The sequence below is a fragment of the Dyella psychrodurans genome (genome assembly GCF_003363265.1).
GTDB lineage: Bacteria > Pseudomonadota > Gammaproteobacteria > Xanthomonadales > Rhodanobacteraceae > Dyella_B > Dyella_B psychrodurans.
In genome coordinates this window covers 145,826-261,168 of the sequence record NZ_QRBF01000002.1, presented here as the reverse complement: position 1 = coordinate 261,168, position 115,343 = coordinate 145,826, and the positions used below count along the sequence as shown (strand labels likewise).

Genomic DNA, 115,343 nt, shown 5'->3' with positions numbered 1-115,343 from the left:
AGCGCGCAAGCGCTCACCACCGGCAGCGTGGCGCTGGGCGCCAACTCCATCGCCAACCGTGCCAACGCGGTATCGGTGGGCCGCGTCGGACACGAACGCCAGATCACCAACGTGGCCGCCGGCACCCAAGGTACCGATGCGGTCAACAAGTCGCAGCTGGATGACGTGGCTAACGGCGTAAGCGATGCCACCCACTATTTCGCCGCCAACGGCCAAGGCAACGACGATGCGATCGCCAGTGGCCAGTACGGCACCGCCGCCGGTTCGGGCAGCTTCGCGATGGGCAATGGTGCATCGGCCTTCGGCAGTGGTGCCAACGCTATTGGCAATTTCAGCACCGCCACCGGCTATGGCAGCTCGGCCATCGGCGACAGCAGTGTCGCCCTTGGCAACAACGCAACGGCGAATGGCACTATGAGCACTGCGCTGGGTAGCAGCTCGCAGGCGCTGGGCTACAACTCCGTGGCGGTTGCCGGCGGCGCGGTGGACAGCACTGCGAATTTCGGCCAGGCGTACGGCTATGGCGCCTCCGTGGGCACCAATTCTTACAGCGGCATCGCCATCGGTTCGGCTGCCACCGTAGGCAGCAGCGCCAGCGGCAGCATTGCCATGGGTGCCTATGCCACGGCTAATGGGTCGTCGAGCATGGCGATAGGCTCGACAGGCGCGCTTGTCGATAACGTTAGCCACAGCATCATCGTTCGTCCCACGATGAGCACCGGAACCTATTCGATGGCCTTGGGCCCGGCAGCCCAAGCCGGCGGCAAGACCAGTGTCGCGCTCGGCTTCGCAGCAACTACCTACGGCGCCAATTCGGTAGCGCTTGGTCCGTATGCCGGCTACTACGGCCTGACGGCGGAGAGCGTGGCGATCGGTAATTCGACCGCCGTAACGGGCATCAACTCCATCGCACTGGGAGCACGTTCGGTAGCCGACCGCGACAACACTCTTTCGGTGGGTAGCGTTGGCAACGAGCGTCAGATCACCAACGTGGCCGTCGGTACCCAGGCCACCGATGCGGTCAACAAGTCGCAGTTGGATGCACTCTCCGACAGCGTTGGCTCCGCCAGTCATTACTTCGCCGCCACCGGCCAAGGTAACGACGATGCGATCGCCAGCGGCCAGTACGCTACCGCCGCCGGCTCGGGCAGCTTTGCGATGGGCGATGGTGCGTCGGCCTTCGGCAGTGGTGCCAATGCCATCGGTCAATACAGCGTTGCCTCCGGCTATGGCAGCGCGGCACTCGGCGACAGCGCTATTGCCATGGGTGCGAATGCGCAGGCCAGCGGTGACCAGTCGCTGGCGCTGGGTGGCGGGGCATCCGCGTCGTACTACAACGCCATCGCCATCGGTTCCAACAGTGCTTCCACCAGCTGGTCCTCGATAGCCATGGGCCTGAACAGCCAAGCCAACGGCGTTCGCAGCATCGCCATCGGCGAACGGGCGCAGACGGCCAATCTCGGCACGGTCGCCTTGGGTTGGGCCAGCACGGCTACTGGCATGTTCTCCACTGCTCTGGGTGGCGCTGCCTCGGCCATTGGCTATAACACGTTGGCAGCCGGCTCCGGGGCGTGGGTGCTGGGCAACAACTCAACCGCACTGGGCGCAGGTGCAGGCAGTGGCTATACGGTGGATGAAATCACTGCAGTGGGCTCCAATGCGGGAGCTAACGCTTATCGCGCCACAACGGTCGGGGCAGGCAGCTACATCGCGAGCTGGGCACCCAAGAGCACCGTGATCGGTGCCAATACCTTCAGCTTCGACAGCAACGGCACCGCCATCGGCGAAAGCAGCGAAGTGGCTTACGGTGCTACGAATGCAGTGGCGCTGGGTTCGGGTTCGTATGCTGATCGGGCGAACACCGTCTCGGTCGGTGCCGATTCGGCTTGGACGGATGGTTATGGCGTCGAGCACAACGCTGTCACACGCCAGATCACCAACGTGGCCGCAGGCACCGAAGACACCGATGCGGTGAACAAGTCGCAGTTGGATGCGCTCTCCGACAGCGTCGGTGCCGCCAGCCATTACTTCGCCGCCACCGGCAACGGTAATGACGATGCGATCGCCAGTGGTCAGTACGCCACTGCCGCCGGCTCGGGCAGCTTCGCCATGGGCATGGGCAGCTCAGCCTTTGGCAGCGGCGCCAACGCCATTGGTAATTTCAGCACCGCCGTCGGCTATGGCAGCTCGGCTATCGGCGACAACAGTATCGCCGCAGGCCAGCAAGCCAATGCCAGCGGTTTGGAAGCGAGTGCATTCGGTTACACCGCCAATGCGCAGGCAGATGGTTCGCTGGCTCTGGGCGCTGAATCTTATGTAGATAGCGCGGCAAGTGGCGGCATTGCCATCGGTCTGGCGTCGGAAGCTCACGGCCCAGCTTCCATCGCCATGGGCGTCGCTGCAAGCACCGGTGCAAATGCCAGCAACTCCGTCGCCATCGGTACGCTCGCCAGTGTGTCGGGGCAGTCCAGCACGGCCATTGGCGGCATCTATGGCGATGTTGTAGGTAACGACATTTATGTCGCCAACACTTATGCGGGTGGATTCGCCTCCACTGCGCTAGGAGCCGGTGCGCAAGCCCAAGCCGATCGTAGTGTGGCGATTGGCACGGGTGCACTAAGCGAAGGCAGCCGCTCCGTCGCGTTGGGCAACCTGTCAGTGGCCGATCGCGACATGAGTGTCTCTGTGGGCAGTGCCGGCGACGAACGCCAGATCACCAACGTGGCTGCCGGTACCCAAGCCACCGATGCGGTGAACAAGTCGCAGCTGGATGCGGTGGCCAATGCCGGCACCCAAACCAATCGCTACTTCAAAGCCAATGGCATGAACGATGGTACCGACGACGCCAGCGCCAGCGGCACGCAGTCGGTTGCTAGCGGCGCCAATGCCAAGGCAACTACCGATGGCACGGTGGCTATAGGCGCAACGAGCACGGCGATGGGCGTGCAAAGCACTGCGCTCGGGTTTGGCGCAACCGCCATTGGCAATGCCAGCATGGCACTGGGTGCCAACAGCTTGAGCACTGGCTACAACAGCGTGGCGCTGGGCAACGGCAGCTTTGCCGATCGCGACAACACGGTCTCCGTGGGCCGCGTAGGTAGCGAACGTCAGATCACGAACGTCAAGGCAGGCACCCAGAACACCGATGCGGTCAACGTTGCTCAGCTCAAGCAGGCAGGTCTGATGGATGCCAGCGGCAACACCGTTTCAGCCCTTGCTTACGATGCAGGTAGCAACCAGGCCTCGATCACGTTCGGCGGTAACAGCGGAACGACACTCACCAACGTCGCAGCCGGCCTGAACAGCACGGATGCAGTGAACGTGAACCAGTACAAGTCGCTGGCCGCCGCCATCGGGGGCAATGTCGCCATGGATGCCAACGGCATGATGGGCCTGCCGCAATTCAGCATCCAAGGCAACATGTTCAACAACGTGAGCGGCGCGTTTAGTGCCCTGGACGGCGCCATGACAGGTGCCCTCAACAGCATCAATTCGTTGAATGGACGCGTCGGAAGTCTCGAAACCCAGGTGAGCAGTCTAGGCACGAGCAGCAGCACACTCGTGCCGGCAACAAGCAGCAACGTCCCAAGCACCAGCACGACACAAGCGGCAAGCATCACGGATACGAACACCATCGCGGGCACTAATGCACAAATTGCCAGCACGGCTTCGAATGCCACATCAGTGGGTGCGGACAGCAATGTCACCGCATCGTCCGGTACCGCTATCGGTCAGGGTAGTCAGGTCACCGCATCGAATGCCGTCGCGGTCGGTGCCGGCTCGGTCGCTGATCAAGCCAACACGGTATCGGTGGGTAGCGTCGGTGCGGAACGTCAGATCACCAACGTCGCCGCGGGGGTCAACGCCACCGATGCAGCCAACGTCAGCCAAGTGGCGGCAGCTACGCAAAGTGCCATCGACGCTGCGCAGTCGTACGCCGATGCCGGTGATACACAAACACTGAGCTCCGCCAATGCGTATACCGATCAAAAGACCGCAGGCCTGGTCACCAGTGACAACTTCAACGCGTTCCGCGACTCGGTGAACAGCCAGTTCCACTCGGTCAACCTGCGCTTGAATCGCGTGGGCGCCATGGGCACGGCGATGGCCGGTATGGCCGGCGCCATTGCGGCGGCACCGGGCACCGACAATCGCGTGAGTGCGGCAGCCGGTACCTACGCCGGTCAGGGAGCGCTGGCGGTTGGCCTCGCTCATCGCATTTCGGGTAACGGCGCCGTGCTGATCGGCGGCTCGATTGCCGGTGGTGGCGAATCCAGCGGCACGGTCGGCGTCAGCTTCGGCTGGTAACGAATTGCGCCCTCTTCGCGCGAGGGGAGAGGGCGCTTGCACATCGCCATGCCGTTCACGGCATGGCGAGAACCGGACGATTGCGCATCGTCCGCCATTTCACCCTGGACGCGGATAGTCCCAGGCCTCACTTCAAGGATCCATGTGTCATGAAGTCACTTCACACACTTCGTTTCGGCGCGTTGGCTGCCGCTTTGTTCTTGTCCGCATCGGCGATTCATGCTGCTGATGCACCCACGCTATCGGCCAAGTTTGTCGGCGTTGGTCAGGCGAATCAAACCTATGATCGTTTCATCGTTACCTACAAAGACGGCACGACTCAGCGCAGCAGCAGCACCGCTGCTCTGCAAAACGTCAAGGCTGCCATCAGCCGTGCCGGTCTGGACCGTGCGACGATTTCGTCCACGGGCGGCGCCACGGTGGCCGCCGTGTCGGCGTCGTACCAACGCAAGCTCGCTGTCGGTTCCGATCTGGTCCGCACCTCGCGCAAGCTCAATCAGAGCGAAGCGAACACGCTGATGGCACAGCTCACTGCTGACCCGTCGGTTGCGCACGTGCAGCCGGATTACAAGATGTACCGGGTCAAAGACATTCCCGCACCCGCTGCAATGAATGCACAGGCTAATGCGGCACTACAAGCCTTTACGCCTGATGACCCGTACTACGAGGAGTACCAGTGGTATTTCTTCAATCCAACGGGCGGGGCCGACGTCAACAATGCGTGGAATATCGCCGATGGCACCGGCATCACCGTAGCCGTGATCGACACCGGTATTACGCAGCACCCCGACCTGGATTATTCGCTGGCCACCAACAATATCGGATACGACTTCATCACCGATTCGTTCGTCTCCGGCCGCCCCACGGACGATCGCGTGCCGGGCGGCTGGGACCTTGGCGACTGGGATAACACGCAACCCTATCTGCAAGAATGCTACGGTTCGAACAACCCCGCCGATGGTGAGCCAAGCAGCTGGCACGGTACGGTGGTGTCCGGCGAAGTCGCTGAACTCACCAACAACGGCATCGGCATGGCCGGTATTGCCTACAACGCCAAGGTCCTGCCCGTGCGCGTACTGGGCCACTGCGGCGGCTACGATTCCGACATTTCCGACGCCATCGAATGGGCATCCGGTGGTCACATCAATGGCGTGCCTGATCTGGCGCAACCGGCTCAAGTTATCAACATGAGCCTCGGCGGTAGCGGGACGTGCGATGCCACCACCCCCGAATACGCTGCTATCCAAGATGCAATCAGCCGTGGCACCACGGTGGTGGTGGCTGCTGGCAACAGCGCGGCGGATGTTGCCAACTTCACACCGGCAAGCTGCCCGGGCGTCATCGCAGTCGCCTCCAACGGCATCACGGGCAAGCGCGCGTTCTATTCCAACTACGGCAGTGGCATTACGATTTCGGCTCCGGGCGGCGGCATTTATGCCAACGATGCCTCGTCAGGCCAGATCGTGGACAATGGCTTCATCTGGCAGGCTGTGAATTTGGGCGCGACAACACCCATTTATCCTGCCGATCCAGCTGAGGCTTATGGCGGCATGGCAGGCACTTCGCAGGCCGCACCCCAAGTTACCGGCACCGTAGCCATGATCGATGGTGCTGTGAAGGCTGCTGGCGCGCAAGCGCTTACCCCCGCTCAAATCACCAACGTGGTTGTGAAGTCGGCACGAGCGTTCCCTGTCGCCGAAGACCATCCGATTGGCGCAGGTATTGTCGATGCTTACGCCGCGGTCAACCTTGCATTGGCTAACGGTGGCGGAACTGCTCCAAGCGCCACGCCGCTGACTAAGGGTGTGTTGCTGTCCGGCCAGAGCTCCACCACCAGCAATCTGTACTCGATCGTCGTGCCAGCAGGTGCCACGACGCTGAACATCCGCACCCTTGGCGGTTCGGGCAACGTGGGCTTGTACGTGAAGGCCGGCAGCGCCCCGTCCGCTAACGGCAGCAATGCGGATTTCAGCTCGATCAAGCCCGGCACCAGCGAAGCGGTAGTTATTCCGCAACCGCAAGCGACCACGTACTACATACTTGTAACCGCGCCGCAGGGCAGCTATAGCAACATCTCGGTGCTGGCGGACTACAACCCGTAATCGGCGCTTTCACGCTGCACACGCTGCATAAAAAAACCCCGGCACATGTGCCGGGGTTTTTATTTTCCGTGCTATTACGTGTTTAACCGGCGACGTCGGCTTGTTCGAGTGCAACCGCAGCAGCATGAATCACCGCGGCGATGCGCGCGGCGCTCTGAATCGGCTGCGCAGAAAGACCGTGCTTACGCAGTGTCTTCTCGTGCGATTCCAGGCACATGCCGCAGCCATTCACCGCAGACACGGCGAGCGATGCGAGTTCGAAGTCGACTTTAGAACCACCTGGATTGGACATCGCGTTCATGCGCAGGCCCGCACGCAGCGTGCCGTATTCCGGTTCTTCAACCAGGTGCAGGAAGCGATAGTAGATGTTGTTCATGCCCATGATCGCCGCGGCGACGCGAGCACCGTTGAGTTCTTCCGCGCTCGCATACTTGGCCGCTTCTTCAGCGATCGCAGCAGTGAGCGGCTTGTAGCGCGACGCGATCGCCGAAGCGAGTGCGATCACGAAAATCTGCTTGTTCGTCAGACCCGGTGCACCGCCTTCGCTCAGCACGGATTCGAGATTAAGCCGCAGGTCCTTCGCGTAATCGGGCAGTTGGGCTTTCAGGTCGGCAAGGCTCATGGGACACCTCTTTGAATTTTCGGCATGCGAGCCGGAAGCCCACGCGTGGCCTCAAGCGTTCGCAGCAAGAAAAAAAAGCGGCGGCGAAGCGAACTTCGCCGCCGCGACGACTCCGCGCGCTCCGATGGGGAGGGGGATGAGCGGCGCGGAGTGCTGGCGGTAACTGGAATCAGGCGACCTTGAGGGTCTCGTCGCCCTGGCTCCAGTTGCAGGGGCACAGTTCGTCGGTCTGCAGGGCGTCGAGCACGCGCAGCACTTCGGCCGGGTTGCGGCCGACGGAACCGTCGGTCACGTAGACGAAGCGGATGACGCCTTGCGGATCGACCAGGAACGTGGCGCGCTGGGCCACGCCGTCTTCGGTCAGGATGCCCAGCGCGTTGCTGAGGTCCTTCTTGATGTCGGCCAGCATCGGGAACTTCAGGTCGCGCAGATCCTTGTGATCCTTGCGCCATGCGAGGTGAACGAACTCGGAGTCGGTGCTGGCGGCAAGCACCTGGCAGTCGCGGTCGGCAAACTGCTGGTTCACATCGCTGAAGCCCTTGATTTCGGTCGGGCACACGAAGGTGAAATCCTTGGGATAGAAGAACACGCACAGCCACTTGCCCTTGTACGTGTTGTTGTCGATGTTCTGAAACGCCTTGTCGAGACTTTCGATCGAAACGGTGGCGGGGACGTTGAACTGCGGGAACTTGTCACCGATGGTCAGCATGTATTGCTCCTGATTGATAAGGGTTTCAGCGGGCGCAGGCGCCGCACCCCGCGGCACCTACCTGTACAAAGATAGGGGGTGCACTTGCATTGTTCAAATCAATTATTACCATAGGGTTCATAGGCGAAGCCTATAATTGGAGTCATCGATGAACCTGCGCGACCTGCACTACCTCGTATCCCTGGCCGAACACCGGCACTTTGGTCGCGCCGCCGAAGCGTGCTTCGTCAGCCAGCCCACGCTCTCCACGCAGATCAAGAAACTCGAGGACGAGCTGGGCGTACCGCTCGTCGAGCGCACGCCGCGCAAGGTGCTGCTGACGGATGTCGGACGCGAGATCGCCAGTCGCGCGCGCGACGTACTCAACGAAATCGAGCAGATCAAGGGCATCGCGCGGCGCACGGTGGATCCGGAATCGGGCACGGTGCGGCTGGGCATTTTCCCCACGCTGGGGCCGTACTTGCTGCCACACGTTGTCCCGATGGTGCACAGTCGTTTTCCGCGCCTCGAATTGCTGCTTGTCGAAGAGAAAACCGAAACAGTGCTGCATCGCCTGCGCGAAGGGAAACTCGACGCCGGCGTGCTCGCCCTGCCCGTCCACGACGACAGCCTGCACTCCGAATTTTTGTTCGAGGAACCCTTCCTGCTGGCCGTGCCGCAATCGCATCCGCTGGCCAAGCGTTCGCAGCTGAAGCTCAACGATCTTTCCGATCAGAGCCTGCTGTTGCTGGAAGACGGCCACTGCATGCGCGACCAGGCGCTGGAGGTCTGCCACATGGCGGGTGCCGGCGAGAAGAGCGGTTTTCGCGCCACGAGCCTGGAGACGCTGCGCCAGATGGTGGCCGCCAATGTCGGCATCACCTTGCTGCCCACGCTCGCCGTGAAACCGCCCGTGGCGCAGGCGCCGAATCTGCAACTGGTCGAATTCAGCGGTCATCCGCCCAGCCGCCGTATCGCGATGCTGTGGCGCAAGAGTTCGGCGATGGGTGGATTTCTCAAGCAGCTTGCCGATGTGTTCCGGTCGCTGCCGAGCGATCTGCTCGATCCGCACACCGCAGCGTCGGCCAGTGCAAAACGTCGCCGCGTCGCGTGATGAGCGGCGGCATTTTGCCATAGTCACGGTCAATCAACTTCATAAGAACAATCAATTTCATGGCTTGCCAACACGGCGTTACGCTCGGAGGGCACGGCCCCTAGGTCGTCTCTGCATTCCCCTCCCAAGCCCAACGCCACGAGGTGATGTGATGAGCAAGCTGAAAGGCTCCAAGACGGAGCAGAACCTGAAAGATGCATTCGCCGGCGAGTCGATGGCCAATCGCCGTTATCTGTATTTCGCATCCAAGGCAGACGTGGAAGGCTACAACGACGTATCCGCGGTGTTCCGCTCCACCGCCGAAGGCGAAACCGGCCACGCTCACGGTCACCTGGAATATCTCGAACAATGCGGCGATCCCGCCACGGGTCTTCCCTTCGGCGGCACCGATCTGAACCTCAAGAGCGCCATTGCAGGCGAGACGCACGAGTACTCCGACATGTACCCGGGCATGGCCAAGACCGCGCGCGACGAAGGTTTCGAAGAAGTTGCCGATTGGTTCGAGACGCTGGCCAAGGCCGAACGCTCGCACGCCAACCGCTTCCAGAAAGCTTTGAACGAACTGCATTGATGTCTCGCGCCGGCGGCTTCCGCAACGAAGCCGCCGGTTCGCTGTTGTGATCCTTCATTCGCTGAAGAACCACACGGCCGGCATGCGTCGGCCACCGAGGACACGATCATGGCCGAGCCGATCACCGGTTCACGCGAAGGCAGTCTCGAGGCGCCCACGCGCCATCCGCTGGACTGGACGAATCCCGAATTCTGGAACAAGCAGGCACTCGATGCGGAGTTGGAGCGCGTCTTCAACATCTGCCACGGCTGCCGGCGGTGCGTGAGCCTGTGCCACGCCTTCCCCACCTTGTTCGATTTGATCGATGAGTCCAGTTCGATGGAAATCGACGGCGTCGCCAAAAGCGATTACAAGAACGTCGTCGACCAGTGTTACCTGTGCGACCTGTGCTACCTCACCAAATGTCCTTACGTGCCGCCGCACCCTTGGAACGTGGATTTTCCTCACGTGATGCTACGCGCGAAGGCCGTGGAATTTCGTGAAAACGGTGCGCCGCTGTCGGCACGCATGCTTTCCAATACGCGCGTCGTGGGCAAGCTGGTGTCCATTCCCGTGGTCGTGCAGACGGTCAATGCCGCGAACAAGAACAAGACCGCACGCAAGCTGCTCGAAAAAACCATGGACATCGACGCGCAGGCGCGCGTTCCCACGTATCACACGCCGACGGCGCGCAAGCGCCTTCGCAAGCTCGATGGCTCGGGCGAGGTGAAACCCGCAGGCCGCACACGCGGCAAGGTCGCCATCTTCGCCACCTGTTACTGCGATCACTCCGAACCCGGCGTGGTCGAAGATCTTGCCGCCGTACTGCAACACAACGCGATTCCCGTGCGCATGGTCGAACAGGAAAGCTGTTGCGGGATGCCGAAGCTCGAACTCGGCGACCTGGAAACCGTGCGCAAGTACAAGGAGCGCAACATACCCGTTCTGGCCAAGATGGCGCGTGATGGCTGGGATTTCACCGCAGCCATTCCTTCCTGCGTGTTGATGTTCAAGCAGGAATTGCCATTGATGTTCCCGGATGATGCGGATGTCGCGCTCGTGCGCGACAGTTTCTTCGATCCGTTCGAATACCTCGCCGAACGCCACAAGGCAGGAATGCTCGTCACCGACTTCAAGCAATCGCTGGGCAAAGTCGCGTGGCAGGTGCCTTGCCATCAGCGCGTGCAGAAAATCGGCCCGAAAACACGCGACATATTGCAACTGGTGCCGGACACCGAGGTCACCACCATCGAACGCTGCTCCGGACACGACGGCACTTACGGCGTGAAGCACAAGACGTATGCGCTTTCCCGCAAGCTCGCCAAACCCGTGGAAACGCGCGTCGTCCAGGCGGAAGCCACGCATTTCACCAGCGACTGCCCGATGGCCGGCAGTCACATCGCGCACGGCCTCGACGACAAACCGGCATCCGAACATCCCCTGAGCCTGTTGCGCAAGGCATACGGCATTTGACATGCCCTGTGCGCAACACGCTTCAGCATGCAGATCCATCGGCCCAGAAAAGAGATATGAACAAGCTTCAGCGCAACGACCTCCTTTCGCTGGAAACCTACGCCACCGAGCGCGCGGCGTTCCGCACGCGCGTCATCGCGCACAAGAAAACGCGCAGCGCGCACCTCGGCCATCACCTGAAACTGGTGTTCGAAGACCAGCTGACGATTCAATACCAGATCCAGGAGATGCTGCGCATCGAGCGGATCTTCGAAGCGCAAGGCATCAAGGACGAACTCGATGCCTACAACCCACTCATCCCCGACGGCAAGAATCTCAAGGCAACGCTGTTCGTCGAATATCCCGATGTCGAGGAACGCCGGCTTGCACTGGAACGACTGGTGGGCATCGAACACGATATCGAACTCACCGTCGCGGGGCATGCGCCCGTCAAGGCGATTGCAGACGAGGACATGGACCGCAGCACCGAGGAAAAAACCGCCGCGGTGCATTTCCTCCGTTTCGAACTCGATGCGTCGATGATCGAAGACTGGAAAGCGGGCGCAGATATCACGCTGGCGTCCACCCTTCCCGCCATGCGCGAACACATCAAGCTGACGCCCGAACTACGCCAAGCCTTGGCCGAAGATTTCGACTAGCCGCCTGCTCAACCGACGAGCGGCAATCCGGTGCGGCGCGACATGCCGGTTCCGCCCAGACAGCCACATCCTCCTACATCTTCGAGAGCAAACGCCTCGGCATCAATAGTGCAAGACACTGTGCAAGGGCACGCTGTCCGGCCAAAGCGAGCGCCCTTGCAAAGCCAGCAGCTCGATCAAAATGGAAGCACCGACGAGATCCGCGCCAAGCTGCCCCAGCAGATGGCGTGCTGCGCCGAGCGTTCCGCCAGTGGCGAGCACGTCGTCGACCAGCAACACGCGTTCGCCCTTCCGTAGCGTGTCGGTGCGTGCTTCGAGCCGATCGGTGCCATATTCCAGTGCGTAATCGGCATGCATCACCGGAGGCGGCAACTTGCCGGGCTTACGCAGGGGAATAAAACCCGCACCCAACTTGTGCGCGATCGCCGCCGCGAAAATGAAGCCGCGCGATTCCACGCCGCAGACAGCCTGCACATCGCGACCCAGCCACGGTTCCGCCATGGCATCGACGCAACGCGCGAACTCCGCGCCATCGGCCAGCAGCGGCGTGATGTCGCGAAAAATCACGCCCGGCTTTGGGAAATCCGGCACCGCGCGGATCAGGCTTTCTAACGATGTCATGCATGTACTCCCGTTTTTATTTGTCTGGTCACGCGCTTCGGCGCGGACGCCATGCACCGAATAGGATACCTGCCAGCGCAAGTACAAACCCGATCCAGTCTCCTGCGCCGGTAGGCCGGCCGAGCAGGATCACATCAAGAACGAATGCCAACGCCGGCTGCAACAGCAGCAGCAGCCCCACCAGCGAAGCAGGCAGCCGCGGCATCGCCCGCACCATCAGCAACCACCCAAGCACCTGCCCGAAGAAACCCAAGGCGAGCAACGCGCTCCAGCTGCGCACGCCATGCAAGACAAACGAATCTCCCTCGCCAAGGCCGCACACCCATAACAGCAGCGCACACAGCAGGCTCATGAGGCCGAGAAACTGCGCAGGCGACAAATGTGGATACGTCTTCAGCGCGTGCCGGAAGCTGAGCAAATAAACCGTATAAGCTAGACCGCTGCCGAGGCCCAGCCAGACACCTAATCGATGCTGCGCATCGAACACCGACCAATGGGCGCCCACCAGCAACCACAGTCCGATCATCGCCAGCATCACGCCAGGCACAAACCATCGCGCCGGCCGCTCGCGGTAGAAGGTCAGGCCGACCAGTGCCATCAGGAATACCTGGAAATTGGTCAACAGGGTCGCCACGCCAGGGCCTACCCAAAGAATGCTGCGATGCCATTGAATCAGGTCGGCAGCAAGCCCGATCGCAGGCAACACCGCGAGCGTAAGGTCGCGCCAAGTCATCGGACGCCACCCGCCGCTCATCGCCACCCACGCCAGCAACATGCCGCCGCCAAAAAACATGCGATAAAAGGCAGAAACAGTCGGCGCGGCTTGCGCGTAGACCACGAACAGGCTGGTGCTCGAAATCAGCGCCGCGCCGATGGCCATCTGAACGATGGCATCGCGCATGGATACTTCCCTGACGACGCCCGCAGGCGTCGCGACGGACGACTCGGTCATGACTGCCTCAGCCCGGCGCCGGCAGCAGCGCGCCGGTGTCGTCGTCCTCTTCCTGGATCACCTCTCTGGCTTCCGCCAGCGCGCGGTCGATCTCGCGCACGATCGCCTCGGCCGCATCCACGCTCGATTCGGGTACGAGCACCGCGACATAGTCCAACGCCGGCAGTTGCCCGACACCGCCCGTGAGGTATTCGCCGGAGATGAAAGCAGGCACTTCGGCGCCCTCTAGCGCATCTTTGACGAGATGGGCGTCGATCAGGCTCTGGGCTCGGTAGATGATGCGCATGGGGCCACGCTACTGCTGCTTGTCCGGCCGAGCAAGCATGTCACCAGAACGCACCGATGCCCGCCACGCCTTGGGCACCGTGGCGACGCGCCTCGTCAGCCTGCGCGGGCATCATGCCGCCCAACGCGTAGACGGGTAACGCAGCCGTTTCGGTCAGCGCCTGGAATCGCAACCAACCCAGCGCTTCCACCCCAGGATGGCTGGCCGTCGAGGCTACGGGAGAAAGCGTGGCGAAGTCGGCCCCGACATGCGCAGCACGTCCCAGCTCGGATACAACATGGCAACTGGCCCCGACCACCTGCGCCCACGGCAATGGCCGTTCGTCCAGCGCATGCAACTGCGTGGATCTCAGATGCACGCCAATACCGTCGCCGAGACTGCGCGCACCATCGATATCGCCGTTGAGCAGAATGTTCGCATCGCATTGCACAGCGCGTTTCTGCAGACGGGCTGCAAGCGCCCGCACTTGTGCCGCAGACCACAACGGAAAACGAAGTTGAATCAACCGAACGCCTTGCGCGAGTGCCGCATCCAGGCGCAGCTGCCACGATTCCGCCTGTTCCGGAACGACATCAGCCGGTGTGATCGCATAGAGCGAAGGCAGCCGCAGTGCCTGCAGAATGGGACGATCGGCGGGTGCCAGTGTTGCCAGATCCACCCGCATCGGCAACGACCACTGCAGCGCCTGTCCTTCCAGCGATGCAGGCGCGCCTTGCCAACGCGTGAACTGCCATGCATCGAGCAATAGCTCGCGCTCGCCGTAGCGCCACGGCACGCGTATCAGCGGCGTTCCGTCGGCGGCATCGATATGGATGCCGAGTTCTTCGTGAAGCTCTCGAACGAGCGCGCTTTGCGGCAGTTCGTCCGGCTCAAGCTTGCCACCCGGGAACTCCCAGAATCCGGCCAGATGCTTGCCCGGCGGACGCTGCGCCAGCAGCACCCTGCCCTGTGCGTCGCACAGCACGCCAGCCATGACGTGAACCTGGGCGGCCGCGCGGTTATTCACGGGAGTGGGAGCGTTTTCAGCTATTGCGGATGTACTCGACCATGTCGAAGTCGTAGCTGTGATCGCTATCCTTCTTGTGGTGCGTGCGCTTGACTTCGACCCAGTCGCTGAAATGAATGCCGGGGAAGAACGTATCCGCACCGTCCACCGCCGCGCCGACCCAGGTGAGATAAAGGCGCTGCGCCATCGGCAATGCGTCGTGGAAAACCTTGCCGCCGCCGATCACCATCAGTCCGGTGCCGTTGGAGCGGGCCTGCGCTTCCTCGATCGAACGCACCGTCACCTGCCCCGGAAACGGTGCCTCGTGACGACGGGAAAGGACCAGGTTCTCGCGATTGGGAAGCGCCTTGCCGATCGAAACGGCCGTGTTGTAACCCATGAGCACGTACTTGCCGACCGTCAGCTGCTTGAACCAGCGCAGATCGTCCGGCAAATGCCAGGGCAGCTGACCCTTGCGGCCGATTGCAAAGTTCTCGTCGAGGGCGGCAATCAACGAAATGGCCATGGATGCTCCGGGTCACAAAGGTGGGCAGGTGAAAGGCGCGGCGAGGATGCTCCCCGCCGTGCTGACCGCCCATTATAGCGTTTCGGGTGGGGTGGAGATGATAGCCCCATGGCCTACCGTACTCTACTTGGGAGCACCCGGCAGGCTGGCTTGAAGTCGCCTTCCGCGGCATGGCGCGCTGCCCGCAACCGGTGCGCGCAATGGAGTCGGAATCAGACGGCCACGGGGGCCTTGATCGCCGCGTGGGGGTGGTAATCCTCGATCACGATGTCTTCGTAACGGAAGTCGAAGATCGAAGCGATATCCGGATTGAGCCGCAGATGCGGCAGCGGACGCGGCTCGCGCGTGAGCTGCAGGCGCGCCTGCTCCAGGTGATTGTTGTAAAGATGCGCGTCGCCCAGCGTATGCACGAAATCGCCTACGCCGAGGCCGCAGACCTGCGCGATCATGTGCGTCAGCAAGGCGTAGCTGGCAATGTTGAACGGTACACCCAGGAAGATATCGCCCGAGCGCTGATAAAGCTGGCAGCTCAATTTTCCGTCGGCCACGTAGAACTGGAACAACGCGTGGCAGGGCATCAAGGCCATCTTCGGCAGCTCGCCTACATTCCACGCACTGATGATCAGGCGCCGCGAATCGGGATTGCGCTTGATTTCCTCGACCACCCAGCGAATCTGGTCCACGATGCGCCCGTCGGCAGCCGGCCAGGCGCGCCACTGCTTGCCGTAGACGGGTCCCAGGTCGCCGCGCTCGTCGGCCCATTCGTCCCAGATGGTGACGCCGTGTTCCTTCAAATAGGCGATATTGGTATCGCCGCGCAGGAACCAGATCAACTCATGCACGATGGATTTCAGATGCAGCTTCTTGGTGGTGACCAGCGGAAAACCTTCGCTGAGATCAAAACGCATCTGCCAACCGAACACGCTGCGCGTACCGGTACCGGTGCGATCGGTTTTTTCGGTGCCGTGTTCCAGCACATGACGAAGCAGGTCGAGATAGGCGCGCATGCGAGAAAGTTTACGCTGTCTGCTGTGTTTCTGCTTTCGGCAACGTCGGCGCGCGACGCGCCAGCCAAATCAGCCAGATGCCGACGACAATCAATGGCAACGACTGGATCTGGCCCATCGTCAGCCAGCCCCACGCCAGATAGCCCAACTGAGCATCCGGCACGCGCACGAACTCCACCGCGAAACGGAAGCAGCCGTACATCAGCGCGAACAAACCGGAGATCAGGTAACGCGGACGCGGCTTCATCGACACCAGCCAAAGCACGGCGAACATCACCACGCCTTCGAGCAGCAACTCGTAGACTTGCGAAGGATGACGCGGCAATCCGCCGTACTGCTGCATCAGCTGCGCCAGATGCGGATCGCTCGCAGCCATCGCGGCATCCTCATCGCGCGCATTGGGAAAAATCATCGCCCACGGCACCGATCCCGGCTTGCCCCACAACTCGCCGTTTATGAAGTTGCCCAAACGCCCGAGGCCAAGGCCGATGGGTACCAGCGGCGCGACAAAATCCACGGTATCGAAAAAGTGCAGCTTGTGCCGGCGCGACCACCACAGCCCCGCCACCAGCACGCCGAGCAGGCCGCCGTGGAAGCTCATGCCGCCATCCCACACACGGAACAGGGCCATCGGATCGGTCCAGATCCAGCGCATGCCCCCGGCGTAATAGAACAGCATGTACCAGATTCGACCGCCCAGGATCACACCCATCATGGCGTAGAACGCCAGATCGCCCAGGGCATCGCGGTTCACCGGCAGGCGGCCGCGCCTGCGCCGGTATTCGCCAACCGACCATGCACCCAGAAAGCCCAGCAGGTACATCAACCCGTACCAATGGATCTGGATCGGCCCCAGGTGCAGGGCGACCGGATTGAATTGCACGACAAAGGGTTGCGACATGGGGTGGCCAGGGGGTCAAAGCGTCAGTTTAGCGGCCGATCGCGGGAACGTCATGGTCGCAGCCCCGGTACAGCGCGTGTCGTCAACCACCGCCACGCATGGCAAGCACGCCAGATTGAGCGTGTCCCAGTGCCACACCGCTCATGGGGATCCTGCCCATCGCGGTTTTCAATTCGTGGTAGACGTTGAGCACGGTCTCACCATAACCACGCGCCAGTTGCGCATCGTGGCTGTGGTAGTAGCCAATCCGCAGCACCGGATCGCCGCTCTCCTGCATTGCCTTGCGCAGCAAGCCGGTGCCGACATCGATATTGCGCGCGGGATTGAGCAGCGCAACCGGATCGGGTTCGATGTCCCGATGCATCGGGTAGTACACCTGCATGATGCCGACGTCCTGCACCGGCACCGCCATCAGATTGGCGAGTTCGATGGCATGCTCCGACTCTGCGCGCGTGCCGTTGTGCAAATGACCGTTGATACGCACGATCCACGGACTCGGCGCTACCGAACCATCCGGCTGCACGCCACGCGTTTCCACCAATGCAATGGCGTAAATGAGCACGGGATCGATGCGATAACGCGCGCCGGCTTTCGCCCAAAGATTGCCGGGCGACGTGATATCGAGATTGAAACCATCCGTGTTGCTGGCATGCGGAGGTGCTACCACCACAATGGTGCCGTCGTCCGAGAGTCCCAGCGTCGTTTTCGGCAAGGACGGCTGCGGTGAAAGGTTTGCCAGCCGCTTGGCGGGTATCGCGGTATCGGACGCTGGCAAGAGTGGAACCGATGCAGCGGACGGCGCAGCAACGCGTACCGTCGACACCATCGATGGCATCGACGGTGCCGGCATGCTCGCGTGCCAACTGTGTGCAACGACGACAACCGCCGCCGCTCCAACCACCAGTCCAAGACCGCCGAGCACGGTGCGACGATGCGTATACGCATACCGCTTCATCGCAAGCAGCATGGCTGCCGAATCGACGTTCCATGGCTGCTGCAACGATGGAAGCGCAAAAGACGCCTTCCTGCCGTGTTCTGCGCCTGCGATGCTGCGCTGGGGGTCGGTGATCCGCCGACGCTTCGCCCAGCCATGCGGGTCGACCATCACAATTCTTGGTGCCGTCGGCGACGGCTGCCCGGCGGTGCGGCGTTCGCGGAACGTCGCCGGAGCACAGAGCATGACCCGTTGCGTCACCTGCGACCGCTTCATGGCACCCGTCCGGCATCAACCGGCTTCGCCGACCTGCGCAGCTTTTCCGGCTTTTCGAACGCAACGGGGGGCATTTGCACAAACAGCACAGCTCATCATCCGTTCGGCACCGATCGGCCAGTCGACAAGACAAGCACAAATCGGGCCGCTTAGCCAAGCGTTCCTTTGCTGACCGGCGGCATCAGGCAGCACGGAGACACAAAAAAAGCCCGCCGAAGCGAGCTTTTTGCGACCCAGGAACATCGTTCACAAGGCCTGAATATGGCGCCCGAAGTTGGACTCGAACCAACGACCCCCTGATTAACAGTCAAGTGCTCTAACCGGCTGAGCTATTCGGGCGGGGAGCTGCATAGTTTGGGGAATTCGGGCCGAGACTGTCAAGTCGCGGCCCGCGATTTCCTGGCGCCGCTCAGGTGGTCAGGACCCGGTAGCACGGTATGTAGGCGGTTCCGCCCGGCAGCTTCATGCGCTGCTGCTGCACGAAGGCCTGCAGCAGGCGATCCAGCGCGCGCATGATCTCGGCTTCGCCGTCGATTTCGAACGGGCCGTGTTTTTCGATGGCGCGCACGCCCTCTTCCTTCACGTTGCCGGCAACGATGCCGGAAAACGCACGGCGAAGGTCGGCGGCGAGTTCGTGGCGCGGTCGATCACGATGAATGGCCAGCGCACGCATGCCTTCGTGTGTGGGCATGAATGGTTGCTGGAACGCCACCGGAACATGCAGCGCCCAGTTGAAGAAGAAGGCATCCTTGTTATCGAGGCGGTAGTTGCGCACCTTGTCCATGCCGCGCACCATCGAATGTGCAACGGCGGTCGGATCGTCGATGATGATCTTGTAGTGTTTCGCGACATCATCGCCAAGCGCGAGCTTCAGGAAGGTGTCGATCTGTTCAAAGTACGCGGCGGAATGCTTCGGCCCCGTGAAGATCAGCGGAAACGGAATACCCGCGTTGTCCGGATGCAGCAAGATACCGAGCAGATAGAGAATCTCTTCGGCCGTGCCCACGCCACCTGGAAAGACGATGATGCCGTGCCCCATGCGCACGAAGGCTTCGAGGCGCTTCTCGATATCCGGCATGATCACCAGCTGGTTCACGATCGGATTGGGCGATTCGGCCGCGATGATGCCCGGCTCGGTGATGCCGATGTAGCGATTGTTTTTGCGGCGCTGCTTGGCGTGCGCGATGGTCGCGCCCTTCATCGGCCCCTTCATGGCGCCGGGACCGCAACCGGTGCAGATGTCCAATCCGCGCAAACCCAGCTGATAACCCACCAGTTTGGTGTACTCGTACTCGTCGCGCGAAATCGAGTGACCACCCCAGCAGACTGCGATATTCGGATCGACCTGTGGTTTGAGGATGCGCGCGTTGCGCAGGATCTCGAACACCGCGTGCGTGAGTCCCACCGAATCGTCCAGATTGAAATTGCCCTGCTCCAACTGCGTCGACACGTAGACGATGTCGCGCACGACCGCCACCAGCAACTCGTTGATGCCGCGAATGATCTGTCCATCGACAAAGGCGCGCGCCGGCGCATTCGACAATTCAATCTTGATGCCGCGATCCTGCTGCAGCACCTGGATGTCGAAATTCGGATACTGCCCGAACATGCCGCGCGGATCGTCGCTGATGTCGCCGGAATTGAGCACGGCCAGCGCGCAGCGGCGCAGCAGCCCATGCATCCCCGAGCCGCTGGCATCGCGCAGTCGCGAGACTTCGTTGCGCGAAAGAATATCCAGGCCGCCAGCAGGCGAAATACGGGCGTTGACGGTGGCGGGCTTGCCGGACTTGTCGATCTGCGTGTCGTTCATGCTGTGCTTCTCCTAACCACTTCGCCGTGTCGTGCTATCGGGAACGGCGTACGTGCGGCCGCCTAGCATCCCGCTTGGGAGCCATGCGGTCAATGTATGAGGACATGCCGCGCCGCGCTCCTCCATAAAAAAACTCCTCGCAGCACGCCGCGAGGAGTTTGTGTACTACTTCAGGCAATGTATCGGCCAGCTCCGCACTGCCTGGACAATGCGGGTTACCGAACTGCTTAGCGGAACGACACGCCGAAGGTCATCATGTACGAACGCGGCTGCAGCAGGCCGTAGTACGCCGTACCGTTGTACAGGTTGAGCGCCTTGCCCACCGCTGCACTGGACAGGACCGGTGCTGAACTGACGTAGCTAAACGCACGACGGTCGGCCAGGTTGGCGATATTCAGCTTCAGGTAGGGCTTGGTGAAGAAGCCGCTCCAATCGTCGAAGCGATAGCCCGCGCTGAAGTTGAACGTGGTGAAGCCAGCCACCGACTCGGTGTTCATGTAGTCGCCGTAGATCGAGCTGGTGGCGCGCGCATTCAGGGTGGCCCAAATGCGCGAGTCGTCATAGCCCAGGCTGATGTTGCCGATGTTGCGCGCGGTGTCCGGCATGGTCTTGCCGTTGGTCGGATAGATGCCCGGACCCTTGCCGTTGTTGCTGTCGTACGGACCGCCATCGAGATCGCCGCGGATATTCGCCTGGGTGTAGGTGTAGGAGGTGTACACGTTCCAGTACTGGGCGAACTTCCAGCTGATTTCACCGTTGAAGCCGCGCATGTCCATGTGCGGGATCGTGGTGTAGATCTCGGCGTTGTTGACCGGGTTGTAACCCACTTCCTGCTTGTTGAAGTAGTTGCTGTTGTAGACGTCGGCGCTGGCCGAGATCGCATCGCCGTAGTAGCGCCAGCCCAGGTCCGTATTCCACGACATTTCCGGCGCGGAGTTGTTCACGCCGGCCAATGCGTCGAGGATGGCCGCGGTGTTCGACGGCACGCGGAAGGTCTTGCCGCTGCCGATGTAGAACTGGTTGTGCTCGTCCAACTGGAACTTGATGCCCGCCATCGGCAGGAACTTATGCCAGTTGTTGTTGAAGCTCGCGAAGGTCTGGGTGGTCGAACCCGGATAGTCGTAGCTGAAGCCCGTGCGCGTGGCGTACAGGTAGCTCACGCCGGCGACGAAGGTCCAGTAGTCGTTCGGCGTCCAGTTGTCCGTGACGAAGCCTTTCTTCAGCTCGGTCGTGGTGTATTCGTCGTAGAACTTCTGCACCGCGCCGCCGGTCGGGTAGACCAGGAGCGAGGTATTGCCCCAGATGTCGCCCGGGGTGCCGGTGTTCGGATCCACCAGGCCATACTCTTCAGCCTGACTCTTGCGCGAACGCTCGTACCAGAAGCCGTACTCGAGGCTGTTGTCCATGCCGAAGTCCTGGTTGAACTTCGCGAGCACGCCCGGACGATAGGTCAGCGCCGACGAATACGAATACACCGTGCCGCCGGAGAAGTTGGTCTTGGTGCTGTTGGTGACCGAACCGTTGCCGTTCAGATCGATGTTCGCGTACAGGTACTTGTTGATCGGCGAATTGCTTTCCTGCGCCAGCGCACCGCCGCCGCCGCCGCCATCGCCGTACCAGTAGTACGGAATCACCGAAAGGTGAATGCTGTCGCTGACCTTGAACTCGCCATCCATGCTGAACATGTAGCTGGAGTACGGATTGGTGTGCAGCGCGTAGAAATTCTCGTCGGAGGTCGCGGCACTCTTGAGCGCGGCGCCACTGAGATTGCTCAGCGGAATCCAGGTGCTGTTGTAGTTGTAGAAATACCCAGATTGCTGTTCCTGGGTCTTGGACAGTGCGTCATATTCCAGGTTGCTCTGGCGGCTGTACTGCAGCGAGGCGCTGACCGAGTTGTTGTCGTCGATGGTCCACACCGACTTGCCGTCCACCTTGGACACGCGCAGGTCGCCCGCACCGCGCCACATGTTGGCGCTGTTGTCGGAGAACGACACCCACGAACGCACCGGACCGAGGTCGCCGGTGTTCAGGCGCACGAAGGTACGGCGATAGTCGTTGTTGCCGAAGGTCTGCGTGAAGTCCACGCCGCCCTGATGCGAAGGATCGATGGTCGCCCAACCGATATGGCCGCCGCTCGCGCCGGAGTCGGGCATGTCGATATCCGGAATGCCCTGCAGCACCGTGATGTCGCCCATGTTCTCGGAGTCGCCGTACTCGGTGGCGTACACGGAGTAGCTGCCCGTATCCGTGATCGGCGCGCCATTCACAGTCATGCCGATGTCGGACGAATCGTAGCCGCGCATGCTGTAGTGGCCGTTCGCCAGGCCGGTAATGTCGTCGGTCGCCGCGTTCACGCCCGGGATGCTGCCGATCATCTGAGTAAAGTTGCTGCCGGGGCTGGCCTTTTCGATGGCCTCGCGCGTGATGGTCGACACGGCCTTGGGTGCCGTCTGCACCGACATCAATCCGCCACCCAGCGACAGCGACTGAGCCTGCACCGTTACCGCGGACATCTGCTTGACGTCACGCTCCGTCGCGTTGGACGTGGTGGTGTTCGACGTGCTGGATGCATTGACGCGCTGCTGGCTGGCCGTGCTGTCCTGGCTTGGCTGCGCCGGACCGTTGTTGGCGGTCTGTGCCATCGCAACGCTCATGGACATGCAACAGGCCATGGCAATCGCTGCGGAAAGATGCGTTCGTTTCATTGAGAGCCCCGTAATTCGGTTGTTGATTTTTGAAATCGTTTCTCTGACCGCTTGTCGTGACCGCTCCCGCATCTGCGGACTGCTCGCAGAGCGTCTGCGACATGTCCGTCCAGGCCTCGCGTGGCATTCATGGGCACAAAAAACCTCGGGCCCATGACTATGAGTCGCGTGGCATTTCGTGTGGAACCCTCGGTTTTAGGATTTCTTGCAGAAACGCAGGCAAGAAAACGTCAATCGAAGCCAATATCCCTGGATGACAAGCCTGTGTGAGAACCCTGATTCGTACGCGTTACCCGAGCCATTCCAGGACGTCGGGTAAGGGGAAAAGGTCACGTACTCTTAGCGATACCTTAGCAAGATCACACAAGACGTTTACATTAATTTTACAATTATGTCTCAATCGTGAAGAAACCCCCGGCCTTTAGAGGCCAGGGAGATCCATCGAAAACACCGCGTGGGATTAAGCGCCTTTGCCCAGGTAACGGGCGCGCTTGGCGGGCTTGAGTCGCGAAAGGTCGAGCATCACCAGCCCGTCGACACAGCCGGAAAAACCGGGATCTTCACCAAAATCAAGGAACTGGACGCCATCGGGCTCGACCAGATCCACGTACTGGCGATACAGAACAGGCAAGCTGACGCCGAGGGCGTCGAGATGATTTCGCAGGCGTCCCAGACCGCTTACCGGGTCCAGCCCTTCAAGCTCGCGGCGCACTCCTTCGAGCACGTCCGGGGAGACCTTGAACGGCTGTCGGGCAGCGGCCAGGCCAGGTGCTCCGAAATAATGCTGGTGCGCGGCTGCAATCCATTCGCGCGCCTGGCGCGGCAGGTTGACGGACATGCTTACCGGACCGAACAGGTAGCGCAGATCCCTGTGGCGCTGGAGATACAGGCCGATGCCTTGCCAGAGTTGATCGAGCGCGCGTGAACGCCAGTAGGCCGGAGCGACAAAGCTGCGCCCCAGCTCAAGGCCTTGTGCGAGCCTCGATTCAAGCGCCGGCGAATACTGGAAAAGGCTGGAGGTGTAGAGCCCGGCCATGCCTTGCTCGTTGATCAGGCGACCGCCGTATCCAAGACGATAGGAACCGACGATGCGCAGTGCTTTCGGGTCCCATAGCACCAGATGCTCGTAGTGGGCATCGTAAGCATCGAGATCGCGGCGTGTATTCGTACCTTCGCCGACCTTGCGGAAGGTGAGTTCGCGCAAGCGGCCGATCTCGCGCAACGCAGCGCCATCGACCGATCCGCGCAGCACCAGCAGCTGCTTGCCGTCGGACAGGTCGGCCAGCTTTTCGCACTGCCCCAGTTCCATCGCGACACGATCGACCGGCTCCGGATGGGCCAGCGGCACCTGGCCGCCAAAGATCAATCCACGACGTCGCGCGAGACGATACACATGGCGGCGCATCAGATTCGCTGCGCGCTGGCTCGAACCTCCGCTGCGCTTTTCCAGTTCTTCCGGACTGATCAGCGCACCGACGCTGAAACCGATGCGGCTTACGTTGGTAGCCACCGCTTCGCGCGGCAGCATCGCGGTACTCAACGGCTTGGCGAGCATCGACAAGCCATAGAATATGGCGGAGTTGCGCGCGGCCACGTGGATCGGCAGTACAGGCACTTTGCTGTGCATGGCCAGTCGCGCGAAGCCATCGGACCAGCGGCCATCACGCACGCCCGCAGGCCCCATGCGCGACACCTCGCCCGCCGGGAAAACGATCAATGCCTCGCCGCGCTCAAGCGCGCGATACACATTGCGCAAGCGCGACGCCGCGCCACTGCCGAACACGTCCACCGGCAGCAACAGCTCGCCGAGCTGCGGAATCGCCTTCAAAAAGTCGTTGCCCATGATGCGCGCGTCCTGGCGGACCGACCCCACCAGATCCACCAATGCCATGGCATCGAGCATGCCCAACGGATGATTGGCGACGATGAGTACGCCGCCCTCGACGGGAATGTTTTCCCGCTCGCGCTGGAGCACGTGATAACTGCAGCCAAGAACATCGAGCGCCTTTTCGGCGAAGGCAAAGCCCTCTGCGTTTCCGATGCGATCCAGAACGCGATTGAATCCCGATTCGTCAGCCAGGCGACCAAGCATTCCGGCCACCGGTCGGCGGATCATCGGATGCTGCGCAAGCCATGGCAGACGTTCGGTAAGGGCCTGTTCGACGTGAAGCATGACCGCCTCCCTTGGTTTTCGTCCATCTTGCCGATCAAGTGTGACAACTGCGCGAATTTACGTTGCCAAACCCGTCTCATTCGCAAGAATACACGATGAACTAAGGATGATTTCTTAAGAGCTTGTTTAGCGCAAGGCTTTGCCCCGCACCTAGGGACACTTGGAGATCGTTCCGTCTTACCGTGGGCATGGGAGCGACTCAAACCGACAAATGCAAGTAGGCCGCGACACCGCCCAGAAACATCTGCACCGACAAGGCGATAAGCAACATGCCCATGACGCGCTCCAGTGCCGTGAGCACGCTCTCGCCCAACCAGCGGAACAGATAGGTGGAACTGAGCAGAATGAGCGCCGTCGCAAGCCACGCGCACAACAGCGCAATCGCCCAATCGGCTGTGCGCCCTGGCTGGGTATTGGTCAACAGCAGCAAGGCCGCCATGGCCGACGGCCCGGCGACGCCTGGAATCGCCATCGGCACAATGAAAGGTTCGCCCTCGCCCGCCCCGCCGAAAATGCCGCCGCCATCAGCCGGCGGAAACACCATGCGAATGCCGATGAGAAACAGCACGATGCCGCCCGCGATGCTGATCGACTCCTCCTTCAGCTGCAGCAGGTGAAGAATCCACTGCCCGCCCATCAGGAACACCAGCAACACCGCCAGCGCGATCAGCAATTCGCGCACCATCACCGCACGGCGACGCTTGGGTGCGACGTCCTTCAGCAAGCTGAGGAAGATCGGAATATTGCCGAGCGGATCCATGATCAGGAACAGCAGGATCGCCGCCGACAATGTCGTCATCTGCGTTTCCACCCTGCCCCCTTATGCAACCCGCGGCCCGTCGCCGCCGAGGTGATCATGCCACGCGCAGATCGAGCACCGTGCCGCGCGCCGCAGCCGCTTCGGCGCTCAGCAGATAGACCGCCGCATCGGCCGTGGCCTCGGGCAGCGGGAGCTGCAGCGTGTCTTCGCCGAAATACGCCATGCGCCGCAACGTGGTGCGCATGGGCGCAGGCAGCAGCGCGTGCACACGCAGCGCTCCGGAATCGTGTTCTTCGTGGAGGATGGTCACAAAGCGCTCAAGCGCCGCTTTGGATACACCGTACGCACCCCAGTGCGCGCGCTGCACAAGTTCGGGATTGTCCAGCACGAACACCACCGAGCTGTCGGATGCCCGGGTCAGCAATGGCAGGCAGGCCTGCGTCAGTGCAAACGGTGCGGAGACATTGACATGCAATGCGCGCAGCCACGCATCCGGCTTGTGCATGGCGATCGGCGTCAATCCAGCGAAGCTCGCTGCCGTGTGCACGATGCCGTCAAGCCGTCCAAGGTCACGCTGCAAGCCGTCGGCCAACACTTCGTAATCGCGGGGCGTGGCCGACTCCATATCGAGCGGGTGAATGACGGGTTCGGGCAGCCCCTCGGCGATCATCGCATCATAAAGTTGCTCGAGCTGGCGCTTGCGCTTGCCCGTGATCACCACGGTAGCACCCGCACGCGCGGCGGCGCGCACCACCGCGCTGCCCAATCCGCCATAAGCACCGGTGACCAGCACCACGCGCCCGTCCAGCGTGTGAGGGGAGCTCGTCCACGTGGCCGGGAGGCGATAGGACGGAAGATTCATGCGTGACTCGCTCCCGCCACATCGGCCGCCATGCGTGCAAGTTCGCCCGAAGCCTTGAGGTCTTCCACGATGTCGCAGCCGCCGATCAACTCGCCCTGGATGAAAAGCTGCGGGAATGTCGGCCAATTCGCGTAATGCGGCAAGGCCGCGCGTATTTCCGGGTCGGCCAATACATTCACGGCATGGAATTGGGCGTGCGATTCGTTCAGCGCCTGTGCCGCGCGGCTGGAGAATCCGCACATCGGGAACTCGGGCGTGCCTTTCATGAAAAGCACGATGGGATGCTCCGCGAGCACCGCCTTGATTCGTTCGTTGACGTCCATAACTTCAGATTCATCACTACAATGCAGCCCGATAGGTAGTGTACCAGCCGTCATGGCGGCCCTGTGGGCCACCAGAACCGTCTTCCTCAGCCAACGCCCAGGAGTTTCTTATGGCGATCGAACTTCCCCCGCTGCCCTATGAAAAGAACGCGCTCGAGCCGAACATCTCGGCCGAAACGCTGGAGTTCCACTACGGCAAGCACCACCAGGCCTACGTGACCAACCTCAACAACCTGATCAAGGGCACCGAGTTCGAAAGCGCCGCGCTCGAAGACATCATCAAGAAGTCCTCCGGCGGCGTGTTCAACAACGCAGCGCAGATCTGGAACCACACCTTCTACTGGCACTCGATGCGCTCGCCGAAGGACGGCAATGCGCCCAGCGGCAAGCTGGCCGATGCCATCGCCAAGGCTTTCGGTTCCTTCGACAAGTTCAAGGAAGAGTTCACCAAGTCGGCGGTCGGCAACTTCGGTTCGGGCTGGACCTGGCTGGTGCAGCGTCCGGATGGTTCGCTGGGCATCGTCAACACCTCGAACGCCGCCACGCCGATCACCGGCAGCGACAAGCCGCTGTTCACCATCGACGTGTGGGAACACGCCTATTACATCGATTACCGCAACGCGCGTCCGAAGTACGTGGAGTCGTTCTGGAATCTGGTGAACTGGGACTTCGCGGCGAAGAATCTCGCCTGATCGTTTCACTCCCTCTCCCTCCGGGGAGAGGGAGGATCACCCGAGTACTTTCAAAGCCGGAGCAACCTGCTCTTCGCGCTTCAACGCACGGGCAATTTCGTCGATGCGCAAGGCAAGATCCCGAGCCTCTTTCGCGCACACCGTGGCATGACCTACCTTGCGCCCTGGCCGCGGCTGTTTGCCGTAGTCGTGCCAATGCGCATCGACCGTATTGAGCACCGATATCGCATCGGGCAGCTCGCCGATCCAGTTGAACATCGCCGAGAACCCGCGCACCGCGGTGTCGCCAAGCGGCAGGCCGAGCACGGCACGCACGTGATTCTCGAACTGGCTGGCAACCGCACCCTCGATGGTCCAGTGCCCCGAGTTGTGAACGCGCGGCGCCATCTCATTGCCAAGCAGCTGACCGTCCTTGACGAACAGCTCCAGCGCAAAAACTCCCACGTAGCCCAGACGCTCGGCAAGAATGCGCGCCAGCTCCTCGGCACGCGGCTGCAATCCACCGACATCGAGCGCGGGAGCCAGACTGAAACTCAACACGCCGTCGGTGTGCCAGTTCTGTGTCAGCGGCCAGATGCGAAAGTCGCCGTCGCGTGCGCGCACCGCCAGCACCGAAAGTTCGCGATCGAACGGCACGAAGGCTTCCAGAATCAAGCCATGGGCACTGGCTTGTGCGCCCAATGCCGCCCATGCGGCATCCGCGTCGGACAATTGCTTGATGCGGAACTGCCCTTTGCCGTCGTATCCGAGGCGGCGCGTCTTGAGGATCGCCGGCGCGCCAATGACGGCAAGTGCGCGATCCAGATCGGCGCGCGTATCCACCGCCTCGAACGCGGGCGTCTGCAAGCCGCATTCGCGGAACAGTGTCTTTTCCGCCAGGCGATCCTGTGCCACCGCCAACGCGCGCGGATCCGGAAACACCGCCACGCGCTCGGCGAGCCAGTGCGCGGTTTCCGCCGGTACGTTCTCGAAATCGAACGTGACCACATCGACTTCGGCGGCGAATTTCTCCAGCGCGGCGTAGTCGGTCCAGTCGGCGAGCCTCAGCGGCGCCACCTGTCCGGCACAGGCATCCGGCGCGCTATCCACCACAAGCGTTTTGACGCCGAGCGGAGCGGCGGCGAGAGCGAGCATTCGGGCCAGCTGGCCGCCACCCAGAATGCCCAGAACGGGCTGACAACGAACAGTCACGAGCGTGGGTCCGGGTTATCCAGGACGGTTTGGGTTTGTTTGGCGCGATAGGCGTCGAGCGCCTTGGCCAAGGCCGGGTCATGCAGCGCCAGCACCGAAGCGGCAAGCAAGCCGGCATTGACGGCACCGGCGCGTCCGATCGCCAAGGTGCCCACGGGAATGCCTGCCGGCATCTGCGCTATGGAAAGCAGGGAATCCATACCATTGAGTGCCTTGGACTGCACCGGTACGCCCAACACCGGCAAGCGCGTCTTGGCGGCCAGCATGCCCGGCAGATGGGCGGCACCGCCGGCACCGGCGATGATCACCTGGATGCCGCGCGCCACCGCCTCCTCGGCGTAGCGAAACAGAAGGTCCGGGGTACGATGCGCAGAGACGACGCGCACCTCATGGGGCACGCCCAATGTTTCAAGTATTTCGGCCGCGTGCGTCATGGTTTCCCAATCCGAACGCGATCCCATCACCACACCAACCCGCGGTGCCGCAGCTGTTCCCGTCATGGCCCGGTCGTCCAAAAGGGGATATTGTACGTACTTCCCTGCATTGCAACGATACCTGCCACTTTCCATGGACAAGCGCCTGCTCGACATTCTGTGCTGCCCGGTCAGCAAGACCCCGGTACGCCCGCTCAACGCCAGCGAGCTCACGGCGCTGAACCGCGCCATCGACGGGGGCGATGTGCTCAGCATATCGGGCAGCGCCGTCCAGGGGCGCCTGGCCGAAGGCCTGATCACCGTGGACCGCAAGGTCGTCTACCGGGTTGAGGACGGCATTCCGGTCATGCTTCCCGAGGAAGGCATCGGCACCACCCAGCTGACGGACTTCCCCTCCGCAGCGTAAAACCTTGCCGACGCCGGGCTGACGCCTCCGGCTGAACGGCAAAGTGCGATTCCATGACGGCCGACATGGCGAGGGAACCCGTTTTCGCTTATGGTGGTCAAATCAGCCAGCAAACCGTCGTCATAAGCAATGGGCTCAACCACAGGGGTGTGGCGATGAAAGAAGCCAACGAGCAGTCGAACATCGTCAATCTCAGCCAGCGACTGGATCCTGCCACTGGTCGCGGGGGCGACCTGTTGAACGCTGTTCGCAACATCGCCGCGCGCCGTTTGCAGCAGTACATCGGCAACATGTTCGAGCACGTCGACGACGCCCTGTTCGACCTCGCGGAGAAAGCCGAAAACAACGCCGCGCAGATGCACTACTTCGACGGCATGCGCGAAGTGCGCAAGCGCCGCCCCGTGATCGAGCGCAGCTTTCTGACCCTGGTCTCGCGGGAGCTGAATGACTTTGTCAGCGGTCAACGCTCCCCCGGCCAGAACAACCCGTCGATGCCAGCGGCCGGCTCCATCGAACTCTCGCTGGTCGCCGACAACGAACTGGAAGAATCGCTCGCCATCACCAGCCTGATCGGCAAGAACGAAACGCGCCTGGCGCGCGATCTTTTCGCGGTCAACCAGCGACTGTCCGTCATCTGCGGCGGTACGCGCATCGAAGACGCCACCAACCCGATCGGTCCGGCCCTGCTGGCCCAGGCGTTCCGCCAGTCGATGCGCGAACTCAGCGCCGACATGCGCGTGAAGCTGATCATCTACAAGCTGTTCGATCGCTACGTGATGGCGTCGCTGGACGAGCTCTACCAGGAAACCAACGCCGAGCTGATGCGCGCCGGCGTGTTGCCGCAGCTGCGTCACGAATTGCTGCGCAACCCCAGCGGGAGCGCAACGGCCGCAGCGGGCGGGGCTTCCGTGCAAAACGAGATGACTACCCCGCTCGCGGTGGATGACAGCGAAGCATCGGCCGAACTGTTGCAGACCTTGCGTACGCTGTTCGGTGCGCGCCGCGCACATCCGACCGTTCCACTGTCGGCGATGACGCAAGGCCAGCTACCCACCGCCAACGAACTGATCGGCGCGCTCAGCGTGCTCCAGAGCCAGGCGGCAGCGCTGCAATCGACGACGATGCCCATCGCCGACAGCAGTGTCATAGCCATCACCGAACAGGTGCTGCACCTGAAGGAACAGCTGCTGTCGCAGCTCGGTTCCTTGCGTGGCCAGCGCCCGGGCCAGATCGCCACGATCGACGAAGACACGATCGATCTGGTTGGCATGCTGTTCGAGTTCATCCTCGAAGACCGCAACCTGCCGCCGCAGATGCAGGTACTGCTGGCGCGTCTGCAGATTCCGTATCTCAAGGCCGCGATCCTCGACCGCAAGCTGTTCGCGCACCGCCAGCATCCGGCGCGCCGCCTGCTCGATGGCCTGGCCGATGCAGCCAAGAGCTGGTCGGAAGAATCCGACCGCGATGGTCGCCTGCACGACATGATCAAGGCGATCGTCGATCGCCTGCTGCAGGAATTCGACGACGACATGTCGATCTTCGATCGCCTGTCGGCCGAACTGCAGCAATTCCAGGAAGCCAGCCGCCGCCGCGCGGAACTCGCCGAGCAGCGCGTGGCCGAGTCCACGCGCGGCCGTGAGAAGCTGGAGCAGGCGCGCCGCCGCGCGGCACGCGAAATCCTCAACCGCATTGGCGATCATGTGCTCCCGCCGCTGGTGCACGGTGTGCTGTCGCGTGCCTGGGCGAACTACATGGTGCTCACCATCCTGCGCAAGGGTGAGGAATCCACCGAGTTCCGCGAGGCCGTGCGTTTTGTCGACGCCTTCATCGCCAGCACCAAGCCGGTCCGTACGCCCGAAGCCAAACGCGATCTGCGCCAGCTTTTGCCGGGCATCGAGCGTGCGTTGCGCAAGGGTCTGGCGAACGTAGCGTTCCAGGACGCCGACATCGAACGCCTGCTGGGTCAGTTGCATACCTACTACCGCCAGCAGCTGGGCGACGCCGTGCCGGCCGCCGAACAGCCGCAGACGTTGGAGGGAGGCACCCCCGCCCCGCTGCCGATTCCGGAAAGCATCCAGCCCATCGCCGAAAGCATGGCGGACCTGGAAGACGAATCGGCCAACGCCGAGCCGGAAGCTGCCGCCATTCCGCCGGAAGTGCGCGATGAGCTGGAGCGCATCAACGCGCTCAAACCGGGTACATGGCTTGAATTCAGCAGCCAGGACGAGCACTTCGAACGCGCCAAGCTGTCGTGGATCAGCCCGATGAGCGGCCGCTATCTGTTCGTCAACCGCCGTGGCCTGAAAGTGGCCGATTACTCGCCTTACGAACTGGCCACCGTGATGGCCGATGGGCGTGCGCGCATCCTAGCTTCCAATGCCCTGTTCGACCGCGCGATGGATGCCATCGTCGACCGACTCAGTCATGAGGAAGTCCGAACCAGCGATACCGAATGACGACTGCCTTTCGCTTCACCCCGCCCGACCCTGCCCTGATCGCCGCAGACGTAGAACGCGCCTTTGCCGAAGACCTTGGCAAAGGCGACGCTACCGCCAGCCTCTTACCCGCCGATGCCCAGGCCGCCGCGCAACTCACCTGCCGCGAAGACGCGGTGCTTGCGGGCATCCCCTGGTTCAATGCGTGCGTACTCAAGCTCGATCCGAATGCGCGCATTGACTGGCATGCCAACGACGGCGACCGGGTCACGCCAGGCATGGTGGTCTGCGAGATGCGCGGCAACGCTCGCGCATTGGTCAGCGCCGAACGCTCCGCGCTGAACTTCCTGCAGATGCTGTCGGGTACCGCCACCATCACGGCCGCGTACATGGCTGCCGTGGCCGGCACCAAAGTGCGGGTCATCGACACGCGCAAGACCGTACCGGGCCTGCGCCTTGCGCAGAAATACGCGGTACGCTGCGGCGGCGGCCACAATCACCGCATGGGTCTGTATGACGCCATCCTGGTGAAAGAGAACCACATTATCGCCGCCAGCAGCATCGCGGCTGCAGTGCTGGCCGCACGCAAGCTTCATCCCGCGCTCCAGCTCATCGTGGAAGTGGAAAACCTCGACGAACTGCAGCAGGCGCTCGACGCCGGCGTGGATCGCATCATGCTGGACAACTTCACGCTGCCACTGATGCGCGAAGCGGTGGCCATCACCGCAGGACGCGTGCCGCTGGAGATTTCCGGCAACGTCAGCTTGCAAACCATTGGCGAATACGCCCGCACCGGCGTCGATTACATCTCGGTCGGGGCGCTGACCAAGCACGTGCAGGCCATCGATCTCTCGCTCCGTTTGAAGATCGGGTGACTTGCGGCCCGCCTGGGCCGCCCACACACTGCTTTACATGGGTGACCTGGCTACATTGTTGTTGCTGCTTATGCTGCTTGCCATTGCCGGCACGTGGCTGACCCTGAGTCGCGCCCGCGACAAAGCCATCCAGGAAGCACGCTCGCGCTGCTACCAGCACGGCCTGCAATTGCTGGACGAAACGGTCGGGTTGAGCGGGCTGCGCCTGCGTCGCCTCGGCGGCCGGCGCATCATCGAGCGACGTTACAGTTTCGAAGTGAGTGTCGACGGCAACGATCGCGAAGCCGGCCATCTGTGGATGATCGGCAACGAGCTGACGGCACTCATCCTTCCCACGATCGAGTTGTACACACCCGAGCAGGACGGCGCTTCGTCACCTCACGCGCCGGCAGAGGGAGACGGCAACGTGTTGCCGTTCCGCCGCCCTGTTCGCGATCGGGACGTTCGGCACTAAGCGCCGCCGGCCACGCCTATTTGACGACGCGCAGATGCGAACCGCCGCCGCGCTTGGGCTTGTCGCCTTCGGTGGGCGGCTCGGGAGCCGGTGGTGAGGGCGGCGTATCGGTAGGCGGCTCGCCACCATCCTCATCGGCCGGGAACATCATGCCCTGCCCGTTCTCCTGCGCGTACAACGCCAATACGGCGGGAATCGGAATCTGGATGCTATGGCTCACGCCGGAAAAGCGCGCCTGGAAGCTGATCCATTCGTTGCCCAGATCCAGATTGGCCACCGCGCGCATGGCCAGATTGAGCACGACCTGCCCGTTCTTGATCACATGCGTGGGCACGCGTACGCCGCTGCGCGTGGCGTCGACCAGCATGTACGGCGTGAGGTTGTTGTCGCTGATCCAATCGTAGATCGCCCGCAACAGATAGGGGCGATTGGAGGTCATGCCGTGGGGGTCCTGCTGGGTCACCGGAAGGGCGCTCTGATTAGTGCTGTATAGATGTCACCGATTCTGGTTGGCGCAGCACAGACGGGTGACAGCGAAAGCAGACTGATCGTCTGCCGAACCGGCGCACCGAAAGTATGCGGACAGACAGAGCCGGCCCCAACGTATTGAATTTGAAATACGGGTTGATGTCCAGAAGCCCGGAGCCTCTCCTCCTGCCGCGTGGACTAGGAGGACAGGTTCCTCAGAGCGCCCGGAGTGCTTTCTCGTCGGCCGTCAGGCTGCGCGCGTACCCTTGGCTGTGGAAGAGGCGTTCGCCGTAATCCATGATCGGCTTACCCTCGCGTCCCAGGTCCACCCCCAGCGATGGCAGCCGCCACACCACCGGTGCCACCAGGCAATCGGCCAGGCTCATCTCCGGATTCAGGAAAAACTTGGCCGCCTTGAAGAGGGGCAAGGCCGTCAGCAGGTGTTCGCGCAAATGCTTGCGCGCCGTATCGGCTGGCCGGCCACCGGCGCGGATGTGCTCGACTTCGGGCAGCCAATCGCGCTCGATGCGCACGGCGGCCAGGCGCAGCCGGGCGCGGGAGAGTGGATCGATCGGCATCAAGGGGGGATGCGGGTAGCGCTCGTCCAGGTACTCGCAGATGACCGATGTGTCGTAGAGCGTGAGATCACGGTCGACCAGCGTCGGCAGAGAGCCGTAGGGATTGAGGTCGATCAGGTCTTGCGGGGGCTTGGCCGTATCGACCTGGATCAGGTCGTAGGCCACACCCTTGGCCGCCAACACGAGGCGCACCCGATGACATTGGATGTCATCGGCAGCCGAGTACATGGCTAGTACCGTCCGGGAACGAGCGTTCTGGACCATGCACTTTTCTCCCCATCGAATATGACCGCCGGGGTGGCCCTCGCCATCAGCCGGCGGTCACAAGTCCATTCAGTGGACGTCCTTCCAATATTCCTTCTTTAGCAAATATGCCAGGAAGGTGAAAGCCAGGAGGAACAGCACGACCCAGATGCCGTACTGGCGCCGCTGCATGGCGGCCGGCTCGGAGACGTATTCAAGGAAGTTGGTGAGGTCGCGGGTGGCCTGCTGGTACTGCTCGGGCGTCAGGCGGCCGGGGCGGGACAGGGTCAGCTTTTCGATCTGGGCATCGTCACCCGGCGTGCCTGGCTTCATCACCGCCGTCTGCTCGCCCTGCAGCTCCCACAGCGGGAACGGCATGGCCGCGTTGGGAAGCACGGTGTTGTTCCAGCCGATCGGGCTCTTGGGGTCCAGATAGAACGAGTTGAGATAGGCGAACACCCAATCCGCACCCTTGGCGCTTACTTCCAGCGACAGGTCCGGCGGCGCCTTGCCGAAGAACTTCTGCGCATCGTCCGCCGGCATGTGCGAGATCACCGGATCGCCGAACTTCGCGCCCGTGAAATTGAGGTTGTTCATCACGTCGTCCTGGGTAAGCCCCAGGTCGGCCGCGATGCGCTCGTAGCGCATGTACTTCAGCGAATGACAACCCACGCAGTAGTTGAAGAACAAGTGGGCGCCGCGCTGCAGCGATGCGATGTCGCGAATATTGGTGCCGGCCGACGGAAGCTCCGGACCTTCGTCGGCGACGGCGGCACTCGTGCCGAGCAACAGGCCGAATGCCAACGCAAACATGGAGAAGTAGCGCTTAATCATGCGTCGTCACCCGTTCCGGAACCGGCTTGGTCTTTTCCCAGCCAAGATGCGTGTACAGCCACAGGAATACGAAGAAACCGAAGTAGATGAGCGTCATCACACGGCCGAACGCGTTGTCCCAGGCAGTGATGTCGATATCGCTGCCAAACAGTTTCGGAAAGAGTTCGTCGGTGAAGTCCGTACCGATCAGCACCAGGCCGAAGAAAGCGAGCACGAACAGCGTGAGCGCCACCTTGTAACCGGTACCGCGATAGCGCACCGACTTCACCTTGCCCACGTCGATCCACGGCAGTGCGAACAGCAAGGCGATCGATCCAAACATGCCCAGCACACCCCACACGGCGGTGCCGAGTGCCGACGGAATCATGCGCACGATCGCGTAGAACGCGGTGAAGTACCACACCGGTTTGATCTGAGCCGGCGTCACCAGGTTGTTCGCAGCGATCGAGTTGTCATGCTCGAGGAACCAACCCCCGAATGTCGGCTGGAAGAAGATGATGAACGCGGCGATGGCGAGGAACAGACCCACGCCCACCAGATCCTTCACCGTGTAATACGGATGGAACGGAATGCCATCGGCCGGCTTGGTCGGATCCCAGCGATTGCCCTTCGGGCCGTGCTTCACGTCGACGCCGTCGGGGTTGTTCGAACCCACTTCGTGCAAGGCCGCCAGATGCAGCACCACCAGCAGCAGAAGCACCAGCGGCAGCGCGATCACATGCAACGCGAAGAAGCGATTGAGCGTCGCGTCGGCAGGCAGGAAATCGCCCATGATCCACTCCACCAGATCCTTGCCGATCACCGGAATGGTGCCGAATAGCGAGACGATCACCTTCGCGCCCCAGAACGACATGTTGCCCCACGGCAACACGTAGCCCATGAAGGCCTCGGCCATCAGCACGAGAAAGATCAGCATGCCGAGCAGCCACACCAGTTCTCGCGGCTTCTTGTACGAACCGTACAAAATGCCGCGGAACATGTGCAGGTAGATCACCACGAAGAACAGCGACGCACCCGTGGTGTGCATGTAGCGGATCAGCCAGCCCCACTCCACGTCACGCATGATGTACTGCACCGAATCGAACGCGCCTGCCGCGCTCGGGTCGTAGTTCATGGTGAGGAAGATGCCGGTGACGATCTGATTGACCAGCACCAGCAACGCGAGCGAACCGAAGTAATACCAAAGATTGAAATTCTTCGGCGCGTAGTACTCGGTCATGTGCTTGCGATACACCGGCATCAAGCCGGGCGCGCGTTCAATGACCCAATCGCCGATGCTTGAGAAGACGTTCGCCATTACGCAGCCCCCTGAGCGTCCACGCCGATCTGGATCGTCGTGTCATCGAGATACTGATAGGGCGGAACCACCATGTTCTTCGGTGCCGGCACGCCCTGATAGACGCGACCCGCCATGTCGTAGCGCGAGTGATGGCACGGGCAGTAATAACCGCCTTGCCAGTTCGGGTCGAACGGTTCGGGTTTCATGTCGCCCACGTAGTCGGGCACGCAACCCAGATGGGTGCAGATGCCGACCATCACGAGCCACTCGGGCTTGATGGAACGCGTACCGTTCTGCGCGTACTTCGGTTGCTGGTCGGCAGACGTGCCGGTCGAGCTAGGGTCGACCAGTCGCGACTCCTGCTTGGGCAGACCGGCAAGCTGAGCTGACGTGCGATTGACGATGAATACCGGGAGGCTGCGCCAGGCCACGATCAACTGCTGGCCGGGCTCGATCTTTTTAAGCGATTGAGTGACTGGAGCGCCTGCAGCTTTTGCTCTTGCACTGGGTTCCCACGACTTGATGAAAGGCACTGCTGCCGCCACCACACCCACTCCACCCACCACGGCAGTCGTCGTGGTGAGAAAGCGGCGGCGGCCTTGATCGACGACTTCGTTCGCCATCAGGCTCTCCGGTACTTGCATGCCATTGACACTGCAGAAACCAGATTCTGCCACTGCGGACGAAAAAGATTGCGCTTCGCCGACCGCCCCAGGATCGTGCCCCTGCAAAATCCAAAATCGTACTGCTTAAAAAATCGCGTTAGTCTAGCCTCAGGTCTTGAACCCTACAATAAAACCGCACAGGCGGTCACGTCGCTCCGCCACACTTCCACGGATCGCATCACGACATGAAGCATGCCGCAGGCATCGTCGCCTTTATTGCCCGATTCGTGGTACTCGGGTTGGCGCTTGCGTTCGTGATCAGCTTGATGTGGCCGAGGGTCGGCGACAATTTGCGCGCACGCTTCGGTTTGCAGCACTCCCCGGCCGAAGCGACCAGTGTTGCGTCTCCCGCCATCACGCAAACCGCATCGCCCACCGCCAGCGCCCCCTTTTCCTATGCCGACGCCGTGACGAAAGCGGCACCGTCGGTGGTCAATATTTACGCAAACAAGGTGGTCACCGAACAGGCCGTACGCATGTTCACCGATCCGCTGATGCAGCAGCTGTTCGGCGGCACGCCCGCGGGCCCGCCGGTCGCGCGTCGCGAACAAAACCTTGGTTCTGGCGTGATCGTCAGCGCGGAAGGTTATGTACTGACCAATAATCACGTAATCGCCAATGCCGATGATATCCAGGTGTTGCTCTACGACGGTCGCGTGGCCAAGGCCAAGCTCGTCGGTGCCGACGAAGAAACCGATCTCGCCGTACTGAAAATCGACGCCGGCAACTTGCCGGTGATCCAGATGGCCGATCCGAAAAAGCTTCGCGTCGGCGACGTGGTGCTGGCGATCGGCAATCCGCTGGGTCTCAACCAGACGGTCACCATGGGCATCATCAGCGCCATCGGGCGACAACTCAGCAACAGCAGCCCCGAAGATTTCATTCAGACCGATGCCGCGATCAACCTCGGCAACTCCGGTGGCGCCCTCGTCAACAGCAACGGTGATCTCGTCGGCATCAACACCCTGCTGATCGGCAAAGCCGCCAATGCAGAAGGTATCGGATTCGCCATTCCCGTCGATACGGCAACCAACGTCCTGCGACAATTAATCGCAACCGGTCATGTGATCCGCGGCTGGCTGGGCGCCGATTACGGTTTCGTCCCGATAGCGGCGGACAGCGGTCTGCCCGCTGCCGCCCGCGGCGCCCAGGTCACCGACGTCATTGCGGGAGGCCCCGCCGCCATCGCAGGCATCCAGCCGCACGACATCCTGCTGCGCCTGGGCGACGACGACATCCGCGATCCGGCGGATCTCAGCCGGCGCGAAGCCGCACTCAAGCCAGGCGGCCATGTCGAACTATCCGGACTGCGCAACGGCGTGCCGTTCCATCTGATGCTCACCGTGACCCAACGGCCGCCGCAAGTACCGACGGCCGCCTCGGCCTCGAGCAGTGGCGGCGACCCGAATAGTGGTGGTTGAGATCGCCTAAAGACTCGCGAGCGGCGGATGCAACGCCTTGTTGTAGCGCTGAAGCAACTCGCCCACACGTTGCACATAGACCTGTGTTTCCGCGAACGGCGGAACGCCGTTGTAGTGCTGCACGGCGGCAGGGCCCGCGTTATAGGCTGCGGCAACAAGCCTCATGTCGCCGTTGAAATTCTTCATCAACAAACCGAGGTAGCGTGCACCGCCGCGGATGTTCTGCGCCGGATCGAAGGCATCGAGCACGCCCATGTCGTCGGCCGTACCGGGCATCAATTGCATCAGGCCCTGTGCGCCCTTGAGCGACATCGCGCGCGGATTGAACGCACTTTCGGCGTGGATGATGGCGCGAATCAGCGCTTCGTCGACGCCCGACTCGAGGCTCGCGTTGTGGATGACGTCGGCGTAGTCGGTCAAATCGAGGTGCACCGTGCCCCAATTGATCGGGGAGTGCAGATTGCACGCCATGCAGGTGGCGATGTAACTGAAGAGTCGCGTGACGTTGCGCGCCTGCGCACCACCGGGCGGGATGTTGGTGTACTCGACGCTGCCGTCCCGATGCACGACGCGATAGACCGCGCCGCGCAGGACGCGGCTGTCCGGCGAGTCGGACGCGCCCGCTCCAGCCAGCGCTGCGGGTAAGTCATCGCGCGACTCGTTATAAGTCCATTGCCCTGGCCGACCGGCCGGCGCCACCGGTGCGGGAAGCGCGCGCGCCGTGGTTTCGACGCTGCCTGCCACCTTCTCCAGCGACACCACGATCGGCGCAATGGGCCGGGCGGTGGTGTCGACCCAGCCGGTCACCCATGCCAGGGACGTTACCCTGGATGCCTCACGTCGCGATCCGGAACGCGGCGAGGCACTGGCGAACGAGGCCACCTGCTTGCAGTCCTTGTAGCCCGCCGTGCTGCTGGAGAACACCGTTTCGCCCTGCGATCCGGCGCAGCGATAAAGCGTGCCGGCATGCGCGGGACCGCCCCACATCCCCGCCAGCAGCAAAAAGACACAACCCAGCACGACCTGCAAAAGGGTCCTCAGGAACACGGGGAGGCTGACTGCCTTGGGGCCGGCGCCTCCCCCTTGGCGTACGACGATGGGCATGGGCGGCAGTGTGCCCCTCCGCCGGGCTGGCGCCAAGCCCGAATGACCGATTTCGTGCGGCAGGACATACCCGCAAGTGCTTGATCCGCCGAGTCCGCGTCAGTGGCAGGTCGCCCGGGGGGCTAGTAAACTAAGCGGTTCGGCGCACCCTGCGTCCGCGCCCTTCGCATCCACGGTACCGAACGCCATGAGCGGCAAGCTTTTCATCAAGACCCACGGCTGTCAGATGAACGAGTACGACTCGGCCAAAATGGCCGACGTGCTGAAGGCGTCGCACGGCCTGGAGTTGACCCAGGACGAGTCCGAAGCAGACGTGATCCTGATCAACACCTGCTCGATCCGCGAGAAGGCGCAGGAAAAGGTCTTCAGCCAGCTTGGCCGCTGGAAGGAGCACAAACAGGGCGGCAAGCCGGTGCTGATCGGCGTGGGCGGCTGCGTAGCCTCGCAGGAAGGCGAGGCGATCATCAAGCGTGCGCCATTCGTGGATTTGGTCTTCGGCCCGCAGACCCTGCACCGCCTGCCCGAACTGATCGAAGCCAAGCGCGCCACCGGCAAGCCGCAGGTGGACATCAGCTTCCCCGAGATCGAGAAGTTCGACCGCCTGCCCGAACCGCGTGCCGAGGGTCCCACCGCTTTCGTCTCGATCATGGAAGGCTGCTCCAAGTACTGCTCGTACTGCGTGGTGCCCTACACCCGCGGCGAGGAAATCAGCCGTCCGTTCGACGACGTAATCGTGGAAGTGGCGCAACTCGCCGACCAGGGCGTGCGCGAAGTGATCCTGCTAGGCCAGAACGTCAATGCCTATCGCGGCCCCACGCACGACGGCGGCACGGCGGATCTTGCCGTGCTCATCCATGCCATCGCGCAGCTCGAAGGCATCGGCCGCATCCGCTTCACCACCTCGCATCCGCTGGAGTTTTCCGACTCGCTGATCGAGGCCTATGCAAACGTGCCCAAGCTCGCCAACTTCCTGCATCTTCCGGTGCAGGCCGGTTCCGATCGCATCCTCACGGCGATGAAGCGCGGTTACACGGCACTGGAGTTCAAACAGAAGATCCGCAAGCTGCGTGCGGTGCGTCCGGATATCTGCATCTCCTCGGACTTCATCGTCGGCTTCCCGGGCGAAACAGACAGCGACTTCGAGAAGACCATGAAGCTGATCGACGACGTCGGTTTCGATCAGAGTTTCTCCTTCATCTTCTCCTCGCGCCCTGGTACCCCGGCGGCCAATCTTGAAGACGACACGCCCGCCGCCGTGAAACACGAGCGCCTTGCGCGACTGCAGGCCGTGCTCAACGCCAACGCCAGGCAGATCAACGAAGCGATGGTCGGCACCGTGCAGCGCGTGCTGGTGGAAAAGCCGAGCAAGAAGAACCCGAACGAACTCACGGGCCGCACCGAAAACATGCGCTACGTGAACTTCCCCGGCCCTGCCCGTCTGATTGGTCAATTCGTGGATGTAGTGATCACCGAAGCGATGGCCAATTCGCTGCGTGGACGGATCGGCAGCGCGGACAGCCAGGCCGCCTGAATCTCGCATGGGCGCAGACGCCGCAAGCTCGGACACACACATCCGGTTGATGCCCTGCCAGCCCGAGTATTTCGACGCAGCGACAGCCTTGATCGTTTCCATCCAGCGAGACGAATTCGGTTTCGATATCGACTTGGCACGGCAGCCCGATCTTTCGGCCATTCCCGCGTTCTATCAGTCCGGCGCCGGCAATTTCTGGGTGGCGCTGCATGACGATACGGTGGTTGGTACGATCGCGCTGAAGGATATCGGCGAGCACAACGTCGCCTTGCGCAAGATGTTTGTGGCAGCAAAGTACCGTGGTTCCGAGTGGGGCGTAGCGAAGAAGCTGCTGCATACCGCGATACATTGGGCACGGCATCACGACGTGCAAAGCATCTTTCTTGGCACCACCGAAAAATTCCGCGCCGCGCATCGCTTCTACGAAAAGCACGGCTTTTCGCTGATCGAGAAAACGAGCTTGCCGGCGAGTTTCCTGTTCATGCCAGTCGACACACGTTTCTATCGACTCGATTTAGCAAGCGATAGGTAACGGGTCACACCGTCGTTCCAGCGCAAGCCTGGACGGCAAATCCACCCACGCACTTCGACATAACCCCATGACCAACGGCTTGAACCAACGCGACTTCGCCCTCGATCCGGAAGACAACGCCCGGCTCGCCAACCTGTGCGGCCCGTTTGACGAACATCTGCGCCAGGTGGAATTGCGCTTGGGCGTGGAAATCGATCACCGCGGCAATCTCTTTCAGGTGATCGGCGAAGAGGGCGCCGCACGCGCGGGCGAAAAAGTGCTGAAGGCACTTTACGCAGCGACGGAAAACGAATCGCTGACGGGCGCGAAGATCAATCTGCAGCTTGCCGATTCGGGCATCGAAGCGATCACCGACGAAGCGGCCGAGAGCGCACAGGAAGTCACCATCAAGGTGAAACGCGGCGTCATCAAAGGCCGCGGCTCGAATCAGGCACGCTACCTGCATGCAATTACCACGCACGACATCAACTTCGGCGTTGGACCGGCCGGCACAGGCAAAACCTATCTTGCGGTAGCGAGTGCGGTCGAAGCACTCGAAGCCAATCGCGTGCAACGCTTGCTGCTCGTTCGCCCCGCAGTGGAAGCAGGCGAAAAGCTCGGCTTCCTGCCCGGTGATTTGTCGCAGAAAGTGGACCCGTACCTGCGCCCGCTTTACGACGCGCTGTACGAAATGCTCGGCTTCGAAAAAGTCGCCAAGCTGATCGAACGCAACGTGATCGAGATCGCGCCGCTTGCTTACATGCGCGGACGCACCCTCAACGACTCGTACGTGATTCTCGACGAAGCGCAGAACACCACCGTCGAGCAGATGAAGATGTTCCTCACGCGCATCGGTTTCGGCTCCGTGGCGGTGATCACCGGCGACGTCAGCCAGATCGACCTACCCCGCCACGTGCGCTCGGGCCTGCGTCACGCGGTTGAAGTACTGCGCGGCGTGGACGGCATCAGCTTCACTTTCTTTACCTCGCGCGACGTCGTGCGCCATCCTCTGGTGGCCAAGATCGTGCGTGCTTACGAAGCCTTCGAGGAATCGAACAATGGCGAGCAAGGTTCGGGGAAGCAAGGCAATGGCGGCAAGTAAGTCGCAGCCATCAGGTTCGCATATCGTTCATGTCAACTACGGTGTAGCACGTACCGGGCTGCCTTCTGCACGCAGCTTTCAACGATGGGTGGACGCCGCGCTGCGCGGCGCCAGGCGCCGCAAGGCTGCCGAGCTGTCCATCCGCATCGTTGATGCCAAAGAAGGCCGCAAGCTCAATCATGCCTACCGCGACAAAGACTATGCGACCAACGTGTTGTCGTTTCCGGCGGAACTCCCGCCGGGCCTGACCTTGCCGCTGATCGGCGACCTGGTGATCTGCGCGCCAGTGGTGGCGCGCGAATCGAAGCAACAAGGCAAGTTCGCCAATGACCACTGGGCGCACATGACCGTGCACGGCGTGTTACACCTGCTTGGCTACGATCACATCGACGACGCAGAAGCCGAAGCGATGGAAGCACTTGAAAAGCGGGTGCTTGCTGGACTTGGCATTGCCGACCCTTACGCGATCGAGCGTGACATCTAAGCGTCACATATCGCGTCTCCGCGATACATTCACCAAATCGAATCGCGACTAAACAACGCAATGTCGCCGCCAATGCGCGTTGGCGGATCTGGCACACCATCATCCATGGACGACGATCAACGGCTTAGCCGCACATCGTGCTGCGTAGCGCTAGCAATACATCGCACAACTGTCGAATGTTGATCTATGTCTCGTCGATGCAACGTTAAGCATGTTCATTTTTTGAACTGAAATCTAACTCGAATTGAGCGTTTGTGCATCGCAAGACAGGCGACGTTCATGGCCGAACCACTATTCCTTGTTCCCGTTCGGTGCTGACGCAGCGCATCAATCAGGAACCGTCGACAACGGAACGACGATTCGCGGCACGTAGGCCATCTGCCCGCCGGACGTTAAGCAATCAGCTGTCATCTCTGATGATGTGCACTTTCTCCGCCCCGCTTTGGCGCATGGGCGTAGGCGTCTGCGCGGCGCGAACTGACAGAGGCGAAACATCTTGAAGACCGAATTGCTTCCCAGAGAACCCAGCGAACGCTTGCCACATGCCACACCTCCACCTATTCGTGAGATCAAGCCTGCCAAGCCATCGCCTTTCGCCGTCGTACCGCGTCTCGCCGGCTACGCCTTGTTGGCGTTCATTGGATGGTTGTTGCTGTCCACGTTGTTCGAGCCGTGGGTCTCCGGCGACGCCACGCGTGCGATTCTCAATGCGCCGGCGATTCTCATCACCACGCCGATCAGCGGCACCGTCAGCGCGCAATACGCGCAGAACGGACAACCGATCAAGCCGGGCGAGACAGTCGCCGTCATCAAGAATGCGACCGTTGCGCACGACTCATTGACCACGATGCTCACGCAGCGTCTGGAATTGCAAAGCCATCTCGACGATCTCGACAGTCGTCTTCAGGCCGACCAGCGCATGCTCGACTACACCACGCAGCAATATCAGAAATACCAGCATGCCAGCGTGGCACAGCTTGAGAATTCCTACGAAGCCCTTCAGGCCCAGCAAGACGCGACCTCGGAGAAGCTGCAGGAACTCGATACCAAGTACACGCGCGCCATGGCACTGGAGCGCGACGGCGCCATCAGCGCAGCCGTCGTCGATGAAGCGCGTAGCGAAGCCGACGCGGCACGCAGCGAGGCCGATGCACTGGATCAGAACGCCCAGAACATCAGTGCGGGCATCGCCGCCGCCAAACGCGGCGTGTATGTTTCCGCCGGTCAGGACAGCAATGGCCAACTTCCGCAGCTGACGCAACGTCGTGCCGACCTGCAGAACAGCATCAAGGATGAACAGTCGCAGGCCGATGCCCTGAACAATCAACTGACGAATCTCAATCAGCTGATCGGGCACGAACAGGATCGCGTCCACGCGCTATCCGACTACGACGTCAAAGCCTATGCGCCCGGTACGGCGCAAGAAGTCATTGCGCCAGTCGGCACGCAGGTAACTGCTGGCGCAACCCTGGTGCGTGCCACCGATTGCCGCAAAAGCGATGTCGTTGCGGTCTTTCCTTCTCGCATGGCTTCGCGCCTGAACATAGGCACCGAGTTGCGCGTGCGCGTAAACGAATCCAGCCGTCCGCGCGATGCACACATCACACAACTGCTACCGAAAGTTACCGAGTCGCTGCAAAACAGCTTCAGCGCACCTTTCCCCTATGCCGAAGACGGCTCCGTCTACGCGCTCGCGCAGTGGGATGACAACAGTGCGGCAAACGACTCCGGCCCGGTTTCCTGCGCACCTGGTCGAAGCGTGGTAGCGAGCCTGCGCTGAAGCCTTATCGAAGGAGTACGCATGTCCTCGCGATGGCGTCATGTTGTAAACATCGGTCTGATTCTCACACTGGTTGCTTCCGCCACCCTTCACGCAACCGACGCTACCCGGCAGCAGCTTGCCGAGTCGAGTTGCTCCGCCTTGCGTTCGGCAGCCACATCGGCACCGGGAAACGGCCCGATGTTGCTGGCGAGTTATCCGAGCCTAAAAGGCAATGATGCAATACGCGCACTGGAGAACGTGGCATTCGTCTACGACAACGCACTGGCCGGCATTGCGCTCAGCGCCTGCGGCAGTCCGGAACAAGCGCAACGCATCGCAGACGCATTATTGCTTGCTGCCGCACACGACCCGTCCTTTGGAGATGGTCGTCTGCGCAATGCCTATCGAGCAGGCGCCATCAAGGGCGGCAAAGTCGAATTGCCGGGCTACTGGCAGAGCAAGGGCAACTACTGGAGCCAGGATCCTTATCAGGTAGGCACCGCGACTGGCAACGTGGCGTGGGCAGCCTTGCTGATGCTGACCGTCTACGACAACACGCACGATCGGCGTTATCTGGATGCCGCTGTCGCTCAGCTGCACTGGATCCAGGCCCACACCGCGAGTACCGGGCCCGCGGCGTATGAAGGCGGCCTGTTCGGCTATGACAACGCGCAACGCGCACAGCACTGGAAAGCGACCGAGCACAACATCGATGTCTATGCCGCGGCCACCTGGGCGAGCCGCGACGCCAACGACGCGACGCTTGTGCAACAAGCGAAGATCGCCGGCGACTTCGTCAACACGATGTGGGATGGCGCACAACATCGCTTCCTGGTCGGAACGCTGGATGATGGAAAAACCTTGTCGCGCGACAAGTCCGGCCTCGATGAGCAACTCTGGCCGCTGCTCGCCTTTCATCCCCATCCCGCCGACTGGAATCAGGTCTGGTCATGGGTCGAAGCACAGCATCGCAGCGGCGAAGGTTATGGCTATCGGCGTCAACCCGACGGCATATGGACCGAAGGCAGTGCACAAGCCGCCGCCGCCATGCAGGCCAGCGGAAAACAGGTGCCCGACAGTCTCTGGCAATTGCTCGCCGCGCAGCGCAGCGACGACGGCATGCTCTACGCCACGCCGCAGCCGCGTATAAGCACGGATTTCGCCATCGGCCCCACGTCGACCTACGCCGACTTTTTCTACTACCACTACCCGCACCTGGGCGCGACTGCCTGGGCCGCTCTGGCCGCCAAAGGCTGGAATCCCTTCACAGGGCGACCGATCGCCAGCGCGGAGAACACGCCATGAACTTTCCGGTCGATCAGATCACGCTATGGCAGCTGCTTGGCCTGACATTGCTGTTCGGTGTCGGCATGGCGCGTTTCGGCAACCCGCATCGGCCGGTTGATCGGCTCGTGTTCGGCCTGTTCTCCGGCGTGCTGTTGTTGCGCTACGCCATATGGCGCACCAACGATACCTTGCCGGATGCGACTCACGGTTTCGCGAGCGTGTGGTCCTATGTGTTCTACGCCTTCGAGATGGTCTCCGTGGTCTACACGCTGGCGACCATCGTCGTGATGGTGCGCAGGCGCGACTCGCGCCCCTTCGCCGATGCAGGCGAAGCGCGCTTGCGCGCAGCCGGCCGCGACGTCCCCGCGGTCGATGTGTTCATCGCCACCTACAACGAAGACCTTCAGATATTGGAAAAAACCATCGTCTCCGCGAAAGCGATCGACTATCCGCACGTCAACGTCTGGGTGCTGGACGACACACGCCGCGACTGGCTGCGCGATTACTGCGCGCGCATGGGCGTCCACTATCTGCGTCGCCCCGACAACCGCCACGCCAAGGCCGGCAATCTCAACAACGGCTTGAAGCTGTCTGCGCAAGAAACTAACGCACCCTACATCCTGGTGCTGGATGCCGACTTCGCGCCGCAGAAGAACATCCTCTACCGCGTGATGGGCCTCTTCCACGAGCGCAAAGTCGCGCTGGTGCAAACGCCGCAGTTCTACTACAACGCCGATCCGATTCAGCACAACCTGGGCGCCACCGACAGCTGGGTGGACGAGCAGCGCGTGTTCTTCGACGTGTTCCAGCCGTCGCGCGACGCATGGGATTCCGCTTTCTGTGTGGGCACGTCGTTCGTGGTGTCGCGCAGGGCGATCACGGAAGCGGGTGGCTTCCCCACCGACAGCGTGTGCGAGGACATCCACACCACCTATGTGCTTCGCAGGAACGGCTACATCACGCGCTGGCTCAACGAACGCCTTTCCGTGGGTTTGTCGGCCGAAGGATTGATCGAATACATCAACCAGCGCGGCCGCTGGTGCCTGGGCACGATGCAGGTGGCCATGCTCAAGGACGGCCCCTTGCGCGGCAAAGGCTACAACCTGATCGATCGCCTGCACTACGTCCACGGCATGCTGCACTGGATCGGCAAGCCATTCCTGCTGCTGATGCTGATTGCGCCCGTGCTGTACTGGTACTTCGGCATCGCCGCGTTCTACACCACGCCGCAAGCGTTCATGTTCTACGGCATGCCCGCGCTGCTCGGGTTCTGGTTCTACGGCCCATGGATCACCGAACGCAAAACGCTGCCGATCTTCACGGAAGTCACGCAGCTGGTAGCCGCCTACGCGGTGACCATGACCATGATCTCGGCATGTTTCCGTCCGTTTGGACGTCCATTCAAGGTGACCGCCAAAGGGCTCGACCGCAGCAAGGTGGTGGTGCACTGGAAACTGGCCGGCTTCTTTATCGCACTGATGTTGTTCCTGCAGGCCGGCGCGGCAAACACCATCCTGACCGCGCCGATGAGTGGCGGCATCATCTTCAATCTTGCATGGACGCTGATCGCGCTCGTATTGGATCTGGCCGCGATCATCGCCTGCGTGGACCTGCCGCGCCTGCGGCATGAGGAACGTTTCCCCTATTCGCATGCGACATACTGGCGGCAAGGCCATCACGTGCAGTCCAGCGAGTTCATCGACATTTCGCTGAGCGGCGCGGCCATGCGCCATAGCCCCGTGATGCCGGTGCCTGGGGAAATGCTCGAAGTCTCCGTTCCCGACGTGGGCTGGGTTCCCGCGCGCGTCGCGCGCCTGAGCAAGCATCGACTGTGCGTGCAGTTCGAGCCGAACGAAGCCATGCGGCATCGACTGATCAGGCTGATCTTCTGCCATACGCCGCACAACATCGCCGTCAAAGCCCGCCCGCTGCGCGCCTTTGCGCAATTGATGCGCGCGGCCGGCGTATCCCTTCCTCCGCGATGACTTTGGAGATAACCATGAAGCCCCTGCTCCTTTCCACCGCACTCGCCAGTTGTCTGCTGGCCGGCTGCTCCATGGAACCGACTTACCAGCGGCCCGCGATGCCGGTGCCCAACAACTATCCGTCGAGCAGCGCGACAACGCCGACGGCGCCCGATGTCTCGGCCGACATGGTCGATCAGGATTGGCGCGTGTTCTTCAAGGATCCGGTGTTGCAGCAGCTGATCCAGATCGCGCTGGACAACAACCGCGACCTGCGCGTGGCCGCCGCCAATATGGCCGCGGCACGTGCGGACTACGGCGCGGCGCGTGTGAACCTTTTCCCGGAAATTGACCTGCAGGGTTATGCCGGACGCCAACGCCTGCCGGCGATGTCGCAACAGCCCGCCGCCGGCCTGCTCGGCCCGATCCAGAACAATCGCAACACGGCCACCACGTTCAACACGTATCAGGTGCAGGCGGGCATGACGAGCTATGAGCTGGATTTCTTCGGCCATCAGCGCGCGATTGCGCACGAGTCCGGAAAGCTGGCGGCGGCCAGCGCCGCGGATTATCAAGCAGCGCGCATCGCGCTGATCGGCGAAGTGGCCGATGCCTATCTGTCGCTCCAGGCGGATCGCACCTTGCTGCTGCTGGCCGAACAGACGACGACCGGCCAGGAGCAACATGCCCAGGTGATGCAGAAGGCCTACCGCGACGGCGGCGCATCGGAATTCGACATGCGTCGTTCCCAGACCCAGGTCGACTCTGGCCAGGTCGACGTGCAGAGCATGGAGATTCGCGTCGCTAAGGACATCAACGCCATGGCGGTATTGCTCGGCCAGCCGCTGCCGGCCGGCTACGACTCGCCTCGCCCCTGGCAGGCGCCGCTGCTGGTCGATGTTCCCGCTGGCCTCCCGTCTTCGCTGCTGGATCGCCGCCCCGACGTCATCGCCGCCGAAGACCGGCTGCGCGCCGCCAATGCCGACATCGGGCGCGCCCGCGCCGCATTCTTCCCCAGCATTGCGTTGACCGGCGTGCTCGGCGTCTTGAGTGGAGGCCTGTCGAACCTGTTCACGGCCGGCTCGGGGGCGTGGACGGTCGGAGCCTCCGGCGCGATGCCGCTGTTCGACTGGGGTAAGAACAGGAACAACCTGGCCGCCAGCAAGGCCCGCGACACCGGAGCCGTTGCCGCCTACGAAGGCACCGTGCAGGAGGCGTTCCGCGAGGTGGCTGACGCGCTGGTCACCCGCGACCACATCGTGCCCGCCCTGAAATCCCAGGCGGAACTCGTGGATCAATCGCAACACGTTTATGCGATTTCGCAGGAGCGCTTCAAGGAAGGCCTGGATAACTACATCTCGACCGAGGACGCCCAGCGGTCGCTCTATGGCGCCCAGCAGCAGCTGGTCAGCCTGGAGCTGGCGCAGGCGGTCAACCAGGTCAACCTTTACAAGGCTCTGGGCGGCGGCTGGCGCCAGGCCCCCGCGGCCAACACGGCGGGCCTTGCCAAGGCATCCTCGCCTCGGCCGCTGGCGGCGACCTCCCGCTAAGGCGAGAGGCTGTCGGCCCGGAGCCCGGTGAGGGGCTCCCGTCCCTCGGCAAGGCCTTGTTCTGAATCGTCATAGTTTTTCCGCTAGACTGTTTGTTCCGCCCTCTCCGGGCAGAACTTACAAGAGTAATGAACGAGGACCCTGGCAGTACCAGCGGCCCGGTCCACCGAAAATGGTGGGATCGACTGGGCCATCTGTTTTCCGGCGAACCCCGCAACCGCGAAGAACTGATCGACGAGTTGCGCACCGCCCAGGCCAATGGCCTGCTCAGCGCCGATACCCTTCCCATGCTGGAAGGCGCGCTGCGAGTTACCGAACTGAATGTCGACGACGTGATGGTGCCGCGCGTCCAGATCGTGATGATCGACGTCGACGCACCGCTCAGCGACATCCTTGCCCAGGTCGTCGAATCCGGGCATTCCCGCTTCCCCGTGCATGGCGAAGACAAGGACGAGATCCTTGGCGTCCTGCTGGCGAAGGATCTGCTCAAGTACTTCGGCAATGGCGCGGATTTCGACATCCGCTCGATGCTGCGCCCGGCGGTACTGATTCCCGAATCGATGCGCCTGAACGTGCTGTTGGCGGAGTTTCGCCGCAGCCGCAACCACATGGCGCTGGTGGTGGACGAATACGGCGGCGTCGCCGGCCTCATCACCATCGAGGACGTACTGGAAGAAATCGTCGGCGAGATCGACGACGAGCACGACGACGAGGAAGAACCCGATCTGATGCACGCCCAGGCCGAGGGCGAATGGATCGTGGACGCGCTCACCCCGATCGCCGACTTCAACGAGGAAATCGGTGCCGCCTTCTCCGACGAAGAGTTCGACACCATCGGCGGCATGGCCACTTCCGAATTCGGACATCTGCCGGAAGTGGGCGAAGAGATCGACATCGGCGATTTCAAATTCCACGTCACGCAAGCCGACGACCGTCGCGTGCTGCAGTTCCGCGTGGTACGCCGCTAAGCATTGCCTCCTCTCCCCTTCGGGGGAGGGCCGGGGCTCGCCAAAAGCCCCAGCGATTAAGACAGGTCGCCTGAGGCTCGCCATCGCCGCAACACACATCGGCTACCCTAACGCGTCCTCCCAAACCGCTCATCCCATGACCCTGGCCGGCCGCATCGCCCTCATCGCCCTGTTGTTCCTGAGCTGCGCACTATCCCCGGCCCGCGCCGATGTCGCAGATGCTCAAGGCCAGAACCTGGAAGTCTCGCTGATCACCTACGGCCCCGGCGACATCTACTGGGAGCGCTTCGGCCACGACGCGATCGAACTGCGCGACACCGTCAGCGGCGAAGAAGTGGACTTCAACTACGGGATGTTCAACTTCGACGAGAAGAACTTCTTCCTCAATTTTGCACGCGGCCGCATGCACTACCTGATGGACGCGGAACCGACCACCGACGAAGAGAGTTACTACGTACAAGTCGGCCGCTCGGTGACACGCCAACGCCTGGCACTCACGCCGCAACAAGCCGCCGCCCTGCGCGACTTTCTGTTCTGGAACCTGCGTCCCGAAAACGTCGGCTACAACTACGACTACTACATCGACAACTGCACCACTCGCGTGCGCGACGCGCTGGACCGTGCACTGGGCGGCGTCATCAAGGCCCGCCTCACCACCATGCCAGGTGGCATGACCTACCGCCAGCAGACGATTCGCCTGATGAGCGCACAGCCATGGCTGATGCTCATCCTCGACCTCGGCCTCGGCCCCTACGCCGATCATCCGCTCAACGCCTGGCAGGAAAGTTTTCTGCCGGAAGAACTGCAGAAAAACATCCGCGCCGCTACGGTATCCAATGGCCACGGCGGCACCATGCCGTTGGTGCAAAGCGAAGACCTGCTTTCGCCCAATCGCCTGGATGTACCGCCTGCAGCACCACCTGATTTGCGCGTCCCACTTGGCATTGCAGGACTTCTAGTCGCCGTCGCTCTGGTGCTTACCTGGCGTCGTGCGCGCTTCGCCTATGCCACGCTCGGCAGCGTTTTCCTGGTGTTTGCCGGTGTTGCAGGTTTGCTGATGCTGACCCTCTGGACCTTGACCGAGCATCACTCCGCGTGGGCAAACGCCAATTTGTTGCTCTTCAATCCGTTGGCTTTCGTGCTGATACGCGCGTTGTGGCGATCGCGACGGAATCTCGCTGCGTCGCGCCTCGCGAACGCAACGGTGATGCTGCAACTTATCGCGTTGTTGGTTGCCCTGTTATTTCACCTATTGCCTGGCGTAGTTCAACAGAACCAACCCTGGGTTTTGTTTGCACTGCCATGCTGGCTGGCCCTGGCGTGGACATTTCGACAACACAAGCAGATCCAGTGATCTCATTACGGTGAATTGGCCAGCGCAAGATTGCCTCCACCGCCAACGCGGAGCATCATCACTGCATGCACATGCATACGACCGACCGCCCGCCTCTCGGCGATCAGACGATCGAAGGCCCGATGGTCGTCAATTGCGTAGCCTATCGAAACGATGGCACGCGGCTGAGAGATATCAACATAGATCAAATCAGCGACGTGCTCGAAAAACCCGATACGTTCGTATGGGTGGGCCTGCATGAGCCCGACGAGCCGCTTCTCGCGAAACTCCAGGAAGAGTTTTGTCTGCATGATTTGGCCGTGGAAGATGCCCAGCATGCTCATCAGCGCACCAAGGTGGAGACTTACGGCGACTCGCTTTTCATTGTGGTGCAAACCGCACAACTTGTAAGTGGCCACATCGCGTTCGGCGAAACGCACATCTTCCTGGGTAAGCGCTATCTGATCACGGTACGCCACGGCGCGTCTTTGTCTTACACGCCAGCACGGCGCGCCTGCGAAATGTCTCCGGAACTCCTGGCCCACGGCCCAGCCTATGCGCTGTACGGAGTACTCGACTTTATCGTCGGCAACCTCATGCCCATCGTGCGGGACTTCCGCCAGGAGCTACAGGAACTCGAGCAGGACATTTTCTCCGATACGTTCAACCGCGACACGGTGCGCCGTCTGTACGACATGCAGCGCGACCTGATGACACTCCGCCTCGCCGTGGCGCCGATGCAGGATGTCATCAACCAACTCGCGCGCCTGCATCCGGAATTTGTACCCAAGGAACTTCGCGCTTACTTCCGCGATGTCTACGACCACGTATTTCGTGTCAACGAATCCATCGGCGCCATGCGCGAGATGCTCACGGCAGCAATCAATGTCAATCTTTCGCTTGTAACGTTCGGGCAGAACGAAGTGATGAAAAAGCTCGCCGGCTGGGCCGCCATGCTGGCAGCGCCGACACTGATCACCAGCTGGTACGGCATGAATTTCACGCATATGCCGGAGCTTGCGAAACCCTGGGCGTATCCCACCATCATCGGCGTCGTCGCCTGTCTTGTAAGCGCCATTTATCTGGCACTCAAACGAGCCAAATGGTTTTAGCCGCTCACCACTAAAAAGCAAAGAGGCGATGCCCGGTCATTGCGAGCATCGCCTCTTTCGTTTATTGCGCGACCGGCGTTTCCGTCGCGCCGGCCATGGCAACGATACTCAAAGCCTTACTGGCTCGACGATGCGCCCTTGGCCGTCCACTTCTTCAACCACGCATTCACCGTTTCGTGCCAAAGCACGCTGTTCTGCGGCTTGAGCACCCAGTGATTTTCATCCGGGAAGGTCAGGAACTCGCTGGGAATACCCTGACGCTGTAGCGCCGTGAACGCACCCAGACCCTGCGTGATCGGAATTCGGAAGTCATCGCCCGAATGCACCACCAGCATCGGCACGCGCCAATCCTTGACATGATTGATGGGATTGAACTTCTCGTAGTTCTCCGGCGCATCGAACTGCGGGCCGCCGTTCTCGCGCTCTTCGAACCAGAGTTCATCCGTGGCGTAGTACATCATGCGCGCATCGAAAACACCGTCGTGGTCGACCAGGCACTTCCACGGCTTGTTCCACGCGCCGGCGATCCAGTACGTCATGTAACCGCCGTAGCTGGCGCCTAGTGCGCAAGCGCGATCGCCGTCGAGGAAATGATACTTGTCGAGCGCCGCCTGCCAACCAAGCTTCAGGTCTTCCAGGGGCTTGCCGCCCCAATCACCCGAGATGGAATCGGTAAAGGCCTGCCCATAACCGGTGGAGCCGTGAAAGTTGATGGTAACGACCGCAAAACCCTGCCCCGCGTACGTCTGTGGATTCCAGCGATAACTCCAATCGTTGTTCATCGCACCCTGCGGACCGCCATGGATGATGAAAGCCACCGGATACTTTTGACCGGACTTGTAACCCACCGGCTTGACCACGTAGCCCTGCACGGTTTCGCTGTTCCAGCCCTTGAAGGTGAAGAACTGGACATCGCCCATCCGCGCATTCTTGAGGCGCTCGGCGTTGAAGTGCGTCACCTGCTTCAGATCGTGACCGTTGTCAGACACTGTATAAAGGTCGGACGGCCGCTTGAGATCGTCGCGCGCAAGCAGTATCCGTTTCCCAGCCATTGAATAGGCGGCCACCGAACCGTCACCCACCAGCTTGTCGACCTTGCCGCTGGCCACATCCACGGCAAACAGGGGATGCTGCCCTTCATCATCGGCCGTGACGTACAAGGTCTTGCCGTCAGCGCTGATTTGCATGCTGCCGGCAGAGCGATCCCAGGAGGGATCCACTTCATGCTTGGCACCGGTGGCAAGGTCCAGCGCCATGATGCCGAAGCGATCGGCTTCGAAGCCCGGCGTTTTCATGGCCAGGTAATAAAGCGTCTTGCCATCCGGCGAAGGCACGGGATAGGCGTCCCAGGCGTGGTTGTCGGCCGTGAGGTTCTGCGGAGCCGAGGAACCGTCGACCGGTACTTTGTAGATATCGAAATTCGTGGACCAGGGTTCGCTGTTGCCGGCGATACGCACGTCGAAATAAACCGTGCTGCCGTCCGGCGAGAACGCGAACTCGCTTTCGTCGCCGAATGGCTTGCTGGGAACATCGCCATCGATGCCGCGGATCAACAATGTCGGCTCGATCGGCAAGGTGCCGTCGGCATTGAAATGGGCGATGTAGATCTGGCTGCGACGACCGTCCGACCAGGTGTCCCAATGCCGCACGAACAATTTCTGATAAACCGTTCCCGAGGATTTGTCCTTGGCACGACCATCGAGGCGCTCCTTGGTGCAGGCAAGGTCGTTGCAATCGGTAAAGACCGCGTACGACAGCAAGACGCTCTTACCATCGGGCGACAGCTTGTAGCTGTCGATATCCAGTGATCCGTGGCTGACCTGGACCGATGCAGCGCCAGCGGTCAAATCAAGGCCATGTTTGCCGGCGGAAAAATCCAATCGCCACAATTGACCGACACCATTGGACGGCGCCAAGTAATAAAGGCTGCGTCCATCGGACGACCAGCGAGGCGAGGATGCTCCCGTGACGCTCAGTCGGACTGGCTGGCTGCCCGAAGAGCCAAGATCCTGTACATAGAGCGAGTTTACACCCTTGTTTGCAGCGTAGTCGGTGCTGCGAACGCTGAAAACCGCGTAATGCCCATCCGCCGACAGTTGCGGGTCGCTCACGCGTTCCAGCATCACCAGATCGCTGACATCGAATGGATGAGGCGAGCTGCTCTGCATCAACGTACCGCCGGAAGCACTCGCCGCCGTGGCAATACCAGCCGTTGCAAGCAGCAATGATGCAAACATGAGTTTCATGCCATCTCCTCGAATTAAGAGCTACAGTGACAAAGATCGGAACGGCGCCCGATTTTCGACCATTTGAATGAAGCCACTCTACGCACGCTTCGTACGGCCTTGTAAATTACCCGACGCGAAAACGCTTACAGGAATCCCTGGTTCGTCTATGAATGATACTGTGACAGCAGCCACGATCCCGATGGCATGTACAACTTTCAAGGACCGTCGCGCAGCCTCGGCGATCACGCAAATTCATCATGAAATTGATGTCATCAAGGCCGATCGTGTGGCGGGCGTGTCGATGAAGTGGCATCGCATGGCCCAACAAGCCAACTGTTACATACTCTGACATTTACACAAGCCCATACTGCTTTGGGACTAGGCCATTCGCGCAGACAATGGCGATATCTACGTGTACGCGACATATCACTTCCCCTTCGACGTCAGTCCAGCGCGGATGGCGTTGGCCGCATTCTGCCGTGCATGCAACCCTCTTCTCATGTCCCAGGCTCCGGGCAGCTGAGCCGCGCTACTTCATTCCGTATCGCGGAGCGAAAATCATGCTTGGTTTTTTGCTCTGCACGGGCGCATCGACGCCGAGTCGTAAAGCGCCTCCTCCACCACCGGATCGCTCAACGCATGCCACGGCTTAAGAAAGTGAATGCGCAACATGCGTTCCAGGCCCACAGGGCGACGACCTCCTTCGGCACGAACTTGGGATAGAACGGTTCGATCGCCGCGCACAACTCGGACCACAGCACCACCTTGTCTATCTCGGCCAGAAAAACGTCCCGCCGCGTGGGCTTGTGATGTACCTCAAATCCACTCTCGGCTTGTGTGGCCAAGGTCAACGGCTCGGGCATCTTCCACACTCTACCGATGAGGGCTTCGCTTCGACCACAAGGCAAAATCAAAGCTTCCTTAGCAATGTCTCTTATCTGAAAGCAACGATGGATCATCTGTAATGCGAACACGACCGACAAAGCCAAAGTCGGCCATTGTGGACAACGACCATGTGCGATAGCTTTGCCGGATAATCCAGGGCGGGCATCCAATGTTTTTCAACGCGGCTTTTCGCAGCAAGTGGGCCTTCATTCTCTGCGCAATTACGATAACCCTGATTGTTGCCATCAGCTATTGGCCGGTGGCGCATGCGCAATTCGTCTACGACGATATCCTCGACTTCCAAAAAATGGCCTGGCTGCGCCACGGCAGCGACTGGCATCAATATTTGTTCCGCGGATTCAACGGTTGGTTCAACTACTTCCGCCCGCTTGGCGTTGCCTTGTTCACCCTGGAGGTGCGCCTGTTCAACGCGCAACCAGAGCCGATGCATCTGGTGTCCCTACTTATCCATCTGTTCAACACGCTTCTGGTGGGGATGCTGGCCAAGCTGACTTGCGACAGGGTCTTTCCTTCCAACAGGCACCCCTGGATGATTGTCGTCCCGATGCTGCTCTACGGGCTGCATCCGCTCCTCGTCGAACCCGTTGTCTGGATCGGCTGCCAGTTTGAACTTACCGCTACACTCTTCATGCTGTTGGGATGGGTAGCCAACCTTGGCATCGCAAATGCGACACCTAGGGCTGTCAGCATTGCTATCTGCTTTTTTTTGGCTGCCTGCTCGAAGGAATCGGCGCTGGCATTCCCTTTCATCATCGCCATATTCGATTGGTTTATCCAGCCCGAGCCACATGCCAGCAAGCTGACCCAGCTGCGCACGCTACTTGTCCGTAACTGGCCAACTTACCTAGCCATCCTATTGGCGGGCGGTGCATATCTGGCTTTGCGCCATTGGGCGCTTGGTGCGCTCATCCCCACTGGCAACGCGCATCCGTTGCCGATCTGGGCACGTTTGCAAGGAGCGAGTTTTCTCTATCTGCGCTATTGGCAGATGTTTTTCTGGCCGACCGTAGGAATGGGCCCGATGCATCCCGTTCCCATGCAACCCTTTCTGGGCTTCGGGGCAGCCACTGTCCTACGGGATATTGGTGCAGCCTCCATTCTGCTGGCTGCAACCCTTTTTGCCCTGCGTCGGTTGTATATCGCCGGCTTGGTGCTGTGTACCACCTTTGCGCTGCTGCCGGTTTTACACATCATCAGCATCAATTTTGACACGAGCTTCTACCATGAACGCTACGCCATGACGGGGCTGGCGGTGGCGTGTGCCTGGTTGCCGGCAGCACTTCTTCAAATTCCTTCCCGCTCGCACCGCATCTTGGCTTTGACCGGCATGTTGGTAGTAGCGGTTTGGTCGGTTATATCGATAGCCACCATTCGCGTAACCGTGCCACTGTGGTCCACCCAGTTGAAACTGTGGCAATGGGCCGTAGAGACGAGCCCCGACTTCGTTATTGCCAAGAATCAACTGATCGAGACGTACCTCAATGAAGGAGATGATGCTTCGGCATGGAAGCTCATCGCTGAGGTTGTCAACAGTAAAGAGCGGTGCATGAGCTGCATGCTCAACGCCGCCATTTTGTCCGTACGCGAAAACAAACCGGAGCGCGCCTCGTTCTTCCTACAAAAAATAAAGGACATGCCAGAACTCTATCTAAACGTAGAGTCCCATCAGACCTACCTCACCACTGTCGGTCAGATAGAGCTCCTGGAAAGGCACCCGAGCGATGCAGAAGGTGCGGAACGAGCCGCCATCGCTCTGGACAGTCTTAATGCCGAACCTCAAATCTTCCTTGCTGTCGCATTAGTCCAGCAGGGAAAGATTGCGGAAGCCCAGCAGGTAGAGGCCACAGCTATTACCCTTCTGGGCCCGGAAGATCAGGCTAAGCAGCGCAGAGTATTTGATCAGCTTGTGAAGTCCTGGCAGGCCGATGCCACAAAGAACCCATGACGCCAAGGGGCAACCTTTCCTTTTTGGAGCGCCCCATGGCAGACCAATGGTGACGTGAATCACACTTCCAAGCCCCCCACTCGCTCGAAGACAAGCGCAAGACAACTTTGGCCGCAAACATAAAAGCCTTGGTACGAAGCCTGCATCTAGCTTCGGCTGTACACCAGGGGACACACACATGTACCGAAACAATCAAAGTCGAGGCTTTACGCTGATCGAGCTAATGATTGTCGTGGCGATCATTGCCATTCTCGCGGCCATTGCCATCCCGGCCTACCAGGACTACCTAATCCGGGCTCAGGTCTCGGAAGGCGTGAGCCTGGCTGACGGCGCCAAAGCGGCCGTATGGGACTATGCCGCAAATACTGGGCAATTCCCGACCTCCAATCAGTCGGCGGGCTTGCCCCCGGCGGCGTCGATCACCGGCACCTATGTTTCCGGAGTCAATGTCAGTGGCGGCCAAATCACGGTCGCATTTGCTAACTCAGCGACCAATCTGGCAATCCAACAGCAGACTCTTGTGCTCTCACCTACCTTGGGAACCGGTAGCATCAATTGGGACTGCGCCAACCACAGCTCCATCCCCGGCAAGTACCTGCCATCGATTTGCCGCAAATGATCGGATACGACGAAAGTTGGGCGCGAATGGACAAAATTTGTCACCCCGCGCCACCGCACCAGAGCTAGCCCCAGGCCACGACCACGAAGCTGATCCGCCCTGGCCCAAGCAAACGTTGACGCCGTAACCAACCGGTTGTGATCGTTTGCACAATGCCTGCCACCGCCGGCAAAATGACCGGGACAGAGCGAAGTCGTGGCATATAAGATGCTTCGAACTGTCAGCTTCCTGGTCGTTCCTGACCATGACGTTTTGGGGTTCGAGCCCGCCTAGGGGGTATCGGGGCCGGAACCCAGGGGGCAACACGTTAGCTAGCCAACAGAGGAACTACCATGAAGAACATGCAGAAAGGCTTCACCCTGATCGAGCTGATGATCGTCGTGGCGATCATCGCCATCCTGGCGGCCATTGCTATCCCGGCCTACCAGAACTATCTGATCCGCGCTCAGGTATCGGAAGGTACTGTGCTGACAGACGGCGTTAAGACTGCCGTTGCTGAGTACTACTCGAACCACGGCAATTGGCCGACGGACAATAATGCCGCTGGTTTGCCGGCGAACGCCAACTCCATCTCTGGCAAGTACGTCTCCCAGGTTGCGGTTGCGACCGGCGTCATCACTGCGACGTTCGGCGGAACGCAGGTGAACTCGGCAATCAGTGGTGACACGTTCATTCTGTCGCCCACCAACAATGGCGGTTCCATTTCCTGGACCTGCAGCAGTGCGTCCGCGACCGTTCCTACCAAGTATCTGCCGTCGTCGTGCCGCTAAGTTAACGAGCACCTCGAGAATGTGTAAGAAGGGCCGCCCCGTGCGGCCCTTCTTTTCATGCAGGACCTCGCGCTGCGATTACGCTCCATTCTCAAAGCAATGCCATGCAAGCTCACGCTTGCGACCCATGTGTTTTAAGACCGGCCCAGTGACCTGATGCCCTTCAAACCCTCGCCGCAACGAGTTCCCCGCCTCACGGTCGCGCTGCACCTTCTGGCTTTAGCCGCATTGCTCACATCCGCGTGGTTTGTCTATCGGCCCGGTCTATCCGGCGCCTTTCTCTTCGATGACTTAGGTAGCCTGCCCAAGCTTGGCGCCACCGGCCCCGTGGACCACTGGGACACGTTCTGGCGTTACATCACCTCTGAAACGGCTGACCCCACGGGACGGCCGCTAGCGATGTTGAGCTTCCTGCTCAATGCGCGCAATTGGCCTGCGGCCCCCTATCCGTTCAAGGTGACCAACGTCATCTTGCACCTCTTCAACGGCGCGCTGCTGGCTGTCGTGCTATGGAAACTAGGGCGTACGTTGGCATATCCGAAAGCCAACGAGGACGTGCAGGCATTACATGTTCCGGATGGTGGGCAAAGCGCCCCGGATACTCGCCGCGTCGCGATTGCCGCATTATTCGGGGCCGGATGCTGGCTGGTGCATCCGCTGCTGGTCTCAACCACGCTCTATGTAGTGCAGCGGGCGGCCATGCTCTCGGCGACTTTCATACTAATCGCCATTCTTGGCTGGATGGCTTCACGCACCAAGCTGATACATGGCTATTCCGCGTTAGCACTGGGAGGCATGGCCGCATCGGCATGGTTATGCACGCTGCTAGCCGTGCTGTGCAAGGCCAATGGTGCTCTGCTGCCGCTGATGCTGTTGCTGATCGAATGGATCGTGCTGACACCACGCCATCCTATGCGTTCACCGGACAGCAAGAAGCTGATGAATCTTGCGGTTACGATCTTTCTGATCTTACCCACCATTATATTGGTTGGCTATCTCATCCAGATGTTGCCTGGCGCGATACGCGATACGCCAAATACTCGTGGATGGACGGTTGGACAGCGCCTGTTGACGGAACCGCGCGTGTTGACCGATTACCTGCGCCTGCTATTCGTGCCGCACGCTTATTCAAGTGGATTGTTCAACGATGCCTTCCCGGTTTCCAACGGCTGGCTGGATCCGATGTCCACACTTCCATGCGCCCTGTTTATCCTCGCTCTGATCGGAGCGGGCTTTGCGCTGCGCAAACGCCACCCGGCCATTGCGCTCGCATTGCTATTCTACTTCGCGGGGCAACTGATGGAGTCAGGCTGGGTTCCCCTGGAACTCTACTTCGAGCACCGCAACTACCTGCCCGCCATGTTGCTGTTCTGGCCGATCGGCCTGGCACTGGGACAGCAGGGGCCTCTGCGCCTCATGCGGACGCTGACAGCCTTTGTGGTGCTTGCGCTCATGGGGATGTTGAGCACGCAACGTGCGGCATTGTGGGGCAACGCCGTGCAGCAAGCCCGGATGTGGGCTGCCATCAATCCCGATTCCGCGCGCGCGCAAACCAGCGCAGCCCTCTACGACTTGCAGAACAACCACCCCGAATTGGCCGCCGCCCGCCTGCAGACGGCATTGCCGACACACCCCGACGATGTACAAATTTCCCTCAATCTCATCACGGCGGAATGCAGACTGGGCGCGGTAAATCCCGCAACAATTCAAGCGGCGCGCACGGCGCTATCCAACGATCGCGTGGGCAACGGCGCAGCTTTTCATTGGTTTGGAGACACCCTGGCACTCCTAACGAAACATGCTTGCAAGGGGTTTGATGACCACGATCTCCAGAGCTTGCTGGATGCTGCGTGGCGCAATCCACATTGGCGGCCTTATCCCGGTATACGACAGGATCTCTATCATCTCCAAGGTAGCCTGGACCTTGTCCGTCAACAGCCACAACAAGCCCTGCAAGACTTCGACCTCGCACTGGAACAAGCGCCTGGCCCCGCGATAGCGCTACGCCAGGCAGCCGCGCTGGGCACTTCAAATTACCCATGTCTGGGGTTGCTCCAACTCGATCACTTCGCTGCCTTACCCAAGCCACCGGAATCCGGCTTCAGCATGTCGCGCATCCATGCATGGGTATTGCAGCGGCAAAGCTATTGGGACCGGGAAATCGCCAATCTTCGGCAAGAACTCGCCAACGCTGCCTCACCATCGCAATGCTCCGCGCAGTAGCCGAGGTACGTATACGGGTCGCATTTCACCTAAGCTTTCCCTATGGCTAACCGTCATCCCACCGCATGAAGATCCGATCCGGCACTATCGATTCAACGGCATTCATGGTGGCGCTTGCGGCGCTATTGCTCGTCGCCTGGCTTGCGTACCGTCCGGGAATTGATGGAGCGTTCCTGCTTGATGATTTTCCCAACCTCTCGGTGCTGGGCACCAATGGTCCGGTTGCTCACTGGGATGCCTTCTGGCGCTACGTCACGTCCGGCAGCGCGGACCCAACAGGCAGGCCTCTGGCCCTGATGTCTTTCCTGATCGACGCCAGCGATTGGCCGGCACCCGCCTCACCCTTCAAATACACGAACATTCTGCTGCACCTTCTGAATGGCGTGCTTTTGTGCTGGGCCATGTTGAAGATCGGCAAGCGCCGCGGCCTGCGCGAAAACCAGGCCGCCACCATGGCGTTGATCGGCAGTGGCATCTGGTTGCTACAACCGCTGTTCGTTTCCACGACGCTGTATGTCATACAACGCGAAGCGATGCTGCCGGCGACATTCACCTTCATCAGTATCATTTGCTGGTGTTCCGCGCGAAATGCATTCGATGTCGGCAAGCGCACCCAGGCCATCACAGGGATGATGGCGGCGGCATGGTTCTGCACCCTGGTTGCGGCCTTGGCCAAGCCGAACGGCATGTTGTTGCCGCTGCTATTGGCCGCAGCGGAAGCGACGGTTTTGCGCGACAGCGATGCCGCGGCGAAACCGGACCAACGAGCGCGACGCGTCTCAACCACCATTCTTCTGGGTTTGCCGATCGCGCTGTTGGCCGTCTACCTGGTACAGGCGTGGCCCGTCGCAGTGCGAATCGCCTCGACGGATCGGCCATGGAGCGTGGGACAGCGCCTGCTCAGCGAGCCCCGCGTCCTTGCCAGCTACCTGCGCATGCTATGGATTCCGCAGATGAACTCCACCGGGGTTTTCTACGATCAGATCCAAGCATCGAGCGACCTTCTGCATCCATGGACGACCTTGCCAAGCATCATCTTCATCTCATGTCTGGTGGTGTTCGGTTGGTTGGCGAGACAACGCTTTCCGTGGCTAGCGTTCGCAATCCTGTTCTACTTCGCGGGACAATTGTTGGAAAGCTCCTTCTTTCCGCTGGAGCTTGCATTCGAGCATCGCAACTACCTGCCAGCCGCGTTCATGTTCGTCCCGGTTGGGTTTTGGTTCACCACTCCACGAGCACAGTCCCTACCTTGGCGCGCCGCAGCCGTCGCACTTTTATGTTTGCTGGCGGGCATGACCTGGATGTATGCGAGCGTCTGGGGAAATTTGCGATTGCAGGCGCGCTTATGGGGCCGCATCAATCCGGACTCGCCTCAGGCACAAGTTTTTGCCGCCGAAGTCGAAGCGGCTTCCGAAGGGCTTCCGAAAGCCATCAAAACGCTACGTGCTTCTGCAATGAGAATGCCGAATCAACCAGAGGTCGCGTTGACACTGGTGGATCTCCAGTGCCGATCCGGTTCGGTCGACCCGCAGTCGTGGCAATTGGCCATCCATTCGCTGTATCTTGCGAGCACGGGATGGAACAACATTGCCAATTGGCTCATCACCAGCATACCCAATGCAACCGGCGAGCGGTGCCAAGGGTTGACCATATCCGCCCTGCAGCAGGCCTTGGATGCCGCCGAATCCAACCCGGCGCTGACAAGGTCGCATGGGCACGACGACGCATTCGAACGCGCCAGCGCCGCACTGCATTTAGCCAACGGCCAACCCCAGCAAGCAGCCGCCCAGTTCGATGCCTTGCTTGCCGACTCCCCAAGCGAAAGCACCGCATTTGAGCAAGCGCAGGCACTGAATGCCGCAGGTCACCCTGAACTGGCACTTGAAGTCCTGAACCGCTTTGCCGCCCTACCGAACCATGCTGATCAGGGCATCAATATGGCGCGGCTACATGCCTGGGTACTGCGCAAGCAAGGCTTCTGGCGGAACCGACTCTACGCCTTGCACCAGTCGCTGGAATTAGCAGTGAAAGTCAAAACCGGGAAGGCATCGGACGGGCGTCCCCTTGACATTCAGTCGGGGTCTCTACATCCCGTCTCACCTTATCAAGGCATATCTGATCCGAGTACGCCTTAAAAAATTGAAACGCTCGGCGGCCGACATACCCGCTCCGAGTGACGTTCCGCACGAATATTGAGACAACTATCCGCCTATGCAAAAAGCATCCAGGAAATCGAATTACCGCATACGTCTCTGGCAACCGTGGCTACTGATGTTCATCGGAATCTTAGTGACAGCTGCCGTATATTGGCCGGGCTTGAATGGCGGCTGGCTGTTCGACGACTACCCCAACATCGTCGACAACCACGACGTGCAGCCGACTACGGCCACCGTTGCATCATTGACGAATGTCGCACTTTCTTCACCGTCGAGTGAATTCAAACGCCCTCTGGCGTCATTGAGCTTCGCACTCAATTATCTAGCTACGGGCCTAAACCCATATTGGATGAAGCTGACCAATCTGGTCATTCATTTGTTGAACGGGTGGCTGGCGTTCCTTCTGGCAAAGCGCCTTTTGCAAGCTTCCTCACTCCGTTACAACACGCAGCAGTTTGATGAAAAGGAAATTACACGGGTTTGCATAATCGCGGCATTGGTCGCCGGCGGCTGGTTGCTTTTACCCATCAACCTCACCGGCGTGCTATATGTGGTACAACGCATGGAAAGCATGGCCAACGTGTTTGTATTTCTTGGCCTGATCGGGTACGTCATTGGCAGGCAGCGCATGCTGGCCACCCCAATCGCATCATCTGATGGATGCGTGCCATCGAGGCATCGCAAGCTCTTTATTTCGTCTCAGTGCCCTGGCCTCGTTCTATGCTTGCTTAGCGTAACGTTACCAACAGTCATTGGTGTTCTCGCCAAAGAAACTGCTGCTTTATTGCCGCTGTATGCACTTCTCGCCGAATGGAGTCTCTTCGGCTTCCGAAGATCCATGATTGCCTCATCGCGCTGCGACGTGGGCGAACATTCCAGCCCCTCCAAAGACAGCGCTCAAATCGCCTCGAGCGCGAGAGATTGGCGCATTTTTACTTTGTTCCTGGTCGTATTGGCGTTGCCCATGATCATGGGGCTCGCCTGGCTGATACCTGGCCTGCTTAAAGTCCAAGCGTGGGCCACGCGCGATTTCACCATGACCACGCGGTTGCTCAGTGAAGCCCGCATCGTGGTGGATTACTTCGTCTGGACGATGTTTCCGACACCGCATGCCCTGTCGTTCTACCACGACGACTTCCGCATCTCGACGAGCTTGCTGCAGCCTTGGACGACGCTCGCTTGCATCCTTGCCCTGGCGGCTATGGTTGTTGCGATCTTCGCCCTTCGCAAACGCAGGCCTCTCGCCGCCCTCGGCTTGGCACTGTTCCTCGGCTGCCAACTGCTCACCGCGACCATCATCCCGCTGGAGCTGATCTTTGAACACCGCAACTACTTCGCCAGCTTCGGCTTGATGCTGGCGTTCATTCCATTGCTGGTCCCATTTGACCACCGAACAATTGGCGAACGCCGTTTCACCATTGCACGCAGCGTGCTGCTGGCGGGCCTGCTTTTGCTCTGGACAGGGCAGACATTTGTCACTTCCATCGAGTGGAGTAACCCCGTCAGCTTGGCTGAATCACTGGCTGCTCGCAGGCCGACATCGCCGCGTGCCCAATATGAACTGGGGCGCACTTACATCATCTACTCGAAATACGACCCGGACTCGCCCTTCACCAAGCTGGCTTACGCACCACTCGAACGCTCGGCCGCATTGCCAAACTCATCAATCCTTGCCGAGCAAGCCCTGATTTTCATGAATGCGCGGATGCACCTGCCAGCCAAGGATGCCTGGTGGGACAGCCTGATCGGCAAGCTCAAGGCGCACAAGCCGAGCGTCCAGGATGAAAGCTCATTGGCGTCGCTGACCCAGTGCGTGCGAGACAACCTTTGCGACCTGCCCGTCAATCGCATGATGCAGGCTTTCATGGCGGCGCTTTCGCATCCCGATCCCAGTGCCCGCCTGCTCTCCAATTACGGCGATTACAACTGGAACGTGCTCGGCGACAGGGTGCTTGGTTTGCGCTTGGCCAAAGCGGCCGTGGAGGCTGCCCCAAGCGAGCCGGTCTATCGCATTACGCTGGTAAGAATGCTTATTGTGCTTGGAGACAAGGGCGAGATACCGCTGCAGATGAAGGCATTGCACAGCATGAACATCGGTGACAGGCTAGGTGCTAGCATCCGAGCCCTGCAGCAACAGATCGATACATCGAATCTTCTACCATCGGCGTCGTCCCTGCCGTGATGGTGAGTGCGTAAACAAGCGGACATGGTCTCTTCATCATCGATGTCCAACTCGATATCTTCCACGCTGATCAGCTTGCAATCGAGGCACTTATGAAAGCGGTCATACTGGCCGGCGGTTTCGGCACACGGATCAGTGAAGAAACCACCGTGCGCCCCAAGCCGATGATTGAGATCGGCGGCATGCCGGTGCTCTGGCATATCCTCAAGATCTATTCGCACTACGGCGTCAACGACTTCATCATTTGCCTTGGCTACAAGGGCTACATGATCAAGGAGTACTTCGCCAACTACTTTCTGCACATGTCAGACGTGACGTTCGACCTGTCGACGAACAAGCTGGAAGTTCACCACAAGCACGCAGAACCATGGCGCGTCACTTTGGTCGATACTGGCGAGAAAACGCAGACCGGCGGCCGCCTCAAACGAGTCGCGAACTATCTCGACAACGATACATTTTTCTTCACGTACGGCGACGGCCTCGCGGATATCGATATCGGCGCTGAACTGGCCTTCCATCGCGAAAAGGGCACGCTGGCAACGATGTGCGCCGCGCAACCACCCGGACGTTTCGGCGCCATCGACATCATGGATCACCGAATCACGAGATTCGAAGAAAAACCCGCAGGCGACGGCACCTGGATCAATGGCGGGTTCTTCGTGCTCGAACCTGGCGCTCTCGACTACATTGAAGGTGATGCGACAATCTGGGAACGCGAACCGCTGGAGCGTCTGGCGCACGACGAACAACTGTCGGCTTACACGCATCGCGGCTTCTGGCAGCCGATGGATACCTTGCGCGACAAAACGAAGCTCGAAGAGCTCTGGCAGACCGGCATCGCACCTTGGAGGGTGTGGCCTTGAAGCTGTTCGGTAACATCTATGCCGGTCGCCGCGTACTGGTCACAGGCCATACTGGCTTCAAGGGCTCCTGGCTGGCGCTGTGGCTACGCGAGCTTGGGGCACAAGTCGCCGGGCTCGCGCTTGCACCGGACACTTCGCCTTCGCACTGGTCTTTGCTGAATCTTGAGGACGTGACCGACCATCGTGTCGACCTGCGCGATAGACAAGCTGTCCACCAAATTTTGGATGTGTATCGGCCCGAGATCGTGTTCCACCTCGCCGCACAGCCACTGGTACGCCGCAGCTATCGCGATCCGATAACCACCTTCGCTTCCAACGTGATGGGCCTGGTCAATCTCTTCGAGGCCGTGCGCGTCTGTCCATCGGTACGTGTGCTGGTCAATGCCACCACCGACAAGGTCTATGCCGACCACGTCGGCCCGGAAGGTTATCGCGAAACCGATCCGCTGGGTGGCCACGACCCATACAGCAGTTCCAAGGCCTGCGCAGAATTGGTATCGGATTGCTATCGCAAGAGCTTCTTCAGCGCCCCGGATTCCACCGTACGCATTGCCACTGCGCGGGCAGGCAACGTGATCGGCGGCGGCGACTGGGCCGAGGATCGCCTGGTGCCCGATCTGGTGCGCGCAGCCATCTCAAGGCAAACACTCAAGGTGCGCAACCCTGATGCCATCCGACCTTGGCAACATGTACTGGAACCGCTTTCCGGCTACCTGCGCCTGGGACAGTGCCTCTGGAGCGATGCAAGTTTTGCAGGTGCGTGGAACTTCGGCCCCGGCGCTGCCAGCGAAATCAGCGTGCGATCACTCACCAGTCAACTGGGCTTACATTGGAGCGCGTTGCACATCGAAACGGACGACGCTCCTCACCCACACGAGGCTGCCACTCTGCGACTCGATGCAGGCAAGGCTGTCGCGCAACTCGCGTGGCAGCCGATCTGGAGCATCGAAACTGCATTAGCCCGGACTGCAGCCTGGTATCGCGACTTCCACGAATCCGGACGAGTCGATAGCACAAGCGACCTCACCGCCTACATCGCCGACGCTAGGCGACTTGGCTTGGAGTGGGTGGCATGAATTTGCACCCCACTCCGCTTGCTGGTCTATATGAAATCCGCCACACGCCAGTTGGCGATACGCGTGGCCGCTTCACGCGGTTGTTTTGCGAGCAGGAGCTTTTGCCCCTGCGACAAAACCTGCACTTCACCCAGATCAACCTCTCCGAAACCCGTGGCCGTGGCACGGTTCGCGGGCTGCATTACCAGATACCACCCGCAGCAGAGGCCAAACTAATCCGTTGCCTGCACGGCCGTGTGTTCGACGTGGCCGTGGATCTACGAGAGGGCTCGCCAACCTTCCTGCAATGGCACGCGATGGAACTGGCCGAGGACAACGATCGCGCCGTCTTCATTCCCGAGGGCTTCGCTCATGGATTCCAGGCACTGACCGACGAGGTTCATCTGCTCTACATGCATACCGCTCCATGGACACCGGCTTGCGAAGCCGGCCTGCGCTACGATGACCCACGCCTGGGGATTGCATGGCCGCAATCGGTCACCGCGTTGTCTGATCGTGATCGCGGTTACGCGCTGATCGACGATACCTTCGCCGGAGTGCTGCTATGAAATGCCGCTTTTGCGACACCCTACTGCATGACGTATTTTTGGATCTGGGTAGCGCACCGCCATCCAACGCCTTTCTAAGCACCGCTGACTTAAGTGCCACGGAGCTGCATTTTCCGTTGCACTTGTACACCTGTACCGATTGCCATCTCGTGCAGGTGGACGAAGTTCAGAAGCACGATGCGCTGTTTTCCAGCGACTACGTGTATTTCTCGTCGTACTCGCGTACCTGGCTGGCACATGCTGAAAGGTATGTGTCACGTGCCGTGGAGCGACTGAACCTTGGATCGCACCATCTGGTGATGGAAATCGCCTCCAACGATGGCTACCTGCTGCAATACGTCAAGGCACGCGGTATCCCCTGCATTGGCATCGAACCCACCGCCAGCACTGCAGCCACAGCGCGTGATCGCGGTATCGAAACCCTAGAGCAATTCTTCGGTGAACATGTCGCACGGAACTTTGCTACAACCCGACGACAGGCAAGTCTGGTAATCGCCAACAATGTGCTGGCACACGTGCCCGACCTCAACGATTTCGTAGCAGGCCTCGGTGCCGTACTCGCCCCTGAAGGCGTCATTACCGTCGAGTTCCCGCATCTGCTGCAATTGGTCGCACAACGCCAGTTCGACACTGTCTACCACGAGCATTTTTCCTACTTCTCGTTCCACACGGCGCAGCGGGTATTCGCCAGCCATGGATTGCGCATCTGGGACGTGGAAGAACTGTCCACGCATGGCGGGTCGCTGCGCCTGTGGGCCTGCCATGCCAATGCGACGCATCGCGAAACACCGGCTGTCGCCGCGCTGCTGGCCAAGGAGGCTGCCGCAGGCATGTTGGACATGAGCTACTACCACGGCTTTCAATCTTTGGCCGACGCCATCAAGAACGACTTTCTGGCTTTCCTGATCGACTGCAAGCGCAACGGCAAGCAGGTCGTGGGTTACGGGGCTGCCGCCAAGGGCAACACCTTGCTCAACTATGCCGGCGTCCGGCCGGACCTGCTCGGTTATGTAGTGGATGCTTCGCCACACAAGCAAGGTCGCCACCTGCCCGGCTCACGCATCCCGGTCGTCGTTGAGGCACGCATCCGCGAATCGCGTCCCGATTTCGTGGTGATACTGCCGTGGAACTTGCGCGAGGAAATCACCGCGCAGCTCGCCTATATTCGCGAATGGGGTGGACAATTCGTCACCACGATCCCGCAACTGGTCGTGTCATGAGCATCGAAAATACAAAAAACCGCATCTACTACACCAAACCATCCATCACGGAACTGGAAATTCGTTATGCGACGGATGCTGCCACCTACGGCTGGGGTGAGCGCTGCTACGAATATATCGCACGCTTCGAACAACTATTCAGGCAGCATCTCGGTGTCCGCCATGCCATCGCCACATCCAGCGGCACCGGCGCGCTGCACATGGGCATGGCGGCGCTGGACATCGGCCCGGGCGACGAAGTAATCCTCGCCGACATCAACTGGATCGCCTCGGCAGCCCCCATCATCCACCTGGGTGCAAAACCGGTGCTGGTGGATGTGTTGCCAGACACCTGGTGCCTCGATCCGTCCGCCGTCGAGGCTGCAATTACGCCACGTACCAAGGCGATACTCGCGGTGCATCTCTACGGCAATCTTTGCGACATGGATGTACTTGCCGCCATCGCGCAAAGGCACGGACTGCATCTCATTGAGGATGCAGCCGAGGCCATCGGCTCGATCTGGCATGGTCAGCGTGCCGGCTCAATGGGTGTCTTCGGCGCATTCTCGTTTCACGGCACCAAGACCATCACCACCGGCGAAGGCGGCATCTTCGTCACCAATGACGATGCGCTGTACGAACGCGTCCTGACGTTGTCGAACCATGGTCGCGCCCGTGGCGAAACACGCCAGTTCTGGCCCGAACGCGTCGGCTATAAATACAAGATGTCGAATGTGCAGGCGGCGATCGGCTGCGGCCAGATGGAACGCATCGATGAACTGATTGCCGGCAAGCGGCGGGTTTTCGAGCACTATCAGAATGCTCTACGGCAACTTCCCTTGCGGATGAATCCTGAACCGGCCAACACCACCAACGGCTACTGGATGCCGACTATCGTCGCCGACGTTGGCGCGTCGTTCGATCGAGAGGCGTTGCTTGCGTCATTCAAGGCGCACAACATTGATGGTCGCGTCTTCTTCTGGCCCTTGTCCAGTCTCCCGATGTTCGAGCCCCATCCACAACACACGACGAGCCACGCTCTGTCGGCACATGCGATCAACCTGCCCAGCTACCACGACATCACCAACGAAGAGATCGGCCGTGTGGTGGCATGCATCCGCCGCATTCTGGAGGCGAACGCATGACAGCATCGCCTTTGGTCATCTGGGGCGGTACGGGACACGCGAGAGTGATCCGTGATGCGCTGGATGCGCGGCATTGGCGCGTCGTCGCAGTTTTCGACAGAAGAGAGATTCCCTCACCTTTCGAGGACGTACCGCTTTTCGTGGGAACCGACGGCTTCGCACGCTGGATACAGACATCGCCAACTTCTCAAACGACCGCGGCCTGTGTCGCCATTGGCGGCGCCGACGGCCGCAGCCGGCTCGACACAGCAAATTTCCTGCACTCGCAAGGATTGCCCCTACCGACCATCGTGCATCGAACCGGCTTCGTTGCGGCAACGGCGATCCACGGCGACGGATGCCAAGTGCTGGCACAGGCTGCGGTTTGCGCAAACGCGCGATTAGGCCACTCGGTCATCATCAATACTGCAGCATCAGTCGATCATGATTGCGTGATCGGCGACGGCGTACATATCGCTCCCGGCGCACGCGTGGCGGGCGAGGTCGTGATTGAAGAATGCGCGTTCGTTGGCACCGGAGCCGTGGTGCTGCCTCGCGTGCGCATCGGTGCTGGAGCCATTGTAGGCGCTGGCGCGGTCGTCACAAAAGATGTGCCGGCACGGGTGACCGTTGCCGGCAACCCGGCGCGGCCGATCCGCGTCGGCACATGATTCCAAACAGGACCAACACATGGATCCCAAAATCGAATTCAACCGCTCTGTCCAAGCCAATATCGACGGACTCAAAACCGATGGCAGACTCCGGCGCGATTCCATCGAATGGCTGCGCAGGACGCTTGGTCACAAGTATTCCTACAACTATTCATGGATGAGCCGCCCGATCATCCAGTACCCGCAAGACATGGTCGCCATCCAAGAACTGATCTGGCAGATCAAGCCCGATCTCGTCATCGAAACCGGCATCGCCCATGGCGGTTCGCTGATCCTGAGTGCATCGATGCTGGCGCTGCTGGATTACTGCGACGCGGTCGAGACCGGCCAGACACTTGATCCAAAATCATCGCGCCGCCGCGTGCTAGGTATCGATATCGACATCCGCGCCCACAACCGCGCGGCCATTGAGGCACACCCGATGTCGCACCGTATCGACATGATCCAAGGATCATCCATCGCGCCGGAAGTCGTTGCCGACGTACACGAGCGCGCCGCCGGCCATGAGCGGATCATGGTGATCCTCGACTCCAACCACACGCACGAACACGTGCTGGCCGAACTGAATGCTTACGCCCCTTTGGTTAGCTCTGACAGCTACTGTGTGGTGTTCGACACCGTGATCGAGGATTTACCTGCCGGCATGTACCCCGATCGGCCATGGGACGTGGGCAACAATCCGAAGACGGCGGTGCGCGACTTCCTGTCCCGCAACCACGACTTTGAAGTGGATGAGGCCATGGAGGCCAAGCTGCTGATTACAGTTGCGCCCGGCGGCTACCTGCGCCGCCGCTGATCTGCGTTCATGGCCGCACTGCGCATCAACATCCTGTCCAACTACGCCGGCCAAGCCTGGATGGCGTTGATGGGCGTGGTTTTTGTACCGCTCTACATCCGCATTCTTGGCATAGAGGCTTTTGGCCTCATTGGCTTGATGCTGAGCATCCAGGCATTGTCCATGGTGCTCGACTTGGGCATGGGGGGCGCCATGAACCGCGAGCTGTCTCGTCGCATACACGATGCCGATGCCGCGCACACATTGCGCGACCTGGTGCGCACGTTTGAGTGGCTGGTATGGCCGATTGCTGCGCTGGTTGCCGTACTGATATGGCTGGCGAGCAACCCGCTTTCCAATCATTGGCTTCATCCCGAGCATCTATCCCATGCGGAAACCGCCCATGCCACGGCCATCATGGGGCTGGCCGTGGCTCTGCAATGGCCAAGTAGCTTCTACGCCAATGGACTGTCCGGACTTGAGCGGCAACCCGTACTGAACCTGATCAACGCTGTGTTTGCCACCTTGCGTGGCGCGGGTGTACTTGCGGTGCTGTACTGGGTTTCTCCCACCATCAGTGCCTTCATGTGGTGGTATGCCGCAATGGGCGCCTGCCAATCGCTCGTGTCTGCCGCCACACTGTGGCGCGTGCTGCCGCCCGGCCCGCAACGACGGGCCGTTTTTTGCGCCGAGGAACTCCATGCCACCAAACGCTTTGCCGGTGGACTGGTGGCGATCATGGTACTGGCGGTGATGGTCACCCAACTGGATCGCGTCGTGATATCTGCCGTGCTTCCACTGGCCGAACTCGGCTACTTCAGCCTGGCAATGAGCGTTGCTGCTGGCATGGGTCGCATGATCCAACCGATGTTCAATGCGCTTTACCCGCGCTACAGCCGGCTGGTCTCACTCAATCAGCAGGAATCGCTGACCCACCTGTACCATCTGAGTAATCAATGCCTCGCAGCGGTCGTGGCCGCGGTGGCGGCGATGCTGATGATCTTCGGCCGCGACGTACTGTACCTGTGGACCGGAGATGCCACCACGGCCTCACGGCTGGCGCTGACATTGTCAATCCTGGTCGCCGGCACGGCGCTCAACGGGATGATGAACCTGCCCTACGCGCTGCAGTTGGCCTACGGTTGGACGCGACTTGCGGTCAGCACGAACCTGATGGCCCTGGTGCTGGGCATCCCTTTTTGCATCTGGGCGGTCGAGCACCACGGGATCGTTGGCGCCGCCTACCTATGGTTCACGATCAACCTTGGCTTTGTGATGATCGGCATTCCCTTGATGCATCGGCGCCTGCTACGCGGGGAATTAGTTCGCTGGTACGTTGCGGACATGCTTCCGCCCGTAATCGCCGCTGCCATGCTGGCTTTACTGGCAGCCTGGCTTCTTCCCGCATTGTCGCGCAGCCTCCAAGGCATCGTGCAACTGGCCCTGGTCAGCGGCGCCACGCTGATATCGGCAGCCATGGCAGCCCCTCTGGTACGACAACACCTGACCGAATGGCTCGTCTCACGGCGCTAGGGCGATATCACGTGCCGCTCGAATAGCTTAGTCATCCAGGCAACGCCGTGACCAATGCACGACCCCAGGGCAAACCGCGGAATGATCCGGCTAGACTGCCACTCGCCTACTGACCTTGCCTCCGGTTTCCACTCATGCGTTCACCAAAAATCACAGTCATAATCCCCACCCGCGAGCGTTGTGATGTGCTGGAGTGGTCGCTTCGCACTGTAACGTCACAGGACTACGACAATCTCGAAATCATCGTAAGCGACAATGACAGCACCGACGATACGGCAGGTGTTGTACGCCGGGCCAATGATCCGCGCATCCGCTATGTGAATACCGGAAAGCGCCTGAGCATGTCGCATAACTGGGAGTTCGCGCTATCGCATGTCCGGGAGGGCTGGGTGAGCTTCATTGGCGACGACGACGGACTGCTGCCTGAATCCATCAAGACGGTAGCCGGCATCATCGAAACAGCAGATGTCGATGCCATCCGTTCGACCTGCTGCACCTATCACTGGCCAGCCATCATGGGCAACGAGCATGGCCAGTTAATTGTGCCGATGCGTAGCGGTGCCGAAATACGCGAGGCCCCGTTTTGGCTTGGCAAGGTCATGCGCGGCGTGGCGAAATACCCCCAGTTACCGGTCATCTACGACGGCGGCTTCATCAATCTCGCAGCCTTGCACAGGGTAAAGAGCAAGACGGGCGCATTCTTTTCATCCTGCAATCCCGATCTCTACTCGGCGATAGCCATCGCCAGTGTGATCGACCGATATGTTTTCCTGCACGCTCCCACGGCAGTCAGCGGCGTCTCCAAGCACAGCACCGGAAACTCGTCATTTTCCATCAAAAAGAACAAAAACACGGCACCGGTTTCGACTTTTTACTCGGAACGCAACATACCGTTCCATGCGGCAGTGCCACTGCACGAAGACGGCAGTCTGCCCATCTCCTTCCAGGCGATGGTCTACGAAGCCTATCTGCAATCTGCCGCGCTTCGCGACGCATCACCCGGCGTTAACCACCGCCAACAGCTTGAGATCATTCTTGCCACCGCCGAAGCCCACAGCGCATCCATCGAAAAGTGGGGTCGCCTGTTTGCGGAGCAGCATGAGATCAACTTCGCGTCAGCCAAACACTCAGCCACCTTCAAACGCGCCTACCTCCAGCCGCTTTCGACATCACGCAAGATCATCAACGCAATGCACACGGTATTCGCCGAGGATCTTCCGATTCGCAATATCCACGAGGCATGCATTGCCGCCGGCACCATCCGCGCCCGACCGGGCAAGATGGGTACCATGCGTTTTCTGGGCAGAGAGTTGAGCCAACGCCTGAAGTGGCGGGAGGATTAGAGATAAGCGTAACGGTCGGGCTTGTATTTCCCATCACCTGATGCAGCACAATTGCGGTCACGCACCTTGCAGCATCCATCAAGCGGTGTATTGACCGACAAATTGACCTCGGACTCGCTGCATCAACGAATGCGAGGCATACCGTACCGATACAGCAAGCCCAACTTCCTGTGCATCCAGACAAAGGGACGCAGAAAACCATGTAGCGACACCACCCGTAGTCGTTGCTCTTGATGACGCTTCGCCCACAGCGTCGAAAAGCCCCGAAGCACGCTCGTACCGACCCTGCCATAAATCTCGTGCCAGATACGTGCATCACGACGCACTGCCGTCAGGGTGATGCCTTCGATAATCAATAGCAGTATGTGCAACATCAACTGCGGAATGACCAGCAGTGTCGGCGTACAAACCACCATGACCCTGATCTTGTTGCGTTCGCTCAAATAACGCCGTCGAAAGGTAGTTTGCAACCCCTGCGTCGTCACGCGATTGCCGCCAAAGCTGACGCCTTGGCGATGACGATAGCCACTGGCACCAGTCACCTGGACGGGGCGGCCACGCAACCGGGCCACACAGCACAGATACATGTCTTCGCCGATCGACTCCAGCCATTCCGGAAACCCGCCAAGCTCGTTCCATACATCGCGGGCCACCCACAGACATGCTCCGATCACCATCGCCACGTCACGGCGGCGAGGATCAAGATTCGGCACAGGATTGTAGAACGGGTCCAGCAAGCAACCTCGGTCAACCAGTACACCGGTCTCCCAATCGTACTGAGGCAAGGTCACGATACCAGCAGAGGACTGCAGGCGCGCAGCTTCGATCAGCGTGAGGAGCGCATCGGGATATAGTGCCGCATCGTTATTCAACAGCAACACAAAATCACCGCGCGCATGCGCCACCATTCGGTTATTGGCCACGCAGAAGCCCACGTTTTCACGACTTGCAAGCAGCTCAATCTGTGGATAATTCGTGCGCAGCAAGGCCACCGAATCATCGCTCGAGGCGTCATCATGCACGATTATCTCGATGCCGATATCGCCCTGTTGCGCCAGTACCGAGTCGACACAGTCGGCCAGCATGCCCACACCGTTATAGTTGGCAATGCACACAGAGCAATCCGGCGCTTCCGGACGGTTCAATGCCGGGTAGTGAGCAACCATTCCCATGTCCGACGAAGCCCTTCGAGCAGAGGGGTAGACGGCATCCAGCCGTAAAGTTCACGAGCGAGCGAAGCGTCCATGCTCACCCGTGGCGCATCCACGGTGCGCGAACCATCGCAGACTCTTCCCAAATATTGGCCGGCGGCTTGTTCGATGGCATCGAACAAGCCTTGCAAGGTCACGCTTTCGCCGCTGCACGCATTGACCACGCGCATGCCCAACAGCGGCGCCCGATCTTCTGGCTCTAACAACTGGCTCGCCCGCACCTCGACACCGTCCATCACACCGAACGCGCGCCTTGTGACAGCAACGACCCGCTCGCCACGCTGGACCAGCGCCGGCAGCAAATGCCTGCCGACGAATCCACCTGCTCCCATGACCAGGATAGCGTCACGCATCGGCCGTTGCCCGCAGCAAATGCCAGTAAATATCCATGTAACGTTCGGCGCAATCGTCCCATGTGCCGATCTCGCTCATCGCCCAAGCACGCGCTGCTATTCCGCAGCGTTGATTGGTGTCGGGGACTTCCAGTCTTTCCAGTACCTGAGCATAGTTGGAAGCTGAATCGCACAACGCTCCAGTAACGCCATCGGCGACGATGTCTGCATGCGCAGGCATGTGCGACGCGATGATGGGCAAGCTAGCGGCCATCGCTTCCAGCATCACTTGCGGACGACCCTCGGCATGCCGGCTGAGGGTAATCAGGCCATACGCCCTGGGAAACCAGTCGCGCACCAATTGCTCGGGTGTAGCGGAGCCGTGGTAGTGCACCCATGCCGGCACTGTGATGTTCTCCTGCATGGGACCAAACAGATGCAACTCGCGCGTACCCTCGCGAAACAATGGCTCGGACCATTCAAACAACGGCCCCAGCTTGTTGGCGGTGAGGCGTGTCACGGCAAGCCATCGGCGCGGCTGCTCCGGTGGTAGATGCCGCTGCACTGCATACCAGGCAGGATCTATACCGAAAACGACGGGCACGATATTCGCGACATCGCCAAAGGCATCGCGCAACGGTTCTACCATCCACTGCGCATTTGGGCAGATGGCAACCTTACGATGCCGCATGACACGTCGCAGCGCCAAGCGCATTAACGGTAGGCGCAGCAACTTCATGTCGTTGCCCAGCACTGTAATCAGCACCGCCTTGCCGTTGCCTGGCAACGGCAAGGCGCATTGCAGCCAGTTGATGTGGTAGACATCGACATCACGCGATCGCCGGTAAGCCGCACGTAACAAGTGCAACAACCGCAAAGCCGCAGCCAAGCCTGCCACCGGTCGAGCACGCAGCATGTGCGAGATGCCATCCTGGTCCATGAGTGCGGACAGCCAACGCGCCTCGGCGGGTGTGGTTGCCCGCTCGACACGCTTGGGTAGATCAGCAGGTGGCGCCCACAGCGCCAACCGAATTCTTTCGTTCCTGGCAAACCCGCTGACCAGATGAGCCATGAAAATTCCGCGCCAATCGGCAGCATCGCGCGGATACGACGTGCTTACCATCAGTACACGCATGCGTAACGACTTTCCGGCGCAAGACGAACAAAGGAGCAAAAAAAACAGCCACTTGGATTCGTCCAAATCGCATACGCATCCATCGTGTGAAAGCCTGCTTGTAGCTCGCCACTAACCGGATGGCAAACAGACTTAGCCATGATGTCGATATGTCAGTGCCGTGATCTGCTCTGAGACCAGACCGATGAGAAAGATAATCACCGCTGCGCTCCACATGAGTGTGCTCATGTTTGTGAGCCTACCCTCATGGATGAATGTCCATGCGTAGTTGGCGAGACCAAACAGGAAAAACATAGCGCTGGTTGGCACAAACAATTTCAACGGCGAGTACAACGTCGCGATTTTGAAGATGATCAACAAGAAACGCAGCCCGTCACGTAAAGGTTTGATGTGGCTTTTGCCAACACGCTGAGAAGCCTTTATTGACAAGTAGGCAACGGGGTATGCGCTCCGAAAGAATGCCATCGTGCTGGTGGTGGGATATGAAAACCCGTTAGGCAGCAGATACAAGAACTCACGAAACCGCTCGGCACGCACGGCACGGAACCCAGAGGTGAGATCGGCCACCTCATGACCAGTCATATGCGAAGCAAGCCAGTTGTAAAGCGTATTGGCCAGACCTCGACCCACGCCGGCCTGGCTACCCCAATCACGGGCTCCGACTGCCATATCGAAACCTTGCTCAAGCTTTTCGACCAACCGGGCCACGTCCGCGGGGTCGTGCTGGCCATCGCCGTCCATAAACACGAGGATGTCGCCGCTAGCCACCCGTGCCCCTCGCTTGATCGCCGCGCCATTGCCCATCGAATAGGGTGAAGTCAGGCACTGGATGCCGTGTTGCGCACAGATGGCCCGCGTGTTGTCGGTGGAGCCGTCGTCCACAACAATGATCTCGGCAGTCGGTTGTGCGGTTCGAAGGCGCGGCAACAAGTCGGCTAGCGCCGGCGCTTCGTTTTTGGCGGGCAAAATGATGCTGAGGCTGTTCAAACAGATGGCTTCCCCGGGTGAAAGCCGATCATACCGCGTGGAAGCCGCGTGACGAATGGCACCAGGCCGCCGACAACGCCCGTAGAAGCGGAACTGTGGGTTGGGTCACCCGCAAGCGCCTTTGGGGGTTTGAACCATTCGGCGGAATCGCCGTCCCGACGGTAAGCGCCCTGCTCATCTGGTCACATTTGACAGATAGCCTACGGGCCTAATGTGCGCTAAATTCGAGACCAATCAGGGGTCTTAGGTAGATTTCGTCATGTCATCGCAACCGCAGCCCACCGCCCTAGGCCTGTCGGGCATGGCCCGTCGTCTGGTTTCCGAAGGGCTGCTGCCCGAGGCCGACGTTCGTAAGGCGGTTCTGGAATCGGGTCAGCAAAAGAAGACCCTTACAGCTTGGCTGCTGGATCAGGGCTTGGTCGACAACAGTCGACTTGCCCAGATCGCATCGGCGGAGTTCGGCATGCCGATGATGGACGTCGCGGCGCTGGCTCCGGCAAGCATGCCGCTGAGCCTCATCAGCCAGGATTTGATCAGCAAGCATCAGGCACTTCCGCTCCTCAAGCGCGGCAAGCGGCTCTTTGTCGGCATTGCCGACCCCATGCAACTGCATGCCTTGGATGAGATTAAGTTCCACTCCAACTGCATGGTGGAGCCGATTCTGGTTGATCGCGCTCAGTTGGCGCGGGTCATCGACAATGTCATCAGCACGCTCAACAACGCCACCCCTGATTTGGGCGGCGGAGACCTTGACGAGCTGGCATTGGAGAGTGTCGATGAAGACGGTGAGGGTACGGGCGGGGGCATTGATGCCACAGCCAACGACGATGCTCCGGTTGTTAAATTTGTTAACAAAATCCTGGTAGACGCCATCCGGCGTGGTGCCTCGGACGTCCATTTCGAACCGTTCGAAACGCAGTATCGAGTACGCTTGCGTATGGATGGCATGCTGAGAGCGGTAGCCAGCCCGCCCATGAAACTGGCCAATCGCATTTCTTCACGCCTGAAGGTCATGGCCGGGCTGGACATCGCCGAGCGTCGCGTGCCGCAGGACGGACGCATCAAGCTCAATCTGTCCAAGACTCATGCCATGGACTTCCGCGTCAGCACCTTGCCGACATTGTTTGGCGAAAAAATCGTGCTGCGTATCCTGGACAGCTCTTCGGCAAAGCTTGGCATCGACAAACTCGGGTACGAAGAGAGCCAGAAACGGCTTTACGTGGATGCTATCCACAAGCCATACGGCATGGTGCTGGTTACTGGCCCTACCGGCTCGGGTAAAACCGTGTCGCTATATACCGCACTGAACATTCTCAACACCGCAGAGCGCAACATTTCGACAGTCGAAGATCCCGTCGAAATTCGCGTCGAGGGCATCAACCAGGTCCAGCAGAACACCAAGCGAGGCATGACGTTTGCCGCGGCGTTGCGATCCTTCCTGCGCCAGGACCCGGACGTGATCATGGTGGGCGAAATTCGCGACCTTGAGACGGCAGAGATTGCCATCAAGGCGGCACAGACCGGCCACATGGTGTTATCGACCTTGCACACCAATGACGCCCCGCAAACGATCTCGCGCCTGATGAACATGGGCATTGCGCCGTACAACATAACTTCGTCGGTAACTCTGGTCATTGCCCAACGCCTGGCTCGCCGTTTGCACAGCTGCAAGAAGCAGATGGACCTGCCACCCAAGACGCTGCTCGACGCAGGCTTCACACAAAAAGATATCGACGAAGGGATGACGATTTACGAAGCCGGCGGTTGCCCTGAGTGCAACGAGGGATACAAAGGGCGCGTTGGCATCTACCAGGTGATGCCGATGGTCGAGGATATCCAGAAGATCGTGCTGCAAGGTGGCAACGCGCTGCAGATAGCCGAGGTGGCCCGCAGCTTGGGTATCAACGACCTGCGAGCCTCGGCCCTGTTAAAGGTCAAGGCAGGGGTGACCAGCCTCGCGGAAATCGACCGCGTGACCAAGGACTAACCATCGGGCCCGGCCCGTTCGAGTCGTTTTCTTGTCGGACTTGCGCCCGAGACCACGAAAATGACCTGTCAAAGTAACGTAAGCTGCAGATTGTCCTGCCCGTAGCTCCCGCGACGGCGCCGGATCGAATCATTGGGGGAAGACACGCATGGCCACGGTTACCGCCGCAACCAAGAACACCCGACAGCAGGGCGCCCAACGCGCCCAGATCAGTCAGATGCCCACCTATGAATGGGTGGCGATCGACAAGCGCGGCAAGCGCATGAAGGGTTCCATGCCGGCGAAGAATGCTTCGCTGGTGAAGGCCGAGTTGCGCCGCCAGGGCATGAACCCCCAGACGGTGCGCGAGCGCAGCAAGCCGTTGCTCGGCGGATCTGGCAGCACGGTCAAGCCACGTGATGTGGCGATCTTCAGCCGCCAGATCGCAACCATGATGGCCTCCGGTGTACCGATGGTACAAGCCTTCGACATCATTGCAGATGGTCAGAAGAATCCTCGCTTCAAGACCATGCTGGTCGATGTGAAGCAAAATATCGAGGGCGGCGCTACGTTGCACGAAGCCCTCGGCCAGTACCCTGTCCAGTTTGACGAGCTGTACCGCAATCTGGTTCGCGCAGGCGAATCGGCCGGTGTACTGGACACGATTCTCGATACCGTTGCCACCTACAAAGAAAAAACCGAAAGCATCAAAGGGAAGATCAAGAAGGCGCTTTTCTATCCCATCATGGTGATGGTGGTCGCGCTTGTCGTCATCATGATCATGCTGTTGTTCGTGGTTCCCGTTTTTGCCAAGACCTTCAAAGACGCTGGCGCACAACTGCCCGCCCCTACTCAATTGCTTGTGGACATGTCGCAGTTCATGCAGCAGTACTGGTGGGTTGTCATTTTCGGCATTGCCGGCAGCATCGTGGGCATCATCATGGCCAAGAAGCGGTCGGTTAAGTTCGCTCACTTTCTCGATCGCGTAACGCTCAAAATTCCCGTGATGGGCAACATCCTGCGCCAGTCGGCCATTGCGCGTTTTGCGCGAACGCTAGGCGTTACCTTCCGTGCCGGCGTGCCACTGGTTGAGGCGATGGATGCCGTCGCAGGCGCAACGGGCAGCATCGTGTATGCCGAGGCCGTGCACCAGATGCGCGATGACGTCGCAGTGGGTCACCAGCTTCAATTGGCCATGCGCCAGACTGGCCTTTTCCCGAACATGGTCACGCAGATGGTGGCGATCGGTGAAGAATCCGGCGCTTTGGATCACATGCTATTCAAATGCGCCGAATTCTATGAAGAGGAAGTCAGCAACGCCGTCGATTCGCTGGCGTCACTGCTCGAACCTTTGATGATGGTGATTCTGGGTACGCTGGTTGGCGGTATCGTCATTGCACTTTATCTGCCCATCTTCAAACTCGCCGGCACCTTCTAATTAGCTAACACCTGCGCGTCACATGCTTGCCGCCTTCCGGCAATAATGTGGCGCGTTTTTATGACCAGGATCCGGGCATGCCCGTTTGGCCGTTGACAGTCTGGACAGTTCTCGCGGGCGTACTTGGCTTGCTGGTCGGCAGCTTCCTCAATGTCGTGATACTGCGCCTGCCTGTACGGTTGGAAGCGCTGTGGCGCCGGGAAGCCTCCGATGTGTTGGGCCTGGAGGCGGCATCCGAGCCGCTACCGCCGGGCATCGTGCGCGAATCCTCGCACTGCCCCCATTGCAAACACCCCCTGGCCGCTTACGACAACATCCCTCTCTTTAGCTGGCTTCTGCTCAGAGGCCGCTGCCGCTATTGCAAGGCCTCGATATCCATTCAATATCCACTGGTGGAGCTGACGGCGGGCGTGCTCAGCGCGATCGTGGTTTGCAAATTCGGCCCAGGTTGGGCGGCACTGGCGGGATTGTTTCTCACCTGGGCGCTGGTCGCTCTTTCGGGCATCGATCTGCGTACGCAACTGCTGCCCGACCAGATAACGCTGCCACTGCTATGGGCCGGTTTGCTGCTGAGCCTGGGGCACTTTTTTGTCGATCCGAAGCTCTCCATCATCGGCGCCGCGATCGGCTACCTCAGCCTGTGGAGCGTGTACTGGCTGTTCAAGCTGCTGACGGGCAAGGAAGGCATGGGCTTCGGCGATTTCAAATTGCTTGCGGCGCTGGGAGCCTGGATGGGCCCGCTTGCGCTGCTGCCGATCATTCTGCTCTCTTCGTTTATTGGCGCGCTTGTCGGCGGAACGATGATCGCGCTGCGCAAACATGGCCGCGATGTGCCCATGCCCTTCGGTCCGTTTATCGCCATGGCGGGTTGGGTCTGGTTCATCGCGGGCGACGAGCTATGGCACGCTTACATGAGCGTGACCGGATTGAGGTAAGCACGCGATGCCCTTCACCGTAGCGCTTACGGGCGGCATTGCCTCCGGCAAGAGTGTCGTGGATCGGTGCTTCAGGGCGCAGGGTGTGCACGTGTACGACGCCGATCACGCCGCGCGGGTGGTGGTGGAGACCGGCAGCGACGGGCTGGCGGCGATCGTTGCGGCCTTCGGCGAGGATGTCTTGAACGCTCAAGGGCAACTCGACCGCCCCGCCATGCGGCAGCGCGTTTTTACCGACCCCACGGCACGGCGAACCCTCGAAGCGATCGTGCACCCGCGCGTCAGGCAGTGGATGCTCGAGCATGCGCAGGCCGACGAGGGCCCGTACACCGTGTTGGCGATTCCGCTTTTGACCGAGAACATCGGCCACTACCGCTGGGTGAACCGGATTCTGGTGGTGGACGTACCCGAGGCAACCCAAATCCATCGGCTCATGGCGCGCGACGGCATCGACGAAGCGCTTGCCGCCCGCATTCTCGCCAGCCAGGCGACCCGGGCCGCCCGGCTGGCGTTGGCCGATGACGTGATCGACAACGACGGTCCCGAGGCCGCGCTGGGCGCACAGGTCACTGCCCTGCACCGCCGCTATCTGGAGCTTGCCGCCGCTCGCCACTGACCCCAGGTACCTCGAATAACCTGCGGTTACGCAAATCCTTCAATTGGTTAAACTTGGAGGTTCCTGCCACCCTCGTGCGAATGTTGACCTGATGTCCACCGAATCCGCCGCCAAGCCTGCCGACACCCCCGAGACCGACGCGCCGCGCGATTTCGTGCGCCAGATCGTTCGCGAGGACCTGGCCCGCGGCAAGCACGCGGCGATCCGCACCCGCTTTCCGCCCGAGCCCAACGGCTACCTGCACATCGGCCACGCCAAGGCGATCTGCCTGGACTTCGGCATCGCCCGGGAGTTCGGGGGCTGGTGCAACCTGCGCCTGGACGACACCAACCCGGGCAAGGAAGATCCCGAGTTCGTCGAGGGCATCAAGGACGACGTGCGCTGGCTCGGCTACGAATGGCATGACCTGCGTCACGCGTCCGACTATTTCGAGGTGTTCTACCGTGCCGCGATCAAGCTGATCGAGGACGGACACGCCTACGTGGACGACCTGACCGCCGAGCAGATGCGCGAATACCGGGGCACGCTCACCGAGCCGGGCCGCAACTCGCCCTTCCGCGACCGCAGCGCCGAGGAGAACCTGGACCTCTTCCGCCGCATGCGCGCCGGCGAATTCGCCGACGGCAGCAAGACCCTGCGCGCCAAGATCGACATGGCGTCCGGCAACATCAACCTGCGCGATCCGGCGATCTACCGCATCCGCAAGGTCACCCACCAGAACACCGGTGACGAGTGGCCGATCTATCCGATGTACGACTACGCGCACTGCCTGTCCGACGCGCTGGAAGGCATCACCCATTCGCTGTGCACGCTGGAATTCGAAGACCACCGCCCGCTCTACGACTGGTTAGTGGACAACGTGGATCTGCCCAGCCATCCCGAGCTGTGGCAGCACATGCGCGACGCAGGCTTTCGGACGGAACCGGCCAAGCCGCGTCAGATTGAGTTCTCGCGCCTCAACCTGAGCTACATGATCACCAGCAAGCGCAAGCTGGCCCAACTGGTGAACGATGGCCTGGTCGAGGGCTGGGACGACCCGCGCATGAACACCCTGCGCGGCCTGCGCCGCCGCGGCTTCACGCCGGGAGGCATCCGCCTGCTGATCGAACGCCTGGGCGTGAGCAAGCAGAACAGCGTGATCGATTACGCCATCCTCGAAAACTGCGTGCGCGAAGACCTCGATGCCAGCTCGCCTCGCCGCATGGCGGTCATCGATCCCTTGAAGCTGGTGATCACCAACCTGCCCGAAGGCCACGAAGAAACGCTGACGTTCTCCAACCATCCCAAGGACGAGAGCTTTGGCACCCGCCAGATTCCATTCTCGCGCGAGCTGTGGATCGAACGCGAAGACTTCGCCGAAGTCCCGCCGAAAGGCTTCCATCGCCTGAAGCCCGATGGTGAAGTGCGCCTGCGCGGCGTGGGCATCGTGAAGTGCGAGCAGATCGTCAAGGACGCCGGCGGCAACATCACGGAAGTGCACTGCACGCTCGATCCCGAGTCCCGCTCCGGCATGCCCGGCGCCGACCGCAAGGTGAAAGGCACCATCCACTGGGTCAGCGCCCGTCACGGCGTGGCAGCGGACATCCGCCTCTACGACCGCCTGTTCAACGTGCCCACGCCGGACGACGAAAGCGACGGCAAGGCCTGGATCGAGCACATCAACCCGGAGGCGAAGCGTCTCGTGCGGGGCTGGCTGGAACCGGCCGCGGCACAGGCGGCGCCTGAGCAGCGCTACCAGTTCGAGCGCCTGGGCTATTTCGTGGCCGACCGCATCGATCACCGCGCCGAAGCACCCGTCTTCAATCGCACCGTAACTCTGCGCGACACCTGGGCAAAACAGGGCGCCTGAGCATGATGCTGCCGCTGCAGATCCACCTCACCCTGCCGCCCTGGATCGAAGAGGTTGCCGACGCACAAAGGCGCTATCACTCCGACGAGGATCGCGTGGCGCTGGCGATCGAACTGTCGCGGCGCAATATCGAACATGGCAGCGGCGGCCCGTTCGGCGCGGCGGTGTTCGACGAGCACGGCCGGTTGATCGCCGCCGCGGCCAACCGGGTCGTACCGCAAACCTGTTCCGTTGCCCACGCCGAAATGCTCGCCTACATGGCCGCCCAGCAGCGGCTGGCCAGCTATCGCCTCAACGAACAGGGCGGCCACTACACCCTCGCCACCAGCTCCCAGCCTTGTTGCCAGTGCTATGGCGCCACGGTGTGGGCCGGTGTCGATACGCTGCTTGTCGGCGCGCGCGCCGAGGATGTGGAAGAACTCACCGAATTCGATGAAGGTCCGTTGCCCGCCGACTGGATCGGCGAGCTGGAACGGCGCGGCATCGCCGTGCGGCGCGACATCCTGCGCAATGAAGCGCGCAGCGTGCTGGCCGCCTATGGCGCAACCGGGGCGAGCTATTGAAACGCCTGCGCGCCGCCCTGCCCCTGCTCCTGCTGATTGCGGCAGGTGTCGTGCTGGTCTTTTCCGGCGTGTTCGACCAGTTGCACCCGGAGCAACTGGTGAAGCACCAGCAGGAGGTCAGGGAGCATATCAACGCAGACCCTTGGCTCAGCCGTCTCCTCTATATTGGCCTGGTGACGCTGGCGACATGTACGGGCATTCCGGTCACGATCGTGTTGATTCTCGCCGGTGGATTCGCCTTCGGCGTCGTTGAAGGAACCACCTACTCGTCGATCGGACTAACGCTGGGTTCGCTGATCCTGTTCCTCGCCAGCCGTTACGCCTTTGGCGCCGGAAGTAAGCATCCGCCCGCCATCGCCGAGAAGCTCCATCATGGATTTGAACGTCATCCGGTGAGCTATGCGCTGTTCCTGCGGCTCGTTCCGGTCGCCCCTTTCGGGCTTATAACCGTCGCGCTCGCATGGCTGCGTTGTCCGCTATGGCTGTTTCTCGGCGCCTCGTGGCTGGGTGGAACGGTCATGCTGTTGTTCGAAACATCCGTGGGCGCCGGGTTGGGTCAGGCGTTCAGTCGTGGGCAAACGATCGGCGTCGACCTGCTCCTCGACCCCAGTGTCATCGGGCCGCTCGGTGCATTGGCACTGTTGTCGCTGGCACCGCTGCTGTTCGATCGTGTCCGCTCGCTGCGGCACGCCGCGGTGGAGACCACGCCCAAGAAACCTCACTCGCATTGAGCGCAATTTAAAAATCCGAAGCGTGCGCAACATGTATTTCACATGGTGCACTGCGATAGACCCTCCTGGGTCGATGGCCGCGTATGTTGGCCTGGAAACCTCCCGCATTTCCCCACATGGCAGCTATCGCAGCCGCTTGCCGCGCCTGGGCTTTGCCCGTGTGATGTGAATTCGTTGCGCGGCTTTTCGTGCAGCAAAAGCACCAAAATGACTCATGCCGCATCGCCATCTTTTTGCATTGCGGCATGACATGTCGTAGCCGTGTGCCGCGCGCCCACGCGTTTTCTCACCAACTTCATTGCAAATCACCGACGGCTATTCTTGCCAGCACGACGTATCTCCGATAGTTTAGTGGTAGCGCTAACATTTTCATTGCGGATGATCCCATGAGCCTTGTGGTAGGAATCGATGTCGGCACCCAGAGCGTCAAGCTCATTGCTTACGATGCTGTGTCTCGCCAAGTCGTCGCCACGCACGGCCAAGCGCTGGAATTGATCGCGGGCGACGATGGAAGCCGCGAGCAAAAAGCCGAGTGGTGGATCGACGCCATCCGCACCTGCTTCGCAAAACTGGATAGCACGCTGCGCGCGCGCGTGGTCGCCATCGGCGTGTCGGGACAACAGCACGGCTTCGTACCGGTCGATGCGAAAGGAAAAGTGCTCGCGCCCGCCAAGCTCTGGTGCGACACCAGCACTCAGCGCGAATGCGATGAGATCATGGCGGCAGCCGGCGGCGCACAGCATTGCGTGGCGTTCGCGGGCAACCCCATCCTCGCCGGCTACACCGCATCGAAGCTGCCGTGGACGCGCAAGCATCGGCCGGACGTCTACCGGCAACTCGCCAGCATCATGCTGCCGCATGACTACGTGAACTTCTGGCTCACCGGCGAGCGCTGGATGGAATACGGCGATGCATCGGGCACCGGCTGGCTGGATGTGCGCACGCGGCGCTGGTCTTCGCAGATGCTGGCGGCAACCGATCCGGATCGCGATCTCGCGGCGTGCCTGCCACCGCTGGTCGAAGCCAACGCGAGCTTCCGCATCGCACCCGCCATCGCCGATGAACTCGGCCTGCCGCGCAACGTGTGCGTGTCCACGGGCGGCGGCGACAACATGATGGCTGCGATCGGCACGGGCAACGTCGTGTCCGGCGTGCTGAGCGTGAGTCTGGGCACGTCCGGCACGCTCTTCGCGTACGCCGACCATCCTGTCGTGGACAACGATGCAGGATGGGCCGCCTTCTGCTCATCCACCGGCGGATGGTTGCCGCTCATCTGCACGATGAACTGCACCGTTGCCACCGAAACCGTGGCGCGCGCATTCGGTTTCAGCACGCGCGATGGCGATACCGTGATGGCCAATACGGCACCCGGGGCTGCAGGATTGGTCATGCTGCCGTTCTTCAATGGCGAACGCACGCCGGATCTTCCCTTTGCGCGCGGCAGCCTGCACGGCATGGATCTGGGCAACTTCACGCGCGGCAATGCGTATCGCGCCGCCATGGAAGGCGCCACTTATGCATTGCGCAACGGGTACGACGCATGGTTGAAGGCGGGCTTGCAGTGCAACGCCATCCGCCTGACGGGCGGCGGCAGCCATAGCGCCGCATGGCGACAGATGGTCGCCGATATTTTCGAACTTCCCGTGGAAGTGCCCATGCAAGCCGAAGGCGCCGCCTTCGGCGCCGCGCTGCAAGCGCTGTGGGCCTATCGCTGCGCCAACCAGGAAGACGCGGACCTAGCGGCGATCGCGCACGATCATGTCCTTATTGATCCCTCACTTTCCGCTCGACCGAACACACAAGCTGTCGCTGCTTACCGTCATCACTATCGCCAGTTTCTGAGTCACCTGGAAAACACCCAGTCTTTTTACGCGAATCACAAAACCGAGCGCGTCGTCTGATTCGCCACACCACAGCTCCATCTATTCATCGATCAGGATTCGAACGTCATGAGCACTCCTTTCATCGGAAAACGCGAATACTTCCCCGGCATCGGCCGCATCCCTTTCGAAGGCCGCAACTCTGACAACCCGCTAGCCTTCAAGCACTACGACGCCAACCGGAAGATCGGCGACAAGACCATGGCCGAACACCTGCGTTTTGCCGTGTGCTACTGGCACAGCTTCTGCAACGCCGGGCACGATCCTTTCGGTCCGGGCACGCGCAACTATCCGTGGGACGCCGAAGCCACGCCGATCGCGCGTGCCGAAGCGAAGGTCGATGCCGCCTTCGAGTTCTTCACCAAGCTCGGCGTTCCGTATTACTGCTTCCATGACATCGACCTCGCGCCCGACGCGGACGACGTTGGCGAATACGAGAAGAACCTCAAGCACATGGTCGCGCTCGCGAAGGAACGCCAGAAAGCGAGCGGCGTGAAACTGCTGTGGGGCACGGCGAATCTGTTCAGCCATCCACGCTATATGAACGGCGCGGCGACCAATCCGGATTTTGCGGTTGTCGCGCGCGCGGGCGTGCAGATCAAGGCCGCATTGGATGCAACCGTCGAACTCGGTGGCGAAAATTACGTGTTCTGGGGCGGCCGCGAAGGTTATGCATCGCTGCACAACACCAACATGAAGCGCGAGCTCGACCACTTCGCGCGCTTCCTGACGATGGCGCGCGACTACGGCCGCAGCATCGGCTTCAAGGGCAACTTCCTGATCGAGCCCAAGCCGATGGAACCGATGAAGCACCAATACGACTTCGACTCGTCGACCGTCGCCGGCTTCCTGAAAGAGCATGGCCTCGACCAGGATTTCAAGCTCAATATCGAAGCCAATCACGCCACGCTTGCCGGCCACACCTTCGAGCACGATCTGCAAGTGGCTTCCGATCACGGCATTCTCGGCAGCATCGATGCCAATCGCGGCAATGCGCAGAACGGCTGGGATACCGACCAGTTCCCGTCCGATCTGTACGACACCGTCGGCGCCATGATGGTGGTGCTGCGCCAGGGCGGCCTCGCACCGGGCGGCCTGAACTTCGACGCCAAGGTCCGACGCGAATCCACCGACGCGGACGACCTGTTCCTGTCCCACATCGGCGGCATGGATGCTTTCGCGCGCGGACTGGAAGTGGCTCACGCGCTGCTGACCAAATCGCCGTGGGAACAGTGGCGCACCGAACGCTATGCCAGTTTCGACCAGGGCGCGGGCCGCGATTTCGCGCAAGGCAAGCTCAGCCTGGCCGACCTGCACGCGCTGGCCGCCAAAAATGGCGAGCCGACCAAGCGCAGCGGCAAACAGGAGCGCTACGAGAACCTGCTCAACCAATATCTCGTGCTTTGACGCTGACATAGCGCTTCCCCGGGCATCCTCGGGGAAGCGCTCCAAGGGTGTGCGACGGATCGCATCAAAACGCACTCATCGGGGACAGAAAAACATGGAAATGGGGGTATCGGCGGCATGAATAACATTGTGCTCGAAAGCACACTGCCTGCTCGTCAGGAAGAGAACACTCGGCTCATCGTCCAGATCAGCTGTGTCGCCACGCTTGGCGGATTCCTCTTCGGCTTCGACAGCGGCGTCATCAACGGAACCGTGGAGGGACTGAAAACCGCTTTCCATTCCAGCGACACCGCCATCGGGTTCGAAGTCGCATCCGTGCTTCTCGGTTGCGCGCTCGGCGCGTTCTTCGCAGGGCGCGAAGCTGACCGCTGGGGACGGCGCGCGGTGCTGATCATCTCATCCGTGCTGTTCCTGCTTTCGGCGATGGGCGCCGGTTCAGCCGCAGCGGCATGGTTCTTTGTCGCCGCGCGCATAGTGGGTGGCTTCGCCGTCGGTGCCGCCAGCGTCATCGCTCCTGCCTATATTGCGGAAGTCGCACCGGCACGTTATCGCGGCCGGCTGGCAACGGTGCAGCAGATCGCCATCATCAGCGGCCTCTTCTGCGCATTCCTGAGCAATTACCTGCTGGCGAAAGCAGCAGGCGCGTCGACCGATGTCCTTTGGCTGGACCAGGCGGCGTGGCGCTGGATGTTCTGGGTGCAGGTGCTGCCATCGTCGCTGTTTTTCGTATCGCTGCTGTTTATTCCCGAAAGCCCGCGCTATCTGGTGGTCAGGAAACGCGACAGCGATGCGGCAAAGGTACTGAGCCGCCTCTACGGCGATGGCGAGGCGCAAACCAAGCTCGCCGACATCCGCGCATCGCTGGCGCAGGATCGGCATCGCCCGCGCCTGTCCGATCTGCTGGACAAAGCCAGTGGCAAGATTCGCCCCATCGTATGGGTCGGCATCGGTCTGGCCACCTTCCAGCAGTTGGTCGGCATCAACGTGGTGTTTTACTACGGCGCAGTGTTGTGGCAAGCCGTCGGCTTTTCCGAAAGCGATGCGCTGCTGACCAACGTTCTTTCCGGCGCGTTGAGCATCGGCGCCTGCTTCATCGCCGTGATGCTGATCGACAAGGTTGGCCGCAAGCCGCTGTTGTGGGTCGGCTCGCTCGGCATGGCCGTCTCGCTGATCCTGGTCACCGTTGCCTTCGCCAATGGCAGCGTCGACGCACACGGCAAGCTCGCGCTGTCGCACGCGATGGGAACGTTGGCCCTGATTGCCGCCAACATCTACGTGATCTTTTTCAACATGTCGTGGGGACCGGTCATGTGGGTGATGCTCGGCGAGATGTTCCCCAATCAGATCCGCGGATCGGGCCTGGCGGTGGCGGGGGCCGCACAGTGGACGTCGAACTTCGCCATCACCGTCACCTTTCCGATTCTGCTAGCGAGCATCGGCCTGGCGGGTGCTTACGGCCTGTATGCGGCGGCGGCCATCGTGTCGGTGTTCTTCGTGCGCCGTTATGTGCACGAGACGCGCGGCAAAGAACTGGAACAGATGGAAGGCTAGCTCCATGCGTTGCCGCGCCGACGACTCTGCAAAAACACGCAAAACGATGCAGGGTGTTTCATCCACCCTGCGTCTTGCTTGCGGACATCGTCGCCGGGGCAGCCACCGAGTCGCGCAAAATCAGCTGGTGTGCGACCACCTGATCGACGACCACCTTGGTGTCGTTTTCCTTGCGGCGGATGGTACGCAGCAGGATATCGAGCGCCGAGTCCGCCATCGTCGAAATCGGCTGGCGCACGGTCGTGAGCTCCGGCCAAACGGTCGTTGCGGCCGAGGAATCGTCGAAGCCCACGATGGAAAGATCGCGCGGCACATCCAGTCCGCGTCGATGCGCCACCGAGATCGCCGCTGCCGCCATGTCATCGTTGCTGGCGAAGATCGCAGTGGGCGCCTTGCGCAAGGCGAGCAGCTTTTCCACAGCGGGCAACGCGGAGCGGTAAGTGAAGTAACCCTGCTGCACCAAGGCGGCATCCATGGCGATGCCGGCGTCCTTGAGCGCCGCCTGATATCCCTCGAAACGTCGCGTGCTGGCCATCTGATTGGGATGGCCCTTGATGAAACCGATGCGCGCATGCCCCATCTTGATGAGGTATTCGGTGACTTCCTTGCTGGCCAGGAAATCGTCGATGCGCACGCTGGAGATGTCGTGATTGAAACGTCCCGACGCAATCGCGACCACCGGAACCCCGGCCTCCACCAGCTCCTCGATCACCGCCTTGGATTCGCACAGCGGCGGCGGCAGAATCACGCCGGCCACGCTTCTGGCGAGCGCGCGTGCCGCCTTGCGCTCGCCGCCTGCGTCGAGCTCATCCCAGTCGTCGATCACCAGTTGCGCCGCCGCGCGCGCAGCGCTGTGCAATGCGCCGAGCAGCAACTCACGCAGGTAGGCCGCGCTGGGGTTGGTGTAGATCAGCGCGATGCGCGCATCTTGTGCGGCGGCCAGCGAGCTCGCCGCGAGATTGGGGATATAGCCCAGCTCCTGCACTGCCTGCATGACGCGCTCGCGCGTCGAGTCGCGCACCTTGCTGTGGCCGTTGATGACGCGCGACACCGTCATCGGGGAGACCTTGGCGAGGGATGCCACTTCGTCGATGGTGACGGCGAATCCCTTGCGGCGAACCGATTTCCTGCCTGTCTTCTTCAATGCCGTTTTCCTTCACGTGGGCCCGCAACTGCAGAGATGACTCTGCGATCACTACGTAAATCGATATCAGCCGTGATTTCGGATCAGATATGAAAGCATTCTTGCACATGTTAGCGGTAACAGGCGCACGCCAAGGCGGCGTCGCTGGTGGCGGGCCTACGCCCAACATTTCGCTCCTCCGCATCGTCGTGGCAGCCGTGATGATGCTTGTCATCGCCTTGTCCGCGAGCCCGGCGCATGCCGAAGACGGATACGATCTCTGGCTGCGCTATCGCCCCCTTCGGACCGAACAAGCAGCCGTCTTTCAACATCACGCGTCGCAGCTGGTGATCGGTTCTGCCACGCCCACGCAGACCGTCACCCGGCAGGAACTGCTTCGCGGCCTGGGCGGGTTGCTCAGCCAGACGCCAACGCTGTCGGATACCGTCACCCGCGACGGCGCCATCCTCGTCGGTACGCCGACCTCGTCGCCCCTCATCCAGCATCTGCAACTCGACACCCAAGGCCTCGGAAACGAGGGGTATCTGATCCGCAGCGTCGTCGTGGAAGGCCATCCCGTTACGGTCATCGTCGGCAACAGCGACGTCGGCGCATTGCATGGCGCCTTTCAATTCCTGCGCCTGGTTCAAACCGGGCAGCCTATCGATCATCTCGATCTGCACGATGCGCCACGCCTGAAACTGCGCGTGCTGGACCATTGGGACTATCTCAACGGCCAGGTGGAACGCGGCTATGCGGGCGCGTCGATCTGGGACTGGTGGAAACTGCCCGATTGGCGCGATCCGCGCTACACCGACTACGCCAGGGCCAATGCCTCCATCGGCATCAACGGAACCGTAGTCAACAACGTCAATGCAGGCGCCGAGATTCTCACGTCGAGATACTTGCAAAAAGTCGCGGCGCTGGCCGATGTGTTCCGCCCTTATGGCATCCGCGTGTATATCAGCGCGCGCTTCAGCGCGCCGATCGAGATCGGCGGATTGAAGACCGCCGATCCGCTCGATCCGCAGGTCCAGCGATGGTGGCGCGCCAAGGCGGATGAGATCTACAAGCTGATTCCGGATTTCGGCGGCTTCCTGGTCAAGGCCAACTCGGAGGGCCAGCCCGGTCCGCAGGATTACGGGCGCACGCATGCCGACGGCGCGAACACGCTGGCCGATGCGGTCGCCCCGCACGGCGGCGTGGTGATGTGGCGGACGTTCGTGTACTCGCCGACCAACGAAGATCGCGCCAAGCAAGCCTACGACGAGTTCAAGCCGCTCGACGGCCACTTCCGCGCCAACGTGCTGCTGCAGACCAAGAACGGCCCGGTCGACTTCCAGCCGAGGGAACCCTTCAGTCCGCTGTTCGGTGCGATGCCCAAGACGCCGATGATGATGGAACTTGAGATCACCAAGGAATATCTCGGCTTTGCCACGCATCTGGTCTACCTGGGCCCGCTGTTCGAAGAAGTTCTGTCCTCCGACACGATGACGCACGGCAAAGGTTCGACAGTTGCCAGGGTGATCGACGGTTCGCTGGACGGCCACACGCTGACGGGCATGGCCGGTGTCGCAAACATCGGTACCGACCGCAACTGGAGCGGCTCGGATTTCAATCAGGCCAACTGGTACGTCTTCGGTCGCCTTGCATGGAATCCCACGCTGTCGTCGCGCGCCATTGCCGAAGAATGGGTGCGGATGACGTTCACCAACAACGAAGCCTTCGTCAAACCCGTGGTCGACATGATGATGGGTTCGCGCGAAGCAGCCGTCGATTACATGACGCCGCTCGGCCTGCATCACCTGATGGGGCCGGGGCATCATTACGGCCCGGCGCCGTGGGATGCCAGCGAGGCGCGCGCCGATTGGCGTCCGGTTTACTACCATCGCGCGGACCGCGACGGCATCGGTTTCGACCGCACGCGGACCGGCAGCGACGCCGTCGATCAATACGCGCCACCCGTCGCGGCGCCATTCAACGATGTGAAACAGACGCCCGAGCAACTCCTGCTCTGGTTCCATCATGTCCCCTGGAACTACCGCATGCGCTCCGGCCAGACGCTGTGGTACGAACTGGTGGCGCATTACACGCAGGGCGTCGACGACGTGAAAAAGATGCGCGAAACCTGGCGTCAGATGGACGGCTATATCGATCCCGAGCGCTATCAACAGGTCGCCGCTTTCCTGGCCATCCAGGAAAAAGAAGCGCAATGGTGGCGCGACGCCTGCATCGCCTATTTCCAGAGCATCTCCGGCCTGCCGCTGCCGCCCGGCTTTGCGCCGCCGCAGCATTCGCTCCAATACTACGAATCGCTTAAATTCGACAACGTGCCGGGCTACTCCGCATGGTGAACGACACCACGCAAATCGGGGTAAAGCCCCGACACATCGTTTCCGCGATGATGGCACTCCTGTGCTTGAGCACATTCAGCGCGCAGGCCAACGACGACGACGCGCTGTTGAATCCGCTCTTCCAGGATCACGCCATCCTGCAACGCGATCGCATCGACCCGATCTGGGGCGACGCGAAACCGGGCGAAACGGTAAAGATCGCTTTCGCCGGCAAGGACATCCAGACTCGCACGGATGCCAAGGGGCACTGGGAGGCATCGTTGCCCGCGCTACCCGCAGGCGGTCCGTACACGCTTACCGTGAACACGGGTGACGGCACCACGCAAACCATCCAGGACATTCTGATCGGCGATGTGTGGTTGTGCTCCGGTCAGTCCAACATGGAACTGCAAGTGGAGCGTACATTGGATTCGTCTTCGGAGATCCAGAATGCGTCGAACGATCGCATCCGCATGCTGACAGTGAACGACGTCAGCAGCGCAACGCCGCTGGATCGCATCCCCTCCTCCGATCACTGGCTGAAAACCACGCCCGCCAACGTGCCGAAGTTCTCCGCCACCTGCTATTACTTCGCACGCGAACTGCAGAAGACGACTTCCCTGCCGATGGGTCTGATCGTATCGGCCTGGGGCGGCTCGCGCATCGAGCCGTGGATGAGCGCACAGGCATTGCGGAAAGTGGGTGGTTACGACGATGCACTGAACCTGCTCGACGTCTACGCGAAAGATCCCGCGCGTGCCGGCAAGGCATGGGATCGTCAATGGAAAGCATGGTGGCTCTCGCGTCCAAACCAGACCAAGGGCAACGCACCGTGGAATCCATCGCATGTCGGCGAGCAGGGTTGGTTGCCAGCACCGATCGATCGCGGCCCCTGGCAGCATTGGGGCATGCCTGAGCTGGCCCATTTCACGGGCATGTTGTGGTACCGCACCACGCTGAAACTGAGCAAACAGCAGGCTGCGCAAGGCGTCGCGCTTTCACTCGGCATCGCCAACGAAATCGATCAGACGTGGATCAATGGCCACTGGATCGGCACCGCCTATGGCGGCGTTGCGCGCACCTATGCCGTACCGCCCGGCGTGCTGCATGAAGGCGATAACCTGATCGCGGTCAACGTACTCAATACCTATCGCGACGGTGGTATCTATGGTCCCGCCGATCAGCGCGCGCTGCGCCTGCGCGACGGCTCCAGCGTTGTACTGGGCGATTGGCAATACCAGGTGGTGCCATCGTCCTTCGGTGCGCCGCCGCGTGTGCCCTGGCAATCGACCTCGGGCTTGACCACGCTGTACAACGGCATGATCGCGCCACTCGGTCACTATGGCCTGCGCGGCGCGCTCTGGTATCAGGGTGAATCCAATACCGGCGATTCGGGCAACTATCGCGTGTTGCTCGAAGGCCTGCGCGACGACCTGCGCACGCGCTTCGGCGCAAACCTGCCGTTCCTGATCGCGCAACTGTCCAGCTACGGCCCCTCGCCCACGCATCCGGATGAAAGCGGCTGGGCCGATGTGCGCGAAGCACAACGCCTCGTTGCTGCGGAGGACACACACTCGGGCCTCGCCGTTTCCGTAGACATCGGCGAGCGTTACGACATCCATCCTGCGAATAAACAGGAACTGGGCCGTCGCCTCGCCCGCGTCGCGCGCCATGTCGTCTATGGCGATTCACTGTCACCTTCGGGCCCGGTTCCGACCACAGCACAACGCAGCGGCGATACCGTCACGCTGACATTCGCGGATATCACAGGGCATCTGATTGCCTACAGCTCGGATACGCCGATCGGTTTCGAGCTATGTGGCACCCAGCCCGATTCCTGCCATTACGCGCAAGCTGACATTCAAGGCGATCAGATTGTCCTGCACGCCAGGCAGCCCGCAAGCAGCGTCGACCGCGTGCGCTACTGCTGGGCCAACAGCCCCACCTGCACCCTCTACGACGACGCGGGCCTGCCTGCAGGTCCGTTCGAGCTATCCCTCACATCCACGCATTCCACTCGGTGAACCCGATATGAGTACTTCCCCAGCTTCCCCAGCCAGTTCCCAGAGCTCGATGCGCGATCGCGAAATCGTCGACGCACGCGTCATCGTGACCTGCCCCGGCCGCAACTTCGTCACCTTGAAGATCGAAACACGATCCGGCGTCACCGGCCTGGGCGACGCCACGCTCAACGGGCGCGAACTGGCGGTCGCGTCGTACCTGCAAGATCACGTGGTACCCAACCTGATCGGTCGCGACGCGGGCCGCATCGAAGATATCTGGCAATTCCTCTATCGCGGCGCGTACTGGCGTCGCGGTCCGGTGACGATGACTGCCATCGCGGCGGTCGACGTGGCGCTGTGGGATATCCTCGGCAAGTTCGCCAACATGCCGATCTACCAGTTGCTGGGTGGACGCTCGCGCGAAGGCGCGTTGGTGTACGGCCATGCCAACGGCCGCGACATCGCCGAAACCAGCGACGCCGTGGGTCGCTTCATCGAGCAGGGATTCCTTGCGGTGCGCGCCCAGTGCGGCGTACCAGGCGTGAAGAAGGCCTACGGCATTTCCAGCGGCAAAGCCTACGAGCCGGCGGAAAGCGAGCTTCCGGTCGAAACGGTTTGGTCGACCCCCAAATATCTCGACATCGTGCCGCAACTGTTCGAGCGCCTGCGCGCCGACCACGGCATGGACGTGCATCTCCTGCATGACGTGCACCATCGCTTGACGCCGATCGAAGCCGCACGGCTCGCGCGCAGCCTAGAGCCGTACCGCCTGTTCTGGATGGAAGATGCAACGCCGGCGGAGAACCAGAAGTCCTTCGAGCTCATTCGCCAGCATTCGACCACGCCGCTGGCCGTCGGCGAAGTTTTCAACTCGATCTGGGATTGCAAGCACCTGATCGAGAACCAGCTCATCGACTACACCCGCACCACCATCGTGCACGGCGGCGGCATCACGCATCTGCGTCGCCTGGCGGATTTCGCGGCGCTTCATCAAGTGCGGACCGGCTTTCATGGCGCAACGGACCTGTCGCCCGTATGCATGGGCGCGGCGCTGCATTTCGACACCTGGGTGCCCAACTTCGGTATCCAGGAATACATGTTCCATACCGACGAAACGAACGAAGTCTTTCCGCACGATTATGTATTCCGCGACGGGCGCCTGCACTGCGGCGAATCGGCGGGACATGGCGTCACCATCGACGAAAAGCTCGCCGCACGCTTCCCCTACTCTCCCAAGCAATTGCCTGTCGCGCGCCTTGAAGACGGCTCCATGTGGGATTGGTAAGGAAAAGGATTTCCAATGACAAAGCTACGCATCAAGACGCTGTTTGCCGCTCTCGCGCTGACAACGGCCACCCTGCCCGTGTGGTCGCAAACGGCCATCTACCAGGATCCGAATCGCAGCTTCGAGGATCGCGCCGCCGATCTCGTATCGCGCATGACGCTCGAAGAAAAAGTTTCGCAAATGCAGAACGCCGCACCTGCGATCCCGCGCTTGGGCATACCCGCCTACGACTGGTGGAACGAAGGTCTGCATGGCGTAGCGCGCGCCGGCCAGGCTACCGTGTTCCCGCAAGCCATCGGGCTTGCGGCGACGTTCGACACTCAGCTGATGGGTGAAGTCGCCACCACCATCAGCGACGAAGCCCGCGCCAAGTACAACGAGTTCGAGCGGCGCGACATGCATGGCCGTTATGAGGGCCTCACGTTCTGGTCGCCGAACATCAACATTTTCCGCGATCCCCGCTGGGGACGTGGACAGGAAACCTACGGCGAGGATCCGTTCCTCACCTCGCGCATGGGCGTGGCGTTCGTGCGCGGCATGCAGGGCGACGATCCGAAGTACAGCAAGCTCGACGCCACCGCCAAGCACTTTGCCGTGCACAGCGGCCCCGAATCGGAGCGCCATCGATTCGATGTGCACCCCAGCGAGCGCGACCTCTATGAAACCTACCTGCCGGCGTTCCAGGCCCTTGTGCAGGAAGCCAAGGTCGACGCCGTCATGGGTGCGTACAACCGCCTGAACGGCGAATCGGCATCGGCGAGCGAATTCCTGCTGCAGGATACGCTGCGCAAGCGATGGGGTTTCAACGGTTACGTGGTTTCCGATTGCGACGCGGTCGAAGACATCTACCTCCGTCACAAGATCGTGCAGACCGCCGAGCAGGCCGCGGCGCTGGCGGTGAAGAACGGCGACGACCTCAATTGCGGCACCACCTACGCCGCACTGACCAAGGCAGTGCATGATGGCTTGATCAGCGAGGCCGACATCGACACCTCGCTCAAGCGCCTGATGTTCGCCCGCTTCCGGCTCGGCATGTTCGATCCGCCCGATCGGGTGCCATGGTCGAAGTTGCCCCTCTCCGTCAATCAGTCGCCTCAGCACGATGAATTGGCGCGCCGCGCCGCACAAGAGTCGATGGTCCTGCTGAAAAACAATGGCCTTCTTCCGCTGTCACGCAACACGCATCGCATTGCGGTGATCGGGCCGACGGCCGACGACGTCACCGCGTTGCTGGGCAATTACCACGGAACGCCGGCAGCGCCGGTCACCATTCTTCAAGGCATCCGCGAAGCCGCGCCCAACGCGACGATCACCTACGCACATGGCACCGAACTCGTCGAAGGGTTCAACAGCACGGGCTTGGCCACGCTGATCGAACCGGCGTATCTGCGCCCTTCCCCGAATGCCACCGAGCATGGACTCAAGGCCGAATATTTCCGTGGCGACAACTTCAACGCCGCGCCTGTTCTGACACGAGTCGACACCAAGATCAGCTTCAGCTGGGATCACAGCACACCAACCGACGACCTGGTGATCCGCGGCGAATTTCCCGCCGACAAGGCGCTGCAAAACAACGATTTCAGCGTGCGCTGGAGCGGCCAGCTCGTGCCACCGGTGTCGGGCCGTTATGAGCTGAACGCTGCCGCCAAAAGCGGATTCCGCCTGTATCTGGACAATCGCCTGGTGATGGACGCATGGGATGCGAAGGACAGTTCATCGGGCAAGAACGCCTCGATCGAGCTTCAAGCCGGCAAGGCGTATGACATTCGCCTCGAATACGCCAAGACGAACAATCAAAATCCCGACGTGAAGTTGGCGTGGCGTATGCCCGGCGCCAAGCCGCCGTTCGAGGAGGCACTGGACGCAGCGCGTCAGGCCGATGTAGTGATCTTCGTCGGTGGCCTCACCAGTGAGCTGGAAGGCGAAGAGATGAAGGTCAATTATCCGGGTTTCGCCGGCGGCGACCGCACCGACCTGCGCCTGCCGGCCACGCAGGAGAAATTGCTGGAGGCCCTCCATGCCACCGGCAGGCCGGTCGTCTTCGTGGTGACCACCGGCTCCGCCCTCGCCATCGACTGGGCCAAACAACATGTGCCGGCGATCCTGCTGGCATGGTACCCCGGCCAGCGCGGCGGCAACGCCGTCGCGGATGCGCTGTTCGGCAATACCGATCCCGCCGGGCGCTTGCCGATCACCTTCTACAAAGCCGACGAAAAGCTGCCGCCGTTTGACGACTACAGCATGGCTGGCCGCACCTACCGCTACTTCAAGGGTGAGCCGCTTTATCCGTTCGGCCATGGCCTGTCGTACACGACGTTCCAATATTCCCACCTTCAGCTCGACCGGCGTACTGTCAGCGACAAGGGTCACATCAACGTCACGCTGGAGGTGAAAAACACCGGCTCGCGCGCCGGTGACGAAGTGGTGCAGTTGTACATGCATCCGCTGAGCGCACCGCACGCGCGCGTGGTCAGGGAACTGCGCGGCTTCCAGCGCGTGCATCTGCAACCCGGCGAAGCGCAAAGCGTCTCTTTCGAGATTTCGCCGGAACACGACCTTAGGTATTACGACGATGTCCATCACTCCTATGCGGTCGATCCTGGCCGTTATCAGGTACAGATAGGCGCGTCCAGCGAAGATATTCGCCTGACCAAAGACTTCATCGTTGAAGATTGACGAGAACCGGAATGCGCAACGAACCACATACCACCGCCGCCCATTGCCGCATCGTCTGCTTCGGCGAGCTGTTGATGCGCCTGTCGCCGCCGGGGAACGAACTGCCGCTGCAATCGCCACGCTTCGATGCACGCTTTGGCGGCGCGGAGGCCAACGTCGCCGCTTCGCTGGCTATTCTCGGTCACGATAGCGTGATGGTCAGCGCGCTGCCGGACAACGTCCTCGGCCACGCTTGCGCAGGCGAACTGCGCCGTCATGGTGTGGATACCAGGAACCTGCATGTCGCCGCCGGGCGCATGGGGCTCTACTTTCTCTCGCCGGGTGCCATGCATCGCCCTTCCGAAGTGCTCTACGATCGTTCGGATTCGGTCTTCGCGCGCGCACCGGCCAGCACCTACGATTGGCCTCGCCTACTTGCCGGCGCCCAATGGCTGCATGTGTCGGGAATCAATCTCGCTCTCGGCGAATCCACGGCACAAGCTGCCCTTGATGCTGTTCGCGCGGCTCGCGAAGCGGGTCTGTCGATCTCGTTCGACTGCAATTACCGCAGCAAATTGTGGGGATCGCGCGTTTCGCAGGCGCCTGCCTTGTTGCGCGAAATCGTCAGCGAAGCCGACCTGATGTTCGGCAATGATCGCGATGTTGCGTTGATGCTGGATACGGATTTCCCAGCCCCGGAGGCCGCCGAACGCTTCCGTGCCGCCGCGGACGCTGCGTTTGCGCAATGGCCCCGTCTTCGTCGCCTGGCTGCTACGGAGCGCTTTCATCGCAACGTCGACGACCAGGATATCGCAGGCTTTCTCGCCACGCGCGAGCGTGTACTGACAAGCACCACATACACCTTGACGGACATCGTCGATCGAATCGGCGGCGGCGATGCCTTTGCCGCCGGTTTGTTGCATGGCCTTTTTCTGAACATGCCCGAGCAAGCCGCGCTCGATTTCGCGATGGCAGCCACATGCCTGAAGCATTCGATTCCTGGCGATGTGAACACCATGCGCGAGGCGGACATGCTTGCGTTCCTGACACAAAGCGGCTTCGAGGTGAAACGTTGATGGCGAGCACCACCTCGAATCACGCGAATCGCCTGTCGGAATGGTCACTGGCCAGTTTGCCCGCATCCGTCATCAAGCCGGCCTATGAAACGGGTCGCACGCGCATTGGTATCGTGCACATAGGTATCGGCGCATTCCATCGGGCACATCAGGCGGTCTACATCGATGACCTTCTTGCGGATCGCCCGGACTGGGCCATTTGCGGCGTCTCCCTGCACAGTGCGGAGGTAAGCCAGGCACTGACGCCGCAGGATGGCCTGTACACACTCCTGCTATTGGGCCAGCAAACGCGGTTACGCGTGATCGGCTCGATCCGTGAACTGCTTTGCGCCCGCGACGAACAGGCCGCCGTACTGACGCGGCTGGCCGACCCCGCCGTGTGCCTGGTGACGCTGACCATCACCGAAAAAGGTTATTGCCTGACGGGTGACAATCTCGACGTCACGCATCCGGATATCGTGCACGACTTCGCTTCGCCGGAATCGCCGCGCAGCGCCATCGGCTACATCGTTGCCGGCCTGCGTAGCCGCCGACGGCAGGGGCTCATTCCCTATACGGTGCTCAGCTGCGACAACCTGGCCGATAACGGCCACCGCCTGCGCCGCGCCGTGCTGCAATATGCGCAGCGCATCGACCCGCGACTGGCCGACTGGATCGAAGCCAAGGTCGCGTTTCCATGCTCGATGGTCGACAGCATCACGCCGGCTACCGACGATGCGCTGCGCGATCGCATCAACGGCGAACTTGGCTACACGGATGCGTGGCCGATCCAACGCGAGACATACTCCCAGTGGGTGATCGAGGATCGTTTCTGCAACGATCGTCCGCCGTTCGAGCGCGTCGGCGTCACGATGAGCCATGACATCGCCGGCTACGACCGCGCCAAGCTTCGCTTTCTCAACGGCGCCCATTCGACCCTGGCGTATCTGGGTTCGCTCATGAACATCGAGACCGTTGCCGACGCCATGGACGAACCGTTGCTGGCAAGCTTTGTGGAGCACTTGATGCGCAAGGCCATTGCCCCGGCCATCGCGCTACCCGGCAATCTCGACGCCTCTGCCTACATTGCCGCCATCCTCGAACGCTTCCGCAACCCGGCCATTCGCCATCGGCTTCTGCAAATTGCTTGGGATGGATCGCAGAAGCTTCCCGTTCGATTGCTGAGCACGATTGCCGATGCGCGAGCCATCGGGCAACCCATCGACATGTTGTGCCTGCCCATCGCAGGCTGGATGCAGTTCGTGCGCAGGCAGGCGCATAACGGTGTCGCACTTGTCGACCCGCTCGATGATGCGCTTTCCGCCATCGGCCGTTCATGCACTGGCGATGCACAGGCCGATGTGGATGCATTCCTGAAACTCGACAACGTGTTTGCACCGCTGTCCGAGGACGCGGCCTTCGTGCATGCGCTGCGGGCGGCGTATGCCGCGTTGGACGATGGCTCGCCTGCCTCGGTCGCACGCGCACTGACCATGGCATTGAACGCTTAAGGGGACCATCGGCGATGGGACACAAACGCCTGCCGACCGCCGCAAATCTGCTGGTCTGGTCGATATGGCGAGCCGTATGACGTGATAGTGCGCGGTGGTCGACATGAATCCGCGTGTGTCGTCATTGAGGACTATCGTGTCGTAAAAGACCGCGTTACCAAGCTTTCATTCGCACGGGCCTCACGCTGCTCCTCCCCCCTTCGAAGCAGGGGGGAGGTTGGGAGGGGGTAATGCTCTTGCTTCGCTAAAGACTTCATCCACCCCTGCCCCTGCTGCACGCATGGGAGGGAGTGTGAATTGCCCGGCTTGCTTTTAACCTTACGCGATCATTTTGTCAGGTGCTCTTAGAGTTTGTAGGCTTTCTTCGGAAGGTTATAAGCAAGATCCACGGCGAGTTCCATCGCTTCATCTTCATCGAGACGATGCTCGGCCACCAATTTGGCGAGGAACGCGCAATCGACGCGGCGAGCCACATCGTGACGCGCCGGGATCGATAGGAATGCGCGGGTGTCGTCGTTGAAGCCGACCGTGTTGTAGAACCCAGCGCTGCTCAACGTCCATTCGCGGAAGCGCCACATGCCTTCTGGCGCATCGTGGAACCACCATGCCGGCCCGAGGAACAATGCCGGATAGTGGCCTGCCAGCGGTGCAAGTTCGCGGCTATACGTGCTCTCGTCCAGGGTAAACAGGATCAGCTTGAAATTGGGCTCGTTGCCGAAGCGATCCAGCAGCGGCTTCAGCGCGTTGACGTACTCGGTGCGCAGCGGGATGTCCGCACCTTTGTCGCGCCCGAATTGCTTGAACAACTCGCGGTTGTGATTGCGGAAGCATCCAGGATGGATCTGCATCACCAAGCCATCGTCCAGGCTCATCGCAGCCATTTCGGTGAGTACCTGCGCCCGGAACAGCTCGGCATCCTCGGCGGTGGCTTGGCCGCGTACCACTTTGTCGAACAGCTTGCTGGCTTCGGCACGCGAGAGATCGGCCGTCGCTGCGGTCGGATGTCCATGATCGGTGGAAGTGGCGCCCGCCTGCGCAAAGAATGCGCGACGCTGGCGGTGTGCCCACAGATAGCCGTTCCAGGTGTAGACATCTTCCCCTGTCAGTTCGCCGAAGCGCTGCAAGGCAGACGGAAACTGCTCGTGCTCGGGATCAACCACGGGATCGGGCCGGTACGCGGTAATGACGCGTCCCTGCCATCCACTCTGGCGGATCGCCGCGTGATGTTGGAGTGCATCCAGCGGCGACTCGGTCGTAGCAATCAATTCGATATTGAAACGCTCGAACAGCGCACGCGGGAGGAATTCGGCCCGCTGCAAGGCATCGTTGATGTGATCGTAGTAAAGGTCGGCCGTTGTTGCGTCCAGCCTGACGCGCAGACCGAATACGTCGTGAAACACATGATTGAGCCACATGGACGATGGCGTGCCGCGGAACCAATGAAAGTTCCTTGCAAAAAGCCGCCATGCTTCGCGCGGATCGACGGCGGCGCGCGAACCATCCTGGTGCGGAATACCGAGCGCATCCAGCGACACGCCCTGGCTGTAGAGCATGCGAAATACGTAGTGATCCGGAACAAGCAAAAGCTCCGTCGCATTCGCGAACGGTTTGTTCTCCGCGAACCAGGCCGGATCGGTATGGCCGTGAGGGCTGACGATCGGCAGCTTGGCGACGTTCGCGTACAGGCGTCTGGCTATCGCGCGCTGCACGGCGTCGACGGGGAAAAGACGATCTTCGTGCAGCGTCAGGGCATGGGTTCCGGTATTCATGTCTTGAAATAGGTTTCTTTCAGGGTGTTGTGCAGGGAGTCGGCGAGACGGCTTCAGCTTGTCACCGAGACCCATCATGCGCTTGAAGATGTGATTCGGCGACTGCGGGAGGGTTTACCCCACGCACATACTCGCGCAGCCAGCGCATCGCGGGACGCTCGCTGCCATCGGCGCGAATCAGATAGGCACGTTGCTGGTTTCGCCACAAACCCGGCCGGAAACCCCATAGCGTGATGCCTTTCACGTCCGGGTTGCTCCAGAACACCGGGAAAACACGCTGGTATTCCTTCAACTGCTGCGCATCCGTAGGCCCGTCGATGTCGAACTCCGAGATATAGATGGGCAAACCCGTCGCAGCCAGCCGATCGAGATTGGCACGATGCACGGACATAGGCACGTTCGGCTTTGTTTCGAAAGCGTGTTCCTGCACACCAATCCCGTCGACCAGATGTTCCTTTTGCAACAGAGCGATGATCTGGAGATAGCGCCGGGTATTTTTGTCGCTGTTGGTGATATTGAAGTCGTTGATCAGCAACTTGGCATGCGGAAAATAATGCCGCGCCATGCGATAAGCGTTGATGACCCAATCCCAGCCACTCGTCCCGCTGCCACCGAGCGCCTGCAGGTAATCGCCACCGCCTTTGCGATGCTTGTCAGGCGGATTGTTCAGGGCTTCGTTCACTACATCGATATAGTCGATATCCGGATAACGCGCCGCCACGGCAGCGAACCACTTTTCGATCTCGCGGCGCTGCTCGTCGGGCGGCAGGTGCCTGATCCAATCCGGCTGCTGGTTACCCCACACAAGGTTGTGCATCTGGAATGGAAAGCCGTGCGATTTCGCAAAATGATAGGCCTGGTCTAGCCCCGCCCAGTCCAACTGGCCGCGCACAGGCTCCACGCTTCCCCATTTGCCTGCATTCTCCGGCGTGACCTTGTTCCAGTAGTCAGCAAAGCCCGGCGCCTGCGTGACGCTGTAAGCGCTGCCGAGGAACTTTTGCTGTCCCTGCGCGAGCGGTACATCCTGCGCATGCAAGCCGAGCGAAACGAGCAGAAACACGGTGAGGGTTGCGAATCGCACTGTTTTACTCCGTCGTATCGGGAATCATTGAAAAGGCCTCCAAGCGCGCCGGCTCCAATCGTGGAACCAACGCTTGAACCACAACAAGCGCGATCAAATAGGCCGAGCCCGCCATGAAAAACACCGGCAGATAGCTCCCCGTGAATTGCAACAAGAGACCTATCGTCGTGGAAATCAACATGCCTCCCACGGCTCCGGCAAACCCGCCGATGCCCACGACGGAAGCGACCGCGTGGCGCGGAAACATGTCCGAGGCCAAGGTATAGACGTTGGCAGACCAGCCCTGATGCCCGGCCGTCGCCAATCCGATGAGGGCCACGGCCAGCCACAAGTGATTGGCCTTCGCGGCGAACACGACTGGAACGATCAACAATGCGCAGAGCAACATGGTGCCCTTGCGCGCCCGGTTGACGCTCCAGCCGCGCCGGATCAAGCGGCCCGCAAACCAGCCGCCTGCGACGCTGCCGACGTCGGCCAGCAGGAAGATCGCGATAAGCGGCGCCCCCAGTCCCAACAGGGAGAGGCCATATTCGGCGTGCAGGAATTTGGGCAGCCAGAAGAGGAAAAACCACCAGATGGGATCGGTGATGAACTTGGCGGCAACCAGCGCCCAAGCCTGGCGATAGCGAAGCAATTGCGACCATGGAATGCGCACAGTCGCCGCAAGCGGCTCGCGACCGATGTAGTCCCTTTCGGCCGCGGATAACTTGGGCTGGTTATCCGGCGTGCGATAGGTGAGCAACCAAATGATGACCCATGTGGCGCTCAGCACGCCGGTGAAAAGGAAAGCCGCCTGCCACCCGAGGCGTAACGCGACAATGGGAACCAGCGCCGGCGCAACGATGGCGCCGATATTCGAGCCCGAATTGAAAATGCCCGCTGCCAGCGCGCGCTCCCGCTGCGGAAACCATTCGGCAACTGCTTTAACCGCCGCCGGAAAATTACCGGACTCTCCCAAGCCAAGCGCAAATCGCGCAACGGCAAAACTCGCAACGCCCACGGCGAGCGAGTGCCCCATCGCAGCAACGCTCCACACGCCAATGGCGAGCGCGTAACCGATGCGCGTGCCGAATCGGTCGATGATGGCACCCGTGCACAGCAGGCCTATCGCATACGCGGCCTGAAACGCCGTGACGATGTAGCTGTAATCGAGTTCGCTCCAGCCCATTTTTCCCTGCAGAAAGGGCGCGAGCACGCCAAGCACCTGGCGATCGATGTAGTTGATGGTGGTGGCCGCGAGCAACATCGCACAGACACGCCAACGGTACGTGCCGAGCTTTGCAGTCAGTCGTGGCGCCCCTACCCGTTCGTTCAAATCATTCATATCAAACCCAGATCGCCGGCTGACACCAAAGTCGCCCCTTAGCCGTGATGAAAATTTGCGCCCGCCAGGGCTAGACGCCAGGACGACTAAACGACGTCTCTTGTTAGCGCTATCACTAACATACTCGCAATTCCGAGCGCCATCCAGACTCGCTGACCCACTTGAGGCACCTCCCCAACCTTACGTTCCTGCGCAAATTTGCCTGCTTTTACGCCACTTCGAAGGCTTGGCAATCTTATGCTGCCCTGCAGCGTGCGCGGACAAAATGTTAGCGCTACCTTTCTTGACCGGGGCCAAGAAGCTGCTTTAGCGGCCGCTCTATCAAGGGGGTGTCCGCCATATGCGATGGGCACAGCCAAGTCATAGCAATATCGGGAGGGGAGTTAGGTGCAGATTCCATTTGCGAGAACCGTGCTATCGCACGCATTGATGCTTGCTTTGTTGGGTGTGGCAGGCATCGCACAGGCACAAGATCAATCACAATCCCCGGCACCAGCGCAAAGCCAGACGCCGGCACAATCACAAGCGAATGCGCAGGGACCAAGCGCCAATCAACCTGCGAAACCGCCGGTCAAACAGCTCGGCGCCGTCAACGTCAACGGCGGCTATCGCAGCAGTATCCAGTTTTCGACCGAGGCCAAGCGTGACGCAACCAACGTTGTCGACACGGTATACGCCGAAGACATCGGCAAGTTTCCGGACACCAATATCGCCGAATCGCTGAACCGCATTCCCGGCGTGCAGATTTCGCGCGACGTGGACGGCGAAGGCATGAACATCCAGGTTCGCGGCCTGGGCACCGACTTCACCAAGATCCTGCTCAATGGCGACCAGATCTCGGTCGCCTCTTCCGGTTCGCTGGATTCGCAAAACCAGAACCGCGAAGTCGACCTCGATCTGCTGCCCACCGAGTTCTTCACGCAGTTGACGGTGAACAAGACGCCGCAGGCCGACATGACCGAAGGCGGCATCGCCGGCGTGGTCGACATGCGCACCACGCGCCCGTTCGACAATCCGGGCACGCATCTCACCTATTCGGCGCAGAGCACCTACAACTCGATCGGCAGCAACGTAAAACCGCGCGGCGCCCTCATCGGCAGTTGGACCAACAAGGACAACACCTTCGGCGCACTGATCGGCTTGACGGGATCGCGCAGCGACTATGACGTGCGCGGCTTCGAGACCATCGGCTGGACCACGCCGCACCTGACCGCCGCCCAATGCGGCATTGCGTCGGGTTCGTGCAGTCCGGGCGCCGGCAGCTGGTCGATCCCGTCCACCGTTCCGGCCGGTGCCGGCGCAGGATTGATCCCGGGGCAGACGATCGATAACGCCTGGTTGCTGGCCCACAATCCGGGGCTGAGCACGTCGCAGATTGCCAACGCCCTCATTCCGCGCCTGGCGCGCGACGCGTACATCCAGGGCACGAACGATCACCAGTCGGCCCTCATGTCCTTCGAGTTCCGCCCGGATGAGCGGGCGCATTTCTACCTCGACACGCTGTTCTCCAAGCAGGAGCGCGATTTCAATCGCGCGGACATGGACCTGGTCGGCCGCAGCGGCCAGATGATCCCGACCAACATGCAGGTGGACCAGAACGACGTGGTGACCAACGCCACCTTCGCCAATGCGCAGTACTTCCTGGAAGAACGCCCGTACGTAGAACACGTGCATTTCTACAACGTCAATCCGGGCGGCGAACTGCTGTTCGGCGACAACGACAACATCAAGCTCGACTTCCAGGGCTACTCGCAGCGCAGCTGGTACATGAACGAACAACCGACGCTCGCGGTGATGTCGCCGAAGACGACGGTGACCTACAACAACACCGGCGGCAGCTTCCCGAGCATCACATCCAGCGTTGATCTCAATAATCCCAACGCGGGCTGGACCTGGTACCGCCTGAACGTCGACAACGAAACGCGCGTCACCGCCAACAAGGGCACGCGCGAAGATCTGCAACTCGGCGACGACGAGAACAACGTCAAGGTCGGCGTGGCGTACGACGACATCGCGCGTCAGATCAAGGCCTATGTCGATACGTCCGCCTGGCAGAACTTCGGCGAAACAGCCGTCCCCACATCGGGACTGCCTGCCTACCTCTCGCCCGGGCCGGGCGGTTTCATCGCGATGAACTACCCCTCGCTGATGGCGGCCACCAACTATCCCTACTACGAGTCCATCGCGCCGCTGGCGTCGGCTGCCGCCACGGGCGCCAGCTCCGGCGACATCGAAGAAAGCACCTGGGCCTGGTATATCGAGGGCAACGGCAAGTTCGACCTGTGGGGCAACAGCCTGCGCCTCAACGGCGGCGTTCGCCATGCATACACCGACCAGACCGTCTCCGGTCCGGTCACGCTCAACGGCCAGACGGAAGAAGTGACGCTCAAGCACAACTACGGTTACTACCTGCCGTCGTTCAACGCCGCGTATAACGCCACCGACGACATCATCCTGCGCCTGGCGGCCTCGCGCTCGATGACGCGTCCCGACCCCAGTGCGATGGTGCCGGGCCTCAACTTCAGCGACCCCGCGGCGGAAATCGCCAGCGAAGGCAATCCGAAGCTGGCTCCGTATCTGTCCACCAACCTCGATTTCGGCGGCGAGTGGTACACCGGCAACGAGGGCTATGTAGGCCTGGATCTGTTCGGCAAGCGCATCACCGGCTTTACCGTCAACGGCACCAACCTGATTCCTTTCACGGCACTGGGTGTGCCCTACGCCGACCTGACCTCGACGCAACAGCAATCGCTGCAACTGCGCGGCGGCCCCAACGCGGCGATGGTGCAGGTGACCCAGCAGGTCAATGCCAATGGCACGCTCTTCATCAAAGGTGCGGAGCTGACCTGGGTGCAGCCGCTGGATTTCGTCTTCAAGGGTCTCGGCGTCCAGGCGAACTACACCGTCGTCTCGCAGAGAAACATCGGCCCCGGCGTACCCGCGCAGGCCGTCGGCATTTCACCGCATACCTATAACCTCACGGGCTACTGGGAGGGCTACAACACGACGCTCCGCCTGTCGTATGTGTGGAATGCGGCCCAGATCAGTTCCTCGGCGGACCAGAACGGCCTGCCGTTCGGCCAGATCAAGACCGATGCGCGCGGCCAGCTCGACATGGGCGCGAGCTATCAGTTTGTCCATCTGCCGTCGAAGCCGATGATCACGCTGGACGCCATCAACATGACCAAGGCGGATCTGCGCACCACGTTCACCTACTCCAACGCGGCGTATACCTACTACACGCCGGGCTTCACGGTCATGCTGGGTATCCGTGGCAGCTTCTGATCGTCAGTAACGAGTAAGGCCCCAGCGGCCCACCCGGTTGTCCCTGCCGGGTGGGCCGCACCGTATCGTGTGCGGCCAGCGGCCGTACGCGATACCCTCCACGTCCTGCGGAAGCAACGATCGAGCGATGAACAGTACCTCTCAAAGACTCCCGGTCGTGGAGAAAATCGGCTACAGCCTCGGCGATCTTTCCGCGAATCTGATTTTTCAGACGCTGGTGACGTTTCTCGCCTTCTTCTATACCGACGTCTTCCGGATTCCCGCGGCGACGGCGGCCACCATCATCTTTAGCGTGGGCATACTCGGTGCCTTCGTCTTCACGCCCATCATCGGGTTGATCGCCGACCGCACCCACACGCGCTGGGGCAAGTTTCGTCCCTGGATACTGTGGACGGCCGTTCCCTTTGGCGCCCTTTCCCTGCTCGCTTTCAGCACCCCCTCACTGGGCGAGCAGGGAAAGGTGACCTATGCGCTGGCGACGTATTCGCTGCTCGTGCTCGTCTACGTCGCCAACAACCTGCCCTACTCCGCCTTGAGCGGCGTGCTCACCGGCAGCATGGCGGAGCGCAACAGCCTGTCGTCGTATCGCTTCGTGGCGGTGATGGTGGCGCAGTTCATCATCCAGGTGCTGCTGCTTCCGCTGGTGCTGATTCTCGGCAACGGCGACAAGGCGCGCGGCTTTCACAACACGATGACGATGTTCGCCATCGTCGGCATGGTGTTCTTCCTGATCACGTTCTTCACGACGAAGGAACGCATCGTACCGACGCGCGAGCAAACATCCAGCGTTCGCGATGATCTCGCCGATCTGGCGCGGAACCGGCCGTGGCAGATCATGCTGTCGGTCACCGTGCTGCTGTTCATCAATCTCGCCCTGAAGGGCGGGATGTACATCTATTACTTCAAGTACTACATGAGCGAAACGCAGCTCGCCGCGTTTCTCCAGCACATCGGCTTCAATAGCCTCATTGCCGGATTGAACAAGGTACTTGTCGGCATCGGCCTCACCGATTTCCAGTGGCCGAAAGATGCACCCACATCTGCCTTCAGCCTGTTCAACGCCCTTGGCATCATCTTCATGATCGTCGGCATCGGCTTTTCCAAGCGGCTGGCCGATCACTTCGGCAAGCGGGACGTGTTCGGCGGCGCACTGTTCGCCTCTACGCTTTTTCTGCTGGCCTTCTATTTCTATTCGCCAGATGCCGTCGGCCTGGTCGTCCTCTCGTACGTCTTCCACGGCTTCTTCTACGGCATCACCATTCCGCTGCTGTGGGCGATGATCGCCGACGTAGCGGATTATTCCGAATGGAAGAACCAACGCCGCGCCACCGCCATCATCTTCTCCGCCATGCTTTGCGGGCTGAAAGTGGGATTGAGTGTCGGCGGCGCGCTCGTGGCCGGCATCCTCGCCTTCTACGGTTACCAACCCGACGCAGCGACGCAGTCGGCCGATGCGGTCCATGGCATCCATCTCACCGTGAGCGTGCTGTGCTCGTTGCCCTTCCTTGCGGCCGTGGTGTTGATGTTCCTCTACGGCATCGACAAACCGATGGAGCTGCGCATCGAACACGAACTCGACGCGCGCAGGCTTCAAGCCAGCATGGCTTCCTGATATCGAAAGCAATCCCGAATGGTTTACTCGCAATGTCCGATGAAACGGTAGAAACCGATCTGCAAGCGCTGGCCGCCCGCGCGATCTCCAAGCCGCTGGTCACCCATGTCTACACCGCCGATCCGTCGGCGCACGTATTCGACGGCGCCATCTACATTTATCCCTCGCACGATATCGACGGCGGCGTGCCGTTCAACGACAACGGCGATCATTTCTGCATGGAGGACTATCACGTCTTCCGCATGGCTTCGCCGGACAGTGACGCCGTGGACTGCGGCGTTGCCCTGCACGTGAAAGACGTGCCATGGGCCGAACGGCAAATGTGGGCGCCGGACGCCGCATGCAAAGGCGGACGTTACTACCTTTATTTTCCGGCCAAACGCGCCAACGGCATTTTTCAGATCGGCACGGCTGTCGCGGATCGCCCCGAAGGCCCGTTCACACCCGAACCTGAAGCCATTCGCGGTAGCTATTCCATCGACCCGGCCGTGCATCAGGACGACGATGATGCGTACTACATGTACTTCGGCGGCATCTGGGGCGGCCAGTTGCAGAAATACCGCAAAAACACCTACGCCGAAACCCACGAAGAACCTCTCGCCGACCAGCCCGCGCTGGGACCGCGCGTCGCGAAGCTCAGCGAGGACATGAAGCAATTCGCCGAAACACCGCGCGAAGTCGTCATCCTCGACGAACACGGTAGACCGCTATTGGCTAGCGATCACGATCGCCGCTATTTCGAAGGCCCGTGGATGCACAAGTACCAGGGCAAGTATTACCTGTCCTACTCCACCGGCGATACGCACTTTCTGTGCTACGCAACGGGCGACAATCCCTATGGCCCGTTCACCTACCAGGGAAAGATCATGACGGAGGTCGTCGGCTGGACGACGCATCACTCCATCTGCGCCTTCGCCGGCAAGTGGTACCTCTTCTATCACGACTCGATTTTGTCCGGCGGCGTCACGCACCTGCGCTCGATGAAAATGACCGAGTTGCATTACGACGAACACGGCAAGATCCTGACCATCGCTCCCTATGGAAAGTAACGTCAACTCGATGGACTTGGCTTGCCACGACGCGCAAAGTCCCATGTCTCCCGGACCGCTCGTTCGCATCGCCTACGGCATGCTGGCAGTCGACATCGCCCCTTCCGCGGGCGGCCGCATCGCGCAGATCACCTGCGATCACGTCGCCTGGCTCGTCGGTCACGACGAAGGCAACGAAGCGATGATCGCGTGGGGAAGCTACCCGATGCTGCCCTGGGCGGGCCGCATACGGCACGGCCGGTTTCACTTTCGCGGACGCGATTACCAACTGCCCCTCAATTTCGGCAGCCACGCGATCCACGGCTTTGCCTTCGGCATGCCTTGGTGGATCGATGCTCACTCACCCACGCACGTGGATCTCTCGCTGCCATTGCCGGAGGACGAAAGCTGGCCCTTCGGCGGCGTTGCGCGGCAGCGCATCGAAGTGAGCCAGGACCGATTGCGGATGACGTTGTCGCTGACCGCCGGCGAACAACCCATGCCGGCCTCTATCGGATGGCATCCTTGGTTTCGCAAACCCGATCGAGTCGAGTTTGCGCCCACGCGCATGTATCCGCGCGATGCCGAGGGCATCGCCACGCTTCCTCTGATCGATCCACCCCAAGGACCGTGGGACGACTGCTTCCTCAACGACAAGCCCGTGTTTATCCATCGCGAGGGACAACGCATTCGGCTTACGTCCAATTGCGATCACTGGGTGGTTTACGACGAGACAGACCACGCCACATGCATCGAACCGCAGTCCGGACCACCTGATGCGTTCAACCTGGCACCCACGCAAAGCTTTTCGCCCGGCTCGACGTTGTCGGCCTGGTTTGAACTGGAGTGGATGTCGTAACACCGCAGCCGACACAAGACGTGTCGCCTACACGCATATCGCGAAGATAGCCCGGACGAGCCGTGAATTCGCATGGCTCGCGTAGGCATTCGCCAACGCATCAAATCATTCGGACCCGACAGATCGCACGACGCACTTCATGCGAAGGTGCGTTAGTCGGGCGTGCCCATCCCTTTCGATGAAAGCGACACGCCCGACATGATGTGAAGTAGCGCGGATCGCCTGGGAGGCAACCCAAACGATCCGCTGGCCACCACCAACTGATAGGAAGTCAATGATGGTTACGTTCGATCATACGGCACCCGCACATCCTCGTGCCCCCGCCATGGTGCATTTCTTCTACTTCACCGCCGCGCCAT

General features: G+C 60.9%; 93 protein-coding genes, 1 tRNA gene and 1 pseudogene (1 of these 95 cut by a window edge). 59 read left to right on the top strand and 36 right to left on the bottom strand.

Translation table 11 applies throughout. The features are described 5' to 3' along the window. Window positions 1–4,308, top strand: partial view of an ESPR-type extended signal peptide-containing protein gene (locus DWU99_RS07440; protein WP_158543248.1) — the 3' portion only. 3,435 nt of this gene lie to the left of the window's left edge; only the last 4,308 of its 7,743 coding nucleotides appear in the window; its start codon lies off the left edge, out of view; the stop codon is at window positions 4,306–4,308. A 149-nt stretch (window positions 4,309–4,457) separates the two neighbouring features. Continuing rightward, window positions 4,458–6,410 (top strand): S8 family serine peptidase, encoded by a 1,953-nt coding sequence (locus DWU99_RS07435; RefSeq protein ID WP_158543247.1) that lies wholly within the window; start codon window positions 4,458–4,460, stop codon window positions 6,408–6,410. Window positions 6,411–6,492: 82 nt separating this feature from the next. Here the strand turns inward: DWU99_RS07435 and ahpD are convergent, their stop codons facing one another. Then, entirely contained in the window at window positions 6,493–7,032 is a 540-nt protein-coding gene (gene ahpD / locus DWU99_RS07430; protein WP_115477390.1) for an alkylhydroperoxidase, AhpD family, read from the bottom strand. Between the two features lie 169 nt (window positions 7,033–7,201). Continuing rightward, entirely contained in the window at window positions 7,202–7,741 is a 540-nt protein-coding gene (locus tag DWU99_RS07425) for a peroxiredoxin (RefSeq protein ID WP_115477389.1), read from the bottom strand. 148 nt (window positions 7,742–7,889) lie between these two features. Between DWU99_RS07425 and oxyR the strand changes: the two genes are divergently transcribed. The 4 genes from oxyR to DWU99_RS07405 all read left to right on the top strand — a co-directional run bounded on the left by oxyR (window position 7,890) and on the right by DWU99_RS07405 (window position 11,495). Further along, on the top strand, window positions 7,890–8,834 hold the full coding sequence (gene oxyR, locus DWU99_RS07420; protein WP_115477388.1) for a DNA-binding transcriptional regulator OxyR: 945 nt from the start codon (window positions 7,890–7,892) through the stop codon (window positions 8,832–8,834). 151 nt (window positions 8,835–8,985) lie between these two features. Next, window positions 8,986–9,405: a rubrerythrin family protein gene (locus DWU99_RS07415; RefSeq protein ID WP_115477387.1), complete on the top strand. Its 420-nt coding sequence runs from the start codon at window positions 8,986–8,988 to the stop codon at window positions 9,403–9,405. 108 nt (window positions 9,406–9,513) lie between these two features. Continuing rightward, complete coding sequence (locus DWU99_RS07410; RefSeq protein ID WP_115477386.1) at window positions 9,514–10,857, top strand: (Fe-S)-binding protein; 1,344 nt, start codon at window positions 9,514–9,516, stop codon at window positions 10,855–10,857. 56 nt (window positions 10,858–10,913) lie between these two features. Beyond that, a complete protein-coding gene (locus DWU99_RS07405) occupies window positions 10,914–11,495 on the top strand; it encodes a DUF3501 family protein (protein ID WP_115477385.1) in 582 nt (193 codons plus the stop codon). Between the two features lie 102 nt (window positions 11,496–11,597). Here the strand turns inward: DWU99_RS07405 and DWU99_RS07400 are convergent, their stop codons facing one another. From DWU99_RS07400 to grxD, 15 genes are all read right to left on the bottom strand, one after another. Beyond that, entirely contained in the window at window positions 11,598–12,116 is a 519-nt protein-coding gene (locus DWU99_RS07400; RefSeq protein WP_115477384.1) for an adenine phosphoribosyltransferase, read from the bottom strand. Between the two features lie 28 nt (window positions 12,117–12,144). Then, entirely contained in the window at window positions 12,145–13,068 is a 924-nt protein-coding gene (locus DWU99_RS07395) for a DMT family transporter (protein WP_115477383.1), read from the bottom strand. Between the two features lie 7 nt (window positions 13,069–13,075). Then, a complete protein-coding gene (locus DWU99_RS07390) occupies window positions 13,076–13,354 on the bottom strand; it encodes a putative signal transducing protein (RefSeq protein ID WP_115477382.1) in 279 nt (92 codons plus the stop codon). Between the two features lie 40 nt (window positions 13,355–13,394). Beyond that, the gene (locus DWU99_RS07385; protein WP_233510954.1) at window positions 13,395–14,360 is read right to left on the bottom strand and encodes a Nudix family hydrolase; all 966 of its coding nucleotides are present in this window, start codon (window positions 14,358–14,360) and stop codon (window positions 13,395–13,397) included. 16 nt (window positions 14,361–14,376) lie between these two features. Further along, window positions 14,377–14,865 carry a dihydrofolate reductase gene (locus DWU99_RS07380; RefSeq protein WP_115477380.1) on the bottom strand — a complete coding sequence of 163 codons (489 nt, stop codon included), beginning with the start codon at window positions 14,863–14,865 and terminating at the stop codon, window positions 14,377–14,379. Between the two features lie 212 nt (window positions 14,866–15,077). After that, the gene (locus DWU99_RS07375; protein ID WP_115477379.1) at window positions 15,078–15,872 is read right to left on the bottom strand and encodes a thymidylate synthase; all 795 of its coding nucleotides are present in this window, start codon (window positions 15,870–15,872) and stop codon (window positions 15,078–15,080) included. Between the two features lie 10 nt (window positions 15,873–15,882). Further along, the gene (gene lgt, locus DWU99_RS07370; RefSeq protein ID WP_115477378.1) at window positions 15,883–16,773 is read right to left on the bottom strand and encodes a prolipoprotein diacylglyceryl transferase; all 891 of its coding nucleotides are present in this window, start codon (window positions 16,771–16,773) and stop codon (window positions 15,883–15,885) included. A gap of 82 nt (window positions 16,774–16,855) precedes the next feature. Beyond that, the gene (locus DWU99_RS07365; protein WP_115477377.1) at window positions 16,856–17,983 is read right to left on the bottom strand and encodes a transglycosylase SLT domain-containing protein; all 1,128 of its coding nucleotides are present in this window, start codon (window positions 17,981–17,983) and stop codon (window positions 16,856–16,858) included. 262 nt (window positions 17,984–18,245) lie between these two features. Beyond that, a tRNA-Asn gene (locus tag DWU99_RS07360) sits at window positions 18,246–18,322 on the bottom strand. Window positions 18,323–18,392: 70 nt separating this feature from the next. Beyond that, window positions 18,393–19,793, bottom strand: a complete 1,401-nt coding sequence (ppnN, locus tag DWU99_RS07355) for a nucleotide 5'-monophosphate nucleosidase PpnN (RefSeq protein WP_115477376.1) — start codon at window positions 19,791–19,793, stop codon at window positions 18,393–18,395. 227 nt (window positions 19,794–20,020) lie between these two features. Next, a complete protein-coding gene (locus DWU99_RS07350; RefSeq protein ID WP_115477375.1) occupies window positions 20,021–22,498 on the bottom strand; it encodes a TonB-dependent receptor in 2,478 nt (825 codons plus the stop codon). 460 nt (window positions 22,499–22,958) lie between these two features. Continuing rightward, entirely contained in the window at window positions 22,959–24,671 is a 1,713-nt protein-coding gene (gene olsF, locus DWU99_RS07345) for a bifunctional ornithine lipid synthase OlsF (RefSeq protein WP_115477374.1), read from the bottom strand. A 199-nt stretch (window positions 24,672–24,870) separates the two neighbouring features. Then, window positions 24,871–25,470 carry a YhgN family NAAT transporter gene (locus tag DWU99_RS07340; protein WP_115477373.1) on the bottom strand — a complete coding sequence of 200 codons (600 nt, stop codon included), beginning with the start codon at window positions 25,468–25,470 and terminating at the stop codon, window positions 24,871–24,873. Between the two features lie 55 nt (window positions 25,471–25,525). Beyond that, window positions 25,526–26,293: an SDR family NAD(P)-dependent oxidoreductase gene (locus DWU99_RS07335; protein ID WP_115477372.1), complete on the bottom strand. Its 768-nt coding sequence runs from the start codon at window positions 26,291–26,293 to the stop codon at window positions 25,526–25,528. Beyond that, on the bottom strand, window positions 26,290–26,616 hold the full coding sequence (gene grxD / locus DWU99_RS07330) for a Grx4 family monothiol glutaredoxin (RefSeq protein WP_115477371.1): 327 nt from the start codon (window positions 26,614–26,616) through the stop codon (window positions 26,290–26,292). Before grxD ends, DWU99_RS07335 begins: the two co-directional genes overlap by 4 nt. Before the next feature lie 110 nt (window positions 26,617–26,726). On the opposite strand from grxD, the gene DWU99_RS07325 reads away from it, so the two are divergent. Beyond that, on the top strand, window positions 26,727–27,308 hold the full coding sequence (locus DWU99_RS07325; protein ID WP_115477370.1) for a superoxide dismutase: 582 nt from the start codon (window positions 26,727–26,729) through the stop codon (window positions 27,306–27,308). A gap of 36 nt (window positions 27,309–27,344) precedes the next feature. Here the strand turns inward: DWU99_RS07325 and DWU99_RS07320 are convergent, their stop codons facing one another. Both DWU99_RS07320 and purE read right to left on the bottom strand, forming a co-directional pair. Continuing rightward, the gene (locus DWU99_RS07320) at window positions 27,345–28,499 is read right to left on the bottom strand and encodes a 5-(carboxyamino)imidazole ribonucleotide synthase (protein ID WP_115477369.1); all 1,155 of its coding nucleotides are present in this window, start codon (window positions 28,497–28,499) and stop codon (window positions 27,345–27,347) included. Beyond that, window positions 28,496–28,999 carry a 5-(carboxyamino)imidazole ribonucleotide mutase gene (gene purE / locus DWU99_RS07315; RefSeq protein WP_115477368.1) on the bottom strand — a complete coding sequence of 168 codons (504 nt, stop codon included), beginning with the start codon at window positions 28,997–28,999 and terminating at the stop codon, window positions 28,496–28,498. The genes DWU99_RS07320 and purE overlap by 4 nt, the downstream gene beginning before the upstream one ends. Window positions 29,000–29,066: 67 nt before the next feature. Between purE and DWU99_RS07310 the strand changes: the two genes are divergently transcribed. From DWU99_RS07310 to DWU99_RS07295, 4 genes are all read left to right on the top strand, one after another. Further along, window positions 29,067–29,339: a Trm112 family protein gene (locus DWU99_RS07310; RefSeq protein ID WP_115477367.1), complete on the top strand. Its 273-nt coding sequence runs from the start codon at window positions 29,067–29,069 to the stop codon at window positions 29,337–29,339. A 155-nt stretch (window positions 29,340–29,494) separates the two neighbouring features. Next, window positions 29,495–31,795: a DUF1631 domain-containing protein gene (locus tag DWU99_RS07305; protein WP_115477703.1), complete on the top strand. Its 2,301-nt coding sequence runs from the start codon at window positions 29,495–29,497 to the stop codon at window positions 31,793–31,795. Continuing rightward, entirely contained in the window at window positions 31,792–32,649 is an 858-nt protein-coding gene (nadC, locus tag DWU99_RS07300; RefSeq protein WP_115477366.1) for a carboxylating nicotinate-nucleotide diphosphorylase, read from the top strand. Before DWU99_RS07305 ends, nadC begins: the two co-directional genes overlap by 4 nt. A gap of 37 nt (window positions 32,650–32,686) precedes the next feature. Then, complete coding sequence (locus tag DWU99_RS07295; RefSeq protein WP_115477702.1) at window positions 32,687–33,103, top strand: DUF3301 domain-containing protein; 417 nt, start codon at window positions 32,687–32,689, stop codon at window positions 33,101–33,103. A 16-nt stretch (window positions 33,104–33,119) separates the two neighbouring features. Here DWU99_RS07295 and DWU99_RS07290 read toward each other — a convergent pair whose 3' ends face one another. The 5 genes from DWU99_RS07290 to petA form a co-directional block, all read right to left on the bottom strand. Beyond that, window positions 33,120–33,542 (bottom strand): ClpXP protease specificity-enhancing factor, encoded by a 423-nt coding sequence (locus DWU99_RS07290; RefSeq protein ID WP_115477365.1) that lies wholly within the window; start codon window positions 33,540–33,542, stop codon window positions 33,120–33,122. 244 nt (window positions 33,543–33,786) lie between these two features. Beyond that, complete coding sequence (locus DWU99_RS07285; protein WP_115477364.1) at window positions 33,787–34,413, bottom strand: glutathione S-transferase N-terminal domain-containing protein; 627 nt, start codon at window positions 34,411–34,413, stop codon at window positions 33,787–33,789. A 69-nt stretch (window positions 34,414–34,482) separates the two neighbouring features. Then, window positions 34,483–35,226 carry a cytochrome c1 gene (locus tag DWU99_RS07280; RefSeq protein ID WP_199535732.1) on the bottom strand — a complete coding sequence of 248 codons (744 nt, stop codon included), beginning with the start codon at window positions 35,224–35,226 and terminating at the stop codon, window positions 34,483–34,485. After that, window positions 35,219–36,523 carry a cytochrome b gene (locus DWU99_RS07275; RefSeq protein WP_115477363.1) on the bottom strand — a complete coding sequence of 435 codons (1,305 nt, stop codon included), beginning with the start codon at window positions 36,521–36,523 and terminating at the stop codon, window positions 35,219–35,221. Before DWU99_RS07275 ends, DWU99_RS07280 begins: the two co-directional genes overlap by 8 nt. Further along, complete coding sequence (gene petA / locus DWU99_RS07270; protein WP_115477362.1) at window positions 36,523–37,128, bottom strand: ubiquinol-cytochrome c reductase iron-sulfur subunit; 606 nt, start codon at window positions 37,126–37,128, stop codon at window positions 36,523–36,525. The genes DWU99_RS07275 and petA overlap by 1 nt, the downstream gene beginning before the upstream one ends. 227 nt (window positions 37,129–37,355) lie before the next feature. On the opposite strand from petA, the gene DWU99_RS07265 reads away from it, so the two are divergent. After that, window positions 37,356–38,591: a S1C family serine protease gene (locus tag DWU99_RS07265; RefSeq protein ID WP_115477361.1), complete on the top strand. Its 1,236-nt coding sequence runs from the start codon at window positions 37,356–37,358 to the stop codon at window positions 38,589–38,591. Between the two features lie 6 nt (window positions 38,592–38,597). Here the strand turns inward: DWU99_RS07265 and DWU99_RS07260 are convergent, their stop codons facing one another. Further along, complete coding sequence (locus DWU99_RS07260) at window positions 38,598–39,638, bottom strand: lytic transglycosylase domain-containing protein (RefSeq protein WP_233510952.1); 1,041 nt, start codon at window positions 39,636–39,638, stop codon at window positions 38,598–38,600. A gap of 244 nt (window positions 39,639–39,882) precedes the next feature. Here DWU99_RS07260 and miaB point away from each other — a divergent pair, with 244 nt between their 5' ends. From miaB to DWU99_RS07210, 10 genes are all read left to right on the top strand, one after another. Further along, window positions 39,883–41,226, top strand: a complete 1,344-nt coding sequence (gene miaB / locus DWU99_RS07255) for a tRNA (N6-isopentenyl adenosine(37)-C2)-methylthiotransferase MiaB (RefSeq protein WP_115477359.1) — start codon at window positions 39,883–39,885, stop codon at window positions 41,224–41,226. A gap of 7 nt (window positions 41,227–41,233) precedes the next feature. Further along, window positions 41,234–41,758: a GNAT family N-acetyltransferase gene (locus tag DWU99_RS07250; RefSeq protein WP_199535731.1), complete on the top strand. Its 525-nt coding sequence runs from the start codon at window positions 41,234–41,236 to the stop codon at window positions 41,756–41,758. 67 nt (window positions 41,759–41,825) lie between these two features. Then, window positions 41,826–42,839: a PhoH family protein gene (locus tag DWU99_RS07245; protein ID WP_115477358.1), complete on the top strand. Its 1,014-nt coding sequence runs from the start codon at window positions 41,826–41,828 to the stop codon at window positions 42,837–42,839. Further along, window positions 42,826–43,323: an rRNA maturation RNase YbeY gene (ybeY, locus tag DWU99_RS07240; protein WP_115477357.1), complete on the top strand. Its 498-nt coding sequence runs from the start codon at window positions 42,826–42,828 to the stop codon at window positions 43,321–43,323. Before DWU99_RS07245 ends, ybeY begins: the two co-directional genes overlap by 14 nt. A 496-nt stretch (window positions 43,324–43,819) precedes the next feature. Beyond that, window positions 43,820–45,103, top strand: a complete 1,284-nt coding sequence (locus DWU99_RS07235) for an HlyD family secretion protein (RefSeq protein ID WP_115477356.1) — start codon at window positions 43,820–43,822, stop codon at window positions 45,101–45,103. Window positions 45,104–45,124: 21 nt separating this feature from the next. After that, on the top strand, window positions 45,125–46,390 hold the full coding sequence (locus DWU99_RS07230; protein WP_199535730.1) for a hypothetical protein: 1,266 nt from the start codon (window positions 45,125–45,127) through the stop codon (window positions 46,388–46,390). After that, complete coding sequence (locus tag DWU99_RS07225) at window positions 46,387–48,357, top strand: glycosyltransferase (protein WP_115477355.1); 1,971 nt, start codon at window positions 46,387–46,389, stop codon at window positions 48,355–48,357. Before DWU99_RS07230 ends, DWU99_RS07225 begins: the two co-directional genes overlap by 4 nt. Before the next feature lie 14 nt (window positions 48,358–48,371). Beyond that, window positions 48,372–49,886, top strand: a complete 1,515-nt coding sequence (locus DWU99_RS07220) for an efflux transporter outer membrane subunit (RefSeq protein ID WP_158543246.1) — start codon at window positions 48,372–48,374, stop codon at window positions 49,884–49,886. A 128-nt stretch (window positions 49,887–50,014) separates the two neighbouring features. Beyond that, window positions 50,015–50,854: a CorC family transporter gene (locus tag DWU99_RS07215; RefSeq protein WP_115477353.1), complete on the top strand. Its 840-nt coding sequence runs from the start codon at window positions 50,015–50,017 to the stop codon at window positions 50,852–50,854. A 136-nt stretch (window positions 50,855–50,990) separates the two neighbouring features. Beyond that, the gene (locus DWU99_RS07210; protein ID WP_115477352.1) at window positions 50,991–52,208 is read left to right on the top strand and encodes a lipoprotein N-acyltransferase Lnb domain-containing protein; all 1,218 of its coding nucleotides are present in this window, start codon (window positions 50,991–50,993) and stop codon (window positions 52,206–52,208) included. A gap of 5 nt (window positions 52,209–52,213) precedes the next feature. Here the strand turns inward: DWU99_RS07210 and DWU99_RS21175 are convergent, their stop codons facing one another. Continuing rightward, entirely contained in the window at window positions 52,214–52,447 is a 234-nt protein-coding gene (locus DWU99_RS21175) for a hypothetical protein (RefSeq protein WP_233510951.1), read from the bottom strand. Between DWU99_RS21175 and DWU99_RS07205 the strand changes: the two genes are divergently transcribed. Continuing rightward, window positions 52,436–53,299: a magnesium and cobalt transport protein CorA gene (locus DWU99_RS07205; protein WP_233510949.1), complete on the top strand. Its 864-nt coding sequence runs from the start codon at window positions 52,436–52,438 to the stop codon at window positions 53,297–53,299. The genes DWU99_RS21175 and DWU99_RS07205 overlap by 12 nt on opposite strands. A 116-nt stretch (window positions 53,300–53,415) precedes the next feature. Here DWU99_RS07205 and DWU99_RS07200 read toward each other — a convergent pair whose 3' ends face one another. Further along, the gene (locus tag DWU99_RS07200) at window positions 53,416–55,545 is read right to left on the bottom strand and encodes a S9 family peptidase (RefSeq protein ID WP_115477350.1); all 2,130 of its coding nucleotides are present in this window, start codon (window positions 55,543–55,545) and stop codon (window positions 53,416–53,418) included. Window positions 55,546–55,693: 148 nt separating this feature from the next. Here DWU99_RS07200 and DWU99_RS07195 point away from each other — a divergent pair, with 148 nt between their 5' ends. Beyond that, window positions 55,694–55,876, top strand: coding sequence for a hypothetical protein (locus tag DWU99_RS07195; RefSeq protein ID WP_115477349.1), 183 nt, complete (start codon window positions 55,694–55,696; stop codon window positions 55,874–55,876). A gap of 236 nt (window positions 55,877–56,112) precedes the next feature. Here DWU99_RS07195 and DWU99_RS07190 read toward each other — a convergent pair. After that, window positions 56,113–56,390, bottom strand: a pseudogene (locus DWU99_RS07190) (transposase); the annotation flags it as partial. 191 nt (window positions 56,391–56,581) lie between these two features. On the opposite strand from DWU99_RS07190, the gene DWU99_RS07185 reads away from it, so the two are divergent. The 15 genes from DWU99_RS07185 (at window position 56,582) to DWU99_RS07115 (ending at window position 75,460) form a co-directional block, all read left to right on the top strand. Beyond that, window positions 56,582–58,378, top strand: a complete 1,797-nt coding sequence (locus DWU99_RS07185; protein WP_115477348.1) for a tetratricopeptide repeat protein — start codon at window positions 56,582–56,584, stop codon at window positions 58,376–58,378. A gap of 178 nt (window positions 58,379–58,556) precedes the next feature. Beyond that, on the top strand, window positions 58,557–58,997 hold the full coding sequence (locus tag DWU99_RS07180; protein WP_115477347.1) for a pilin: 441 nt from the start codon (window positions 58,557–58,559) through the stop codon (window positions 58,995–58,997). Between the two features lie 332 nt (window positions 58,998–59,329). Continuing rightward, complete coding sequence (locus DWU99_RS07175) at window positions 59,330–59,767, top strand: pilin (protein ID WP_115477346.1); 438 nt, start codon at window positions 59,330–59,332, stop codon at window positions 59,765–59,767. Window positions 59,768–59,923: 156 nt separating this feature from the next. Beyond that, entirely contained in the window at window positions 59,924–61,990 is a 2,067-nt protein-coding gene (locus DWU99_RS07170; protein ID WP_147292897.1) for a tetratricopeptide repeat protein, read from the top strand. A gap of 65 nt (window positions 61,991–62,055) precedes the next feature. Beyond that, a complete protein-coding gene (locus DWU99_RS07165) occupies window positions 62,056–64,125 on the top strand; it encodes a tetratricopeptide repeat protein (protein WP_115477344.1) in 2,070 nt (689 codons plus the stop codon). A 136-nt stretch (window positions 64,126–64,261) separates the two neighbouring features. Next, window positions 64,262–66,328 (top strand): hypothetical protein, encoded by a 2,067-nt coding sequence (locus DWU99_RS07160; protein ID WP_115477343.1) that lies wholly within the window; start codon window positions 64,262–64,264, stop codon window positions 66,326–66,328. A gap of 92 nt (window positions 66,329–66,420) precedes the next feature. Further along, entirely contained in the window at window positions 66,421–67,191 is a 771-nt protein-coding gene (gene rfbF / locus DWU99_RS07155; RefSeq protein ID WP_115477342.1) for a glucose-1-phosphate cytidylyltransferase, read from the top strand. Further along, a complete protein-coding gene (gene rfbG, locus DWU99_RS07150) occupies window positions 67,182–68,267 on the top strand; it encodes a CDP-glucose 4,6-dehydratase (protein WP_199535729.1) in 1,086 nt (361 codons plus the stop codon). Before rfbF ends, rfbG begins: the two co-directional genes overlap by 10 nt. After that, the gene (locus DWU99_RS07145; RefSeq protein WP_115477340.1) at window positions 68,264–68,815 is read left to right on the top strand and encodes a dTDP-4-dehydrorhamnose 3,5-epimerase family protein; all 552 of its coding nucleotides are present in this window, start codon (window positions 68,264–68,266) and stop codon (window positions 68,813–68,815) included. The genes rfbG and DWU99_RS07145 overlap by 4 nt, the downstream gene beginning before the upstream one ends. Continuing rightward, the gene (locus tag DWU99_RS07140) at window positions 68,812–70,035 is read left to right on the top strand and encodes a class I SAM-dependent methyltransferase (protein ID WP_115477339.1); all 1,224 of its coding nucleotides are present in this window, start codon (window positions 68,812–68,814) and stop codon (window positions 70,033–70,035) included. The genes DWU99_RS07145 and DWU99_RS07140 overlap by 4 nt, the downstream gene beginning before the upstream one ends. Continuing rightward, window positions 70,032–71,159, top strand: coding sequence for a DegT/DnrJ/EryC1/StrS family aminotransferase (locus tag DWU99_RS07135; RefSeq protein ID WP_115477338.1), 1,128 nt, complete (start codon window positions 70,032–70,034; stop codon window positions 71,157–71,159). Before DWU99_RS07140 ends, DWU99_RS07135 begins: the two co-directional genes overlap by 4 nt. Further along, window positions 71,126–71,809 (top strand): NeuD/PglB/VioB family sugar acetyltransferase, encoded by a 684-nt coding sequence (locus DWU99_RS07130; protein WP_325048464.1) that lies wholly within the window; start codon window positions 71,126–71,128, stop codon window positions 71,807–71,809. The genes DWU99_RS07135 and DWU99_RS07130 overlap by 34 nt, the downstream gene beginning before the upstream one ends. A gap of 19 nt (window positions 71,810–71,828) precedes the next feature. After that, window positions 71,829–72,605, top strand: coding sequence for a cephalosporin hydroxylase family protein (locus tag DWU99_RS07125; protein ID WP_115477336.1), 777 nt, complete (start codon window positions 71,829–71,831; stop codon window positions 72,603–72,605). Window positions 72,606–72,614: 9 nt separating this feature from the next. After that, window positions 72,615–74,117, top strand: a complete 1,503-nt coding sequence (locus DWU99_RS07120; RefSeq protein ID WP_115477335.1) for a lipopolysaccharide biosynthesis protein — start codon at window positions 72,615–72,617, stop codon at window positions 74,115–74,117. A gap of 134 nt (window positions 74,118–74,251) precedes the next feature. After that, entirely contained in the window at window positions 74,252–75,460 is a 1,209-nt protein-coding gene (locus DWU99_RS07115; RefSeq protein WP_115477334.1) for a glycosyltransferase family 2 protein, read from the top strand. A gap of 122 nt (window positions 75,461–75,582) precedes the next feature. Here the strand turns inward: DWU99_RS07115 and DWU99_RS07110 are convergent, their stop codons facing one another. The 4 genes from DWU99_RS07110 to DWU99_RS07095 form a co-directional block, all read right to left on the bottom strand. Continuing rightward, window positions 75,583–76,626: a glycosyltransferase family 2 protein gene (locus tag DWU99_RS07110; protein WP_115477333.1), complete on the bottom strand. Its 1,044-nt coding sequence runs from the start codon at window positions 76,624–76,626 to the stop codon at window positions 75,583–75,585. Beyond that, entirely contained in the window at window positions 76,602–77,024 is a 423-nt protein-coding gene (locus tag DWU99_RS07105; RefSeq protein WP_115477332.1) for an NAD-dependent epimerase/dehydratase family protein, read from the bottom strand. The genes DWU99_RS07110 and DWU99_RS07105 overlap by 25 nt, the downstream gene beginning before the upstream one ends. After that, window positions 77,017–78,138, bottom strand: coding sequence for a glycosyltransferase family 4 protein (locus DWU99_RS07100; protein WP_115477331.1), 1,122 nt, complete (start codon window positions 78,136–78,138; stop codon window positions 77,017–77,019). The genes DWU99_RS07105 and DWU99_RS07100 overlap by 8 nt, the downstream gene beginning before the upstream one ends. A 132-nt stretch (window positions 78,139–78,270) precedes the next feature. Beyond that, entirely contained in the window at window positions 78,271–79,125 is an 855-nt protein-coding gene (locus DWU99_RS07095; RefSeq protein WP_115477330.1) for a glycosyltransferase family 2 protein, read from the bottom strand. A gap of 259 nt (window positions 79,126–79,384) precedes the next feature. Here DWU99_RS07095 and pilB point away from each other — a divergent pair, with 259 nt between their 5' ends. The 10 genes from pilB (at window position 79,385) to DWU99_RS07045 (ending at window position 92,061) form a co-directional block, all read left to right on the top strand. Next, on the top strand, window positions 79,385–81,112 hold the full coding sequence (pilB, locus tag DWU99_RS07090) for a type IV-A pilus assembly ATPase PilB (protein ID WP_115477329.1): 1,728 nt from the start codon (window positions 79,385–79,387) through the stop codon (window positions 81,110–81,112). Between the two features lie 148 nt (window positions 81,113–81,260). Continuing rightward, the gene (locus DWU99_RS07085; protein ID WP_115477328.1) at window positions 81,261–82,529 is read left to right on the top strand and encodes a type II secretion system F family protein; all 1,269 of its coding nucleotides are present in this window, start codon (window positions 81,261–81,263) and stop codon (window positions 82,527–82,529) included. A 77-nt stretch (window positions 82,530–82,606) separates the two neighbouring features. After that, window positions 82,607–83,464 (top strand): prepilin peptidase, encoded by an 858-nt coding sequence (locus DWU99_RS07080; protein WP_115477698.1) that lies wholly within the window; start codon window positions 82,607–82,609, stop codon window positions 83,462–83,464. Window positions 83,465–83,471: 7 nt separating this feature from the next. Further along, entirely contained in the window at window positions 83,472–84,080 is a 609-nt protein-coding gene (gene coaE, locus DWU99_RS07075) for a dephospho-CoA kinase (RefSeq protein ID WP_115477327.1), read from the top strand. Window positions 84,081–84,171: 91 nt separating this feature from the next. Next, window positions 84,172–85,929: a glutamine--tRNA ligase/YqeY domain fusion protein gene (locus tag DWU99_RS07070; protein ID WP_115477326.1), complete on the top strand. Its 1,758-nt coding sequence runs from the start codon at window positions 84,172–84,174 to the stop codon at window positions 85,927–85,929. A gap of 5 nt (window positions 85,930–85,934) precedes the next feature. Continuing rightward, window positions 85,935–86,492 (top strand): nucleoside deaminase, encoded by a 558-nt coding sequence (locus tag DWU99_RS07065; RefSeq protein WP_115477697.1) that lies wholly within the window; start codon window positions 85,935–85,937, stop codon window positions 86,490–86,492. Next, complete coding sequence (locus DWU99_RS07060) at window positions 86,489–87,223, top strand: TVP38/TMEM64 family protein (RefSeq protein ID WP_115477325.1); 735 nt, start codon at window positions 86,489–86,491, stop codon at window positions 87,221–87,223. Before DWU99_RS07065 ends, DWU99_RS07060 begins: the two co-directional genes overlap by 4 nt. A 386-nt stretch (window positions 87,224–87,609) precedes the next feature. Continuing rightward, window positions 87,610–89,124 carry a xylulokinase gene (gene xylB / locus DWU99_RS07055; RefSeq protein WP_115477324.1) on the top strand — a complete coding sequence of 505 codons (1,515 nt, stop codon included), beginning with the start codon at window positions 87,610–87,612 and terminating at the stop codon, window positions 89,122–89,124. 48 nt (window positions 89,125–89,172) lie between these two features. After that, complete coding sequence (xylA, locus tag DWU99_RS07050; RefSeq protein WP_115477323.1) at window positions 89,173–90,510, top strand: xylose isomerase; 1,338 nt, start codon at window positions 89,173–89,175, stop codon at window positions 90,508–90,510. Between the two features lie 117 nt (window positions 90,511–90,627). Then, window positions 90,628–92,061, top strand: a complete 1,434-nt coding sequence (locus tag DWU99_RS07045; RefSeq protein ID WP_115477322.1) for a sugar porter family MFS transporter — start codon at window positions 90,628–90,630, stop codon at window positions 92,059–92,061. A gap of 58 nt (window positions 92,062–92,119) precedes the next feature. Here DWU99_RS07045 and DWU99_RS07040 read toward each other — a convergent pair whose 3' ends face one another. Next, on the bottom strand, window positions 92,120–93,205 hold the full coding sequence (locus DWU99_RS07040) for a LacI family DNA-binding transcriptional regulator (RefSeq protein ID WP_115477321.1): 1,086 nt from the start codon (window positions 93,203–93,205) through the stop codon (window positions 92,120–92,122). A 107-nt stretch (window positions 93,206–93,312) separates the two neighbouring features. On the opposite strand from DWU99_RS07040, the gene DWU99_RS07035 reads away from it, so the two are divergent. The 6 genes from DWU99_RS07035 to DWU99_RS07010 are packed head-to-tail and all read left to right on the top strand — an operon-like array spanning window position 93,313 to window position 104,026. Further along, window positions 93,313–95,538: an alpha-glucuronidase family glycosyl hydrolase gene (locus tag DWU99_RS07035; RefSeq protein WP_425476804.1), complete on the top strand. Its 2,226-nt coding sequence runs from the start codon at window positions 93,313–93,315 to the stop codon at window positions 95,536–95,538. Next, window positions 95,532–97,541: a sialate O-acetylesterase gene (locus DWU99_RS07030; RefSeq protein ID WP_425476803.1), complete on the top strand. Its 2,010-nt coding sequence runs from the start codon at window positions 95,532–95,534 to the stop codon at window positions 97,539–97,541. Before DWU99_RS07035 ends, DWU99_RS07030 begins: the two co-directional genes overlap by 7 nt. Before the next feature lie 7 nt (window positions 97,542–97,548). Next, window positions 97,549–98,805, top strand: a complete 1,257-nt coding sequence (gene manD, locus DWU99_RS07025; protein ID WP_115477320.1) for a D-mannonate dehydratase ManD — start codon at window positions 97,549–97,551, stop codon at window positions 98,803–98,805. Between the two features lie 15 nt (window positions 98,806–98,820). Then, window positions 98,821–101,481 carry a glycoside hydrolase family 3 protein gene (locus DWU99_RS07020; protein ID WP_115477319.1) on the top strand — a complete coding sequence of 887 codons (2,661 nt, stop codon included), beginning with the start codon at window positions 98,821–98,823 and terminating at the stop codon, window positions 101,479–101,481. An 11-nt stretch (window positions 101,482–101,492) separates the two neighbouring features. Then, on the top strand, window positions 101,493–102,536 hold the full coding sequence (locus DWU99_RS07015; RefSeq protein ID WP_115477318.1) for a sugar kinase: 1,044 nt from the start codon (window positions 101,493–101,495) through the stop codon (window positions 102,534–102,536). Further along, window positions 102,536–104,026: a mannitol dehydrogenase family protein gene (locus DWU99_RS07010; RefSeq protein ID WP_115477317.1), complete on the top strand. Its 1,491-nt coding sequence runs from the start codon at window positions 102,536–102,538 to the stop codon at window positions 104,024–104,026. The genes DWU99_RS07015 and DWU99_RS07010 overlap by 1 nt, the downstream gene beginning before the upstream one ends. Window positions 104,027–104,370: 344 nt before the next feature. Here DWU99_RS07010 and uxaC read toward each other — a convergent pair whose 3' ends face one another. The 3 genes from uxaC to DWU99_RS06995 form a co-directional block, all read right to left on the bottom strand. Beyond that, complete coding sequence (gene uxaC / locus DWU99_RS07005; RefSeq protein ID WP_115477316.1) at window positions 104,371–105,795, bottom strand: glucuronate isomerase; 1,425 nt, start codon at window positions 105,793–105,795, stop codon at window positions 104,371–104,373. A gap of 61 nt (window positions 105,796–105,856) precedes the next feature. Then, window positions 105,857–106,876: an endo-1,4-beta-xylanase gene (locus DWU99_RS07000; protein WP_115477315.1), complete on the bottom strand. Its 1,020-nt coding sequence runs from the start codon at window positions 106,874–106,876 to the stop codon at window positions 105,857–105,859. A 4-nt stretch (window positions 106,877–106,880) separates the two neighbouring features. Continuing rightward, window positions 106,881–108,200 (bottom strand): MFS transporter, encoded by a 1,320-nt coding sequence (locus tag DWU99_RS06995; RefSeq protein WP_115477314.1) that lies wholly within the window; start codon window positions 108,198–108,200, stop codon window positions 106,881–106,883. Between the two features lie 387 nt (window positions 108,201–108,587). Between DWU99_RS06995 and DWU99_RS06990 the strand changes: the two genes are divergently transcribed. The 4 genes from DWU99_RS06990 to DWU99_RS06975 all read left to right on the top strand — a co-directional run bounded on the left by DWU99_RS06990 (window position 108,588) and on the right by DWU99_RS06975 (window position 114,984). Further along, window positions 108,588–111,485 (top strand): TonB-dependent receptor, encoded by a 2,898-nt coding sequence (locus DWU99_RS06990; RefSeq protein ID WP_115477313.1) that lies wholly within the window; start codon window positions 108,588–108,590, stop codon window positions 111,483–111,485. A gap of 127 nt (window positions 111,486–111,612) precedes the next feature. Then, window positions 111,613–113,097, top strand: coding sequence for an MFS transporter (locus DWU99_RS06985; protein ID WP_115477312.1), 1,485 nt, complete (start codon window positions 111,613–111,615; stop codon window positions 113,095–113,097). Between the two features lie 32 nt (window positions 113,098–113,129). Then, window positions 113,130–114,146, top strand: coding sequence for a glycoside hydrolase family 43 protein (locus DWU99_RS06980; protein ID WP_115477311.1), 1,017 nt, complete (start codon window positions 113,130–113,132; stop codon window positions 114,144–114,146). Window positions 114,147–114,189: 43 nt separating this feature from the next. Then, the gene (locus DWU99_RS06975; RefSeq protein WP_233510942.1) at window positions 114,190–114,984 is read left to right on the top strand and encodes an aldose 1-epimerase; all 795 of its coding nucleotides are present in this window, start codon (window positions 114,190–114,192) and stop codon (window positions 114,982–114,984) included. The last annotated feature ends 359 nt before the right edge of the window (window positions 114,985–115,343 follow it).

Bases quoted from the DNA above. Each gene is read 5' to 3' on its own strand.
- DWU99_RS07325 (WP_115477370.1), top strand. From the start codon at position 26,727: ATGGCGATCGAACTTCCCCCGCTGCCCTATGAAAAGAACGCGCTCGAG.
- ybeY (WP_115477357.1), top strand. From the start codon at position 42,826: ATGGCGGCAAGTAAGTCGCAGCCATCAGGTTCGCATATCGTTCATGTC.
- DWU99_RS07070 (WP_115477326.1), top strand. From the start codon at position 84,172: ATGTCCACCGAATCCGCCGCCAAGCCTGCCGACACCCCCGAGACCGAC.
- oxyR (WP_115477388.1), top strand. From the start codon at position 7,890: ATGAACCTGCGCGACCTGCACTACCTCGTATCCCTGGCCGAACACCGG.
- nadC (WP_115477366.1), top strand. From the start codon at position 31,792: ATGACGACTGCCTTTCGCTTCACCCCGCCCGACCCTGCCCTGATCGCC.
- DWU99_RS07035 (WP_425476804.1), top strand. From the start codon at position 93,313: ATGTTAGCGGTAACAGGCGCACGCCAAGGCGGCGTCGCTGGTGGCGGG.
- DWU99_RS07365 (WP_115477377.1), bottom strand. From the start codon at position 17,983: ATGAAGCGGTCGCAGGTGACGCAACGGGTCATGCTCTGTGCTCCGGCG.
- DWU99_RS07210 (WP_115477352.1), top strand. From the start codon at position 50,991: ATGACCCTGGCCGGCCGCATCGCCCTCATCGCCCTGTTGTTCCTGAGC.
- DWU99_RS07295 (WP_115477702.1), top strand. From the start codon at position 32,687: ATGGGTGACCTGGCTACATTGTTGTTGCTGCTTATGCTGCTTGCCATT.
- DWU99_RS07375 (WP_115477379.1), bottom strand. From the start codon at position 15,872: ATGCGCGCCTATCTCGACCTGCTTCGTCATGTGCTGGAACACGGCACC.
- DWU99_RS07280 (WP_199535732.1), bottom strand. From the start codon at position 35,226: ATGATTAAGCGCTACTTCTCCATGTTTGCGTTGGCATTCGGCCTGTTG.
- ppnN (WP_115477376.1), bottom strand. From the start codon at position 19,793: ATGAACGACACGCAGATCGACAAGTCCGGCAAGCCCGCCACCGTCAAC.
- DWU99_RS07085 (WP_115477328.1), top strand. From the start codon at position 81,261: ATGGCCACGGTTACCGCCGCAACCAAGAACACCCGACAGCAGGGCGCC.
- DWU99_RS07245 (WP_115477358.1), top strand. From the start codon at position 41,826: ATGACCAACGGCTTGAACCAACGCGACTTCGCCCTCGATCCGGAAGAC.
- DWU99_RS07195 (WP_115477349.1), top strand. From the start codon at position 55,694: ATGAATGATACTGTGACAGCAGCCACGATCCCGATGGCATGTACAACT.
- olsF (WP_115477374.1), bottom strand. From the start codon at position 24,671: ATGCTTCACGTCGAACAGGCCCTTACCGAACGTCTGCCATGGCTTGCG.
- grxD (WP_115477371.1), bottom strand. From the start codon at position 26,616: ATGGACGTCAACGAACGAATCAAGGCGGTGCTCGCGGAGCATCCCATC.
- DWU99_RS07380 (WP_115477380.1), bottom strand. From the start codon at position 14,865: ATGGCCATTTCGTTGATTGCCGCCCTCGACGAGAACTTTGCAATCGGC.
- DWU99_RS07020 (WP_115477319.1), top strand. From the start codon at position 98,821: ATGACAAAGCTACGCATCAAGACGCTGTTTGCCGCTCTCGCGCTGACA.
- DWU99_RS07400 (WP_115477384.1), bottom strand. From the start codon at position 12,116: ATGACATCGTTAGAAAGCCTGATCCGCGCGGTGCCGGATTTCCCAAAG.
- DWU99_RS07230 (WP_199535730.1), top strand. From the start codon at position 45,125: ATGTCCTCGCGATGGCGTCATGTTGTAAACATCGGTCTGATTCTCACA.
- purE (WP_115477368.1), bottom strand. From the start codon at position 28,999: ATGACGGGAACAGCTGCGGCACCGCGGGTTGGTGTGGTGATGGGATCG.
- DWU99_RS06975 (WP_233510942.1), top strand. From the start codon at position 114,190: ATGTCTCCCGGACCGCTCGTTCGCATCGCCTACGGCATGCTGGCAGTC.
- petA (WP_115477362.1), bottom strand. From the start codon at position 37,128: ATGGCGAACGAAGTCGTCGATCAAGGCCGCCGCCGCTTTCTCACCACG.
- DWU99_RS07340 (WP_115477373.1), bottom strand. From the start codon at position 25,470: ATGACGACATTGTCGGCGGCGATCCTGCTGTTCCTGATCATGGATCCG.
- DWU99_RS06985 (WP_115477312.1), top strand. From the start codon at position 111,613: ATGAACAGTACCTCTCAAAGACTCCCGGTCGTGGAGAAAATCGGCTAC.
- DWU99_RS07435 (WP_158543247.1), top strand. From the start codon at position 4,458: ATGAAGTCACTTCACACACTTCGTTTCGGCGCGTTGGCTGCCGCTTTG.
- DWU99_RS07350 (WP_115477375.1), bottom strand. From the start codon at position 22,498: ATGAAACGAACGCATCTTTCCGCAGCGATTGCCATGGCCTGTTGCATG.
- DWU99_RS07120 (WP_115477335.1), top strand. From the start codon at position 72,615: ATGGCCGCACTGCGCATCAACATCCTGTCCAACTACGCCGGCCAAGCC.
- DWU99_RS07130 (WP_325048464.1), top strand. From the start codon at position 71,126: ATGCATCCGCCGCATTCTGGAGGCGAACGCATGACAGCATCGCCTTTG.
- DWU99_RS07080 (WP_115477698.1), top strand. From the start codon at position 82,607: ATGCCCGTTTGGCCGTTGACAGTCTGGACAGTTCTCGCGGGCGTACTT.
- rfbF (WP_115477342.1), top strand. From the start codon at position 66,421: ATGAAAGCGGTCATACTGGCCGGCGGTTTCGGCACACGGATCAGTGAA.
- uxaC (WP_115477316.1), bottom strand. From the start codon at position 105,795: ATGAATACCGGAACCCATGCCCTGACGCTGCACGAAGATCGTCTTTTC.
- DWU99_RS07410 (WP_115477386.1), top strand. From the start codon at position 9,514: ATGGCCGAGCCGATCACCGGTTCACGCGAAGGCAGTCTCGAGGCGCCC.
- DWU99_RS07115 (WP_115477334.1), top strand. From the start codon at position 74,252: ATGCGTTCACCAAAAATCACAGTCATAATCCCCACCCGCGAGCGTTGT.
- DWU99_RS07305 (WP_115477703.1), top strand. From the start codon at position 29,495: ATGAAAGAAGCCAACGAGCAGTCGAACATCGTCAATCTCAGCCAGCGA.
- DWU99_RS07100 (WP_115477331.1), bottom strand. From the start codon at position 78,138: ATGCGTGTACTGATGGTAAGCACGTCGTATCCGCGCGATGCTGCCGAT.
- DWU99_RS07310 (WP_115477367.1), top strand. From the start codon at position 29,067: ATGGACAAGCGCCTGCTCGACATTCTGTGCTGCCCGGTCAGCAAGACC.
- DWU99_RS07405 (WP_115477385.1), top strand. From the start codon at position 10,914: ATGAACAAGCTTCAGCGCAACGACCTCCTTTCGCTGGAAACCTACGCC.
- DWU99_RS07140 (WP_115477339.1), top strand. From the start codon at position 68,812: ATGAAATGCCGCTTTTGCGACACCCTACTGCATGACGTATTTTTGGAT.
- DWU99_RS07200 (WP_115477350.1), bottom strand. From the start codon at position 55,545: ATGAAACTCATGTTTGCATCATTGCTGCTTGCAACGGCTGGTATTGCC.
- DWU99_RS07110 (WP_115477333.1), bottom strand. From the start codon at position 76,626: ATGGTTGCTCACTACCCGGCATTGAACCGTCCGGAAGCGCCGGATTGC.
- DWU99_RS07160 (WP_115477343.1), top strand. From the start codon at position 64,262: ATGTTCATCGGAATCTTAGTGACAGCTGCCGTATATTGGCCGGGCTTG.
- coaE (WP_115477327.1), top strand. From the start codon at position 83,472: ATGCCCTTCACCGTAGCGCTTACGGGCGGCATTGCCTCCGGCAAGAGT.
- DWU99_RS07185 (WP_115477348.1), top strand. From the start codon at position 56,582: ATGTTTTTCAACGCGGCTTTTCGCAGCAAGTGGGCCTTCATTCTCTGC.
- DWU99_RS07390 (WP_115477382.1), bottom strand. From the start codon at position 13,354: ATGCGCATCATCTACCGAGCCCAGAGCCTGATCGACGCCCATCTCGTC.
- DWU99_RS06995 (WP_115477314.1), bottom strand. From the start codon at position 108,200: ATGAATGATTTGAACGAACGGGTAGGGGCGCCACGACTGACTGCAAAG.
- DWU99_RS07135 (WP_115477338.1), top strand. From the start codon at position 70,032: ATGAGCATCGAAAATACAAAAAACCGCATCTACTACACCAAACCATCC.
- DWU99_RS07010 (WP_115477317.1), top strand. From the start codon at position 102,536: ATGGCGAGCACCACCTCGAATCACGCGAATCGCCTGTCGGAATGGTCA.
- miaB (WP_115477359.1), top strand. From the start codon at position 39,883: ATGAGCGGCAAGCTTTTCATCAAGACCCACGGCTGTCAGATGAACGAG.
- DWU99_RS07335 (WP_115477372.1), bottom strand. From the start codon at position 26,293: ATGAATCTTCCGTCCTATCGCCTCCCGGCCACGTGGACGAGCTCCCCT.
- DWU99_RS07105 (WP_115477332.1), bottom strand. From the start codon at position 77,024: ATGCGTGACGCTATCCTGGTCATGGGAGCAGGTGGATTCGTCGGCAGG.
- DWU99_RS07290 (WP_115477365.1), bottom strand. From the start codon at position 33,542: ATGACCTCCAATCGCCCCTATCTGTTGCGGGCGATCTACGATTGGATC.
- DWU99_RS07180 (WP_115477347.1), top strand. From the start codon at position 58,557: ATGTACCGAAACAATCAAAGTCGAGGCTTTACGCTGATCGAGCTAATG.
- DWU99_RS07425 (WP_115477389.1), bottom strand. From the start codon at position 7,741: ATGCTGACCATCGGTGACAAGTTCCCGCAGTTCAACGTCCCCGCCACC.
- DWU99_RS07065 (WP_115477697.1), top strand. From the start codon at position 85,935: ATGCTGCCGCTGCAGATCCACCTCACCCTGCCGCCCTGGATCGAAGAG.
- xylA (WP_115477323.1), top strand. From the start codon at position 89,173: ATGAGCACTCCTTTCATCGGAAAACGCGAATACTTCCCCGGCATCGGC.
- DWU99_RS07145 (WP_115477340.1), top strand. From the start codon at position 68,264: ATGAATTTGCACCCCACTCCGCTTGCTGGTCTATATGAAATCCGCCAC.
- DWU99_RS21175 (WP_233510951.1), bottom strand. From the start codon at position 52,447: ATGCAGGCCCACCCATACGAACGTATCGGGTTTTTCGAGCACGTCGCT.
- DWU99_RS07275 (WP_115477363.1), bottom strand. From the start codon at position 36,523: ATGGCGAACGTCTTCTCAAGCATCGGCGATTGGGTCATTGAACGCGCG.
- DWU99_RS07250 (WP_199535731.1), top strand. From the start codon at position 41,234: ATGGGCGCAGACGCCGCAAGCTCGGACACACACATCCGGTTGATGCCC.
- DWU99_RS07165 (WP_115477344.1), top strand. From the start codon at position 62,056: ATGAAGATCCGATCCGGCACTATCGATTCAACGGCATTCATGGTGGCG.
- DWU99_RS07220 (WP_158543246.1), top strand. From the start codon at position 48,372: ATGAAGCCCCTGCTCCTTTCCACCGCACTCGCCAGTTGTCTGCTGGCC.
- pilB (WP_115477329.1), top strand. From the start codon at position 79,385: ATGTCATCGCAACCGCAGCCCACCGCCCTAGGCCTGTCGGGCATGGCC.
- DWU99_RS07285 (WP_115477364.1), bottom strand. From the start codon at position 34,413: ATGGTCCAGAACGCTCGTTCCCGGACGGTACTAGCCATGTACTCGGCT.
- DWU99_RS07045 (WP_115477322.1), top strand. From the start codon at position 90,628: ATGAATAACATTGTGCTCGAAAGCACACTGCCTGCTCGTCAGGAAGAG.
- xylB (WP_115477324.1), top strand. From the start codon at position 87,610: ATGAGCCTTGTGGTAGGAATCGATGTCGGCACCCAGAGCGTCAAGCTC.
- manD (WP_115477320.1), top strand. From the start codon at position 97,549: ATGAGTACTTCCCCAGCTTCCCCAGCCAGTTCCCAGAGCTCGATGCGC.
- DWU99_RS07175 (WP_115477346.1), top strand. From the start codon at position 59,330: ATGAAGAACATGCAGAAAGGCTTCACCCTGATCGAGCTGATGATCGTC.
- DWU99_RS07395 (WP_115477383.1), bottom strand. From the start codon at position 13,068: ATGACCGAGTCGTCCGTCGCGACGCCTGCGGGCGTCGTCAGGGAAGTA.
- lgt (WP_115477378.1), bottom strand. From the start codon at position 16,773: ATGTCGCAACCCTTTGTCGTGCAATTCAATCCGGTCGCCCTGCACCTG.
- DWU99_RS07225 (WP_115477355.1), top strand. From the start codon at position 46,387: ATGAACTTTCCGGTCGATCAGATCACGCTATGGCAGCTGCTTGGCCTG.
- DWU99_RS07125 (WP_115477336.1), top strand. From the start codon at position 71,829: ATGGATCCCAAAATCGAATTCAACCGCTCTGTCCAAGCCAATATCGAC.
- ahpD (WP_115477390.1), bottom strand. From the start codon at position 7,032: ATGAGCCTTGCCGACCTGAAAGCCCAACTGCCCGATTACGCGAAGGAC.
- DWU99_RS07170 (WP_147292897.1), top strand. From the start codon at position 59,924: ATGCCCTTCAAACCCTCGCCGCAACGAGTTCCCCGCCTCACGGTCGCG.
- DWU99_RS07265 (WP_115477361.1), top strand. From the start codon at position 37,356: ATGAAGCATGCCGCAGGCATCGTCGCCTTTATTGCCCGATTCGTGGTA.
- DWU99_RS07215 (WP_115477353.1), top strand. From the start codon at position 50,015: ATGAACGAGGACCCTGGCAGTACCAGCGGCCCGGTCCACCGAAAATGG.
- DWU99_RS07415 (WP_115477387.1), top strand. From the start codon at position 8,986: ATGAGCAAGCTGAAAGGCTCCAAGACGGAGCAGAACCTGAAAGATGCA.
- DWU99_RS07030 (WP_425476803.1), top strand. From the start codon at position 95,532: ATGGTGAACGACACCACGCAAATCGGGGTAAAGCCCCGACACATCGTT.
- DWU99_RS06980 (WP_115477311.1), top strand. From the start codon at position 113,130: ATGTCCGATGAAACGGTAGAAACCGATCTGCAAGCGCTGGCCGCCCGC.
- DWU99_RS07015 (WP_115477318.1), top strand. From the start codon at position 101,493: ATGCGCAACGAACCACATACCACCGCCGCCCATTGCCGCATCGTCTGC.